At 54.6% G+C, this 109,103-nt stretch carries 102 protein-coding genes, 3 pseudogenes and 1 riboswitch; of the genes and pseudogenes, 56 read left to right on the forward strand and 49 right to left on the reverse strand.

Going from position 1 to position 109,103, the window contains the following annotated elements:
• On the forward strand, window positions 1-153 hold a 153-nt coding region (locus AB9F27_RS18495), incomplete at its 5' end, for a transposase (RefSeq protein ID WP_335585243.1).
• 45 nt (window positions 154-198) lie between these two features.
• Here the strand turns inward: AB9F27_RS18495 and AB9F27_RS18500 are convergent.
• Together AB9F27_RS18500 and AB9F27_RS18505 are read right to left on the reverse strand one after the other, a co-directional pair.
• Window positions 199-666, reverse strand: coding sequence for a 6,7-dimethyl-8-ribityllumazine synthase (locus AB9F27_RS18500; RefSeq protein WP_335585148.1), 468 nt, complete (start codon window positions 664-666; stop codon window positions 199-201).
• A gap of 75 nt (window positions 667-741) precedes the next feature.
• A riboswitch (FMN riboswitch) is annotated at window positions 742-891 on the reverse strand.
• 246 nt (window positions 892-1,137) lie between these two features.
• A complete protein-coding gene (locus tag AB9F27_RS18505; RefSeq protein ID WP_335585149.1) occupies window positions 1,138-1,875 on the reverse strand; it encodes a YafY family protein in 738 nt (245 codons plus the stop codon).
• A 62-nt stretch (window positions 1,876-1,937) separates the two neighbouring features.
• On the opposite strand from AB9F27_RS18505, the gene AB9F27_RS18510 reads away from it, so the two are divergent.
• Window positions 1,938-2,573 carry a glutathione S-transferase family protein gene (locus AB9F27_RS18510; protein WP_335585150.1) on the forward strand — a complete coding sequence of 212 codons (636 nt, stop codon included), beginning with the start codon at window positions 1,938-1,940 and terminating at the stop codon, window positions 2,571-2,573.
• A gap of 557 nt (window positions 2,574-3,130) precedes the next feature.
• On the opposite strand, the gene AB9F27_RS18515 is transcribed toward AB9F27_RS18510, so the two are convergent.
• Window positions 3,131-4,036, reverse strand: coding sequence for a bestrophin family ion channel (locus tag AB9F27_RS18515; protein ID WP_335585151.1), 906 nt, complete (start codon window positions 4,034-4,036; stop codon window positions 3,131-3,133).
• Window positions 4,037-4,070: 34 nt separating this feature from the next.
• Window positions 4,071-4,949: a LysR substrate-binding domain-containing protein gene (locus tag AB9F27_RS18520; RefSeq protein ID WP_335585152.1), complete on the reverse strand. Its 879-nt coding sequence runs from the start codon at window positions 4,947-4,949 to the stop codon at window positions 4,071-4,073.
• A gap of 150 nt (window positions 4,950-5,099) precedes the next feature.
• On the opposite strand from AB9F27_RS18520, the gene AB9F27_RS18525 reads away from it, so the two are divergent.
• From AB9F27_RS18525 to AB9F27_RS18540, 4 genes are all read left to right on the forward strand, one after another.
• Window positions 5,100-6,218 carry an S-(hydroxymethyl)glutathione dehydrogenase/class III alcohol dehydrogenase gene (locus AB9F27_RS18525; RefSeq protein WP_369758015.1) on the forward strand — a complete coding sequence of 373 codons (1,119 nt, stop codon included), beginning with the start codon at window positions 5,100-5,102 and terminating at the stop codon, window positions 6,216-6,218.
• A gap of 58 nt (window positions 6,219-6,276) precedes the next feature.
• Window positions 6,277-7,116 (forward strand): S-formylglutathione hydrolase, encoded by an 840-nt coding sequence (gene fghA / locus AB9F27_RS18530; protein ID WP_335585153.1) that lies wholly within the window; start codon window positions 6,277-6,279, stop codon window positions 7,114-7,116.
• A 31-nt stretch (window positions 7,117-7,147) separates the two neighbouring features.
• Window positions 7,148-7,645, forward strand: a complete 498-nt coding sequence (locus AB9F27_RS18535; RefSeq protein WP_335585154.1) for a GreA/GreB family elongation factor — start codon at window positions 7,148-7,150, stop codon at window positions 7,643-7,645.
• 72 nt (window positions 7,646-7,717) lie between these two features.
• Window positions 7,718-8,419 (forward strand): hypothetical protein, encoded by a 702-nt coding sequence (locus AB9F27_RS18540; RefSeq protein WP_335585155.1) that lies wholly within the window; start codon window positions 7,718-7,720, stop codon window positions 8,417-8,419.
• A gap of 191 nt (window positions 8,420-8,610) precedes the next feature.
• Here the strand turns inward: AB9F27_RS18540 and AB9F27_RS18545 are convergent, their stop codons facing one another.
• The 4 genes from AB9F27_RS18545 to AB9F27_RS18560 form a co-directional block, all read right to left on the reverse strand.
• On the reverse strand, window positions 8,611-8,841 hold the full coding sequence (locus AB9F27_RS18545) for a hypothetical protein (protein ID WP_335585156.1): 231 nt from the start codon (window positions 8,839-8,841) through the stop codon (window positions 8,611-8,613).
• A gap of 181 nt (window positions 8,842-9,022) precedes the next feature.
• A complete protein-coding gene (locus AB9F27_RS18550; RefSeq protein WP_335585157.1) occupies window positions 9,023-11,560 on the reverse strand; it encodes an excinuclease ABC subunit UvrA in 2,538 nt (845 codons plus the stop codon).
• Between the two features lie 415 nt (window positions 11,561-11,975).
• Entirely contained in the window at window positions 11,976-12,398 is a 423-nt protein-coding gene (locus AB9F27_RS18555) for a DUF3010 family protein (RefSeq protein WP_335585158.1), read from the reverse strand.
• Window positions 12,399-12,579: 181 nt separating this feature from the next.
• Entirely contained in the window at window positions 12,580-14,055 is a 1,476-nt protein-coding gene (locus AB9F27_RS18560; RefSeq protein WP_335585159.1) for a DUF6880 family protein, read from the reverse strand.
• Window positions 14,056-14,186: 131 nt separating this feature from the next.
• Here AB9F27_RS18560 and AB9F27_RS18565 point away from each other — a divergent pair, with 131 nt between their 5' ends.
• The 5 genes from AB9F27_RS18565 to nadC all read left to right on the forward strand — a co-directional run bounded on the left by AB9F27_RS18565 (window position 14,187) and on the right by nadC (window position 19,116).
• The gene (locus AB9F27_RS18565; protein ID WP_335585160.1) at window positions 14,187-14,648 is read left to right on the forward strand and encodes a hypothetical protein; all 462 of its coding nucleotides are present in this window, start codon (window positions 14,187-14,189) and stop codon (window positions 14,646-14,648) included.
• On the forward strand, window positions 14,645-15,250 hold the full coding sequence (locus AB9F27_RS18570) for a mobile mystery protein B (RefSeq protein ID WP_335585161.1): 606 nt from the start codon (window positions 14,645-14,647) through the stop codon (window positions 15,248-15,250). Before AB9F27_RS18565 ends, AB9F27_RS18570 begins: the two co-directional genes overlap by 4 nt.
• Before the next feature lie 411 nt (window positions 15,251-15,661).
• Entirely contained in the window at window positions 15,662-16,711 is a 1,050-nt protein-coding gene (gene nadA / locus AB9F27_RS18575) for a quinolinate synthase NadA (RefSeq protein WP_335585162.1), read from the forward strand.
• A gap of 6 nt (window positions 16,712-16,717) precedes the next feature.
• On the forward strand, window positions 16,718-18,268 hold the full coding sequence (locus tag AB9F27_RS18580; protein WP_335585163.1) for an L-aspartate oxidase: 1,551 nt from the start codon (window positions 16,718-16,720) through the stop codon (window positions 18,266-18,268).
• Entirely contained in the window at window positions 18,265-19,116 is an 852-nt protein-coding gene (gene nadC, locus AB9F27_RS18585; RefSeq protein WP_335585164.1) for a carboxylating nicotinate-nucleotide diphosphorylase, read from the forward strand. Before AB9F27_RS18580 ends, nadC begins: the two co-directional genes overlap by 4 nt.
• Window positions 19,117-19,154: 38 nt before the next feature.
• Here the strand turns inward: nadC and AB9F27_RS18590 are convergent, their stop codons facing one another.
• Both AB9F27_RS18590 and AB9F27_RS18595 read right to left on the reverse strand, forming a co-directional pair.
• The gene (locus AB9F27_RS18590) at window positions 19,155-20,420 is read right to left on the reverse strand and encodes a SulP family inorganic anion transporter (RefSeq protein ID WP_369757999.1); all 1,266 of its coding nucleotides are present in this window, start codon (window positions 20,418-20,420) and stop codon (window positions 19,155-19,157) included.
• A gap of 105 nt (window positions 20,421-20,525) precedes the next feature.
• Window positions 20,526-21,260, reverse strand: a complete 735-nt coding sequence (locus AB9F27_RS18595) for a hypothetical protein (RefSeq protein ID WP_335585166.1) — start codon at window positions 21,258-21,260, stop codon at window positions 20,526-20,528.
• Window positions 21,261-21,455: 195 nt separating this feature from the next.
• On the opposite strand from AB9F27_RS18595, the gene AB9F27_RS18600 reads away from it, so the two are divergent.
• From AB9F27_RS18600 to AB9F27_RS18610, 3 genes are all read left to right on the forward strand, one after another.
• Window positions 21,456-21,614, forward strand: a complete 159-nt coding sequence (locus AB9F27_RS18600) for a hypothetical protein (RefSeq protein WP_335585167.1) — start codon at window positions 21,456-21,458, stop codon at window positions 21,612-21,614.
• A 66-nt stretch (window positions 21,615-21,680) separates the two neighbouring features.
• Entirely contained in the window at window positions 21,681-22,526 is an 846-nt protein-coding gene (locus tag AB9F27_RS18605) for a DMT family transporter (protein ID WP_335585168.1), read from the forward strand.
• 33 nt (window positions 22,527-22,559) lie between these two features.
• Window positions 22,560-22,976, forward strand: coding sequence for a MarR family transcriptional regulator (locus AB9F27_RS18610; RefSeq protein WP_335585169.1), 417 nt, complete (start codon window positions 22,560-22,562; stop codon window positions 22,974-22,976).
• Window positions 22,977-22,991: 15 nt separating this feature from the next.
• Here AB9F27_RS18610 and AB9F27_RS18615 read toward each other — a convergent pair whose 3' ends face one another.
• Window positions 22,992-24,623 (reverse strand): alpha-amylase family glycosyl hydrolase, encoded by a 1,632-nt coding sequence (locus tag AB9F27_RS18615; RefSeq protein WP_335585170.1) that lies wholly within the window; start codon window positions 24,621-24,623, stop codon window positions 22,992-22,994.
• Window positions 24,624-24,793: 170 nt separating this feature from the next.
• Here AB9F27_RS18615 and AB9F27_RS18620 point away from each other — a divergent pair, with 170 nt between their 5' ends.
• Both AB9F27_RS18620 and AB9F27_RS18625 read left to right on the forward strand, forming a co-directional pair.
• Entirely contained in the window at window positions 24,794-25,837 is a 1,044-nt protein-coding gene (locus tag AB9F27_RS18620; RefSeq protein WP_335585171.1) for a substrate-binding domain-containing protein, read from the forward strand.
• Between the two features lie 95 nt (window positions 25,838-25,932).
• Window positions 25,933-26,586 carry a DsbA family oxidoreductase gene (locus AB9F27_RS18625; protein WP_335585172.1) on the forward strand — a complete coding sequence of 218 codons (654 nt, stop codon included), beginning with the start codon at window positions 25,933-25,935 and terminating at the stop codon, window positions 26,584-26,586.
• A 3-nt stretch (window positions 26,587-26,589) separates the two neighbouring features.
• Here the strand turns inward: AB9F27_RS18625 and AB9F27_RS18630 are convergent, their stop codons facing one another.
• Window positions 26,590-27,270, reverse strand: a complete 681-nt coding sequence (locus AB9F27_RS18630) for a hypothetical protein (RefSeq protein WP_335585173.1) — start codon at window positions 27,268-27,270, stop codon at window positions 26,590-26,592.
• 498 nt (window positions 27,271-27,768) lie between these two features.
• Here AB9F27_RS18630 and AB9F27_RS18635 point away from each other — a divergent pair, with 498 nt between their 5' ends.
• The 16 genes from AB9F27_RS18635 to AB9F27_RS18710 all read left to right on the forward strand — a co-directional run bounded on the left by AB9F27_RS18635 (window position 27,769) and on the right by AB9F27_RS18710 (window position 49,872).
• Window positions 27,769-29,073: an AAA family ATPase gene (locus tag AB9F27_RS18635; protein WP_335585174.1), complete on the forward strand. Its 1,305-nt coding sequence runs from the start codon at window positions 27,769-27,771 to the stop codon at window positions 29,071-29,073.
• Window positions 29,070-30,146: a ParB N-terminal domain-containing protein gene (locus tag AB9F27_RS18640; RefSeq protein ID WP_335585175.1), complete on the forward strand. Its 1,077-nt coding sequence runs from the start codon at window positions 29,070-29,072 to the stop codon at window positions 30,144-30,146. Before AB9F27_RS18635 ends, AB9F27_RS18640 begins: the two co-directional genes overlap by 4 nt.
• Before the next feature lie 135 nt (window positions 30,147-30,281).
• The gene (locus AB9F27_RS18645; RefSeq protein ID WP_335585176.1) at window positions 30,282-30,977 is read left to right on the forward strand and encodes an HAD family hydrolase; all 696 of its coding nucleotides are present in this window, start codon (window positions 30,282-30,284) and stop codon (window positions 30,975-30,977) included.
• Window positions 30,974-31,936 (forward strand): sugar-binding transcriptional regulator, encoded by a 963-nt coding sequence (locus tag AB9F27_RS18650; RefSeq protein ID WP_369758002.1) that lies wholly within the window; start codon window positions 30,974-30,976, stop codon window positions 31,934-31,936. Before AB9F27_RS18645 ends, AB9F27_RS18650 begins: the two co-directional genes overlap by 4 nt.
• A gap of 116 nt (window positions 31,937-32,052) precedes the next feature.
• Window positions 32,053-33,363, forward strand: coding sequence for a sugar ABC transporter substrate-binding protein (locus AB9F27_RS18655; protein ID WP_335585178.1), 1,311 nt, complete (start codon window positions 32,053-32,055; stop codon window positions 33,361-33,363).
• A gap of 137 nt (window positions 33,364-33,500) precedes the next feature.
• Window positions 33,501-34,373 (forward strand): sugar ABC transporter permease, encoded by an 873-nt coding sequence (locus AB9F27_RS18660; RefSeq protein ID WP_335585179.1) that lies wholly within the window; start codon window positions 33,501-33,503, stop codon window positions 34,371-34,373.
• A 1-nt stretch (window position 34,374) separates the two neighbouring features.
• Complete coding sequence (locus AB9F27_RS18665; RefSeq protein ID WP_335585180.1) at window positions 34,375-35,205, forward strand: carbohydrate ABC transporter permease; 831 nt, start codon at window positions 34,375-34,377, stop codon at window positions 35,203-35,205.
• Window positions 35,205-36,209 (forward strand): ABC transporter ATP-binding protein, encoded by a 1,005-nt coding sequence (locus AB9F27_RS18670; protein ID WP_335585181.1) that lies wholly within the window; start codon window positions 35,205-35,207, stop codon window positions 36,207-36,209. The genes AB9F27_RS18665 and AB9F27_RS18670 overlap by 1 nt, the downstream gene beginning before the upstream one ends.
• Before the next feature lie 93 nt (window positions 36,210-36,302).
• Entirely contained in the window at window positions 36,303-37,745 is a 1,443-nt protein-coding gene (locus tag AB9F27_RS18675; protein ID WP_369758003.1) for a mannitol dehydrogenase family protein, read from the forward strand.
• Window positions 37,742-38,695: a carbohydrate kinase gene (locus AB9F27_RS18680; RefSeq protein WP_335585183.1), complete on the forward strand. Its 954-nt coding sequence runs from the start codon at window positions 37,742-37,744 to the stop codon at window positions 38,693-38,695. Before AB9F27_RS18675 ends, AB9F27_RS18680 begins: the two co-directional genes overlap by 4 nt.
• Window positions 38,696-38,749: 54 nt before the next feature.
• Window positions 38,750-41,143, forward strand: coding sequence for a glycogen/starch/alpha-glucan phosphorylase (locus AB9F27_RS18685; protein WP_335585184.1), 2,394 nt, complete (start codon window positions 38,750-38,752; stop codon window positions 41,141-41,143).
• Between the two features lie 30 nt (window positions 41,144-41,173).
• The gene (gene glgB / locus AB9F27_RS18690; protein WP_335585185.1) at window positions 41,174-43,372 is read left to right on the forward strand and encodes a 1,4-alpha-glucan branching protein GlgB; all 2,199 of its coding nucleotides are present in this window, start codon (window positions 41,174-41,176) and stop codon (window positions 43,370-43,372) included.
• 36 nt (window positions 43,373-43,408) lie between these two features.
• Window positions 43,409-44,668, forward strand: coding sequence for a glucose-1-phosphate adenylyltransferase (gene glgC / locus AB9F27_RS18695; RefSeq protein WP_335585186.1), 1,260 nt, complete (start codon window positions 43,409-43,411; stop codon window positions 44,666-44,668).
• Window position 44,669: 1 nt separating this feature from the next.
• Complete coding sequence (glgA, locus tag AB9F27_RS18700) at window positions 44,670-46,106, forward strand: glycogen synthase GlgA (RefSeq protein WP_335585187.1); 1,437 nt, start codon at window positions 44,670-44,672, stop codon at window positions 46,104-46,106.
• Window positions 46,107-46,115: 9 nt separating this feature from the next.
• Window positions 46,116-48,218 carry a glycogen debranching protein GlgX gene (gene glgX, locus AB9F27_RS18705; protein ID WP_335585188.1) on the forward strand — a complete coding sequence of 701 codons (2,103 nt, stop codon included), beginning with the start codon at window positions 46,116-46,118 and terminating at the stop codon, window positions 48,216-48,218.
• A gap of 22 nt (window positions 48,219-48,240) precedes the next feature.
• Window positions 48,241-49,872, forward strand: a complete 1,632-nt coding sequence (locus AB9F27_RS18710; protein WP_335585189.1) for an alpha-D-glucose phosphate-specific phosphoglucomutase — start codon at window positions 48,241-48,243, stop codon at window positions 49,870-49,872.
• Between the two features lie 3 nt (window positions 49,873-49,875).
• Here AB9F27_RS18710 and AB9F27_RS18715 read toward each other — a convergent pair whose 3' ends face one another.
• From AB9F27_RS18715 to chvE, 6 genes are all read right to left on the reverse strand, one after another.
• Window positions 49,876-50,793 (reverse strand): dihydrodipicolinate synthase family protein, encoded by a 918-nt coding sequence (locus tag AB9F27_RS18715; RefSeq protein ID WP_335585190.1) that lies wholly within the window; start codon window positions 50,791-50,793, stop codon window positions 49,876-49,878.
• Window positions 50,794-50,823: 30 nt separating this feature from the next.
• Window positions 50,824-51,756 (reverse strand): Gfo/Idh/MocA family oxidoreductase, encoded by a 933-nt coding sequence (locus tag AB9F27_RS18720; protein WP_335585191.1) that lies wholly within the window; start codon window positions 51,754-51,756, stop codon window positions 50,824-50,826.
• Window positions 51,757-53,499: an L-arabinonate dehydratase gene (gene araD, locus AB9F27_RS18725; RefSeq protein ID WP_335585192.1), complete on the reverse strand. Its 1,743-nt coding sequence runs from the start codon at window positions 53,497-53,499 to the stop codon at window positions 51,757-51,759.
• Window positions 53,500-53,510: 11 nt separating this feature from the next.
• Complete coding sequence (gene mmsB / locus AB9F27_RS18730; protein WP_335585193.1) at window positions 53,511-54,707, reverse strand: multiple monosaccharide ABC transporter permease; 1,197 nt, start codon at window positions 54,705-54,707, stop codon at window positions 53,511-53,513.
• 11 nt (window positions 54,708-54,718) lie between these two features.
• Complete coding sequence (gene mmsA / locus AB9F27_RS18735) at window positions 54,719-56,239, reverse strand: multiple monosaccharide ABC transporter ATP-binding protein (protein ID WP_335585194.1); 1,521 nt, start codon at window positions 56,237-56,239, stop codon at window positions 54,719-54,721.
• 79 nt (window positions 56,240-56,318) lie between these two features.
• Window positions 56,319-57,383, reverse strand: a complete 1,065-nt coding sequence (chvE, locus tag AB9F27_RS18740; protein WP_335585195.1) for a multiple monosaccharide ABC transporter substrate-binding protein — start codon at window positions 57,381-57,383, stop codon at window positions 56,319-56,321.
• A gap of 169 nt (window positions 57,384-57,552) precedes the next feature.
• Between chvE and AB9F27_RS18745 the strand changes: the two genes are divergently transcribed.
• Window positions 57,553-58,485, forward strand: a complete 933-nt coding sequence (locus AB9F27_RS18745; RefSeq protein WP_369758006.1) for a LysR family transcriptional regulator — start codon at window positions 57,553-57,555, stop codon at window positions 58,483-58,485.
• A gap of 172 nt (window positions 58,486-58,657) precedes the next feature.
• Here AB9F27_RS18745 and AB9F27_RS18750 read toward each other — a convergent pair whose 3' ends face one another.
• From AB9F27_RS18750 to AB9F27_RS18765, 4 genes are all read right to left on the reverse strand, one after another.
• On the reverse strand, window positions 58,658-58,972 hold the full coding sequence (locus AB9F27_RS18750) for a hypothetical protein (RefSeq protein ID WP_335585197.1): 315 nt from the start codon (window positions 58,970-58,972) through the stop codon (window positions 58,658-58,660).
• A gap of 162 nt (window positions 58,973-59,134) precedes the next feature.
• Window positions 59,135-59,308, reverse strand: a complete 174-nt coding sequence (locus tag AB9F27_RS18755; RefSeq protein ID WP_335585198.1) for a hypothetical protein — start codon at window positions 59,306-59,308, stop codon at window positions 59,135-59,137.
• Window positions 59,309-59,348: 40 nt separating this feature from the next.
• On the reverse strand, window positions 59,349-60,074 hold the full coding sequence (locus AB9F27_RS18760) for an STAS/SEC14 domain-containing protein (RefSeq protein ID WP_335585199.1): 726 nt from the start codon (window positions 60,072-60,074) through the stop codon (window positions 59,349-59,351).
• Between the two features lie 138 nt (window positions 60,075-60,212).
• Window positions 60,213-62,507 (reverse strand): Tex family protein, encoded by a 2,295-nt coding sequence (locus AB9F27_RS18765; RefSeq protein ID WP_335585200.1) that lies wholly within the window; start codon window positions 62,505-62,507, stop codon window positions 60,213-60,215.
• Window positions 62,508-62,719: 212 nt separating this feature from the next.
• On the opposite strand from AB9F27_RS18765, the gene AB9F27_RS18770 reads away from it, so the two are divergent.
• Both AB9F27_RS18770 and AB9F27_RS18775 read left to right on the forward strand, forming a co-directional pair.
• Window positions 62,720-63,289, forward strand: coding sequence for a carboxymuconolactone decarboxylase family protein (locus AB9F27_RS18770; RefSeq protein ID WP_335585201.1), 570 nt, complete (start codon window positions 62,720-62,722; stop codon window positions 63,287-63,289).
• Window positions 63,290-63,452: 163 nt separating this feature from the next.
• The gene (locus AB9F27_RS18775; RefSeq protein WP_335585202.1) at window positions 63,453-64,052 is read left to right on the forward strand and encodes a TetR/AcrR family transcriptional regulator; all 600 of its coding nucleotides are present in this window, start codon (window positions 63,453-63,455) and stop codon (window positions 64,050-64,052) included.
• 277 nt (window positions 64,053-64,329) lie between these two features.
• Here AB9F27_RS18775 and AB9F27_RS18780 read toward each other — a convergent pair whose 3' ends face one another.
• Window positions 64,330-65,022, reverse strand: coding sequence for a TetR/AcrR family transcriptional regulator (locus AB9F27_RS18780; protein WP_335585203.1), 693 nt, complete (start codon window positions 65,020-65,022; stop codon window positions 64,330-64,332).
• Between the two features lie 151 nt (window positions 65,023-65,173).
• On the opposite strand from AB9F27_RS18780, the gene AB9F27_RS18785 reads away from it, so the two are divergent.
• From AB9F27_RS18785 to AB9F27_RS18815, 7 genes are read left to right on the forward strand one after another with little or no spacing between them, the layout of a single operon-like run.
• Window positions 65,174-66,034: an FAD binding domain-containing protein gene (locus tag AB9F27_RS18785; RefSeq protein WP_335585204.1), complete on the forward strand. Its 861-nt coding sequence runs from the start codon at window positions 65,174-65,176 to the stop codon at window positions 66,032-66,034.
• On the forward strand, window positions 66,031-66,519 hold the full coding sequence (locus AB9F27_RS18790) for a (2Fe-2S)-binding protein (RefSeq protein WP_335585205.1): 489 nt from the start codon (window positions 66,031-66,033) through the stop codon (window positions 66,517-66,519). Before AB9F27_RS18785 ends, AB9F27_RS18790 begins: the two co-directional genes overlap by 4 nt.
• The gene (locus tag AB9F27_RS18795) at window positions 66,516-68,870 is read left to right on the forward strand and encodes a xanthine dehydrogenase family protein molybdopterin-binding subunit (RefSeq protein WP_369758008.1); all 2,355 of its coding nucleotides are present in this window, start codon (window positions 66,516-66,518) and stop codon (window positions 68,868-68,870) included. The genes AB9F27_RS18790 and AB9F27_RS18795 overlap by 4 nt, the downstream gene beginning before the upstream one ends.
• Window positions 68,871-68,896: 26 nt before the next feature.
• Window positions 68,897-69,358 carry a carbon monoxide dehydrogenase subunit G gene (locus tag AB9F27_RS18800; protein ID WP_335585207.1) on the forward strand — a complete coding sequence of 154 codons (462 nt, stop codon included), beginning with the start codon at window positions 68,897-68,899 and terminating at the stop codon, window positions 69,356-69,358.
• Window positions 69,359-69,416: 58 nt separating this feature from the next.
• On the forward strand, window positions 69,417-70,490 hold the full coding sequence (locus tag AB9F27_RS18805) for a C4-dicarboxylate TRAP transporter substrate-binding protein (protein WP_039001135.1): 1,074 nt from the start codon (window positions 69,417-69,419) through the stop codon (window positions 70,488-70,490).
• A 55-nt stretch (window positions 70,491-70,545) separates the two neighbouring features.
• Window positions 70,546-71,091 carry a TRAP transporter small permease subunit gene (locus AB9F27_RS18810; RefSeq protein ID WP_369758009.1) on the forward strand — a complete coding sequence of 182 codons (546 nt, stop codon included), beginning with the start codon at window positions 70,546-70,548 and terminating at the stop codon, window positions 71,089-71,091.
• 1 nt (window position 71,092) lies between these two features.
• Complete coding sequence (locus AB9F27_RS18815) at window positions 71,093-72,415, forward strand: TRAP transporter large permease (RefSeq protein ID WP_039001133.1); 1,323 nt, start codon at window positions 71,093-71,095, stop codon at window positions 72,413-72,415.
• 167 nt (window positions 72,416-72,582) lie between these two features.
• Here the strand turns inward: AB9F27_RS18815 and AB9F27_RS18820 are convergent, their stop codons facing one another.
• Genes AB9F27_RS18820 through AB9F27_RS18830 form a run of 3 tightly spaced genes read right to left on the reverse strand, consistent with a single transcriptional unit; the run spans window position 72,583 to window position 75,122 of the window.
• A complete protein-coding gene (locus tag AB9F27_RS18820) occupies window positions 72,583-73,074 on the reverse strand; it encodes a flavin reductase family protein (protein WP_335585209.1) in 492 nt (163 codons plus the stop codon).
• A gap of 1 nt (window position 73,075) precedes the next feature.
• On the reverse strand, window positions 73,076-74,305 hold the full coding sequence (locus AB9F27_RS18825) for a styrene monooxygenase/indole monooxygenase family protein (protein WP_335585210.1): 1,230 nt from the start codon (window positions 74,303-74,305) through the stop codon (window positions 73,076-73,078).
• Window positions 74,306-74,345: 40 nt separating this feature from the next.
• The gene (locus tag AB9F27_RS18830; protein ID WP_335585211.1) at window positions 74,346-75,122 is read right to left on the reverse strand and encodes an SDR family oxidoreductase; all 777 of its coding nucleotides are present in this window, start codon (window positions 75,120-75,122) and stop codon (window positions 74,346-74,348) included.
• Between the two features lie 140 nt (window positions 75,123-75,262).
• Here AB9F27_RS18830 and AB9F27_RS18835 point away from each other — a divergent pair, with 140 nt between their 5' ends.
• The 4 genes from AB9F27_RS18835 to AB9F27_RS18850 all read left to right on the forward strand — a co-directional run bounded on the left by AB9F27_RS18835 (window position 75,263) and on the right by AB9F27_RS18850 (window position 78,071).
• Window positions 75,263-76,288 (forward strand): AraC family transcriptional regulator, encoded by a 1,026-nt coding sequence (locus AB9F27_RS18835; RefSeq protein WP_335585212.1) that lies wholly within the window; start codon window positions 75,263-75,265, stop codon window positions 76,286-76,288.
• A gap of 314 nt (window positions 76,289-76,602) precedes the next feature.
• Window positions 76,603-76,917: a hypothetical protein gene (locus AB9F27_RS18840; RefSeq protein WP_335585213.1), complete on the forward strand. Its 315-nt coding sequence runs from the start codon at window positions 76,603-76,605 to the stop codon at window positions 76,915-76,917.
• Window positions 76,918-77,698: 781 nt separating this feature from the next.
• Complete coding sequence (locus tag AB9F27_RS18845; protein ID WP_369758010.1) at window positions 77,699-77,839, forward strand: hypothetical protein; 141 nt, start codon at window positions 77,699-77,701, stop codon at window positions 77,837-77,839.
• 10 nt (window positions 77,840-77,849) lie between these two features.
• Window positions 77,850-78,071, forward strand: a complete 222-nt coding sequence (locus AB9F27_RS18850) for a hypothetical protein (protein ID WP_335585214.1) — start codon at window positions 77,850-77,852, stop codon at window positions 78,069-78,071.
• A gap of 302 nt (window positions 78,072-78,373) precedes the next feature.
• On the opposite strand, the gene AB9F27_RS18855 is transcribed toward AB9F27_RS18850, so the two are convergent.
• On the reverse strand, window positions 78,374-78,805 hold the full coding sequence (locus AB9F27_RS18855) for a hypothetical protein (RefSeq protein ID WP_369758011.1): 432 nt from the start codon (window positions 78,803-78,805) through the stop codon (window positions 78,374-78,376).
• Window positions 78,806-79,290: 485 nt separating this feature from the next.
• Between AB9F27_RS18855 and AB9F27_RS18860 the strand changes: the two genes are divergently transcribed.
• From AB9F27_RS18860 to dctP, 3 genes are read left to right on the forward strand one after another with little or no spacing between them, the layout of a single operon-like run.
• Window positions 79,291-79,767, forward strand: coding sequence for a TRAP transporter small permease subunit (locus AB9F27_RS18860; RefSeq protein ID WP_335585216.1), 477 nt, complete (start codon window positions 79,291-79,293; stop codon window positions 79,765-79,767).
• On the forward strand, window positions 79,764-81,077 hold the full coding sequence (locus AB9F27_RS18865) for a TRAP transporter large permease subunit (RefSeq protein ID WP_369758012.1): 1,314 nt from the start codon (window positions 79,764-79,766) through the stop codon (window positions 81,075-81,077). The genes AB9F27_RS18860 and AB9F27_RS18865 overlap by 4 nt, the downstream gene beginning before the upstream one ends.
• 55 nt (window positions 81,078-81,132) lie before the next feature.
• A complete protein-coding gene (dctP, locus tag AB9F27_RS18870) occupies window positions 81,133-82,104 on the forward strand; it encodes a TRAP transporter substrate-binding protein DctP (protein ID WP_335585218.1) in 972 nt (323 codons plus the stop codon).
• A gap of 52 nt (window positions 82,105-82,156) precedes the next feature.
• On the opposite strand, the gene AB9F27_RS18875 is transcribed toward dctP, so the two are convergent.
• Window positions 82,157-82,924, reverse strand: a complete 768-nt coding sequence (locus AB9F27_RS18875; RefSeq protein ID WP_335585219.1) for an amino acid ABC transporter ATP-binding protein — start codon at window positions 82,922-82,924, stop codon at window positions 82,157-82,159.
• A 34-nt stretch (window positions 82,925-82,958) separates the two neighbouring features.
• Window positions 82,959-83,612, reverse strand: a complete 654-nt coding sequence (locus tag AB9F27_RS18880; RefSeq protein ID WP_335585220.1) for a GntR family transcriptional regulator — start codon at window positions 83,610-83,612, stop codon at window positions 82,959-82,961.
• 178 nt (window positions 83,613-83,790) lie between these two features.
• On the opposite strand from AB9F27_RS18880, the gene AB9F27_RS18885 reads away from it, so the two are divergent.
• From AB9F27_RS18885 to AB9F27_RS18895, 3 genes are all read left to right on the forward strand, one after another.
• A complete protein-coding gene (locus AB9F27_RS18885; protein ID WP_335585221.1) occupies window positions 83,791-84,600 on the forward strand; it encodes an ABC transporter substrate-binding protein in 810 nt (269 codons plus the stop codon).
• Window positions 84,601-84,688: 88 nt separating this feature from the next.
• Complete coding sequence (locus AB9F27_RS18890; RefSeq protein ID WP_335585222.1) at window positions 84,689-85,360, forward strand: amino acid ABC transporter permease; 672 nt, start codon at window positions 84,689-84,691, stop codon at window positions 85,358-85,360.
• A gap of 42 nt (window positions 85,361-85,402) precedes the next feature.
• Window positions 85,403-86,539: an aminotransferase class V-fold PLP-dependent enzyme gene (locus AB9F27_RS18895; RefSeq protein ID WP_335585223.1), complete on the forward strand. Its 1,137-nt coding sequence runs from the start codon at window positions 85,403-85,405 to the stop codon at window positions 86,537-86,539.
• Between the two features lie 58 nt (window positions 86,540-86,597).
• On the opposite strand, the gene AB9F27_RS18900 is transcribed toward AB9F27_RS18895, so the two are convergent.
• From AB9F27_RS18900 to AB9F27_RS18950, 11 genes are all read right to left on the reverse strand, one after another.
• Complete coding sequence (locus AB9F27_RS18900; protein ID WP_335585224.1) at window positions 86,598-87,431, reverse strand: dipeptide/oligopeptide/nickel ABC transporter ATP-binding protein; 834 nt, start codon at window positions 87,429-87,431, stop codon at window positions 86,598-86,600.
• On the reverse strand, window positions 87,428-88,327 hold the full coding sequence (locus AB9F27_RS18905; RefSeq protein WP_369758013.1) for an ABC transporter ATP-binding protein: 900 nt from the start codon (window positions 88,325-88,327) through the stop codon (window positions 87,428-87,430). Before AB9F27_RS18905 ends, AB9F27_RS18900 begins: the two co-directional genes overlap by 4 nt.
• The gene (locus tag AB9F27_RS18910) at window positions 88,324-89,187 is read right to left on the reverse strand and encodes an ABC transporter permease (RefSeq protein ID WP_335585226.1); all 864 of its coding nucleotides are present in this window, start codon (window positions 89,185-89,187) and stop codon (window positions 88,324-88,326) included. Before AB9F27_RS18910 ends, AB9F27_RS18905 begins: the two co-directional genes overlap by 4 nt.
• A complete protein-coding gene (locus AB9F27_RS18915) occupies window positions 89,180-90,187 on the reverse strand; it encodes an ABC transporter permease (protein ID WP_335585227.1) in 1,008 nt (335 codons plus the stop codon). Before AB9F27_RS18915 ends, AB9F27_RS18910 begins: the two co-directional genes overlap by 8 nt.
• Before the next feature lie 74 nt (window positions 90,188-90,261).
• Window positions 90,262-91,800 carry an ABC transporter substrate-binding protein gene (locus AB9F27_RS18920; RefSeq protein ID WP_335585228.1) on the reverse strand — a complete coding sequence of 513 codons (1,539 nt, stop codon included), beginning with the start codon at window positions 91,798-91,800 and terminating at the stop codon, window positions 90,262-90,264.
• A gap of 149 nt (window positions 91,801-91,949) precedes the next feature.
• On the reverse strand, window positions 91,950-93,497 hold the full coding sequence (locus AB9F27_RS18925) for an NAD(P)/FAD-dependent oxidoreductase (RefSeq protein ID WP_335585229.1): 1,548 nt from the start codon (window positions 93,495-93,497) through the stop codon (window positions 91,950-91,952).
• 5 nt (window positions 93,498-93,502) lie between these two features.
• Entirely contained in the window at window positions 93,503-95,050 is a 1,548-nt protein-coding gene (locus AB9F27_RS18930) for an indolepyruvate oxidoreductase subunit beta family protein (protein WP_335585230.1), read from the reverse strand.
• Between the two features lie 11 nt (window positions 95,051-95,061).
• Complete coding sequence (locus AB9F27_RS18935; RefSeq protein WP_335585231.1) at window positions 95,062-97,206, reverse strand: indolepyruvate ferredoxin oxidoreductase subunit alpha; 2,145 nt, start codon at window positions 97,204-97,206, stop codon at window positions 95,062-95,064.
• An 11-nt stretch (window positions 97,207-97,217) separates the two neighbouring features.
• The gene (locus AB9F27_RS18940) at window positions 97,218-97,664 is read right to left on the reverse strand and encodes a MarR family winged helix-turn-helix transcriptional regulator (protein ID WP_335585232.1); all 447 of its coding nucleotides are present in this window, start codon (window positions 97,662-97,664) and stop codon (window positions 97,218-97,220) included.
• Window positions 97,661-99,226 carry a phytoene desaturase family protein gene (locus tag AB9F27_RS18945; protein WP_369758014.1) on the reverse strand — a complete coding sequence of 522 codons (1,566 nt, stop codon included), beginning with the start codon at window positions 99,224-99,226 and terminating at the stop codon, window positions 97,661-97,663. The genes AB9F27_RS18940 and AB9F27_RS18945 overlap by 4 nt, the downstream gene beginning before the upstream one ends.
• A gap of 9 nt (window positions 99,227-99,235) precedes the next feature.
• Window positions 99,236-100,030 (reverse strand): cyclase family protein, encoded by a 795-nt coding sequence (locus AB9F27_RS18950; RefSeq protein WP_335585234.1) that lies wholly within the window; start codon window positions 100,028-100,030, stop codon window positions 99,236-99,238.
• 336 nt (window positions 100,031-100,366) lie between these two features.
• Between AB9F27_RS18950 and AB9F27_RS18955 the strand changes: the two genes are divergently transcribed.
• The 3 genes from AB9F27_RS18955 (at window position 100,367) to AB9F27_RS18965 (ending at window position 102,504) form a co-directional block, all read left to right on the forward strand.
• The gene (locus AB9F27_RS18955) at window positions 100,367-100,792 is read left to right on the forward strand and encodes a cupin domain-containing protein (RefSeq protein ID WP_039003113.1); all 426 of its coding nucleotides are present in this window, start codon (window positions 100,367-100,369) and stop codon (window positions 100,790-100,792) included.
• Between the two features lie 63 nt (window positions 100,793-100,855).
• Window positions 100,856-101,698 carry a fumarylacetoacetate hydrolase family protein gene (locus AB9F27_RS18960; protein WP_335585235.1) on the forward strand — a complete coding sequence of 281 codons (843 nt, stop codon included), beginning with the start codon at window positions 100,856-100,858 and terminating at the stop codon, window positions 101,696-101,698.
• Complete coding sequence (locus AB9F27_RS18965; RefSeq protein WP_335585236.1) at window positions 101,695-102,504, forward strand: SDR family NAD(P)-dependent oxidoreductase; 810 nt, start codon at window positions 101,695-101,697, stop codon at window positions 102,502-102,504. The genes AB9F27_RS18960 and AB9F27_RS18965 overlap by 4 nt, the downstream gene beginning before the upstream one ends.
• 24 nt (window positions 102,505-102,528) lie before the next feature.
• On the opposite strand, the gene AB9F27_RS18970 is transcribed toward AB9F27_RS18965, so the two are convergent.
• The 6 genes from AB9F27_RS18970 to AB9F27_RS18995 all read right to left on the reverse strand — a co-directional run bounded on the left by AB9F27_RS18970 (window position 102,529) and on the right by AB9F27_RS18995 (window position 107,341).
• Window positions 102,529-103,002 (reverse strand): MarR family transcriptional regulator, encoded by a 474-nt coding sequence (locus tag AB9F27_RS18970; protein WP_335585237.1) that lies wholly within the window; start codon window positions 103,000-103,002, stop codon window positions 102,529-102,531.
• A gap of 83 nt (window positions 103,003-103,085) precedes the next feature.
• Window positions 103,086-103,469: a hotdog domain-containing protein gene (locus AB9F27_RS18975; protein ID WP_335585238.1), complete on the reverse strand. Its 384-nt coding sequence runs from the start codon at window positions 103,467-103,469 to the stop codon at window positions 103,086-103,088.
• On the reverse strand, window positions 103,462-103,875 hold the full coding sequence (locus AB9F27_RS18980; RefSeq protein WP_335585239.1) for a RidA family protein: 414 nt from the start codon (window positions 103,873-103,875) through the stop codon (window positions 103,462-103,464). The genes AB9F27_RS18975 and AB9F27_RS18980 overlap by 8 nt, the downstream gene beginning before the upstream one ends.
• Before the next feature lie 15 nt (window positions 103,876-103,890).
• On the reverse strand, window positions 103,891-104,319 hold the full coding sequence (locus AB9F27_RS18985) for a thioesterase family protein (protein WP_335585240.1): 429 nt from the start codon (window positions 104,317-104,319) through the stop codon (window positions 103,891-103,893).
• The gene (locus AB9F27_RS18990) at window positions 104,316-105,059 is read right to left on the reverse strand and encodes an SDR family NAD(P)-dependent oxidoreductase (RefSeq protein WP_335585241.1); all 744 of its coding nucleotides are present in this window, start codon (window positions 105,057-105,059) and stop codon (window positions 104,316-104,318) included. Before AB9F27_RS18990 ends, AB9F27_RS18985 begins: the two co-directional genes overlap by 4 nt.
• Entirely contained in the window at window positions 105,056-107,341 is a 2,286-nt protein-coding gene (locus AB9F27_RS18995; protein WP_335585242.1) for a bifunctional salicylyl-CoA 5-hydroxylase/oxidoreductase, read from the reverse strand. The genes AB9F27_RS18990 and AB9F27_RS18995 overlap by 4 nt, the downstream gene beginning before the upstream one ends.
• A gap of 318 nt (window positions 107,342-107,659) precedes the next feature.
• On the opposite strand from AB9F27_RS18995, the gene AB9F27_RS19000 reads away from it, so the two are divergent.
• Window positions 107,660-108,079, forward strand: a complete 420-nt coding sequence (locus tag AB9F27_RS19000; RefSeq protein ID WP_039003123.1) for a thioesterase family protein — start codon at window positions 107,660-107,662, stop codon at window positions 108,077-108,079.
• A gap of 9 nt (window positions 108,080-108,088) precedes the next feature.
• Here the strand turns inward: AB9F27_RS19000 and AB9F27_RS19005 are convergent.
• From AB9F27_RS19005 to AB9F27_RS19015, 3 pseudogenes are all read right to left on the reverse strand, one after another.
• Window positions 108,089-108,199, reverse strand: a pseudogene (locus tag AB9F27_RS19005) (IS5/IS1182 family transposase); the annotation flags it as partial.
• Between the two features lie 69 nt (window positions 108,200-108,268).
• Window positions 108,269-108,769, reverse strand: a pseudogene (locus tag AB9F27_RS19010) (helix-turn-helix domain-containing protein); the annotation flags it as partial.
• 181 nt (window positions 108,770-108,950) lie between these two features.
• Window positions 108,951-109,103 (reverse strand): annotated as a pseudogene (locus tag AB9F27_RS19015) (IS5/IS1182 family transposase); the annotation flags it as partial.

Below are 109,103 nucleotides of genomic sequence, written 5' to 3' on the forward strand. Positions count from 1 at the left end.
CATGACAAGCGCCGGTATAAAAGGCGCAACAGGATCGAACATATGTTTGGAAAGCTGAAAGACTGGCGGCGCGTTTCAACACGATATGATCGATGCCCTAACGTATTCATCTCCGCAATCGCACTCGCTCCTACAGTCCTATTTTGGTTATGAGACCTGAGCCTAATGACCCGCCAGACCCTGAATGGGCATGGTATGTTATCCTACGCGATCAAGGCTGTTCGTGCTTTCCGTGTCTAAAACAACGGCACGAGTACGTCCAATCATCAGCGCGGCATTTGCGGCCTCACGACCCTTTTGCACGAAGTGGTCGGCGAAAATGCTCATGTGGTGGGTGGTTTCTTGAAAGTGGTGCGGCGTCAAGGATACTGACAAAATTGGCACACCAGTCTCAAGTCCAGCCTGCATTAGGCCCGTAACAACAGCCTGCGCCACAAACTCGTGGCGATATATCCCGCCATCGACGACCAGCGCTGCGCACACGATTGCGCTATACCGACCTGTGCGTGCCAACTCCCGCGCCATCAACGGCATTTCAAACGCGCCAGGCACATCAAAAACGTCTATGTCATGGCTGTCAATGACTTCGCAAAACCCGACCAGCGCCTGATCAACAATATCGGAATGCCAATTGGCTTTTATGAAGGCGTATTGAGCTTGTTGCATATGTCTTTCCTTTAGCAAACTATTGGCCAAGGCGATCACATGCAATGCGCGCTGCGCAAAGGGCACAGGCGGAAAACACACTCTCTTTCATCCGGACTATGACCGTCGGCTCGGGAATCACACCCAATCTGCTGGACCCTTACACAAGAATATAAGGCGCTCGCGGGCTTACGAACGTGTTCGCTTACCGCCGGTGGGGAATTTCACCCCGCCCTGAGAATTAAATTACTGGTTATCGAAATAGCCAAAAAGTGCAACCCCAAATTCACCCTAACTCAATAGCCGCAAGTCATGTAACGCACACCTTTTGTCTATCGAGAGGAATCGGTTTGGGAACAACCTATCCTCAATTAGTTTTACAGAACGACGCTGGTCATCACCTCTGACCAAACGCCAATCATCAAAGCCGCCGACTCTGCGCCGGGATTTATGTGTTCAATGGAGCGGTCGCCAACGCCGTGACAAATCTCCTTACCAAACGTCGTTTATTGGGCCGCCCTGTTTCGGGACCGACATCTGGTTTAAGCTTTCTTCAGACATCTGTGAAATATAGTCGCGCAGCAGCCTGACACGGTTTGGCCGAAAGCTCTCGTCGGCTGGTTCTGCCGATTCCATTCGCGACATGAGGAACTTCCTAAAGTCCTTCCGGAGGCAACACCAAGCGAGAAGTCCTGGGCCTCTGTCGAGGTACACAATCGCGAGCGGATAGACGCGCCGATCGGTGAGCGCTCCATCCACATCTCGATATCGAAGGTCGATTGCGGTTTCTTCCCAGCTGGCAGTCCGGATCTGGGAAATATCCGGCGCTACGTTTGGGGGGACTTGATAACGATAGACCATATGCGTTGCATGAAGAATTTGGCGCTGCAGGCGTTCCGGCAGGGTCGCTGCGATCTTTGCGAGCGCGGACTCGGCCGCCTTGGCCAATTGTGCATCACCACGCTGGCGCACATCGCTCAGGCCGACAACCAGGGCTTCCATCTCAATCCGGTCAAAGGTCTGGGGCGGCAGAGCGGGATCTTCGGTTAGGGTGTAGCCAACCCCTGCCGCCCCGTCGATCAAGGCGCCACTCGCCCGCAGGCTTGCAATATCGCGATAAAGCGTGCGTTCCGACACTTCGGTCTCGATGGCGAGCCGAGCAGCGGTCACGGGCTTGGGCAACACCCGCAAGGCGTTCATCAAGCGAAAAAGGCGTTCGGGGCGGCTCATAACATCCTGACGGAAACTGACAGTAGACCCCCTCTATAACCGACACCAGATCGAAACCAAACATGGAAAACAACACTGTGCTCACCCTATATCATGCGCCCCACTCGCGGTCTTCACGCATCATCCGCCTGATCGACGAACTAGACATCTGGACACAGGTCGAAATCCGTGTCGTCGGTGTCGCGCGTCAGGATGGATCGGGCGGACACGATCCGAAAAACCCGCATCCCGAAGGCAAGGTGCCGTTACTGGTTCATGACGGTATTGAAATATGGGAATCGAATGCGATCATCCTCTACCTGACCGACCTTTTTCCAGATGCAGGAATGGGGCCTGTCGCCGGTGATCCGCAACGTGGGCGGTATCTGAGTTGGCTTGCTTGGTATGGCAACGTTGTCGAGCCGGTCATCGTGATCGCGGCTGCGGAGGTGTCGCACCCCATCCTTGATGTCACCTTCCGAGGGGTGCCGGAGATGACAAGTCGATTGGCCAATGCCCTTGAGCAAGCGCCTTTCCTTATGGGAGATAAATTTACGGCGGCTGACTTGCTGATGGTCTCGCCGTTCACATGGTTTCCCGCCTCAGCCCCCGACCACCCGGCCATCAAGGCATGGATCGAACGGTGCGAAGCGCAACCATCAGCGCAGCGAACTGCAGAGTTTGAGACACGGCAACTAGAGCAGGACGTTTTGGCCTGATTGAAACTGATATGCGGCGGCAGACAATCCGCCGCGTATCAAGTTCTTAGAGGTCGGGAAGTTTTCCAACATCGTCGACCTTTTTAATACCCGCTCAACTATTGAAGAATTTGACCTCCCTCGTTATTCGCTGCGTTGCAGAATTCCGGTGTGACGGGATCAAACCTGCCGTTAGCAGTGAAGCTAATCGATGGCCGCTTTTCTCCAGATGCTCATTCGGCGGTCAAAGGCCCCTAGGCCAACAATCACCATGATCACGGAAGTCAGATTCGACATAAGCGCGTTAATCTGGGCTTTTATTGGAGACGAAAGTTTCCCTTAATCAATCAGACCCCTGTCCTTGGCCATGACACCATCCGGCTGAATGCTTGCAATCATATCCTTAGATCGCCGCGTAAGAGTGACCCATTCAAACCTAAAGCAGTTGTTCAAGGTTTCGGCCTCTTCTGTGAAAGCAGACCTTGGCTGCATTGCAGAAAAATGGATTATTGGGCTCAGACGGGAATTGAACACGCCAACAAGTGTCGTTCTTTTGAAAGACACGCTCTTACAGTAATTTAACTCAGCACATGGTTCGTCGCAGACAGGGCGACCGGCGGCGACCTTTCCAACGCTTCAGATACCGATATTTCAATCGTGCGACACATCGCATCCAATGGCAGGCCGTTCTGAACGTTGCGGAATGGCAGTTCCAACTCGTTCGTTACAGCCTGAAGTCCAAAGAACGCATAGGCCACAATTGCGGCGAAGACAGGTGCGAACCAGCCGGTTGCCTCAATCAGCGCGAAGGGCAGCAGCCAGCAGTATAGATAGGTCGTTCGCCGCACCAACAGGGAATAGACGAAGGGTAGTGGCGTCGTGAATATCCGTTCACATCCGGCCTGCGCCAATGCCATCGACGACAGCGTTTGCGAGATCGTCATTTGCCCAAATCCACTGATTGCGTCTTTACGCATCAGCAGGCCGATTTTGTCAGCAATAGACCGCAAAGCTGCATCTGCAGGGTTCTTGTGAGCCGTCATCGCGGTGGTTTTTTCTTCGCCTATCCAGCCGACGATGTCGGACTTCACATCCACACTGCGCAAAAAGCCGCGGTGCAAATGCGCGAAAGCAACTGCGCAAGATAGGATATGCTCTCGATCTTCCCCCTTGCCGACAAAAACGCACATGTGCCGCCCCAGATTGCGCACATCAGCAATCATTCCACCCCACAGCTTGCGGGCTTCCCACCAACGATCATAGGCGGCGTTGTTGCGAAATCCCAGGAACAGCGACAGTGCGACGCCAAATATACCCATCGCGGCTATCGAGATGTGCGGCAACGGGATGACGTATTGATCTAATGCCAGAACGATCACAGACAGCAGGGCTATGCCCAATATCTTGTCGATAATCTTCGGCACCACCGATCCTTGCATGACGAAGAACAGCTTAAACGAAGATGGAGACTCTCTGACGATCATCTGGCTGTCCTTCTCAAGTGTAAATTCGAAACGTTCAAGTTTGAGCCAACCTTTCACCCAGATGATCTAACAGCAATCGCACTTTCGGCGACAGATGCCGGTTTTGCGGATAGATTGCCCATATTCCATCATCCGGCGCACGATAAGTGTCGAGCATGGGCACCAACCGGCCGGCCTGCAACTCCGCTTCGACGTAATAATCAGGCAGTTGGATGATCCCGACGCTTTTTCGAGCGGCATCGACCAAAGACCATCCGCTGTTGCAACGCAAATTTCCTTTGACGCGGATATGGCGTGACTTGCCCTTTTCCTGAAACCGCCAATAGCCCAGCGTTCCTTGCAGACAATTGTGCTGGTCAAGTTCGGACAGCGTATGCGGCACACCATTCACAGCCAGATAATCCGGCGAGGCACAGACGAAATGGGCGCGCGACGCGAGCCGTTTGGCCATCATAGTGCTGTCTTTAAGCTCGCCCAATCGGATCGCCAGATCGAAGCTTTCCGACACCAGATCAAGCCTCTGGTTGGTCAGCTCCAGATTAACCTCGAGTTCCGGAAAGCGGGCGACAAAGTCGTTGATCAGCGGCGCAATTCTGGATTCGCCGTAGGTCACGGGCGCGGTCAGGTTAAGCCTGCCCTTGGGGGTCTGGTGCAGATCGGTGATGGCACGGTCAGCATCTGCCAGCCCATCCAGAACCTGTCGGCAATGATTGTAATAGATTTGCCCTGTATCGGTGATCGAAACCTTGCGCGTGGTGCGATAAAACAGTTTGACGGCCAGCCGTGCTTCGAGTGCCCCAATTTGACGGCTGACCTGCGCCGTGGAAATCCCCAAGCGGTTGGCGGCGGCGGTAAAGCTCTCGGCTTCAGCGACTGCGACGAATTCTGAAATGCCTTCCCAAATTGCCAACATTGTTTCCTCTACCGCCGATCCAAGTGATTTTCACTATTACAGTACAGTAACAGTCATTTGCATAAACGCCCAATTATCCTTTGACGGAAATAGTGTAAAACATCAATCACAAACCGCCGCACCAGAAAAAAGTGAGTTGAGATGACCAATATAATTAAATCCAAGGCCGCCGTTGCCTGGGCCGTTAACCAGCCGCTCTCTATTGAAGAGATCGACGTGATGCCGCCGCAGGCCGGTGAGGTCCGCGTCCGTATTGTCGCTTCCGGCGTCTGTCACACCGATGCTTTCACCCTGTCAGGCGATGATCCCGAAGGCCTGTTCCCAGTCATTTTGGGCCACGAAGGCGGCGGGATCGTTGAATCCATTGGCGAAGGCGTGACCAGCGTGGCCGTTGGTGATCACGTGATCCCGCTTTACACACCCGAATGTGGCGAGTGCAAATTCTGCAAATCCGGCAAAACCAACCTGTGCCAGAAAATCCGCGAAACCCAAGGGCGCGGTTTGATGCCCGATGGCACCAGCCGTTTTTACAAAGACGGCAAACCGATCCTGCACTACATGGGCTGCTCGACTTTCTCGGAATACACCGTGTTGCCGGAAATCTCGCTGGCTAAAGTGAACCCCGAGGCGCCATTGGAAGAAGTTTGCTTACTGGGTTGCGGTGTCACCACGGGCATGGGAGCTGTGATGAACACCGCCAAGGTCGAAGAAGGCGCGACCGTCGCGATCTTTGGCATGGGCGGCATTGGTCTGTCGGCTGTGATTGGTGCGGCAATGGCCAAGGCCAGCCGGATCATCGTGATCGACATCAACGAGAGCAAATTTGATTTGGCTCGCAAACTGGGCGCGACGGATTTTATCAATCCGAAAGACCACGACAAGCCGATCCAAGACGTGATCGTCGAGATGACCGATGGCGGCGTTGACTATTCGTTCGAGTGTATTGGCAACGTTAACGTCATGCGTTCGGCACTGGAATGCTGCCACAAGGGCTGGGGTGAATCCGTCGTCATCGGTGTCGCCGGTGCTGGTCAGGAAATCTCCACCCGCCCCTTCCAACTGGTCACTGGCCGTGTCTGGCGCGGGTCTGCGTTTGGTGGCGTCAAGGGTCGTTCCGAGTTACCTGATTACGTCGAGCGCTACATGCAGGGTGAATTCAAACTAAATGATTTCATCACCCACACCATGGGTCTTGAGGACATCAACACTGCGTTCGAGTTGATGCACGAAGGCAAAAGCATCCGAACCGTCATCCACTTCGACAAATAAACCAATAAGTCGGTCGCGCCCAATATGGCGCGGCCCATATCCAAGCAAAGGGTGCAGCATGTCACTAGAAATCACGAGTGTTTACAAAAGCTTCTGCGGCTGGACCAAACATTACACGCACCGTTCAACCACGCTGAACTGCGACATGCGGTTTGCAATCTATCTACCGCCTCAGACGGCCAACGGGCAGAAGGTGCCGGTGCTTTATTGGCTGTCCGGGCTGACCTGTACGGACGAGAATTTTATGCAAAAGGCCAATGCGCAGCGTATCGCAGCAAAGCTTGGCGTTGCTATTGTCGCCCCCGATACCAGCCCGCGCGGCGTGGGTGTCGCTGATGACGAAGGCTATGATCTGGGACAGGGTGCCGGATTTTATGTCAACGCGACGCAGGCCCCTTGGAACCGTCACTACCATATGTACGACTATGTGTTGAATGAACTGCCGCAGTTGATCGAGGCCACTTTCCCAGTCAGCGATAAGCGCTCTGTTTTTGGCCATTCAATGGGAGGTCATGGTGCGCTGGTTTTGGCGCTTCGCAACCCTGACGCCTTTCAATCTGTTTCGGCGTTCAGTCCGATTGGCAACCCGGTCGACTGTCCTTGGGGCCAAAAAGCCTTTGCCGCATATCTGGGCAAGGATACTGGCGCATGGGCCGATTATGACGCCAGCCTGCTGATGCGAAAAGCCAAAGGGGCTGTTCCCGCACTTGTGGATCAGGGTGAAGCTGACGGTTTCCTTGAAGAGCAGCTTAAGCCAGAAACATTGGAAGCATCAGCGAAAGTGAGCGGATATCCATTGGAGCTGAACCGGCGCGAAGGCTATGATCACAGCTACTATTTCATCGCCAGCTTCATCGAAGATCATCTGCGGTTCCACGCGAAACACTTGGCCGCATAGCGACCAGCCGCCAACCATTGGAGAGATAGTCATGAGTAAAGCGTTTACAAAAGAAGACGATGGCACCGAGAATGTTCGCTTGGATGATCTGCCACAAAGCCCGCATCCAAACTTGGTGACCCTATCAGGTCTCGATGCGCTCAACAGCCGACTTAGTGCGCGTCAGTCGGATCTGGCAAAGCTACGGGGCGAAACTGATGACTTTGACAGCAAGTTGGCCATTGCAGTTGCTCAACGTGACATCCGCTTTCTTGAAGGGCGTGTCAGCCGTGCGATCCTCGTTGATCCCGAACGCCACGCCCCGGACATCGTCGCATTTGGCGCAGAGATCGAAGTTATCACCGAAGACGACAATCGCCAGACCTTTCGGATTGTCGGCGAGGATGAGGCAGACCCGACGCATGGCTTGATTGCCCCATATTCGCCGCTTGGCGTTGCGCTGATGGGGGCGCGGCTTGGCGATACAGTCGAATGGCAAAAGCCCGCCGGCATCGTTGATCTTGAGATCGTTGGGATCCGGTTTGATTAGAAAACATCGGATGATCTGGCCCGCCGAGAGGCGCAAAACTGCGCAACCGTCGCGCCAAAAAGGAAATTTGGAATGAACTCCATTGTCCTGATCGGGCTTTCGCTTGCGTCGGTTGTATTTCTCAGCCTTGTCCATTTGCTTGCTGATATGTTGCGGTGGAAACACCAAATGCCTCAGAAGTATTGGCTGTCGTTCGCTGATGGCATTTCCATCAGTTATGTCTTTCTCGGCCTTCTGCCCAAGATCGTTGACGGGACAATTGCCTTTCCAGAATCCCTTGGACCTATGGCGGAAACCCCGAAGCACAGCCCGTTTCTGCCGCTCCTGATCGGTCTCGTCGCGTTCTATGGAATGGAACGCCTTGTGGAAAAACCAACTGGATTGCGGGTATGGATACATCTTGCGTCTTACGCGTTTTACAAAGCAATCATCGGATATCTCATCGTCCAGATGAATGATCCCGTGGCAATTGTCATTTTTGCACTTTCGATGGCTGTTCATTTTTTGGTCGTGGATTACCGGATGATGAAAATCCACAAAGAAGTCTATCAACGTATCGGGCGGTGGGCGCTGACTGTTGCTATACTTGCCGGGTGGATTGTCGGCATCACCACCTTCATCTCGCCGGTTCTGGTCACTCTTCTGTTGTCGTTTCTCGCCGGTGGTATTGTGCTGGTTGTGCTTGAAGAAGAGTTTTCGCGCGAACACCCTTCTTCGTTTCCGGCGTTTTCGACAGCGGTCATTGTTTACGCGGCAGGACAGATTGCAATCTGACCCGCCCAAAAACTCACGCCGAGAACAGTTCAATTTCTTGACAGTCTATAACCGTGATTCAGGGTTTCAGACTGTCAATATGGCCATCTAAACCTGCCATTGATGGACGCCATCACGAGGCATCTATTATCATTTTAACAGCGATCCAACAGGATATGCGCAAAAGGAGAAGTACTATCTCCAGTTCCTATTCAGGTGGGTGCGACCACGTCCACATCAAATCCACAGCCGAACTCATCGACAATCACGTCTGTCATTGCGATGTTTGCAAAGGCGTGACCGGCCAACAAACCACCCATATGGCATTTTTCAATCACGGTGATCCACAGATCGACCACCCAGAGAAAATGAACCGCCAACCGTTCAATAGGGACAATCCCGACGGCTCTCTTGAACTGTGCGGTTTTGATGCTGGATGACAAACAAAAGCGAATCCGCGTCGCGGTGCCGAACGTCATGGGCTACGATGAGGCAAATTTCCCTGCCCCAACGTATCACGCCTTTTATGATACCTCGCGCCAAACCCTCGGACGGACGCCCTGTCTACGAAGGTCTGCGGCCGGAATTCGTTTGCCCCCCATTCTGAAACTTATCAATCTAACGCTACCGCTCCGGAAACAAAAAGGCCGCGGTTCGGCTGGCTTTTGACTTCGCTACGCTGGCCGGAATGCCCTGCGCGACGATCGCCCCGCCCTCATCTCCGGCACCCGGACCGATGTCGATGATCCAATCGCTATTTCTGGCGACCTGCATGTTGTGTTCCACCAGAATGATAGAGTTGCCCGCATCAACCAGCTCGTTTAATTGGACCATCAGCATTTTGACATCCTTCGGGTGCAAGCCGGTAGTAGGCTCGTCCAATATGTAAAGCGTGTCATTGCGTCCGGCGCGTTGCAACTCCGTCGCAAGCTTGATCCGTTGCGCTTCACCGCCCGACAGCTCGGTCGCAGGCTGTCCAAGTCGTAGATATCCAAGGCCGACCTGCAACAATGCATCAAGCGCGCGCAACACCGTTCGGTCATCGGCGAAAAAATCATGCGCCTTCTCGACAGTCAGGTCGAGCACTTGCGCGATGGTCTTGTCGCGATATGTAATTTCCAAGGTCTGGGCATTATAGCGCTGCCCCTGACACACGGGACAGGGCGCATAGACGCTGGGAAGGAACAGTAATTCAACGCTGACAAATCCCGCGCCCTCGCAATTGGTGCACCGCCCCTTCGCGACGTTGAACGAAAAACGCCCAACATCATAGCGGCGCGCCTTCGCTTTCGGGGTCGCCGCAAAGAGCCTGCGAACATGATCAAACAGCCCCGTATAGGTCGCAAGATTGGACCTCGGCGTGCGTCCGATGGGTTTTTGATCGACCGTCACCAAGCGCCGGATACCCTGCATCCCGTGAACGATCCGCCCACCAGTTGAGGTTTCAAGTTCCCTCTCTAGCAACTCGGCCTCATCGCTTGGGGCATCAAGAACTGCCTTCTTTCCCAAGGCGTCGCCGGCGAGCTCGACCAGTGCCTGACTGACAAGGCTGGATTTACCCGAGCCTGATACACCCGTGACCGTCGCTAAAACTCCAAGCGGAAACTCAACATCAAGGCCACGCAGATTGTTGCGCTCGACCCCTTCAAGCCTCAGCCAACCCTTGGGCTCTCGTGGATTGCGACCCGTCGCAACCTCCGGGCTGAATAGATACCGCCCCGTATGCGATGCCTCAACGTCGCGCAGCCCTTCAATCGGCCCGTTATATACCACCTCGCCGCCATGGGTTCCCGCGTCTGGTCCGATATCCACAATCCAGTCGGCATGGCGGATGACATTGTCATCATGCTCAACCACGAAAAGCGAGTTTCCAGACCCCTTGAGCTCATCCAGCGCCCCCAGCAGCGCCAGCGTGTCGGACGGATGCAACCCAGCAGAGGGTTCGTCCAGAACATAAATCACACCAAACAACTGTGATCGTATCTGCGTCGCCAACCGCAGACGTTGTAATTCCCCGGGCGACAGGGTCGGTGTGCCGCGTTCAAGTGAAAGGTAGCCAAGGCCCAGCGTCGTAAGCGCATCGACGCGGGCCAATATATCGCTGGCGATGCGCTGCGCCACGATGATCTTTTCGGGGTGCTGATCGCCCTCGCACGGTTTCGCATGGGCCGTTTCGCGCAGAGTTTCGGCAAGCTCGCTCAGCGTAAGTTGCGACACCTCGCCAATATCTAAGTCCGCAAATTTCACCGCAAGCGACTCGCGCTTTAACTTCTTGCCGTTGCACTCTGGGCACTCAGAAATCTGCATGAACTGCGAAACGCGTTTCTTAGTGCGGTGGCTTTGGGTGGTTGCAAATGAGTGTAAAACATAGCGCTCGGCACTGGAAAACGTCCCCATATAGCTCGGCGCCATGTCACGCTGCTGCGCCACACGGGTTTGCGCTGGGGTAAGCCCCGCATAAACCGGCACTGTAGGTGTCTCTTCCGTGAACAACATCCAGTTGCGGTCTTTTTGCGGCAAATCCTTCCACGGGATATCGATGTCATGGCCAAGCGACGCAAGGATATCGCGCAGGTTTTGTCCGCCCCACGCAGGCGGCCAGGCAGCGATGGCACGCTCACGGATGGTCTTGGTATCGTCCGGAACGAGCAGTCTTTCCGTGACTTCAAACACCCGCCCTATCCCGTGGCAACGCGGGCATGCCCCCTCCGGCGTATTTGGCGAAAACGCATCGGCATAAAGAATTTGCTGGCCGCGTGGATATTGCCCTGCCCGCGAAAACAACATGCGCAACCCGTTTGAGATGGTCGTCACGCTACCAACCGAGGATCGCGCTGACGGCGCACCGCGTTGCTGCTGGAGCGCGACCGCGGGCGGCAGGCCATCGATGGAATCGACATCCGGTTCACCGACCTGATCAATTAGGCGTCGCGCGTAAGGCGACACCGAATCCAGATAGCGCCGCTGGGATTCCGCAAACAGCGTCCCGAACGCGAGCGATGATTTTCCGGACCCCGAGAGGCCAGTAAATACCACCAACGCGTTGCGTGGCAGATCAACGTCTATATTTTTAAGGTTATGAACGCGAGCGCCCCGCACTTGGATGCAGTGATCAGGGTCACAAAGGACATGTTCGATTGGTTCTGAGGTGATGGTGTTCACTCTTTCTGATGTAGAAATATTACTGCTGTAGCGCCCAACTTACAGCCCTCTAAATCCGGAGGCTGATTACTTGATGTTATGCGACCATATCTAATGTGGTGAGTTTATGCATAGTACCTCTCTTTTGGCTCTGCTGGCGGGATGTATCCGATGTGCTCAAGCAGGCGACGGTTATTGAACCAATCGACCCATTTTAACGTTTCCCATTGGACAGCGGAGTGAATAAATACTTTGCCTCGCGCAGACACCTTTAGGGTGTAGTTCAGCTAAAAATTTTCAATTCTCAGCAACTCTAAACCTCTGGGAATTAAGTATGCGAGTTAACGTCACACCGCCTGATGTTCATTGAGCCAGCTATTGGAGGCACATTTGAAGTGCAAGCCCCCTGCCCCGGCTATCATAGGCAATGATCTAATTAGGGCAACTTGCTGAGACCATACACGCCAGTAACGTATGCATTCTTGAGATAGACAGGTAGCTTATCGGGATAGCCTTGGATCTCTTTTTTGGAAAAAGCTGCAAGTGTGGCAGCATGCACAAACCGCGTCTTTGTGCCGTCAACGAGCTGGATAAGTGTCTCGAGCTTAAAGGTAGCCGGTCCACCAGCCATTTTGCCTTTGCGCGCCCGAGATTTAATGATGAAGGTCTCAATTTTGTGCTCATCGGCAAAGGCTTGCAATTGCGCCAAACAAAACTTTAATTCTGCATCCGAGGTATCGTCTGAAATTTCAATCCGGGTTGTTCCAATTGGAAGTTTGGCAGGTTGCCCGTCGTCATCATAATAGACCACTGCCAGCCTCACTTCTTGTGCCGATATTTCACATCCACAAATTCGCATACATATCTCCAAATAGTCTCGGTTGGAGGCTAGTGCGTCTTTTGAAAATTGTCATCAATTCTAAAATTTACTCCCTCCTGTTGTTTTCCCCCCATTTGCGGAAACCTTTGCAAATAGACCTGCGCAGCCATTTGGGGGTGGTTTAATGTATAACACCGCCGATGCCGATTTCTCCAAATGGTTAGAGCACCTTCGCCCAAAAAGAAGATTTTCGATCATGCTGTGTCTGAAGGGTTTGGAGATATCTATCGTGAGGGAGAAACCCTCGGTAGTCTGCGATCTCTGCATCGACTGACGTGCAATCCGCCAAGTGATCGGCAGCATGGCCGTATCGTGTTGAGCACCCCTGCCCCAGTGTAAAGTCAATCATTGCGCGCCAAAGAAGTACCGCGGCGAGCGGATACCTTACTCGGAGGACTTCGGCGGCTGGTGTTAAGAGTAAGTAGTGATCGCCGTTGATTTCATCTGCGCGGGTTTCGATCAATTGGGCCGCTGTCAGCAAGTCGGGCCAAGTGATGCAAAATTCCAGAGCCGTTGAAAAGCTTGGAAACGATAGGGCATGTGTCTTGGCAGCATCCTCAACCTCAACATCTTCGAAATCCGGCAGAAGTTTCAGATACTGGCGCAAATGCTCTTGGTTTAGCGTCGCCGCAAAACAGGCCCAACGGTGCGCTTGGGCTTCTTCAATCCGCTCAAGGACAGTTAGGCAGGCGATATAGGCCGCGTCCCATTCATCCCGACCTAGAGTGCGCCCGTCTTGGTCAGCATCAAGGAGAAGATCCAACGCCCCTTCAGGTCGGTCTTCCGCGAGCAAAAGCATGGCCACTTCCGCCGAAATATCCTTCCTCTTCAGATCCTCATCCGAATATTGCGCTATATAGGCATTCGTGTCGCCAGCGGCCAAGGCGATCTCTTGTAAGCAGCCTTTGACGAAACTGGCTTTGCGTTCATCTGCGTGGGTGCTCCCACCGCGGAGTTGGCGCAAAAACTGGATTGCTTCGTGATCTTCCTCTTCAACCTCAAGAGGGGCCACAGCATAGGTCTGAACATTGGCCTTCAACCGTGCAAGTCCGGCGGCCCCAAGAGTAGGAGACATGAGAGGAATAATGCCGTCCCATTCTCCGTATCCGTTGTCCTGTAGGGCAATCCACACTCGGTCGGCCAGCGCTGCTGGATCAACCATTGCACGGGAAGCTATGTCTTCAAACTGCTCGATTGCCGAGCGAAACACATCGCCAACGTCGCCCCTGCTGTCATCCACACGCTCATAGGTGGAAGGGGCGATTTCAATGAACTGCCATAAAAGGTCAAACGCGGTTGTCGGATCCTCTGGTGCGATTTTTTCGGCAATCATTGTCACTTGTGTATTGAGATCCTTGATCAGGGCCTTTCGCTTTCGCCAACTGACAAAGCCCGTCGATTTTCGCAGCGACACGAGTCGTTTGCGCACTTCGCGTGCCAACTCGGAAGCCCCGAGGTTGTGGCTAAGCTCCAAGCGTAGCCTGCGTTTTATTTCAGCACTGCCGGTACTCACCTCGATAAGCAACGCGGCCAATTGCTCGGCTCCCAGTGCTTCCAGATTGGTTTTGTTCAGGGTCTTTTTTGACATACCCAATTGTGGCATCTGGAACGCTTGAAGGAAAGCGGGCGTTAACATGCTGCAGTCGTTGCCATACCACAATATGTCTTTTTTATAGTTTTCGAATTATCCTAGCATTGCAAAAATGTTAAAAATGCAATACATCAGCATGGCAACGAGTAACTTTATGCTAAGCTAAGGGGTGACAAATGACCGTCGCACGCACAAAGCAAAGACAGGCTAGAAATAGGGTCCGCCTCGCAGCAGAGACGTCCCAAGCCTTTGAAAAACCACTTGGTGGCTGGCTGGCTACTTTCCAAGAAGCAATCAGCATGAGCGCGGCCACCTTGGCTGAACGTCTGGGTATTTCTCGCAACAGTATCTACAGCTCGATTGAAAAGGAACGGATTGGGTCAATTTCAGTGAACCAACTCGCAAAGATGGCTGACGCAATGGGTGGTAAGCTGGTCTATGCAATTGTACCGCGCGAGGGGGACATCGAAGAGATCCTTATGACTCAAGCCCGCAAGAAGGCAGAACGCATCATCCAGCGCACCCGCGCGCACATGGCATTAGAGGAACAAACCGAGGGCCTAGGCAGCCAAATAGAGATGATTGAAGAGCTGGCGGCTGAACTGGTGCGTGAAATGCCAAGGGATTTCTGGAAGTGACCTTAACATTACATGAGCCATCGGGTGCCACCCCACTGACGCCCGACGAACTGCTTGGTCTGAAGGTCAAACACATCACCAATCGTGGCGAACTCAACGAGTTGGAGGGGGCCAACATCGTTGAAGGTCTGACTTGGCTCGATCGGCGGCCAAAATCATTCGACGTCCTGACAGACGGTGCTGCGCGCGAAGTCCATAAACGTCTGTTCGGGAAAATTTGGGACTGGGCAGGCGCATACCGCATGACCGAGAAGAACATAGGTGTACCAATTTGGCACATATCGACGGAGATGCGTGCTTGCCTAGACGATGCCCGTTATTGGCGCGAGAACGGCATCTACGAACCCTTGGAAGCCACAGCGCGATTCCACCATAAGCTGGTCTGGATCCACCCATTCGCAAACGGCAATGGACGCTGGGCAAGGATCATGGCGGATGTCTATCTTACTGGGATCGACAAAAATATTTTTCTAGATTGGTCTGGTAGCGGAACGTTGGTAGCCGAGAGCGATCACCGCGCAAGGTACATTGCGGCATTGCGCGCGGCAGATGGCCATATTTTCGAACCAGTGACCGAGTTTGTTAGAGACATTGCACAGTAGTTGGAGTGTAAAGTGAAGGACTTCCATCGCTGGAAATCAATGGCGCATATTTCACCATTCATCTGTTCAAGGTTGCATGGTCAACTTCAACGCCACACTCCTGCATGATCTCTTCGTGGTCTCAATAAGACACGGCATATCGCACATAGAAGAAGACAGCGTACAGTACGACGGCCCCGGAATATTTGGTAGATGCATTCGCCGAATGCGGACCTGAACGCCAAACTGCCAAACCTGTTTTATTTTTGCGACAGAGCCGGACTTTTGACCATCATGCGCCCCGATGATAAAAAGCCCGCGCCAAGGGCAATCACCCTCTCTACCTTTCGCAAGAAAAGCTAACGACTTTTAAAACCTTATTTGACCTGTTAACTCTGCACGCAGTCACGTCTTGGAAAAGAGATCCTTAGAATGCTCGATATACCTCAGCTTCGTACAACCCTGTCTCAACACTTTGATCTTGCACCGAATGTTGAATTGGCATCCTCCATGCAGGATATTTACAGTCAAATGGACAGGGTGGTTTCTCCAGCCGATTGGGCCATCTATGCGCCCTACGTCAAAGCGATCAACGATCTTAAGCGCGAGCAAAATGCCGTGATCCTCGGGCACAACTACATGACGCCCGAAATTTACCATGGCGTCTCGGATTTCGTTGGCGACAGTTTGCAACTTGCGATGAAGGCGACCGAAGTTGACGCGGACATCATCGTCCAAGGCGGCGTTCATTTCATGGCCGAAACCAGCAAAATTCTGAGCCCCGAGAAAATGGTGCTGATGCCCGACATGGCAGCGGGGTGTAGCCTCGCGGAATCTATCACTGCTGAAGGCGTCGCAGCAATGCGCGCAAAATACCCCGGCGCACCGGTTGTGTCCTATGTCAACACTACGGCGGAAGTGAAGGCGGCCTCGGATATCTGCTGCACGTCCTCCAACGCCGTTCAGATCGTCGACGCCATGGACAGCGACATTGTGATCATGACGCCGGATCAGTTTTTGGCGCAAAATGTCGCCAATCAATCCAAGAAAAAGATCGTCTTCTGGGAAGGGTCCTGCATCGTCCACGAGCTTTACACCACCGAAGAATTGCGCGCGTACCGCGAGTTTGACCCAGAGGTTAAGATCATCGCGCATCCGGAATGTACGCCCGCCGTTGTCGCAGAAGCCGATTTTTCTGGCTCCACCAGCGGCATCATCAACTGGTTGCATAAGAACAAACCCGAGAAGGCAATGCTGGTGACAGAATGCTCCATGGCGTCAAATATCTCGAATGAATTACCAAGCATTGAGTTCGCCAAGCCATGTAACATGTGCCCCTATATGAAGAAAATCAGCCTAGAGAAAATTCTCTACGTTCTGCACACGCATGAAAATCAGGTCGTGGTTGACCCTGATGTTGCCGCCCGCGCCCGCGTCTCGGTGCAGCGGATGATTGATCTTTCACGCAAGCTTGGGCTCTGAACTGACATGAAAGAAATCACGACCGACCGTATTGTCATCGTCGGTGCAGGGCTCGGCGCGCTCTATGCGGCGCTTGAGCTTGCACCGCGGCCGGTACTAGTGATTGCGCCCGAAATCCTCGGGCAAGGCGCGAGTTCTGCGTGGGCACAGGGTGGCGTGGCCGCAGCAATGGCAAAAGCGGATAGTGCGGCGTCGCACTCGGCGGATACCGTGCGCGCAGGGGCTGGGATCGTGGATGAGGCCGTCGCCGATCGTGTAACCCAAGATGCCCGTGACCACATCCTTGAGTTGACCGACCTTGGCACCCCGTTTGATCGCTCCCCCGAAGGCGGTTATGTCATGTCGCGCGAGGCGGCGCATAGTTTTGCGCGGGTCGTGCGCGTCAAGGGAGATCAGGCGGGGGCGGCGATCATGGCCGCCTTAATCAAGCAAATACGCAGGGCCCCCTCAGTGCAAATCTTGGAAGGCACAATGGCCTTGGCGCTTGAAACCCAAGGCGAGGCGGTTACGGGGATTGTGATCCAAGCTTCAGGCCCAGAACGATCCGCCCCCGTGATGTTGCGCGGCGCGGCCTATCTATTGGCGGGCGGCGGTTCGGGCGGGCTTTACGCGCTCACCACCAATCCCGACCGTATTCGCGGGCAGGTCATTGGCATGGCCGCACGAGCAGGCGCGATGATTGCGGATGCGGAATTCGTGCAGTTTCACCCAACGGCCTTGGATGTCGGCGAAGATCCAGCCCCCTTAGCCACAGAGGCCCTGCGCGGCGAAGGTGCGACCCTGATCAACAAACACGGCACGCGGTTTATGCTCGGCGTGCACTCCGACGCCGAACTCGCCCCGCGCGATGTTGTGGCGCGCGAGATTTTTGCCCAGACGCAGGCGGGCAATCGCCCCATGCTCGATACCCGCGCCGCCCTCGGCGATACAATAAAAGGCCTCTATCCTGCCGTAACTGCGGCCTGCGCGCGCAATGGAATCGACCCTAGCGTTGAAGCAATTCCCGTTGCCGCCGCCGCGCATTACCATATGGGTGGCATCGCGACGAACGCGGAAGGGCGCTCAAGCCTCGGCAATCTTTGGGTCTGTGGCGAAGCGTCCTCAACGGGGTTGCACGGTGCCAATCGTCTTGCCTCAAACGGGCTGCTTGAGGCGCTGGTTTATGCGCGCATTTGTGCCGTGAACATCGCCGCCAACACACCTATGTACCAAGCGCCCGAAGTCGCTCTGAGCTTTGGGGCGGAAAACAATACGCCCCCCGCCACGGCCATCGAAACATTACGCCAGACGATGACCGAACATGTCGGAGTGCTTAGAAACGGCGATGGATTACGCGCAGCTTTGCGCCAGATCGCCGCCTTGGAAGACGCAAACCAGAACAACGTGGAATTTCTCACCATGTGCGCGACAGCGACCTTGATTGCCGCCAGCGCCCTTCTACGCGAAGAAAGCCGAGGGGCGCATGAACGCACCGATTTTCCCCAGATGAGCACGGGTCCCGCCCAACGCTCGATGATGACTTTGGCCCAAGCGCAAACTCTAAAGGACGCACTATGACCTCCCACGCAAGCCTGCCTGATCTGCTGCTCGAACCACTCGTGCGCAACGCATTATTTGAGGATTTGGGCGCTTATGGCGATGTCACCACCCGCGCGGTCATCCCGCACGGCACGACCTATAAAGCCCGCATAAACGCCCGCGAAGATGCGGTGATTTCGGGGATGCAAATCGCCGCCCTCGCCTTTCGCCTCGTTGATCCCACCCTGAGCGTGACCACGTTGTTTTTCGACGGCCAGCCTTGCAAAATGGGCGACACCTTGATGCAGATCGAAGGCTCTGCGGCGTCGATCCTTTCGGCGGAGCGCGTGGCCTTGAATTTTGCGGGGCGCTTGACTGGAATCGCGACCCAAACCGCGCAGTTTGTCGCGCAAACCGAAGGTACCAAAGCGCGCATCACCTGTACCCGCAAAACAACCCCCGGATTGCGCAGCGTTGAAAAACTGGCGGTGCTGCATGGGGGCGGCTCAAACCATCGATATTCGCTGTCGGACGCGATCCTGATCAAGGACAACCACATCGCCGCCGCAGGCGGCATCGGCGCGGTTCTTGCGGCGGCCAAGGCGAACGGCTCGCATATGACGATTGTTGAAATTGAAGTGGATCGTCTGGATCAACTGGCCGAGGTTTTGGCCGTCGGTGGCGCGAATGTTGTCCTGCTGGATAATATGGACAATGATATGCTCCGCCAAGCGGTGGCCCTTGTGGACGGCAAACTCACAACCGAAGCCAGCGGCAATGTGACCTGCGCGCGCGTCGCCTCCATTGCCGCCACGGGGGTCGATTTCATCTCTTCTGGCGCACTCACCCATTCGGTCAGGACGGTGGATTTAGGCTTGGATTTTTAGGTGCTTCGATTGCGCCCGCATTTATTGAACCCCATTCCTTAACGGTCGGGAGGCGTCCAATCGCTTTCTGTTCCCGTTGTCTTTTCTCTCAGCCGCAGGGCAAGGCCAAGCGAAACACCGACACCAATGGCAACGGTCAGATCCGCGAACACGGTCAGCACCAACGTGAGCAAAAGCAGAATGCGATCCGAAATGCGGGTCTGCATATACCCGCGCCATTTATGTGGCTCGCTCATGTTCCACGCAGTTAGAATGAGAAGCCCCGCCAGCGCAGGCATGGCAAGATAACCCGCCAGTGGCGCAGCGAGCAGCATCACCAGCAAAATAGTCAACGCGTGAACAACACCCGCAACAGGCGTTTTCCCACCGGCACGCACATTGGTCGCGGTGCGGGCGATCGCGCCGGTCGCGGGAAGGCCGCCAAACAAGGCTGAGCCAATATTGGCAAAACCTTGCGCCAGAACCTCGGCGTTTGGCCGATGCCGCCCCCCGATCATGCGATCCGCAACCATCGCGGAAAGCAGCGATTCAATGCTCGCGAGGAAGGCAATAACAATGGCCGACGGGAGCAGCGTTATCATGCGCTCAATACTAATCTCGGGGAAGCTGGGAAACGGCAACGTGCTGGGCAAGGCCCCGAACCGCGAAAAGATCGTTTCAACGGGCAGAACCGCCAAGGCAACAATGGCCGAGGTCAAACCAACAGCGACAATAAGGCCTGGAAACTTGGGGGCGAGACGCCGCAGAGCAACGATCAACACCATCGTCCCAACGCCAATCCCAAGGGCGGAAAGGCTTAAGGTATCTTTTACCCCCCAAAGCGCCTCGACCTTCCCGATAAATTCTGCGGGAACCTGCTCGATTGAAAAACCGAACAGGTCTTTGATCTGGCTTGTCGCAATAATGACGCCAATGCCGATGGTGAAGCCATTGATCACGGGCTCAGGCACATAAGCGACAAGGTTTCCAGCTTTCAGGAAACCCGCCACCAACATAATGACCCCCGCCATCAACGTCGCAAGGATGAGGCCGTCATAGCTGTGTTGCGTGATAACGCCAAAGACAACGACGATAAACGCGCCAGTTGGCCCGCCGATCTGAACCCTACTGCCGCCAAGCAACGAAATGATCAGCCCGCCGACAATTGCGGTCACCAGCCCTTTTTCCGGACCAGCCCCCGAGGCAATGGCAATCGCAAGGCTTAACGGCAAGGCAACCATTGCCACCGTCATTCCTGCGACCAGATCACTGACAAACTGGTGCCGATCATAAGTCGTAAGCGTGGTTAGGATTTTTGGCTTCATGATAGGGTCTACGCCCCTCAACGCGGGGAATTCAACCACCTAGTATCAAAAACGACGCGCGACGTTTCCCCGCACTCATCGGGGCAACGCCGCCTAAAGCCCGCCTTAGAAACGTACGGTTACACCAACCATCGGCCCGCCAAGACCGATTTTAATGTCGCGACCGTCGATTGATTTTTCGACGTCCATATACCGATAGCCGAATCGACCAGACCAGTTTTCGTTGAAGTTATAATTGGCCGTTGCCAAGGCTTGCCACGTTTGGCTCGATCCACCGATACCGCCGAAATCTGCAAAAGCGGAGGCTGACCATTTTTCAGAAAACTTCCATGTGGCGCGCGCGGCCACCAAGGGATCAACCCAGCCGTCGCCGATACTGGCAGATTCGGAAGGGAGCGTGCCTGCATTCAATGTGGTGCCGATGTCGAGGCCAAACGCGCGAAAACCAGCGGCCAAATCAACCGTGACGTTTGGATCGTCCACCACGCGATACGCAAGATAGCCGCTAAGGGCGGAAACTTGCACGTCGACATCCGCGCTGGAGAACAGGACCCCAAAAGGTGTCTCTTTTTGCGTCGCCAAATCGGTATAGAGGAGATCGCCAAGTATGCTCCATTTACCGTTCCGAGCCTCAAACGTCCCCATGAACGCCATTTCAAGATTATCGAGGTCAATGCTGCCACCAGACGAGCCGAGATCGAGGTCGCCACGGGGCGTCGCAAGGGAGCCACTAACACCGGGGAGCCATCCGTAAATCGTAGCGTCATACGTCCAATCATCGGCCAAAACCGCAAGGGGTGCCGCGGAAAGCAAAACGGCCAAAGCAATTGAATAACGCATCGTGAATTTCCTTTTGGGTCAAATTTCAGTGCCTAGATTAGCATAGTCAAAACCGCTCGTCGCTATAATTTATGGAGTCTTAGCGCATAATTTTGGATCCGTCACCAAGGCACCTCTATAAATTAGCATTTGCAATACCTATTTAAAAATGCCATCACTAGCCCATCATGAATGCGGATTTAGAGGAGTGAAACAATGACCCTTGCCCAAGCGATACTCTGGCCCGGCACCAAAATCTGTGAACGCTTGGGGTTAGACCCTGATGCGGACGCGGGACTCATCCGATCCATGTTCAACATGATCATCTATTTGGCGATCTGCTTAGGGATCGTTTGGATCGTCGTCGGCTGGTAAACGCGGCATTGCGGTGCCAGCCTTGAGTGCCTAGTGTTCCCAGCAACAAATATTGGGGTCATCAACATGAGTACGCTTGTTTTTATTGCCGTCATTTGTGCGGCTTTATTGCATGCCTCATGGAACGCTTTGGTCAAAGGTGGCGCCGACAAAATGATGAGCATGGGCGCCGTTGTAATTGGCCACCTGCCCCTTGCCCTGCTCGCGCTTCCCTTTGTTCCCGCCCCTGCCCCCGAAAGCTATCCTTACCTTGTGGGGGGAATGTTACTGCACGTCGGGTATCAAATCTTTCTGCTGAAATCCTATCAATCGGGCGACCTCACACAGGTCTACCCAATTGCGCGCGGGTCGGCCCCCCTAATGGTCGCGTTATTTTCCATTGTGGTTCTGGGCGTGCGTCTGGACCCGATCGAGTTGCTTGCGATTGTGATTATCGGCGTCGGAATTCTGAGCCTCGCAATGGTGCGCAGCGCCAATGGCCAGCGCAACGGCCACGCCGCGTCCATGGCGCTCACGACCGGATTGTTTATCGCGTCCTATTCCTTGGTTGATGGTTTGGGCGCGCGCGTTTCAGGAACCGCGCTTGGCTATTTTAGTTGGCTTGCGATTGGCAATTGCATCCTCATGGTCGGTTTTCTTTTGCTCCGCTCCCCTACAACCCTCACCGCGATAGCAACGCGGGGCAGAGCCGTGTTTTTGTTTGGCGGGTCGGCGTCTTTTATCGCCTATGCATTGGTGACTTGGGCCTTCACACAGTCCCCCATCGCGCTGGTGACGGCGCTGCGTGAAACCAGTATTATCTTTGCCCTGATGATCGGAGTGTTCTTTCTCAAGGAGCGTCTTGATTTGGTGCGCGTGTTTTCAACTTTCACAACGTTGCTCGGCGCAATCCTGCTGCGTTTTGCCAAATAGTCTAGCGTTAGACACGAAATCCACGGAGGGGTGATGTCCTTTTCAATCAACGAATTTCTACCCTACCTCCTCAACCAAACCTCCGAGGCCGTGAGTAAAGATTTTCAACCGCAATATCGCGAGCGCTATGGGATGCTGCGCACCGAATGGCGGGTTTTGTTCCATTTGGGCATACACGGCAAGTTAACCGCCAAAGAGATTTGCACCCTTGCCTCGCTGCACAAAACCAAGGTCAGCCGCGCGGTAACGGCGCTTGAAGCCAAGCGGTTCCTCTCGCGGACAACCGACGAAAACGACCGCAGGCTTGAGCATCTTTCCCTCACCAAACAAGGGCAGAAGGCCTACGCCGACCTTCACAAAGCGGCCCAAACCTACGAGGAAAAGATCACCAGCGCCCTCTCAGAACACGAGATAGATACCCTGAAATCGGTTCTGAAAAAGCTGGGGTAACCCCTTTGATGCGCCCTATTTAGCAGTTTTAAGAGACACACCCTCCGCGCGACCCGCATCTAGATAGGCAAATCCGTTCGGACCCAAATTCAGAATATCAGTCTCTAATAAAGCATTATGTGGCCCAACAAGGCGCGCCGCAGGGTCTACGGCAAGGGTCTGTGGCTCCGCTGACAAATTAAAAACACAGGTCAGTGTTTGGCTCGTCCCCACCCGATGAAAGGCAAGCAAAGGTTCGGGCAGATCAATGAACTGTGTCGTGCCGCGCAACATGGCCTCGCTCGCTTTGCGAAATGCAATTGTCTCGCGATAGGCATGCAAAACGCTGTCGTTGCTACGCTCTTGCGCATCCACCGCGCGGCTCTGTTGCGGCGTTTTCACCGGCAACCAAGGCTTGGCACTCGAAAACCCGCCATGCTCCGACTCGGCGTTCCAAACCATTGGCGTGCGGCATCCATCGCGCCCCTTGTTCTCGGGCCAAAACCGCAAACCGGGGGGATCGGTCAACTCGCTGTATTCTAGCTCGGTTTCCGGCAAGCCCAATTCCTCCCCTTGATAGATCCCAATCGTGCCCTCAAAACTCATCAGCATGGCAACGGATTGTTTCGCCAAAGCATCGGCATCTTCGCAATGTTCCAGCCAACGACTGACGTGGCGGCGCACATCGTGGTTGGAAAAACTCCACGAGGGCCAGCCATCCGGCGCGCCCTTCTGGAACCCCTCAATCGTTTTGCGAAAATGCTTGGCGGTGAAGTCCGGGCTGAGCATTTCAAAGCTATAGCACATGTGCAAACGGTCGGTGCCACGGGTATATTCGCCCATGATATCAATCGCCGTTTGCCCGCCGTCGCCAACTTCACCGACCATCATCCGCGCGTCAAATTCATCCGTCAAAACCCGCATCCGCATCAGAAACGCGATGTTTTCGGGGCGGTTCTTGGAGTAAATATGGGCCTGCATCCCGTAAGTATCGACCTGCTCGGCCACCACATCGGCGGGAGCCGCGGGGTTGTCGCGCAATTCGGTGTCGTGGAAATAGTAATTGACCGTATCCAAGCGGAATCCATCGACGCCCCGTTCCAGCCAAAACCGCATCCCGCGCAGAATCTCGTCCTGCACATCGGCGCAATGCATGTTCAAATCGGGCTGCTCAATCAGGAAGTTGTGCAGATAATATTGCCGACGGCGCGGCTCCCATTCCCAAGCGGCGCCACCAAAAACCGACGGCCAATTGTTGGGCGGCGTTCCGTCGGGATTCGGCTCGGCCCAAACGTACCAATCGGATTTCGGATTGTCCCGCGACGCGCGGCTCTCTGCAAACCATTCATGTTTATCGGAGGTATGCGACAACACCTGATCGACGACCACCTTAAGGCCCAATTCATGCGCCCGTGCGATCAGCGTGTCAAATTCCGCTAAGGTGCCAAAAAGCGGGTCTATTTCGGTGTAATTGCTCACATCATAGCCCATGTCCTTCATCGGCGAGGTGAAAATCGGGCTCAACCAAATCGCATCCACCCCAAGCCCCGCAACATGGTCAAGTCGCGAAGTGATCCCCGCAAGATCGCCAATCCCGTCGCCATTGCTGTCCTGAAAAGACCGTGGATAAATCTGATAAATCGTCGCGCCGCGCCACCATTCCGTCATGAAAACTTCTCCTGAGCATCGGGATTCCCCCGTGATTCTTTGCCAAGCATAACGCGGGCAAAAAATTATTCAAATCGTTTTGAAAAATGTGAACCTTACATGACAGTAGAGAAACATTTTGCTTTATTTAGACACCCATACTATTTCTAAATCGTTTTGAGGAGGAATGTATGTCCACATTAAAAGATATCGCCGCGGCCCTCAACCTCTCCCCCGCAACCGTTAGTCGCGCGTTGAACGGATTCCCAGAGGTCAACGAGAAAACCCGCGCCGCTGTTGTGGAAACCGCTCGCCTGATGAAATACCGCCCGAACCAACTCGCCAAAAAACTGGTCACTGGGCGCTCGGGCATGGTGGGGATGATTCTCAAATCCGACAGCACCCAAGCCACCGACGCCTCCTTTTACGAGACCATGTTTGGCCTCTCAGATCAGCTTGCCCGCCGCGACCTCGATCTTGTATTTCACGCCACCACCGCAAGCGATATTCTGCTGCCCTATCAACGCATGGTCGAGAAAAACACGCTGGACGGCTTTATCCTGAACGCCCCCGAAAACGACGATCCGCGCATCGCCTATTTGCGCTCCGAAGGCATTCCTTTTGTGGTGCATGGTCGCGCCGACGACCCGAATTACGCGTTCTACGACATCGACAATGCCCAACTCGCCGAAGATTCCTTCAACCTGCTTTTCAATCTTGGGCACCGTCGGATCGCGATGTTAAATGGCCCTACCCCCCTCGCCTTCTCAACCGCACGACTGGCGGGATTCACACGGGCCGCGCAGCGCAAATCCCTCGAAATCCCCGCCTTCGCCCTCCATCACGGCGCCCTCACCGACTCCAACGGATACGCCGCCGCGCTCGCGCTCCTGTCGGGCCAAGACGGGCCACCCCCAACCGCCATCATATGCGCCTCGACCCTGATCGCCGCAGGGGTCTATCGCGCCGCCAGCGATCTCGGGTTTGCCATTCCCCGTGACCTCTCAATCATCGCCCATGACGACGCAGTGCCGCAAATGCGCGCAGTTAATTTCAACCCCGCCCTGACCGTCACCCGCGCCCCATTCCGCGACGCCTGCGAACCCCTCGCCAAAGCGATCTTCGACCTCCTCGCAGGAGCTGATCCAACCACGCTGCAAACAATCGAACGCGCGGAATTAATCCTGCGCGACTCAACCGGCCCCGTCGCCACCTCTTGCGATACACCTTGGTAACCACACGCGATTTTTACTCCGCAGGCCTTGCAATTACGCCGCCGCACTTACATTTCTTGGGGCTAATACTGCCTTAACTCCCTGGAAGGAAAACCATGACTGTTTCCCCGCAACCCCTTCGCATTGATATCGTGTCAGATGTGGTGTGCCCGTGGTGCGTCATCGGCTATCGCCAACTTGCACAAGCCCTCAAAGCCTCTGGAACGCCGCATGAAATCCACTGGCACCCGTTTGAACTCAATCCGCAAATGCCGCTTGAGGGCCAGAATCTGGCCGAGCATTTAACGGAGAAATATGGCGCAACCCCCGCGCAATCCGCCGAAAATCGCACCCATATCACCAAGCAAGGCGCGGATGTGGGCTTTGACTTTAGCTTTGCCGATGACATGCGGATGCACAACACGTTCAACACCCATCAGCTTCTGCATTGGGCGAATGAACAGGGGCGGATGCAGGACCTAAAACAGGCGTTGTTTGCCGCGCATTTCACCGATCGCCGCGATCTAAGTGATCCAGAAGTTTTGGCCGATGTTGCGGGCGAAATCGGGCTGGACCGTACAGAGGCCGTCGCCGTGCTGGATGATCAGCGCTTCGCCGAAGAGGTGCGCCGCGCCGAAACCCACTGGACGCAGCAAGGTATTAGCGGCGTTCCCGCCATGGTTTTCGATGAGAAACATCTGGTAACGGGTGCGCAGGGCGTTGAAAACTATACGCAAATATTGGGTCAATTGGCCGAGATGCGCAAATAGCTCCTAGGAAATCGCGACAACATCCGTAAGGCTCTCGTCGGCCGCAATACACGCCTCCAACACCACCTGTTTGAGGCGTGTATTGATATATGTCGCGTGAAATGCCGTGGGGGCCTTAAGGATCAACACGCCCCCTTCCCGCTTGTGACGCGTCAGTTTTTGCAGCCAAGCGCCGTATTGCGCAACATTTTCGCGGTGCAAAATCGACTGTGCAAGGCTCCACTCCTCACTGGTGATTTCGGGCGGCGCGACGGTGACATTCGGCGTAAACGGCACCACGGTTTTGTCCTGCTCTGGAGTGCCCTTCATCCGTGCTTCAAAATCTGGCCCGACGGCGCTCCACTGTGGTTTTGTCGCGTCCAACAAAGCCTGCGTATCGAGGCGATAATCCGTCACCCTGCCCCGCGCGCCTTGCCGCCGCACAACCAACCATCCAAGTGCGCGCAGCTTCGCCATCTCGCGTTTCACGGTGCGTTCATCCACCGCCCAAAGCCGCGCAATCTCGCGTTGCCCCACCGTCAGGCTATCGCGTCCCCAATTATATCGTGCCGTGATCAGCGTCATAAACCGAAGGCACATCCGTTGATTCGCTTTGCCCTCCGCCAAGGCAAAAGCCCCGAGAGCCGTCAACAGGTCGTACTTGACGACCGAGGCCTGAGGCCCAGTTTTACGTTTGGCAATCATTTCTGCCTCCGACGTGTTCTTTGCAAACACGCGCTCTCAATGCGACGAATCTTAATGTTCATTCTACGAAGGTTAAGGTTTCAAACTCCTAAACTCAACGCTCTTTGTATCCACGCTCTGATTTGCGTCCATTTGTTCGATTCTGTCAAGCCGGAACTTCTGGAGGGGGTTTTGAATTCAAACCCTAAAATATAAATATTGGTATTAATTGGTATAGGGGGACATACAGTGCGTCCCCCATTGGCGGTGTTTTGTCCCCTATATGTGGTTGGGGCTGCCAAATATGTCCCCTAAACTTTGTGATCACCGGTAGATTCGGCGGGCAAAGCGATTCGGGGTCCGCGACTGCTCCTCCCCGTTATTCTACGTATCAGGACGCTCTTTTCCGATATTTGCACTTTTTTGGCTTTTTGCAAACTTGGTTTTTGCATTTTCTTTTAAATGGCGCTAAATCGGGTGAAACGCTGAATTAGCGTCCCCGCGGGGACAGGAGGTTATATGTACAGCCACGAAGAGCTTGCGCGCCTACAGGCCCAGTCCCTCAAGATGCAGGGTTTCATCCGTCAACAGACCTACTCGCCCGAGATGGAAAAGACCCTGCGGCGGTTTTCGAGTTGGGAAGTTGGCGAGCTGATCTTTAAGGTCAATCAATCCACATTGCGTGGCCGTCTCGCGGCGGACCCTACCCTACCCCAGGGCGTTGTCGAGGGTGACGGGCGGCAACATTGGTACTCGCTCGACGAAATTAACGAGTTGCGCCGCCGTCTCAAGGTGAACCGAAAATCCTTGATGCCGCATCGCCCCGCGGGGCAACGCGCGGTCCGCGCAGCGATTGCCAACTTTAAAGGCGGCGCAGGGAAATCGACGGTCGCCCTCCATTTAGCTCATGCTGCCGCCCTAGATGGCTATCGGGTTTTGTGCGTGGATTTCGACCCACAAGCGACCCTTTCCCACTCGATGGGCCTGTCGGATGTCACCGAAGAATACACCGTTTGGGGTATCATGGCGCGGGATTTGGTGCGCGAAACCGAACGGATGAATGCCGCCGCGACGGGGGCCGAATCGGGCACCTCCCTGCCCCAGCGCCAACTGCCCGCGTCGATCACTGGCATGGGGTTGGCTGAATTGCGGGTCAATGACTTCATTAAGCCCACCTCTTGGCCGACCATCGATATCGTGCCGAGTTGCGCCAACGCCGCCTTCGTGGAGTTTGCCTCGGCGCAGTATCGTCACCTCAATCCCGAATGGTCGTTTTTCGCCGCCGTGTCGCGCTACCTTGATCAGATCCCCGACGACGCCTACGACCTGATTATTTTCGATTGCCCCCCCGCAATTGGCTATCAATCGATGAACGCGGTTTTCGCGGCGGACATGCTCTATATCCCGTCGGGTCCTGGTTACTGGGAGTATGATTCGACCACCTCCTTTATCGGTCAGCTTGCCGAAGCCTTGGAGGATTTGGCGCAGTTTTCCAGCTTTGTCCCCGCGGGGACAGTGCGCCTTCCCAAGGCGTTTCACGACGTGCGGTTCCTTCTGACGCGCTATGAGCCGAACAATGAATTGCACCGCGCGATGCGGTCGGCATTTGGCAAGGTTTTTGGCGATAGAGTAACTGAACATCCCATCGAGATGACCCGCGCGGTGGAGCAATCTGGCCGCTTCCTGTCGTCGGTTTACGAGATGGATTATCGTGACATGACCCGCGACACGTGGCGCCGCGCAAGGGCGTCGTTTGATCGGGCTTATGAAGAATTTCAGGGCCATGTCGTTGAGGTTTGGAAATCAATGGAGGATGAAAAATGAGCAAGCGACGTATTTTTGACATCGATTTTCCGGCGGAAGAAGAGGCCGAAGTCACGCCACAAGAGGCGCCAACCGAATCGCTGCGACGTGGTCCGATGGCCTCCGCGATTGCCGAAAATGCCGAGGCGTTGCGGGGACGACATGCCGCCGAACAGGCCATTCGCGAGGAAAACTTCGCCCTTGCTAAAGAGCATGTGCGGATGAAAGAGCAGGGGCTGATCGTCGATTTAATTCCGCTGGATCAAGTGCGTGTGGAAAAACTTTCGCGGGACCGTGGCGCGGGGCGCGACCCTGAGCTTGACGAACTCAAGGCGTCGATTCGTGCTATCGGCCTGTCCAATCCCATTCAGATTGAGCAAACCGACGAGGGGTATCAACTGATTCAAGGCTTTCGGCGCTTGTCAGCCTATCGCGAATTACTGGCGGAAACCGGCGATGCGGAGGCCTATGGTAAAATCCCTGCGGGTTTGATCGCACGCGGGGAAGCGTTGGAAAACCTGTACCGTCGCATGGTCGATGAAAACCTTGTGCGCCGCGATATTTCTTTTGCGGAGATGGCCGCGCTGGCCCGTAACTATGCTGCCGATCCGGCGACGTCTGTGCAGGATGTTGAGGCCGCCGTCGTGGCGCTTTACGGCTCTGCAGGTCGTCAAAAGCGGGCTTATATCCGCAGTTTCGCGGTTTTGCTTGATCGTATTGGCGCGGATTTGAAGTACCCAGAATCTATTCCACGGGCACTGGGTTTGGCGCTTTTAAAGCAGATTGAGCGTACGCCTGGTGTGGTGGCGAATCTGCGGATTGCCTTGTCATCGGAGCCTGATCGCAGCGTCGAGAAAGAGTTGATCTTGTTGAAAGAGGCCTCGGAATCGGTGACGCCAAACCCCAAAAAACGGCCGGTGAGGGCAGGGGGCGCGCGCACTACATTCCGTGTTCCGCATGCCTCTGGTGTGGTGAAATGCACCGCGGCGGACGGGCGTCTTGAGGTGCTGGCGGCGCGTGATTTCTCGGCACTGGAGCGGCACAAATTAGAGGCTGCAATCGCTGCGTTTCTAAAGGTTTTGGACGGGCATTAAGGGGGTGTCCCTGCGGGGACAACTCGCCAACGCCAAGAGTAAAGTTGCTCTGCCGAAAAAGCAGGACGCCTTGACAGTTGGTGTGCAATGCGGCTCATCTAGGGGTGAAAAACAGCGCATGTTTGGGAAAAAATGATGAGTTTTCAATCCACTGATACCACTCGCCCCATTGACCTTGTCATTTTTGATTGTGACGGAGTTTTGATTGATAGCGAAGCGCTGAGTGCAAATGTTCTGACTGCTGTCCTTAAGGAAGAGGGGATCGTGATCGATTTGCCCTACTTTCGAAGGCATTTTCTGGGGCGCAGTTTTTCTACCGTTGTGAAGGCAATTGACGCGGGTTTTGGGGTTGTTGTGCCGCAGGATTTTGAAGCCCGATATACGTCGCGCCTCTTGGCGGGGTTCGAGTTGAATTTGAAAACCACCGAGGGGGTTTTGGAAATCCTTGCCGCGCTTAAGGTGCCCTTTTGTGTGGCGACGAGCAGCAGCCCGAAACGGGTTGCCCGATCGCTGGAGGTTGTGGGCCTGTCGGGCCATTTCGACGGGGTGGTTTTTACCGCTTCAGAGGTGAAAAATGGAAAACCTGCGCCGGATTTGTTTTTACATGCTGCCAACAAAATGGGGGTCGATCCCGCGCGGTGTCTTGTGATTGAAGACAGCTTGCCCGGGGTTGCGGCGGGGCTTGCGGCGCAAATGGATGTGGTTCGATTCCTTGGGGGGGCGCATTTTGCGGGCAGACTTCCTGCGGTTGTTGAAAACGTAGATGTTTTTGACAAATGGTCCAAATTGGTGGAGTTGAGACCCAGTTTGTTAAAAGGAAGCGCAAGATGAGATCCCTAAAGAAAACCTCGAAGGCAGAGATTAAACTCGATGAGGCGGCGCGCGCGGGGTGGCTTTATTACGTGGCCAGCAAGACGCAGGACGAAATTGCGCGCGAACTCGGGGTCTCACGGCAAACGGTTCAGCGCCTGATTTCGCTGTCTGTTTCGGAGCATCTTGTGAAAATCCGCATCGATCATCCAATTGCCGTGTGCATGGAATTGGCGCTGGCGGTGAAGGAAAAATACGGTCTTGTGGCGTGTAACGTTGTGCCGTCGGATAAATCCGCGCCAGAATTGTTGAGCGGTTTGGCCATTTCGGTGGCCGCTGATATGGAGAAATACCTTCGGTCGGAAGCGCCCCAGATTATTGCGCTTGGAACGGGGCGGGCGTTGCGGGCCTGTATTGAGCAGCTTCCGACACTCACAACCCCGCAACATACGATCGTTTCGCGGCTTGGGAATATGATGACGGACGGATCGGCCACGCAATATAACGCGGTGACACGGATGGCCGAGAAAACCGGATCGGCGCACTATCCAATGGCGCTGCCGCTTTTGGCGCATGACGCCGAAGAACTCAAATTGATGCAAAGCATGGAGGCGGTGCGCAACACGCTGCATTTGTGTGATATTGCGGACGCCACCTTTGTCGGGGTCGGGCAAATCAACTTGACGGCGCCCTTGGTTTTGGACGGATTTATGACCAAGGACGAGGCCACCGAACTTCAAGACGCGGGGGCCGCGGGCGAGATCACGAGTATCATTTATGACAACCAAGGGGTTGTTTTGGATTGTGCCTATAATGCCCGCGTGTCATCAGCTCCCCTTAAAAAAGCGGGCCCCGCTCCTGTTACTGCTTTGGCCGCAGGTCCCGCAAAAGTGCGCGCGATTCAGGCCGCCTTGGTGGGGTCTTTGGTAAACCGTCTGACAACTGACGAAGCCACGGCAAAAATACTCCTCTCTTATTAAGCGCTTAGAACGGAATCGCTCTCCGCTCTACAAAACAGTTGACTCAAAATTTACCCAAGAGTAACATTTGCCCACAGCATGGGCATATGCCCAAAACTGATCTGTGGGAGGATCCAATGAAAAATACTGTAACCAAATTACTTGGGGCAACAGCCTTGAGTGCAGCAGCGACGATGTCGTTTGCTCAAGAAACAACACTGACAATTGCGACCGTGAACAACGGTGACATGGTGCGCATGCAGGAACTTGCTGGCGATTTTACAACGGCAAATCCGGACATCAAATTGGAATGGGTCACACTGGAGGAGAACATTCTTCGTCAACGTGTGACGACAGATATTGCCACTAAAGGTGGCCAATATGACGTCATGACCATCGGTACATATGAAGTTCCAATCTGGGGCAAACAAGGCTGGCTAACATCCTTGAATGACCTGCCAGAGTCTTGGGACAAAGACGACATTCTGCCAGCGATTGCCGGTGGTTTGACCGTAGACGGCGAGCTTTTTGCTGCACCATTCTATGGTGAATCGTCGATGGTTATGTACCGCAAAGACCTGATGGCAGCTGCCGGCCTTGAAATGCCAGACGCGCCAACATGGGACTTCATTCGTGAAGCAGCGGCCGCAATGACCGACAAAGATGGCGAAATTTACGGCATTTGTTTGCGCGGTAAAGCTGGCTGGGGTGAGAACATGGCGTTCTTGTCGGCGATGAACAACTCCTTCGGCGGCAAATGGTTCGACGAAGAGTGGAAGGCGCAATTTGACGGCGACGCTTGGAAAAACACGCTCACATTCTATGTGGACATGCTCAATGAATCGGGCCCTCCCGGTGTGTCAAACAACGGCTTTAACGAGAACCTGACCTTGTTCCAAACGGGCAAATGCGGCATGTGGATTGATGCCACTGTTGCGGCTTCGTTCGTGACAAATCCAGACGACAGCCAAGTGGCAGATCAAGTTGGTTTCGCACTTGCACCGGACGCAGGTCTTGGCAAACGCGGCAACTGGTTGTGGGCATGGTCTTTGGCCATTCCAACAAGCACAGACTCACCTGAAGCTGCCAAAAAATTCGTAGAATGGGCCACTTCCAAAGAGTACACAGCGCTTGTTGCTGAGAACGAAGGTTGGGCGAATGTGCCTCCAGGTACACGGACTTCGCTCTATGAAAACGCCAACTATATGGACGTTCCGTTTGCAAAAATGACGCTCGAAAGCATCAACTCTGCAGACCCAACCAACCCATCGGTTGATCCGGTTCCATACACGGGCGTTCAGTTCGTTGCTATTCCCGAATTCCAAGGGATTGCTACGGCCGTTGGTCAACAGTTCTCGGCGGCCCTCGCAGGGACAACTTCAATTGAAGATGCGCTTGCGAATGCTCAAGAGCTGACTGTGAATGAAATGGATGACGCGGGGTACTAAACCCCTCTCCCTGAGGGGCTGCCTGTAAGGGTGGCCCTTCTTTTCCAGTGATTTTCTTACCTGAAATTGGCCGAATTGTGATTTGGTCAAGGTATCAGTGACACTGCATTCGGTTTCCAACAGAGGGGCTCTTCGCCATGTCCACGCAACACTCGCGCACCGCAGCCAAGGCAATGATTTCGCCGTCTATTTTATTGTTGCTTGCATGGATGATCATTCCCCTGTGCATGACGCTATATTATTCCTTCCAACGCTATCGACTGCTGACGCCTGATCGGCGCGGCTGGGTTGGATTTAAAAACTACGAAAATTTCCTGACGAACCCCGCGTTTTTTGATGCGTTTTTCAACACACTTTTCCTCGTGCTCGGAGTGTTGATCATCACCGTTGTGTTGGGGGTGTTGCTGGCGATTTTGCTCGACCAACAAATTTGGGGGCAGGGGATCGTACGTATCCTTGTGATCGCGCCGTTCTTTGTTATGCCGACTGTTTCGGCGCTGGTTTGGAAGAATATGTTCATGAACCCCGTGAACGGATTGTTCGCATATGGGGCCAAAGCCGTAGGGTTAGAGCCTTATGACTTCCTCAGTCAGGCACCATTGTTGTCGATTATCGGGATTGTGAGTTGGCAATGGTTGCCCTTCGCGACGCTAATTCTTCTGACGGCGATTCAGTCGCTCGACAGCGAACAGATGGAAGCCGCCGAGATGGATGGTGCAAGCCACTTGTCGCGGTTCCGCTTCATCACGCTACCGCATCTTAGTCGCGCTATTACCGTTGTGATCCTGATCCAGACGATCTTCCTTCTGTCGATTTTCGCAGAGATCCTCGTTACGACAAATGGTGGTCCCGGTACGGCCAGCATGAACTTGACCTATATGATTTACGCCGAAAGCCTGCTCAACTTTGACGTTGGCGAAGGTTCCGCCGGTGGTGTTATCGCCATCATTCTTGCAAACATTGTAGCGATCTTCCTTATGCGAATGATCGGGAAAAACTTGGACGCTTGATATGGCACGTGCAGTTTCAAACCAACACAGAGTCATCGTTACGGCGGCGGCTTGGACCATCGGCCTCGCGATATTCTTTCCGATCCTTTGGACCATCATCACCAGCTTTAAAACGGAGGCCGAAGCAATCGCCGATCCTCCGTCGCTGTTCATGTTCAACTGGACGATGGAGAATTACGCTATTGTAAATCAGCGCTCCAACTATCCGCTTCACTTCTTTAACTCGGTCGTGATTTCGGTGGGCTCCACCTTGCTCGGGCTTGCAATTGCGATCCCTGCGGCGTGGTCCATGGCCTTTGTGCCAGCGAAACACACCAAGAATATTCTGATGTGGATGCTGTCGACCAAAATGTTGCCACCGGTTGGGGTTTTGATCCCGATCTACCTGATTTTCCGCGACACGGGACTTTTGGATACGCGCACCGGATTGGTCATCGTTCTGACCCTGATCAACCTGCCGATTATCGTCTGGATGCTCTATACTTACTTCAAAGAAATTCCGGGCGAAATCCTTGAGGCCGCGCGGATGGACGGGGCAACATTGAAGGACGAGATCATCTATGTGCTGACTCCGATGGCCATTCCTGGCATCGCGTCGACTGTCCTTTTGAACATCATCTTGGCGTGGAACGAAGCGTTCTGGACCCTCAACCTGACGGCGGCAAAAGCGGCACCGCTCACGGCCTTCATCGCGAGTTATTCTAGTCCTGAAGGGCTGTTCTATGCGAAATTGAGCGCCGCAAGCACAATGGCCATCGCGCCAATTCTCATCATGGGCTGGTTCAGCCAAAAGCAACTGGTCCGCGGACTGACATTCGGAGCTGTGAAATAATGGGCAACATTACTCTCAATCAAGTCACCAAAAATTTTGGCGACGTTCAAGTCATCCCGCCGCTCGATCTGCAAATCAATGACGGGGAATTCGTGGTCTTTGTTGGCCCGTCTGGGTGCGGAAAATCGACCCTATTGCGGCTTATTGCAGGTCTTGAGGATGTGACCAGCGGGGCCATTCAAATTGATGGTCGCGAAGCCACCGAAGTGCCACCCGCGAAACGCGGTTTGGCGATGGTGTTTCAATCCTACGCGCTTTATCCGCATATGTCGGTGCGCAAAAACATCGCGTTTCCGCTCAAGATGGCGAAGATGGATCAGGCCGCGCAGGACGCGAAAATCGATGCTGCCGCCAAGGCACTAAACCTGACGGATTACCTTGATCGTCGTCCCGGGCAACTCTCGGGCGGGCAACGCCAACGTGTGGCCATTGGCCGTGCGATTGTGCGCGAACCTTCGGCGTTTTTGTTCGACGAACCCCTGTCAAACCTCGACGCCGCGCTGCGGGTTGGGATGCGTCTGGAAATTTCGGAACTGCACAAAAAGCTCGACACCACGATGATTTACGTGACCCACGACCAAGTCGAAGCCATGACCATGGCCGACAAAATTGTGGTGCTACAAGCGGGTGTGATTGAGCAAGTCGGCTCGCCGCTTGAACTGTATCATAAGCCGCGCAATGTGTTTGTTGCGGGCTTTATCGGCTCGCCGCAGATGAACATTATTGCCGGTGCAGAGGCCCAAAAACATGGGGCGACCCATATTGGAATCCGTCCCGAACACGTGGGCGTCAGCATGACCGAGGGTCTGTGGAAAGGTCGCGTTGGCGTGGCCGAGCACCTTGGGTCGGACACGTTTATCCACGTGCACGACACGGGTTTGGTGGACATGATGACGGTACGGATTACTGGTGATATTGCCGTGAATCATGGCGATACCATCTATCTTAATCCGCAATTGGACCAGATGCATAAATTTGGAGCAGACGGCCTTCGGATGGACTAATCCCGACCGAAAACCGTGGTTAAACCTTGAACTAAAGACAAGAAAGACATGCACATTTCGGTGTGGGTGCGCTGGAAAGGACTGCTTGCTGTGATGCAAAAACTTGATCTCTCGGCCCTCAATTCATTGTCCGCGAATGTGATCGTGCCGCAATATTCCCGCGATGATCTTACGGCGGGGATCGTGCATATCGGGGTGGGTAATTTCCATCGCGCACATATGGCCGTTTATCTGGATGCGTTGTTTAGCACGGGCCGCGATCATGATTGGGCAATCGTCGGGGCAGGGATCAAATCCTTTGACGCCGACCGCCGCGCCGCGCTCAAGGAGCAAGACTGGCTGACCACGGTTGTTGAACTCGCGCCCGAAAGCCTGACTGCGCGGGTCACAGGCTCGATGATCGACTTTTGCGAGGTGGAAACCGAGGCACTTTTGGCGCAACTCTGCGCGCCTGAAATTCGGATTGTCTCGTTAACGGTCACCGAGGGCGGCTATTTCGTTGACGCCAAAACAGGTCTGTTTGACGCGAAACATCCCGATATTCTGGCCGATGCTGCCGCGCCACAAACCCCGAAAACCGTGTTCGGGATACTGCTGCTTGCGCTGCAACGCCGCCGCGCTGCGGGGATTGATCCCTTCACGATCCTGTCCTGTGACAACTTGCCGGAAAACGGCCATGTCACCAGCAACACAGTGCTTGGTTTGGCCGAAATGATTGGGGCTGACCTCAAGGAATGGGTCCAAGCCAACGTCGCGTTCCCCAACTCAATGGTCGATTGCATCACCCCCGCAACCACCGACCGCGAGCGCGCTTTGGTCAAGGAGCAATTTGGCATTATCGACAGCGCCCCCGTGGCCTGCGAGCCGTTTCGCCAATGGGTGATGGAAGATAATTTCCCCTTCGGACGGCCGCGTCTTGAACATGTGGGCGTGACCTTTGTGGGGAATGTGACGCCCTACGAGACGATGAAATTGCGGATTTTGAACGCGGGCCATGCCGCGATTGCTTATCCTGGCGCGTTGTTGGGCTATGAATTTGTGCATGAGGCGATGGCGGATGAGGATATTCGCGCGTGGCTTATTCATGTGATGCGCACCGATGTCATGCCAATTTTGCCACCAATTGATGGCGAAAGTTTTGAAGACTATCTGCAAATGTGTGTCGAGCGTTTTTCCAACCCGCGCGTTGGCGACACCATTGATCGGCTGTGCCTTGACGGTTCAAACCGCCAGCCGAAATTTGTGGTGCCTACGATTCAAGAGGCCCTTGCCGCCGGAACAAGCCTAAAAGCGCTCGCGCTTGAGGTGGCGTTTTGGTGCAAATACTGCGCCGATTGCCCTGACTTACAGGATGAACGTGCTGAAGTTTTACGCACAGCGGCGCTAGCGAGTCGCACCGATCCATCGGCCTTCCTGAAAATCACCAGTGTATTCGGCGATTTGGCGCATGAGGAGCGGTTTGCCATTGAGTTCGCAGCACAAATAGATCAGCTTTGGACTCTGGATGTAAGGGACGTAATTAGAGGGACAATATGATTTTATGCTGTGGTGAAGCCTTAATCGACATGTTGCCAACCGTGGACGGGCAGGGCCGCGCGGCCTTTATGCCCTACGAGGGCGGCGCGGTGTTTAACACTGCCGTTGCACTGGGGCGGTTGGGTTTGAAACCAGGATTTCTGTCGGGCTTGTCGACGGATATTTTTGGCACCATGATCCAGAGCGCCCTGACCAAAAGCGGCGTCAATCACAGCCTGTCGATCTATAGCGATCTACCGACGACCTTGGCCTTTGTTGAATTGGCCGACGGGCAGGCGCGTTATCTTTTTTATGATGAAAACACCGCGGGCCGGATGCTAACGAACGATCTTATGCCGAAAATCCCCACCTCGGTTGAGGCGATGTATTTTGGCGGTATCAGCCTGATTGTCGAACCCTGCGGCGATTTTTATCTCGCACTGGCGCAACGTGTGGCACTGGATAAAGTGGTGATGGTCGACCCGAATATTCGCCCAAGTTTCATCAAGGACGCGGTCGCCTATCGCACCCGTTTGAATGCCTTGCTTGCCGTCAGCGACATTTTAAAAGTGTCCGACGATGATCTGAATTGGATCGTCCCTGGGCCTCTGACTTTGCTGGAAAAAGCGCATGCCTTGCGCCTGAATGGTCCCGAAATCGTCATTCTGACACGCGGAGTTGACGGTGCGACGGCGATTTTCGGCAACGATGAAATCATCGATGTCCCCGCCGTAAAAGCGCAAGTTGTCGACACCGTTGGCGCGGGCGACACCTTTAATGCGGGCGTGCTTGCGGGCTTGTCGCGGGCCGGTGTCCTTAACAAAAAAGCCATCGCGAATGTCACGGGATCCGTTCTAAAGGATGCGTTGGATTTGGGCGCTCTGGTGGCGTCGATCACCGTTGCGCGTTCTGGCGCTAATCCCCCGTGGGCCGATGAATTGCCCGACCTGTCGGGTGCGCGGCCAGCTTAGTTAGGCCCATAATAAGTTCGGGCCCGTCGGCCCGATATAGTCAAAGAAATCGAAATGCTGAAAACACACCAGAGTGACGTAACAGTCAAAGACCTGCGCGAAGATATCCAAAAGCATCTGAAACTTTCTATAGGTAAGGATGCGGGGCACGCGAGTCTGTATGATTGGCGCATGTCGCTTTCGCTGGCGTTGCGTGATCGGGTGGTGGAACCGTGGTTTGCGTCGACCCGCGCGACCTATGAGGGCAAGCATAAGCGGGTCTATTACCTGTCGATGGAGTTCCTAATTGGGCGTCTGATCGAGGATGTGACCATCAATCTCAACGTCGAGGATGTGGCGCGCCAAGCGCTCGCGGATTTGGGGCAGGACTATAACGCGGTGGTCGCGGATGAGCCGGATGCCGCGCTTGGCAACGGCGGGCTTGGTCGTTTGGCCGCGTGTTTTATGGACAGTCTTTCGACCCTCGCGATCCCTGCCTATGGCTATGGCATTCGCTACGAACATGGCTTGTTTGAGCAACATTTTCAGGACGGACAACAGATCGAAACCGCCGAAGGCTGGCTGGCACAGCGCCATGCGTGGGAATTTGAACGTCCCGAAGTGGCCTATGACATCCACTTTGGCGGCCACGTGAGCGAGTCCGATGGCAAGGCCGTTTGGCATCCCGCCGAAACGGTTGTGGCTTCGGCTTATGACACGCCGGTTGTTGGGTGGCAGGGCAAATGGGCCAATACACTGCGCCTATGGGCCGCCAAGCCCGTCAAATTGTTTGATCTCGAGAGCTTTAACCGTGGCGATTATGTTGCTGCGAATGCCCCCGAACGCCTCGCACGCACGATCTCACGGGTGCTTTATCCCGACGACACCACCGATGTTGGCAAGGAATTGCGCCTCAAACAGGAGTATTTCTTTACCTCCGCGTCGATCAAAGATTTGCTACGCCGGTTCCTCTCTGAGGGGCACAAAATCGAAGACCTGCCGAACCACGTCGCCATTCAACTCAACGATACCCACCCCGCCATCGCAGGGCCGGAACTGGTGCGGATTTTGGTGGATGAACACGGGCTTGATCTGGACCACGCGATCGAATTGGCACGCGGCTGTTTGGCCTATACCAACCACACGCTGTTGCCCGAAGCTCTTGAGCGGTGGCCTGAGGGGTTGTTCGCCCGCATCTTGCCACGGCATTTCCGCCTGATCGAGTTGATCCAAGAACGTCATCTCGCGGCCACCCAAAGCGGCATCCGCATCATTGATCATGGCAATGTGAACATGGGCGAGTTGGCGTTCATCATGGCCCATAACGTCAACGGCGTTTCGGCGCTGCATACGGAACTGGTCAAGGAAACCGTTTTCGCCGATTTGCACAAAGCCTATCCAGCGCGGATTTTGAACCAGACCAACGGCATCACGCCGCGCCGCTGGCTCTATTCCTGTAACCCGCCACTGCGCAACCTGATCAACGACACCATTGGCACCGACTGGCAACAGGACCTTGAGAAAATTCAGGACCTCAAAGCGCATCTTGATGACTCGGCGTTTTTGGGCGCCTTTATGGACGCCAAAAAGGTGAACAAAAATCGCTTGGCGGGGTGGCTGAAAACCCATCACAATGTCACGATCGATCCCACCGCGATGTTCGATATTCAGATCAAACGCATCCACGAATACAAACGCCAGCACATGAATATCCTCGAAACCATCGCGCTTTGGAATGAGATCCGCGACAACCCAACTGCCGATTGGACGCCACGGGTTAAAATTTTTGGCGGCAAAGCAGCCCCCGGATACGCGCTGGCAAAATCGATCATTCGCTTGATCAATGACGTGGCCGCGACGATCAACACCGATCCCGTCACGCGCGATTTGCTACAAGTTGTGTATCCCGAGAACTATAACGTCTCAATGGCGGAAATCCTGATCCCAGCCAGCGACCTTTCGGAGCAAATTTCGACCGCAGGCAAAGAGGCCTCGGGCACGGGCAACATGAAACTATCCCTCAACGGCAGTCCGACCATCGGCACGCTGGATGGCGCGAATGTGGAAATCTTGGAACACGTCGGCGCGGATAATTTCTTCCTCTTTGGCCTCACGGCGGCAGAGGCGCAAGAGGCGCGCAATCACCACGGCTATGCCCGCCGCGCGATTGAAGCCAGCCCACGGTTGAGCCGCGTTTTGGGGCAAATCGGGGCAGGTGTTTTCTCGGCGGGGGATAAATATCGCTACTCCGATATCCTGCATAACCTTTGGGAACATGACTATTTCCTCGTGAGTTGCGATTTCGACAGCTATTTTGACACACAACGCGACGTTGACGTGGCTTACCGCGATGTCGCGCGTTGGTCGCGGATGGCCGCCGCGAATACAGCAGGGATGGGGTGGTTTTCCTCGGACCGCACGATCCGTGGATACGCCAAGGATATTTGGCATGCAAAACCGGTGACTTAGACGCTGCAAGAAACATAAAGGAAACACACAGTGATCAATCCTCAGGACGTTCAGCAGATTGCAACAGGCAGCCACGCCGATCCGTTTTCCGTGCTGGGATTGCACGCCGTGGAGGGGAAGCTGACCCTGCGGGTGTTTCATCCTGATGCCGATTCCATTGATGTTTTGGATGCCAAAACGGGGGCCAAAATCCTGTCGTTGGAGGCCTTACCAGAGGAGCCGTCCCTTTTTGTGGGCACCGCTGCACGGCGTAAAAAACCTTTTGCTTACCGCTTGCGCATCACCAAAGGCCCCCATGTTTGGGAGGCCGAGGATGCCTATCGTTTCGGCCCTATTCTAGGGGAACTCGACGAATATTTGATTGCCGAGGGCGCGCATCTTGACCTGTGGAAGGTTCTGGGCGCGCATGTCACCGAACACGAAGGCGTTGCGGGAACCCACTTTGCGGTCTGGGCGCCAAATGCGCGGCGCGTTTCGGTTGTGGGCGATTTCAACGGCTGGGATGGACGGCGCAATCCGATGCGGATGCGCGGGCAAACCGGTGTTTGGGAAATCTTCCTGCCCAGCCTTGGCGACGGCGAAGCGTATAAATACGAGTTGCTGGACGGGAATGGAAACCTGCTGCCGCAAAAGGCCGATCCCTTCGGGTTTGGCTCTGAACACCCGCCCAAAACGGCGTCGGTGATCCGCCAGTTGAACGGGCATACATGGACGGATGCGGCATGGATGAGCAAACGTGAGGCGGCCCATCGCATTGACCAACCAATCTCGATTTACGAAGTGCATCTTGGCTCGTGGAAACGGGTTCCCGAGGAGGGCAATCGTCCGCTGTCGTATCTCGAACTCGCTCAGGAGTTGGTGGCCTATGTAAAGGACATGGGTTTTACCCATATCGAGCTGATGCCGATCTCGGAATTTCCGTTTGATGGCTCTTGGGGCTATCAACCTGTGGGCCTCTATGCCCCGACCATTCGCCACGGCACGCTTGAAGAATTCCGCGCCTTTGTCGAGGCTTGCCACGCCGCCGATATTGGCCTGATACTGGATTGGGTGCCCGGGCACTTCCCCGAAGACAAACACGGTCTGGGCCGGTTTGACGGCACGCCGCTCTATGAACATGCCGACCGCAAGGAAGGGTTTCATCCCGACTGGAACACGCTGGTTTATAATTACGGACGCCGCGAAGTTTCGAATTATCTGGTGGCGAACGCCCTGTACTGGCTGCGCGAACATCACATCGACGGGCTGCGCGTGGATGCGGTGGCGTCGATGTTGTACCGCGATTATTCGCGCAAAGCGGGCGAATGGATTCCCAACAAGGACGGCGGCCGCGAGAACCTTGAAGCGATTGATTTCCTGCAACGCACCAATGAAGTGGCCTATGGCGAAATGCCTGGAATAGTGACTATTGCGGAGGAGTCCACCGCCTTTCCGGGGGTCAGTGCGCCCACCGATCACGGCGGGCTTGGGTTTGGGTTCAAGTGGAATATGGGCTGGATGAACGACACGCTGTCCTATATCGCCGAGGATCCGATCAACCGGAAATATCATCACAGTAAGATGACCTTCGGCCTGCATTATGCGTTTTCCGAAAATTTTGTCTTGCCGATTAGTCACGATGAAGTGGTGCACGGCAAAGGCTCGATGATCGACAAAATGCCGGGGCAGGGGGGCGATAAATTCGCCAATCTTAGAGCCTATTACGGATTTATGTGGGGCCATCCAGGGAAAAAGCTTCTGTTCATGGGCTGTGAATTTGCGCAGGGCGTGGAGTGGAATCACGACACGAGTCTTGATTGGCATTTGCTCGATCATCCGCTGCATGGCGGCACGCAGAACTTGATCCGCGACCTCAATGCACTGTTGGGCGATAGCCCCGCGCTGTACGAATTGGATTGCAAGCCCGCAGGGTTTGAATGGGTTGAGGAGGGCGCGGCCGAGGAATCTATTTTCGCGTGGATTCGCAAGGGCGCCGACGGTACGCCGCCAGTTCTTGTCGTCAGTAATTTCACCCCCGTTGAGCGCCACGCGCGGCGCATTGGGGTGCCAAAGGCAGGACGTTGGCTTGAAAAACTGAACACGGATTCAAGCCGCTATGGCGGGGGCGATCGCGGCAATATGGGCTACGCGGATAGCGAACAGGTGGCGGCCTCGGGGCGGGCACATTCGATCTCGCTGACGCTGCCGCCGCTTTCGACGATATTTTTTGAGCTGCAAGAGGACGTGTAGCTTTTAAGGGAAGACAGAATTTAGGGAGGACTATGGATGGACAATGAATCTCAAAGACTGGCCCAACAATCTATGGCGTTTGTCTTGGCGGGGGGCCGTGGGAGTCGGCTCTATGAACTGACGGATACGCGCGCCAAACCCGCGATGTATTTTGGCGGCAAGAGCCGAATTATCGACTTTGCCCTGTCTAATGCGGTGAATTCCGGCATTCGGCGCATCGGGGTCGCGACCCAATATAAGGCGCACTCGTTGATCCGGCACCTGCAACGCGGCTGGAGTTTTTTCCGCGCGGAGCGCAATGAATCCCTCGATATTCTGCCCGCGTCGCAGCAAATGAATAATGAGAATTGGTACAAGGGTACCGCCGATGCTGTGGCCCAGAACATTGATATTATTCGCGGTTATGGCCCGAAATACATCATCATTCTGGCGGGCGATCACATCTATAAACAAGATTATTCCTTGATGATTAAACACCACGTCGACAGCGGCGCGGATGTTACGGTGGGTTGTATCGAAGTGCCGCGTATGGAAGCGCGTGGCTTTGGCGTGATGAAAGTGGGCGACAATGATCGCATCCTTGATTTCGTCGAAAAACCCGCCGATCCGCCCCCAATGCCTGGCCATCCCGATATGGCGTTGGCCAGTATGGGGATTTATGTTTTCGAGACAGAATACCTAATTGGATTGTTGCAAAAGGACGCCGAAGACCCGAATTCGAGCCATGATTTCGGCGGCGATTTGATCCCCGATATCGTTAAAAACGGCAAGGCGATTGCGCATCCGTTTAGCCGCTCTTGTGTGCGGACGGGCTTGGAGGAAAAACCATACTGGCGCGATGTGGGAACGGTGGATGCGTTCTGGCAGGCCAATGTGGACCTAACCGATTTCAAACCCGAGTTGGACCTGTATGACAACGAGTGGCCGATCTGGACCTACTCCGAATTGACGCCCCCCGCGAAATTTATCCATAACGAGGAAGGGCGGCGCGGCCAAGCGGTGTCGTCGATGGTCTCGGGCGGATGTATTATTTCGGGATCGAGCCTTGATCGCTGTATGTTGTTTACTGGCGTGCGGACGCATTCTTTCTCGCAGTTGAGCGGGGTTGTCGTCATGCCCTACGCGGAAATCAATCGCAACGCGCGGCTGACAAATGTGGTGATCGACCGTGGGGTGGTCATTCCTGAAGGCTTGGTTGTTGGCGAAGACCCCGTGTTGGATGCCAAGCGATTCCGGCGAACGGAGAATGGCATTTGCCTGATTACCCAACCCATGATCGACAAATTGGATCTCTGATATGAACCTGCTTTTCGTTGCCTCCGAATGTGCGCCCTTCGTGAAAACGGGGGGCTTGGCGGACGTGATCGGCGCGGTGCCCAAAGCGCTCGGCACGTTGAATATCAACGTAAAGATTTTGATCCCAGCCTATCCCGCCTTGGCGGAATGGGTGGCAAAGGGCGACACGGTTCTGTCGTTTGGCAACCTCTTTGGCGGACCTGCACGGGTGGTTTCCGTACAGGCGGAGGGACTCGATATGTTGCTGCTTGAGGCGCCGCATTTGTTTGATCGGGCGGGGAGTATTTATCTGGGGCCGGACGGAAACGACTGGCCTGACAATGATCTGCGGTTTGGCGCCTTGTCCTATGTGGGGGCGCAAATTGCCCTGCATGGCGTTGAGGATTGGAAGCCCGATGTCGTCAATGCGCATGACTGGCAAGCGGGTCTATTGCCCGTATATTTGCGTCAATCTGGGCAGAAAACACCCCCCGTGGTGATGACGATTCACAACATCGCGTTCCAAGGTCTGTTTGACGCGACCCGCATGGGAGTTTTGGGTCTGAACGCTGATATGTTCACGCCCGAGGGGATTGAATATTTCGGGCGGATTGGCTTTTTGAAGGCGGGTTTGGCTCTATCCGAGAAAATCACAACTGTTAGCCCGACCTATGCCGCCGAGCTTCTGACGCCCGAATTTGGCATGGGGCTGGATGGTCTTCTGCGCGGACGGCAAGCCGATCTTTCGGGTATCCTGAACGGGATCGATTTGGATGTTTGGAACCCCGAAAACGACGCCGATTTGGTCGCGCCTTATTCCGTGCGCAGCCTCAAAGGCAAAGCACAAAATCGGGCCGAGGTTGAGGCGCGGTTTGGTCTTACGCCCAGTGACGGTCCGCTGTTCTGTGTTGTCAGTCGGCTGACCTCGCAAAAGGGTCTCGATATGTTGTTGGAGTGCTTGCCCACTCTGGTAACTCAAGGCGGCAGGCTTGCGCTTGTGGGCTCGGGCGACGCGGATTTGGAACGCGCGTTTATCGACGCGTCCAATCGGTATGCGGGGTCGGTCGGCGCGATTATTGGCTATGACGAGGGGCTTTCGCATCTGTTGCAAGGTGGCAGCGACGCTATCTTGATCCCCTCGCGGTTTGAGCCTTGTGGCCTGACGCAGCTGTACGGTTTGCGCTATGGCACGCTCCCCGTTGTGGCCCATACTGGCGGTCTGGCGGATACGGTGATTGATGCAAACGAGGCCGCGCTACTGGCCAATTGTGCCACGGGATTTCAGTTTGCCCCTGTGAATAGCGCGATGTTTGCCCATGCCATTACCCGCGCCTGTGCGCTTTATCGCCAGCCTAAAATTTGGGCAGGAATGATGCGCCGTGCCATGCGGCATCCGGTGGGGTGGGATCTTTCGGCCGCGGCCTATCTTGATGTTTACCGCGCGGCGCAGGAGCGGTAGTCCCATCCTATGAAACATCAAAAATTATCTGGCGGCAGTTCGAATAGGCTTGGGGCGCATCACGATGGCCGAGGCGTCAATTTCGCCGTGTTTTCCGAGAACGCGAGCAAGATCGAATTGTGCCTCTTTTCGCCTGACGGAAAGCGCGAAACGGCGCGTATTGCTTTGCCCTGTCGCACGGGCCCAATCTGGCATGGATATGTGGCGGATGTGCCCATCGGTACGCTGTATGGGTATCGCGCCCATGGGCAATATGCGCCCGAACAGGGGCATCGGTTTAACGCCAATAAGCTCTTGTTAGACCCTTATACCCGCGAGATTTTCGGTGATTGGACAACTAATCCCGCGACTTTGGGATATGATAAAGAGTCCTCGGCAGGGGATCTTTCGTTTGATCCCCGCGACAGTGCGCCCTACGTGCCAAAATCGGTTGTGTCCGATCCCGCTTTGTTTGAGGGCATGAAGAATGGCCATCACATTTCGTCGGATAAAGACCTGATTTATGAGGCCCACCCAAAGGGTCTAACCCAGACCAATTCGCAAATTCCCGAAGCTTTGCGCGGTACTTATGAGGGGCTGGCGTCAGAGCCGATGATCGCGCATCTGAAGGCGCTGAATGTACAGGCCGTTGAGCTTTTACCGGTACATAGTTTTGTCGACGACAGCTTTTTGGTCGAGCGCGGATTGCGCAATTATTGGGGCTATAACTCCATCGGGTTTTTCGCGCCAGAGCCGCGTTATTTTGGCCCCGACGGGCTGAAAGGCTTTCGCCAAATGGTGGAACGGTTTCATGACGCGGGGATCGAGGTCATTCTGGACGTGGTGTATAATCATACCGCCGAGGGCGATCAGCGCGGCCCGACATTGAGCTATCGTGGCCTTGATAACGCCTCTTATTACCGTCTGATCGCGGGTCAACCGCGCTATTATGTGAACGATACCGGCTGTGGAAATACGCTGAATGTGGCGCATCCCTATGTGTTACGGATGGTGCTGGATAGCCTGCGGTTCTGGGTCGAATGCATGGGGGTTGATGGCTTTCGGTTTGATCTGGCAACGACGCTTGGCCGCGAGGCACACGGGTTTGATCGGCACGGTGGTTTCTTTGATGCCCTGCGTCAGGATCCGGTTTTATCCTGTGTGCGGATGATCGCCGAGCCGTGGGATATTGGGCCGGGTGGCTATCGGTTGGGCGAATTTCCGCATGAGTTTTCTGAGTGGAACGACAGCTATCGCGACACGGTGCGGCAATATTGGCGCGGCGATGCGCATAGCACCCAAGAGTTAGCAGCGCGCCTTCTTGGCTCGGCGGATAAGTTCGACCGGACGGGGCGGCGCAGTTGGTCGTCGATCAATTTTCTGGCGTCCCATGACGGCTTCACGCTGGCGGATACCACGCGCTATTCCAAGCGCCACAACGAGGCCAACACCGAGAATAACTGCGATGGGCACCACTCGAACTACAGCGATAATTGTGGCGTTGAGGGCGAGACCGACGACACGCAAATCCGCGGACAACGGGCGCGGCGGCAACGCAATATGCTCGCCACTTTGTTCCTGTCGCAGGGCACGCCGATGCTACTGGCGGGCGATGAATTCTCCAATTCGCAACAGGGGAACAACAACGCCTATTGCCAAGACAACGAGACGGGCTGGCTGAATTGGGACAAAACCGATGCTGAAATGCTCGCCTTTGTCGCGGGTCTGTCAGCGTTTCGGCGCGACCATCTTTCGGTGCGACAAACACAATTCCTCCACGGCGAAGCACGTCCAAGCGACGGCTTCGACGATGTCAGCTGGACGGATTTTGCGGGTGAACCGTTGCAATGGCGTGATCCAAAACTGGCCAACTTTTGCCTCATCCTGCGCTGTTCCGCCGAAGCGCCGGACTTTGAGCCAGACAGCGACGTTGTGTTGATTGCGTTCAATCGCACGCTCGAAGAACGGACGGTTGTTTTGCCCGACCCGCCCGAGGGAAGCCATTGGACGCGCGGCATCGACACGGACACCGCCGCGCAGGGCGCGTTTTGCGAATTGGAAAGTGAGCCGCTTGTTTCGGCTGAGTCGGTAATCGCCTTTATTCTCAAAGCGCATGAGGAACCTGTTAATTGAACATAGAAATGGGGATAGCCAGATGAAAATCGAGATCGTCGAAACCACGCCTATTGAAGGCCAAATGCCGGGCACATCTGGGTTGCGCAAAAAAACCAAAGTGTTCATGACGCCGCATTATCTTGAGAATTTCATTCAGGCGACGTTTGACGCGCTCGGCGGTGCCGCGGGAAAAACTTTTGTCGTGGGCGGCGATGGGCGGTATTTTAATAAGCCGACGATCCAAGTCATTTTACGAATGGCGGCGGCGAATGGCGCGGTCAAAGTGATTGTTGGCCAAGACGGCATTCTCTCGACACCCGCTGCTTCGCATTTGATCCGCCTAAACAAAACCGATGGCGGGTTTATCCTGTCGGCGAGCCATAATCCAGGCGGGATTGACGAAGATTTCGGGGTGAAATTCAATGCCGACAACGGAGGGCCAGCGCCAGAAAAACTCACGGCGCAAATCTTTGCCGCGACCAAGGCGATCGCTGAGTATAAAATCGTCGCGACGAATGACGTGGATTTGCAGAGCGTCGGTCAAACGCATCTTGGCGATATGGTGGTCGAGGTGGTCGATCCCGTTGCAAGTTATCAAGTGTTGATGGAAAAATTGTTCGATTTCGCGGCGATCAAATCCCTGTTCGCGGGTGGCTTCACCATGCGTTTCGACGCGATGCATGCGGTCACGGGCCCTTATGCCACGGCGATTTTGGAGCGCAGTTTGGGCGCGCCCAAGGGCACCGTCGTCAATGGTATTCCGCTGGAGGATTTCGGCAAAGGCCACCCCGATCCGAACCCGATCTGGGCCAAACCCTTAATGGATTTGATGATGTCCGACGACGCCCCCGACTTGGGCGCGGCCTCGGATGGCGACGGGGATCGGAACATGATTGTCGGGCGCGGTGCTTATGTCACCCCCTCCGACAGCCTCGCGATTCTGGCGGCAAACGCGCATCTTGCCCCCGCTTATAAGGGCGGTCTTGCGGGCATTGCGCGTTCAATGCCAACCAGTGCGGCGAGCGATCGTGTCGCAAAAAAGCTTGGAATAGGGTCTTATGAGACGCCCACGGGGTGGAAATTTTTCGGCAATTTGTTGGACGCGGGCAAGGTGACGATTTGTGGCGAAGAGAGCGCGGGGACGGGCTCAAATCACGTGCGCGAAAAGGACGGGCTTTGGGCTGTGCTGCTCTGGCTCAACATTCTGGCGGTGCGTAAACAATCGGTTGCGGAGATCGTTTCCGAGCATTGGCAGGCCTTCGGGCGGGATTATTATTCGCGGTATGATTATGAGGATGTGGCCATTGAGCAGGCCAACAAATTGATGGAGGAACTGCGGGCAAAACTGCCCGATCTGGTCGGGCAGAAATATGTTGGGCTGACCGTTTCTTCGGCGGATGAGTTCTCGTATTTGGACCCTGTGGATGGATCGGTTAGCAAAAACCAAGGTCTGCGCCTCGGGTTTGAGGGTGGGGCGCGCGCGGTTTTTCGGCTCTCGGGTACGGGCACGCAAGGGGCCACAATTAGGCTCTATCTCGAGCAATATGCGGCTCAAGGCGAGGATTTTACGATGGATACACAGGTCGCATTGCAAAAGGTCCGACTTGCGGCCCAGACCATCTGCGAGATGCAATCGTATATCGGCCGCCTAAAGCCAGACGTGATTACTTAGGGTCTAACCCGCCCACTTAAGTGCAATTAGGTCAAGGTCGCGGGCCAAATCCAGAAGGCGGATTTTGGTGCGTTCGGTCATGGGTTTTAACGGGTGGCGCACATAGTCGCTTTTGATCACGCCGCCCGCCGCATAGACGGTTTTACACGCCCGCAATCCGCATTGACGGTTTTCGTGATTGATCAGGGGGAGGCATTTTTGCCATTGGGCAAGGGCTGCCGCGTGGTCGCCCGCGAGGTAATGCGTGACGATGGGGCGGATGTGTTCGGGGAACATTCCTGAGGTCATCGTCCCCGTGCATCCCGCGTCGAGATCGGCCAAAAGGGTCACCGCTTCTTCGCCGTCAAACGGGCCGACGATGTGCTTGCCCGCAGCTTCGATCAAGGCGGCGAGTTTGTCCGCCGCAAAGGGGCATTCGATTTTGAGGTAGGAGACATTTTCGATCTCAACGGCCATGCGGGTGAGCAAGGGGACGCTGAGAGTCACGCCACTGAGGGGCGCGTCTTGGACCATGATCGGGATGGTGATCGCGCGGCTTGCGGCTTCGAAATGTTCGAAAATGCCTGCCTCGGCGGGGAACAATCCGGACCCGTGATAAGGTGGCATCATCATCACCATCGCCGCGCCGAGGGCTTGGGCCTCGCGAGCGCGTTTGACCACAATGTCGGTGGAAAAATGGCTGATGGTAACGATGACGGGCACGCGACCCGCAACATGTTCGAGACTAACGCGGGTTAAAATGGCGCGTTCTTCGTCGGAGAGGACGAATTGCTCGGAGTAGTTTGCCAAGATGCAAATCGCATCGACGCCTTGATCAATCAGGCAATCGAGCACGCGGCGCATGCCGTCGACATCGATTTCGCCCGTGGCATGAAAGGGCGTTGGGGCGACGGGCAAAATGCCGGTTAGGGGAGTTTTCATATCAGGTCTTTCGAAAATAATTGCAGTTTGTCACCAGTTGAAAGGCTCGACAACCAAGCGTTTCCCGAGCGTGAAGGCGTCGGACACATGGGTCATTGGCGATAGATCAACGTCGATTTCATTCTGCGCAACGAGGTCGGCAAAACGGGCGTAAAGGTGGCGGTATTCGAGATTGTCTCCGCGCCCAATTTCGACGCCATCAACGCTAAAGGCGGCACCGCCCTCGCTCAAAACAGCCTTGCCTTCGGCGGTTTGAATGTGGATGTCCCACGATTGCTCGCCTTCCTGACGCCAGTCAAACGCGGCGGTGATTTCGACGCCTTGCGGGTCAATAAATGTCAAATCAGCCGCAATCGGTGTGTCCCGATTGGAAGGAAACGAAAGGTCGGCTTTGGACAGGTGCATTGCGCGAGGATAGATTTCGGTGAGGACAGACAGGCCATTGATACCCGGATCAAACACGCCCAAACCGCCTGCTTCCCAGATCCATTCCTGACCGGGATGCCAACGGCGCACGTCCTCTTTCCAGATCACATCGACCTTCTCAATCGTCTTGTCACTGAGCCATTCCTTGGCCATTTGTACGCAAGCCGCATGGCGCGAATGCCATGTGGCAAACAGCGAAACACCCTGTGTTAGAGCCAAAGACACCAGCTCATTGATTTCACTCAAAGTCGCACCAGGGGGTTTTTCCAGCATCACATGACGGCCCGCGAGAAGGGCGCGGCGCGCATCGGCGTAGCGCACTTGCGGCGGGGTACAGAGCGAAATGCAGGTCACATCGGGGCGCGCGGCAAGCATGCTTTCCAAACTTTCATAGCCGTCCACGCCGCCAACAGTCGCATTGCGACTGGCGGTGGCCGCCAACTCAAACCGGTCACTTTCCGAGATTGAAGGAATATGTTGATCGCGGGCAATTTTACCGACGCCTGCGATGCCTACTTTGAAAATTTGTGTCGTCATTTAATGTGAATCCCTCGGAACAGCGTTACCGCGACACCCTTGCAGAAAGTCGAAATCAGCGCCAGTGTCCGCGCCCATAACATGGTCGTAGAACAGTTTGGCATAGCCACTTTCGGGGGCTTTGATCGGGTTTTTCCATGCGGCCAGACGGCGGGCGATTTCCTCATCGGAGACCTCAAGATGGATGCGACGGTTTTTCATATCCAACTCGATCATGTCGCCATTTTGGACAATCGCGAGGGGACCACCCGCAGCCGCTTCGGGGCTGGTGTGCAGTAAAACCGTGCCATAGGCCGTGCCCGACATGCGCGCGTCGGAAATGCGCACCATATCGGTAATGCCCTTTTTGAGGACCTTCGGCGGTAGGCCCATATTGCCCACTTCCGACATGCCCGGATAGCCGCGCGGCCCGCACATTTTAAGGACCATCACACAGGTTTCGTCGATATCGAGATCGTCGTCATTGATCTTGGCTTTATAGTCGTCGATGTCTTCAAACACCACGGCGCGACCGCGATGTTGCAGCAAATGCGGGCTGGCGGCGGAGGGTTTGAGCACCGCGCCGTTGGGGGCAAGGTTGCCGCGCAACACGGCAATACCGCCTTGTTTTGCCAGCGGCGCATCGGCGGGCATGATGACGTCTTCGTTGTAGTTCTGCGCGTCTTTCACTTGATCCCAAGCGGTTTCGCCAGAAACAGTGATGGCGTCTTTGTGGAGCAAATTCGCCTCGCCAAGACGCTTGATCACCGCAGGAAGGCCGCCCGCATAAAAGAACTCTTCCATCAGGAATTTGCCCGACGGCATCAGGTTTACGATGGTCGGCACGTCGCGGCCCAAAGTGTCCCAATCGTCGAGATTGAGCGCAACGCCGACACGGCCCGCAATCGCGGTGAGGTGGATCACGGCGTTGGTCGAGCCGCCGATCGCGCCGTTGGTGCGGATCGCGTTCTCGAACGCTTGGCGGGTCAAAACGTCGGACGGCTTAAGGTCTTCTTTGACCATTTCCACAATTCGGCGGCCCGTAACGTGGCTCATGACGCGGCGGCGGCTGTCGACAGCGGGGATCGCGGCGTTGCCCGAAAGCGTCATGCCCAGGGCCTCGACCATGCTCGCCATCGAGGAGGCCGTGCCCATCGTGTTGCACGATCCGGGGCTGCGGCTCATGGATTGTTCTGCTTCGAGGAAGTCCTCTTTCGACATTTTGCCGGCTTTGATGTCTTCGGACATTTGCCAAAGCGCGGTGCCAGACCCGACCCGTTCGCCACGGAACCAGCCGTTGAGCATCGGGCCGCCAGAGACCATAATCGCGGGCAAATCGACCGAAGCCGCACCCATCAACAGGGCAGGGGTTGTCTTGTCACAGCCGCACAAAAGCACGACGCCGTCCAAGGGATTGGCGCGAATGGCCTCCTCGACATCCATCGCCGCGAGGTTGCGGTACATCATCGCGGTTGGGCGCAATGTGCTCTCGCCGGGGGAGAAAACGGGGAATTCGAGGGGCAATCCGCCAGCTTCGTAAATCCCGTGTTTGACCCGTTCGGCAAGGTCGCGCAGATGCGCATTACAGGGGGTCAATTGCGACCACGTGTTGCAAATACCGATCACGGGGCGACCATCAAAAAGGTCGGCAGGAAGCCCCTGATTTTTCATCCAACTGCGGTGATAAATGCTATCGCGGCTGGTGCCGCCAAACCATTCCTGCGAGCGCAGTTTGCGGGGCCATTTTGCGGGAGTGAAAGCCATAATCTTAGCCCTTAACCTTGTTTCTGTTTGTTATAAACATCAAAGATAACCGCCGCGAGAAGCACGAGGCCTTTGATAACTTGTTGATAATCAATGCCAATCCCCATGATTGACATGCCGTTGTTCATCACGCCCATAATAAACGCGCCCACGACCGCGCCGACGATTTTACCAACGCCGCCCGACATGGATGCGCCGCCAATAAACACCGCCGCGATGACATCAAGCTCAACCGCGAAGCCCGCTTTTGGCGTCGCTGTGTTGAGGCGCGCGGCAAATATCAGCCCCGCCAAGGCGGCCAATACACCCATATTGACGAAGGTCAGGAACGTGAGCCGTTCGGTGCGAATACCCGAAAGTTTCGCGGCTTTGTTGTTGCCGCCAAGAGCATAAACGCGCCGTCCAATGGTGGTTTGCTCGGTGATGAAGGCGTAGATCACAGTCAAAACGCCCATTGTGACCAACACGTTCGGCAAGCCACGGAATGTCGAAAGTTTGTAAGCAACGAACAACAGCGCACCGGCAACAATGATATTACGGGCGATGAAAAAGCTCAGCGGTTCGTCCTCAATGCCATAAGACGTGTTGCGCGCGCGTTTGCGCAGACCAAGCCACAGGATGGACATAGCGGCGATAATCCCAACCGCGAGGGCGGTGACATTTGGCCGTCCGACGTTAAACAAATCGGGAATAAATCCTGTGGAAAGCAGCTGGAACGATTTGGGGAAGGGGCCGACGGATTGCCCTTCCAACAGCCAAAGCGACAGGCCGCGAAACACCAGCATCCCCGCAAGCGTCACGATAAAACTTGGGATATTCCAGTAGGCAACCCAATAGCCTTGGGCGGCGCCAATCAGCGCGCCAAAAACCAGACACAACGGGATTGCCAGAAATACAGGCAGATCATAATTGACGATCATCACGGCGGCCAAAGCGCCGATAAACCCCATAACAGAGCCTACCGAGAGGTCGATATTGCCGCCCACAATCACGATCAACATGCCAAGCGCCATGATGATAATATAACTGTTTTGCAGGAACAGATTGGTGATGTTCACGGGTTTGAGCAGAACGCCCCCCGTGACGATTTGAAAGAAACCCATGATCGCGATGAGGGCGAAAAGCAGCCCGTATTCGCGCATGTGACCAAGGAGATAGCGGCCCATGCTTGCGCTGTCTTTGGCGGATTTTGTGGCTGTTTGCGACATGCGACTGGGTCCTAATCTGTTACAATAAGCGACATAATGCGCTCTTGGTTAGCTTGGGCGGCGGAGAGTTCCCCGACAAATCGCCCTTCGTTCATGACGTAAATCCGGTCACTCATGCCCAGCAGTTCGGGCATTTCGGAACTGATCATCACCACGCCTTTTCCTTGCGCCGAGAGGTCGTTGATGATCCCGTAAATCTCAAATTTCGCGCCGACATCAATGCCGCGCGTTGGCTCATCGAGGATCAAAACTTCGGGACCGGCAAAGAGCCATTTTGACAACACAACTTTTTGTTGGTTGCCGCCCGACAGGTTCATCACTTTCTGAAAAACGCTCGGAGTGCGAATGTTCATGGCTTTGCGATAGCGCTCGGCGACTTTGCTTTCTTCGGCGTGATTCAGAATGCCGTTTTTTGAAACATCATCCAAGTTCACCAAGGTCGTATTGTGCAGGATCGAATCCTCAAGCACCAAGCCCAATTCCTTGCGATCTTCGGTGACATAGGCCAAGCCGTTTTTGATCGCGTCGGGCACGGTGGCTGTTGAAATCGGCTTGCCGCGCAGCTTCACGTTGCCCGAGATATTCTGGCCGTAACTTTTGCCAAAAATGCTCATGGCGAGTTCGGTGCGGCCAGCACCCATGAGGCCCGCAATGCCGACAACTTCGCCGGCGCGAACGTGGAAATTAATGTCCTTGATGACCTGCCGCGTAGCATGTTCGGGGTGGAAAACGTTCCAGTCGGACACCTCCATCAGCATCTCGTCGGCGCGCCGTGGCCGCGCGGGATAGCGTTGCGACATGTCGCGCCCCACCATATCGCGCACTATCTGGTCCTCGGAAATATCTTGGGTGCGGGCATCGAGCGTCGAGACGGTCGCCCCGTCGCGAATGACGGTGATCGTATCGGCGACGCGGCGCACTTCGTTGAGTTTGTGACTGATGATAATCGAGGTCACGCCCTCGGCCTTCAGCTCCAACAACAGATCCAAAAGCGCCTGACTGTCAGATTCCGAAAGCGCGGCTGTTGGCTCGTCGAGGATAAGCAAGCGCACGTCCTTGGATAGCGCCTTGGCGATTTCAACAAGCTGTTGTTTGCCCACGCCCAGCCGATCAATCGGGGTGGCGGGGGCTTCGTTCAGGCCAACTTTCTTGAGCAGTTTTTCGGTGCGGCGATAGGTTTCTGGCCAATTGATCACGCCTTTGGTGGCGCATTCATTGCCAATAAAAAGGTTCTCGGCAATCGAGAGAAGCGGCACAAGGGCCAGCTCTTGGTGGATGATGATAATGCCGAGCGCTTCGCTGTCACTGATCCCAGAGAACTCGGTGACTTGACCCTCGAAATGGATGTCGCCTTCATAGGTCCCTTTGGGATAAACCCCAGAAAGGACCTTCATTAGGGTCGATTTTCCCGCTCCGTTTTCGCCAACAAGCGCGTGAATTTCGCCTTCTTTGATTGCCAGATTAACGCTATCGAGCGCCTTGACCCCTGGAAAGGTCTTGGTGATATTTCGCATTTCCAGAAGTGTTTGCACAGTTCTTTCCCCCCACAGTTAAGCCTGCTCCACCCGCAGGACACGCGGGTGGAACAAGCCTTCTTAAACGGTGCTAGATCTAGAGGTCGTCTTTTTTGTGATAGCCAGAATCAATCACAATCGCTTCGTAGTTGGAGCCGTCCACCGAGACAGGTTCCAGCAGATATGACGGCACGATTTTCTTGCCGTTGTCATAGGTGGTTGTGTCGTTGATTTCCGGTTCGCCGCCTTGAAGAAGGGCCTCAACCATGCCCACGGTTACGCGTGCAAGCTCGCGGGTGTCCTTGAAAACGGTCGAATATTGCTCGCCTGCGATGATCGATTTGATCGATTGCAATTCGGCGTCTTGGCCGGAAACGATGGGCATAAGCAAATCGCCAGAGCCATAACCGACACCTTTGAGTGAGCTGAGAATACCGATGGAAAGGCCGTCGTAGGGGCTCAAAACACCGTTGATTGTGGCGTCGGTGTAATGTGCGGACAACAGGTTATCCATGCGTGATTGGGCGACCGCGCCATCCCAACGCAGGGTGCCGACTGTGTCCATGCCCATTTGGCCGGAAACGATGTTGATTGTGCCCGCGTCGATCAATGGCTGAAGAACCGACATCGCGCCGTTGTAGAAGAAATAGGCGTTGTTATCGTCGGGCGAGCCACCAAACAATTCAACATTCCATGTATCTTGGTCGGGGAAACGCTCTTTGAGGCCGTCCACAACCGAGGTTGCTTGCTGCACGCCAACTTTGAAATTGTCGAAGGTTGCGTAGTAATCGACAAACTCGCTGTCGCGGATTAGGCGGTCATAGGCGATGGTTTTGATGCCCGCAGCATTTGCGTTTTCGAGTGCGTTAGAGAGTGTTGTGCCGTCGATAGCCGCAATCACAAGCACGTCGACGCCTTTGGTGATCATGTTTTCGATCTGGGCCAACTGGTTTGGAATGTCGTCTTCTGCATATTGCAGGTCAACATCATAGCCCGCTGCTTCGAACTGTTCGACCATGGAGTCGCCGTCCGAAATCCAACGGGCCGAGGACTTGGTTGGCATCGCAATGCCGATGGTGCCTTTTTCTGCGGCGAAGGTTGGCATGGCCACGAGGGCTGTGCTGAGTGCGAGGGCTGTGAGCCCAAATGTCCGTCTTTTCATAACTTCCTCCCAAAAGCTGATAGATCGTAGGTTCGACCCATCAGGCCCCTAAACAGGGCTTTTTCTCCGACAGTCATGTGCTGCCTGACGGGGAAGGTAGGCTGGTTTTGATATAACAATCAAATTACAATAATTGACATATTCATACCATTATTGGTATCAACAAGGAATGAAAGATCTCCTCAATCGCATTCAGCTCCGCCACCTGCGGCTTATCCATTCTGTTAACGAGGTGGGGCAACTTTCAATTGCGGCGGATCGACTCGCCATTACCCAACCCGCGGCGTCGCGTATGCTAGCGGAAATCGAGACCATGGTTGGTAAGCCGCTTTTTGTGCGCAACCCCAAGGGCATGATCGCGACCCCGATTGGCGAGGTGCTTGCACGACACGCAACGAGCCTATTGCAGGGGTTAGCGGCCACCGTTAACGAGGTTGGGGCGTTTGCGACCGGCAAGAAGGGATCGGTGCGGGTGGGTTCGGTGACAGGGGCGGCGGTGGCCTATGTTGTGCCCGCGATTCAGTCTCTAATGCTGGGCTCTGGGGGGGCGGACGTGCATATTGAGGTGGGTCCAAGCGATGTGCTTATGGCGGGCTTGGTCAATGGCGACTATGATTTCATCCTGTCACGCGTGTCGCCGGAAAACGATCCGCGCATGTTTGATATTCAGCATGGACGGGTCGAAACCGTAGAGTTTTTGATCCGCGCCGAGCATCCCCTTGCGAAGATTAATGCGCCGAGCATTACGGATTTGGCGGGGTACAATTGGGTCGCACAAGCCCCTGGCACACCGATGCGACAGGCCGTTGAGGAGACGTTTTTTGCCAACGGTGTTGCCTTGCCTGACGAGATTATCAACACGCCATCGCTGTTGGTGATGATTGCCTATGTGCAAAACAGCGATTCAATCTCGCCGATTTCAAGCGAAGTGGCCGACCTTTTGGTCAGCTCGAAAGTAGGGGGGATTCGGTCGATAAAAATTCGACAATCCATCATCATTTCCCCGTACCACCTCATTCAGCTCAAAAACGTTCAGAGCAGCCCAATTGCGGCGCAATTGCGGGCCAGAGTCATAGCCGCGCTGTCGGCAAACGCGCTGTGAGCGATCGGGTCGGCCCCTGGAAATACCAGACGAACCCATTGAAGAGATAGACTACGATAATGCCAAAAAGCACATAGACATTGCTCGGCAATGCCCAGCTCGGAACCGATGAGGCGGCAATGACGAACATGATCACGGCGATTTTATGGAGTTCCTTGAAGGTCAGATCGCGTTAGACAAACAGCGAACCGAGTATGGCATAGTTCACGGCGTCGACGGCGGATTCAGACGGGGTAAAGACGCCCGAAAATATTCCGCCCAGAATGATCAGCGGGTCCATCAAGCCCCAGCTTGCGATCGTTTCCAGCGTGATCACTGCGTTGATAATCATCAGAACAGAGAGGGAATGACCACGCCAACGGCCGTCGTAGTCGCGGCCCCAGAACCCGAGATCGCAATAAAGAAAATGCCTGCCAAAACCGACACGATGGTGAGGCCGCCCTGGCCGAAAAGCCAGCGGAGCACCGAGATACGTCGCCCAGATCAAAAGGAAACGCGCGCCTCCTCTGACCATCTCACGGATGTGAAAGACCCCCGTGAGATTATTTGCAGGGCGATCACGGCCGTGAGTCCGGCCATACCAGCAAGGACCACGGACTGAAGCACCGCGCCAACCATTCGGTCGATTCACGCCAGCCCTTTCAAAATTCTACTTCAACGCGTCTTCGATTACTTTCATGCCACTGTCCTTGAGCGCTTGAAGGTGTTCACCCTCAAGTTCTGCATTGAGCGCGCGCTCATATTTCGCGGCCTCTTGTTCAGAATCGGCAACGATCACTTGTCTCTCTTTGGAAAGCTGGGCCCATTTTGACGTGCCCATCACGACAATCGCCCTTCGAAAAGTAGATTTGCGCCCAAATGGCCTACTGCTTTGTTAGCCAATCTTTGGCGGCCTCAAAATCAGCCCCTTCGAAAAATCGGGTTTCTGCCTCAAGAAACGTCCCGCCAATGCGTTCCGCAAGACGTTGCCAAGCGCTATTGCCAACGAGTGCCAGTTTTTGAACCATTGGCGCATGGGCGCGAGCAAAGCCTAGGTGGGCGGAGAGGGCGGAAATCCCTTCCCAGCCGTCAAATTCCCGCAGATCCAAAAGAAGGCAAAACCTGTCGAGCCCGCGCGTGCGCGCGTCCAAATCCGCTGCCGTATTCGCGTAACTTGCGGGGTCGAGTTTTCCCAAGAGTTGCAACTGAAACGCATTTCCCCCGAGGTCGCGGATGTGCATCGCTCCCAGAGATTCCCTGAGCCAACGTCGTGCCGTGTCACTTTCGGATGGATCGAACATTTGCACTGGGCAGGGCGCCAACGGTGCAAATGCGCCCATCGCCGAACGCATCCATCCACGGCCTGCGACCACCGCGATGCGATCAAATCCCCGCCAATGACTGAGGCCGAGTTTTAGGTCGGACCAAGCGCCGCCAACGTCATAGGACACATCCTCGTCGAGAACGGCCAACATGCGAACATGGTCGTTTTCCCGCAAAGCCTCCTCGATCGCCGGGACGAGAACCGACTCATAGTCGGAGGCCGTGACCAGCCCGCTAAAGCGAACTTCAAGTTGGTCTGAAGAGCCGGAATCAATCAATTGGATCATTGGTGTTTACCCCCTGAATAATTGGTGCGCGGATTGGAACGCTTGAATTCACGTCCAAGCTTAACCCTCACATTGCATTACACAAGGACAATACTGGCCCCTCGCGTGCTGGCACTGCCGACAAAGGACACTTCCTTTTTAGCGTTTTAGGGCCGCGGCCAAGGCCGATGCTAGGGCGCCCGGGCTTTCATCTTGCGATTTTGGGGCAGGTACGGATTTGGCTTTATGCTTGGGTTCTGATCGGCTGTTTGGGGCGGGTTCGTTATTGTTATCCTTGCGCATGGTTAGGCCAATGCGCTTGCGCGGCACGTCTACTTCTGTCACGCGCACGCGGACGACATCGCCTGTTTTCACGATCTCATGCGGGTCTTTGACGAAGCGATCGGCGAGTTGGCTGACATGTACCAACCCGTCCTGATGCACGCCGATATCGACGAAAGCGCCGAAGGCCGCGACATTGGTCACCGTGCCCTCAAGGGACATGCCGGATTTGAGGTCGGTGATGCTTTCGATGCCCTCCGCAAAGGTGGCGGTTTTGAAGGCGGGGCGCGGATCACGGCCCGGTTTTTCCAACTCGGAGAGAATGTCGCGCACGGTCGGCAGGCCGAAGTTCTCGTCGACGAATTGGTCAGCGGTCAGGCCTGCGAAGGCTTGGCTATCGCCCATGATCGCGCGCACGTCACGCCCGCAGGCCTTTACGATTTTGCGCGCAATGCCATAGGTTTCGGGGTGAACGGAGGAGGCGTCTAGCGGCTCTGTTCCGCCGGAAATACGCAAGAACCCTGCACATTGTTCAAAAGCTTTTGGCCCCAGTCCGGCGACCTTCAGCAGAGCTTTGCGGGAGGCAAAGGCACCGTTTGCGTCACGGTGCGCCACGATGTTTTGGGCGAGCGATGGCCCAAGTCCCGCGATGTGCGACAAGAGGGGCGCGGAGGCCATGTTGAGATCAACACCGACCGCGTTCACGGCGTCCTCGACGACCGCCGCGAGGGAGAGCGCAAGGTGGCGTTGATCGACGTCGTGTTGATACTGTCCAACGCCAATTGCCTGAGGTTCGATCTTGACCAATTCTGCGAGGGGATCTTGCAATCGCCGTGCAATAGAGACTGCTCCGCGAATGGAAACGTCCACATCGGGGAACTCCTGCGAGGCCAATTCGGAGGCGGAATACACGGACGCGCCCGCCTCGGAAACGATGACGGGGCTTGGGCGGGGGAACCCTGCGGGTAGGTTTTTGAGGGTGTCCGCGACCAGCCGTTCGGACTCGCGACTCGCGGTGCCATTGCCGATGGCGATCAGGGCGACATTGTGTTTGCGGATCATGTGGAGCAGGGTTTCCTCCGCGCCGCGCAGGTCGTTGCGGGGCTGGAATGGGTAGATCGTGGCAGTATCGACAAGCTTGCCCGTTTCATCCACCACTGCGATTTTACAGCCCGTGCGGATACCCGGATCAAGGCCGAGGGTCGCGCGCGCACCCGCGGGGGCTGCCAGCAAGAGGTCGCGCAGATTGCGGGCGAAAACTTCGATTGCGGTGACGTGGGAGCGGCGGCGCAGGTCAGTCAGCAAGTCCATAAACATGGTCATGCTCAGTTTGAGGCGCCATGTCCAACTTGCCGCGTCTTGGAGCCACTTATCGCCCAGCCCTTGGCCCGGAATGCCGATCTCGGCGGCGACCATGCCGACCACGCGGTCAAGGCCCGCTTCTGGGTCGGGCGCGATTTCGAGGATCACGATCTCTTCTTTTACGGCCCGTAGAATGGCGAGGGCGCGGTGCGAGGGGATGGTCGCCCATTTTTCGCTGTAGTCGAAATAATCGGAGAATTTGGCGCCGAGGTCTTCTTTGCCTTTACAGACGCGGGAGGTTACGAGGGCCTCTTTCTGCATGAATTGCCGCAGACGCCCCAACAGGACAGCGTTTTCGCCAAGCTCCTCGGCGAGAATGTCGCGCGCGCCGAATAGGGCGTCTTTTTCGCTTGGAACGGCTTCGGATAGGTATCCCTTTGCCAAGACCGACGGATCGGCGGCACGATCATTTAGAATGCCGCGCAGCAGAAGCTCCAAGCCATTTTCGCGGGCGATCATCGCTTTTGTGCGGCGTTTGCGTTTGAAGGGGAGATAGAGGTCTTCCAGTACCGCTTTGGTGTCGGCCGCCGTGATCGCGCGCGCGAGGGCGTCGGTGAGTTTGTCCTGACTGGTGATCTCGCTCAGGATGCTGGCGCGGCGCTTTTCCAGATCGCGCAGATAGCTCAGACGCTCGGCGAGGCGGCGCAACTGCGTGTCGTCTAGTCCGCCTGTGACCTCTTTGCGATAGCGTGCAACAAAGGGAACCGTATCGCCGCCATCCAGCAAGGCAACCGTCGCGGTAACCTGTTCAGGGCGCGCGCCAATGTCGGTCGCGATGTTACGGGCAATACGGTCAACGGTGGCGTTCATGGCAGTTCCTTCAGGTGATCTGAGGGACGTGATATCCCTGTAGGTGCGGACGGCCAAGCCCTTTAATCAGCAGGCGGCAGGATTTGGCGATCCCTGTCGAATATTGGCGTCTCACGTTTGAGTGATCACTCAAAGTATCTATTGAGCAACCACTCAAACGCTGTCATGTCCATCCCAGCGAACATGAAAACCTACGCCCGAAAGGATACACCATGACAAACTTCCCGATCCACACCATCGAATCCGCCCCCGAAGCCGGTAAACCACTTCTGGAAACCTCCCTTAAAAACAACGGTCGCATTCCAGGCCTGCACGGCACAATGGCCGAAGCGCCCCAACTGCTCGCCGCATACAACTTTGCCCACCAGCAATTCATGGCGACAACGATGACCGATGAAGAGAAAACTGTTGTTTGGCAGACGATCAACGTTGAAAATAATTGCCACTATTGTGTGCCTGCCCACACGGGAATCGCCAAGATGATGAAGGTGGACGACGCCATCACGGAAGCTCTGCGCGACGAAACGCCTCTGCCGACAGCCAAGCTTGAAGCCTTGCGCACCTTCACTTTGGTGATGGTTCGTGACCGTGGCTTTGTAGCTGATGCCGACACACAAGCATTTCTTGACGCGGGCTTCACAGAAACCAACATCCTTGAAATCATTCTAGGGGCTGCGCAAAAGTTGATGTCAAACTACACCAACCATTTTGCAAAAACGCCTGTCGACCAAGTGTTCCAAAAATTCGCTTGGGAAAAGAAATCAGCCATCGCTGCTGAATAATAAATTGCCGGGGAGGGAGACCGCTCCGGCAATCCACCTGCTGCCCAAAGGCACCTCTCTCGCTGTCCTGCTGTTCGACAGCAAACACCTTGTCACAGGGGCACAAGACGTGGATAATTACACAAGTATTCTTGCCCAGCTTGCCAAAATGAGAGGCTAACCCATGGCGCGCGCCACAAATTATAATCGGGATGCAGCGCTTGATGCGGCCATGGCTGTGTTTTGGCGCAAGGGTTACCATGCAACGTCTTTGAAAGATCTGGAAGCCGCGCTAAGCATGAAGCCCGGAAGTATTTACGCGGCTTTCGAGAGCAAGGAAAATCTCTACCTTCTGGCGATTGATCGCTACTATGAAGCATCTCGTAAAGGGTTTTACGAGCAAATGGCCACGGCTACAACGCCCCTTACGGGGTTGGCCGCGCAGTTTCAAAATTATGCGGGCCTTGCGCAAGGAGATTCATCGCGACAGGCCTGTATGCTGATGAAAACGGTTCTTGATACCGCTTCAACCGACCCCAAAATCGCGGCGGCATCGCAACACTACCTTGATCAAATGTGCATGGGGTTCGCCGAATGTTTCAAAGCGGCCCTTGCCGTGGGAGAGCTGCCGCACGACGCAGACCCCATGCGCCTCGCGCGGCGCTATCAAGCTAATGTCTCCGCCCTTCGCGTGGAATTGCAGCGCGGAACACCCCGAGACGACATCTTAAAACTCGCCGCTGACATGGCACAAGAGACGCTGGACCTCGGCGTCTCTCGTTAGGAAGAGCAACGGATAGCCCTTGCCTCGAACCTTCACGCATAAACTAAGGAAAAAATAATTCCGTTGACCCTTCAGTGGAGTGAAAACTTTGATGTGGGTGCAGATTGCCAACCACCGTTCAAGTTTAGCGGTTCTATGGGCGTTGCTGCACAGATCGGCAGCAGCTCGGAACGCGCCCTACCCGAGGGAGAAATCTGGCACTGCTATTTCAACCCCAGTAATCCAGCGCTTCAAGCCTTGGGTCTGACGCGGCGGGTGCGTTTGCTTCGGGATCTTGTCACGACGATATGCGTTGAACTTGTGCCGCATCTTCAAAGGGTTGTGAGGGGAGCGTCATAGCCCCGTTGAAAAAAGTCTTCACTGTGTTTGCAACCGCGAGTTCAACCTCAATTTCAACGGGTTCGCCGTAAATGTATTTCCGAATTGCGATATAAAACACGGCGCCGTGCAGCCCCCAAAAAAGCTCGAGTTCTGCTTCGCTCAGAGGGGCGGTGTTCGCACCTTGATCAAGCTCGCAACGGAGTTCCATCGCGGCAGGACGAATGATTTTGGTGCGGATGATGTCGAGGTAACGTTCTGTCAGACCATAAGATTTCAGCCCAGAGGATACAAAAATCCGGACCCAGTCATAGTCAAACACACGCGCAGCGTATTCAATATAGAACTGGGTCAGTCGGTCTTGCAGACTGAGGCTGCGGTCCAGCACCAATGGCTCCCAATCGGGGTTCCACCGCTTCACATAAATATGGTCATAGACCCGTTCAATCAGCGCGTCTTTGCTCTCGAAATGTCGGTAGATCACAGCGTGCGAAATCCCCATTCGTTTTGCAAGTTCGCGGGTCTGCCCTTCAAACCCACATTCAGCAAAGAACCGTACCGCTTCCGAGATTATCAATTTCTCGCGGTCCTCGCGGCGCATGTTTTTACGGCGCGGTTGCGCGGCGATTGTTGGGTTGTCTGAACCTGCCATAAATTTCTCGCTTTAGTTTCTTTCAGTATAGCCCGACTTAATGAAATAACCAAGTGGTCACTTTTTTCTTGACGGACCATCTTCCTCTCGCTTATCAAAAGTGACCAGATGGTTACAACTTCGGCTGGAGGGCTGAAATTGAGGGGGGAACATGAAATCACCAGCATTTGAATATATGCGGGCCGAAAGCGTTTTTGACGCAATGGCGGCCTATGCAGGTATGGACGGTGATGCGGTTTACCTTGCGGGAGGGCACAGTGTGATGCCGTCGATGGCATTGCGCTTACAAGCTCCGTCGTTGATGATTGACCTTGCCAATATCGAAGCGCTGACTGGCATTTCGCTTCAGGATGGGTGGCTTCGTATTGGCGCTATGACGCGCCACGTTCAGGCGATGAACGACCCGTTGATCGCAACACATGCACCCCTTTTCGCCGCCGCCGCACCGTTTGTCGCACATCCCGCCATCCGCAATCGCGGTACTCTCGGCGGGAGCCTGGCGCATGCAGATCCGGCTTCCGAGTTTCCCGCAGCGGCTGTCGCTATGCGGGCCGAGCTTGAAATTGCGTCGCAAACAGGCACGCGTCGCGTGCCAGCGGATGCGTTTTTCCGCAACATCTATGAAACAGCAATCGAGCCCGGAGAAATCCTGCAGGCAATATACGTGCCCAACCCTGTGGCGGGGCAAATGATTGGGTTTGATGAGATCGCCCGAAGACGTGGAGATTACGCAATGGTGGGAGTTGCGGTCCAGGTCGTGTCCGTAGAAAACACAATAACAGACGTCAGTATCGCTTTGTTCTCCGTCGGAAATAAACCAACGCGCGCTGTTGGAGCGCAGGCGGCTTTGATGGGGCGGGCGTTGGATGGCGCATCGATTTCCGCGGCACAGGCCGCGCTTGGTGATGATCTTGATCCATCTGATGATCCACAGTTTCCCGCCAGCATGCGCGTCCACTTGGCACGCGTGTTACTGGGCCGAGTTCTGGCAAATCTAAAGGCGGTAGCATGAAAACCGATATCAATTTTACCGTGAACGGAGAGGCCGTCCGCGAAGCGATTGAGCCGCGCACCAGTCTCGCGGATGTGTTGCGCGATAACCTGTCTTTGACGGGCACGCATTTGGGGTGTGAAATGGGCGCTTGTGGGGCCTGTCTGGTGTTGCTGGACGGCGCTCCGGTGCACGCCTGCTTGGTTCTTGCGGTGCAGGTTGCAGGGCAAAATATCGAGACGATCGAAGGTTTAAACAACAGCGGGCTGGTCGCAGACCTGCAAGAACAATTTCATGATCGCAATGCGCTGCAATGTGGATTTTGCACGAGCGGCATGTTGATGTCAGCGCATGCTTTGTTGTCGCAAAACTCCATGCCGTCACGCTCGGAAATACGGGATGCCTTGTCGGGGAATTACTGTCGCTGCACTGGCTATGAGGCGATAGTCGATGCGATCTCGGCCACGGCTGAGCGACGGTCAAAAATGGTGGAGGGCGTGCAATGACAACCTCCAAGGGTCATATTGGCCAATCACATCGGCGGGAAAATGCCCTGCGCCATTTGGCCGGACGTGGGCGTTTTGTGACCGATCTGGTGCTGCCGCGCATGCTTCATGTCGCCTTTGTGCGCAGCCCGATGGCCAAAGGCAAGATCGTTGAACTCGACGTTTCGGATGCCGCTGCGGCCTCCGGTGTCGTGCGCGTGTTCACGGCCGAAACGTTAAACGATATGTGCGCGCCATGGACCGGTGTTCTTGATCACTTCGCAGGCATGCAAAGCGGGGCGCAAAACCTGCTTGCCGAGAAAGAAGTGCTTTGGGCAGGGCATCCGGTTGTGATGATTTTGGCGCACAGCCGTGCCGAGGCCGAAGACGCCTGCGAGCTGGTCATGTTGGACATCGAAGATGAAGACGCGGTTGTCGATGGCGAGGCAGCGCTGGTCGGCGGGTCGCCTCTGGCGGCCGAAGGGCTCGACAGCAATCTGTGTTTTCAAACGGTGCTGAAGACGCCCGGTTTGGAGGAGGCGTTCTCAAGTGCTGCGCATGTCGTCGAAGGCAACTTCACGTTTGGACGCCACACGGCTGTCTCACTTGAACCCCGAGCGATTGTCGCAGATTTTGATCCTTCAACAGGACAGTTGAATGTGCATCAAGGCACCCAAACGCCTTATCAGTTTCAGGACGTCTATTCCCGCCATTTTGGTCTGCCCGAAGGTAAAGTTCGCGTGATCGCGCCCGATGTTGGCGGCTCGTTCGGAATGAAATTGCATGTCTATCACGAGGAAATGGCAACGGTTGCTGCCAGTCTGAAACTGGGGCGACCGGTACGTTTTGTGGCGGATCGGCTGGAAAGCTTTTTGTCAGACATCCATGCCCGCGACCACCGTGTTAAGGCCCGTATGGCGCTCGATTCAAACGGCGGCATTCTGGCGATGGATGTCGATGACATGACGCAAATAGGCGCGTTCTCAAGCTATCCGCGCACCAGTGTGGCCGAGGGCAATCAGGTGATCCGCCTAATGGGCGCTCCCTACCAGATGCCGGACTATCGCGGACGGTTGTCTGTCGTTTTTCAAAACAAGGTGCAGACCAGCCAATACCGAGCTGTTGGCCACCCGATTGCCTGTGCCGTCACCGAAGCGTTGGTTGATCTGGCAGCGGAAGAGTTGGGGCTGGACCCGTTTGAGATGCGCCAGCGCAACTTGGTGGCCGATGACGCGTATCCCTATGTGTCTGCGACCGGATATCAGTTTGAAAAGCTGTCACATCAGGCGAGCTTGGCAAAACTACGTGATTTGATGGGCTATGACGCGCTGCGCGAAGAACAAGCTACTTTGCGCACACAGGGTATTTATCGCGGCATTGGCATCGCGCCCTTCGTGGAAATTACCAACCCGGGCGCGACGTTCTATGGCGTCGGCGGCGCGCGTATTTCGGCGCAAGACGGTGCGGTGGTGCGTTTGACACCCGCAGGAGACGTGTATTGCGCGATCTCGGTGACAGAACAAGGGCAGGGCACCGAAACCATCATCGCCCAAGTGATCGCAGACCAGTTGGGCGTAACGCCCGATCAGGTGAAAGTCTCCACCGGAGACACAGACACAACGCCAAGCGGCGGGGCAACATGGGCCTGTCGCGGCGCGGGCATTGGCGGGGAAACTGCCTTGCGGGCTGGGCGCAAATTACAGGGACAGATCCTGACCTTGGCTGCGGCCATCCTGCAAACGGATCCAACCCTGCTGTCCCTTGCTAATGGGGCGGTGGTCGACACGGCAACGCAACAAGAGCGGATTACGCTGGCCGAAATTGGCCGCATTGCAACCTATCGTCCGGATACTCTGCCAAAGGGCTGCGACCATTCGCTGACGGTCGCACAGCATTACGCGCCGACGGGCTATCCGTTTGATTTCACGAATGGTATTCAGGCCAGCTATGTCGAAGTTGACATAGAAACCGGTGTCACGCGTTTGCTGAAACACTGGGTCGTTGAGGATTGTGGCCGTATTATTAATCCGCTTTTGGTCGATGAACAAATTCGGGGCGGCGTGGTCCAAGGGCTCGGACCCGCGTTTTTCGAAGAGTGCCTGTATGACGACATGGGCCAGATGGTAAACGCGTCTTTGGCTGATTATCTGGTGCCGATGGCAGGCGAAATGCCCGACATCGAAATTGCCCATATCGAAACACCGACGCTGGATACAATCCTTGGCGCGAAGGGCGTGGGGGAGGCGGGAACCGCGGCTGCTGGCGCTGCTGCGATGAACGCCGTGAATGATGCGCTGCGCCCGACGGGGGCACGTGTTTCCCAAACCCCAATGACGCCGATGCGTATTCTGACCGCCCTAGGGCATTTGTAAAACGGGTCAACTAAAGGACAATAACGATGGAACTTCAAGGCACACAACCCCTTAGCGCAACCCCCGATCAAGTGTGGACGGCGCTGTTTGATCGCGATGTTTTGGAACGGGCGATCCCTGGCTGTGAAAGCTTGGAGCAGACCAGTGACACGAGCTTCTCCGCCGTGGTTAAGTTAAAAATCGGCCCCGTCTCCGCGCGCTTCAAAGGCGATGTTGAGTTGAGTGACATTGACCCCGGCAAGTCCTGCACATTGTCTGGCAAGGGCTCTGGCGGGATCGCGGGCTTTGCCAAGGGTGCGGCGCGTATGACGCTGACACCAGAGGGCGATGGTACCGTGCTGGATTATACCGCAGACGTTGCAATTGGGGGGAAACTCGCCGCCTTGGGGAACCGATTGATCAAGGCCACGGCCCAGAAACTTACCAGCGAATTCTTCGCCAACTTTACCACCGCTCTGACTGGCGAGGCCAAAGAACCCGCCGCCTGAGTGTTTAACACGACCAATACTGACCGCGCAGGACGCGGGATTTCTAAGGGAGGAAACCATGAAATCAACTCGCCGAGCCTTTTTGGCTGCATCTTCGGCTACGCTTGCGTTGCCATTCTTGAACACCCGTCTGATCGCGGCGGAAACCATCAACATCCAGATCGGCTCTAGCCATCCGACGAACAACATCTGGGTCTATGCGATGCAAAACGCATTGCAGCCTGAACTGGAACGTTTGCTGGCCGATGCTGGGGGCAATTACACAGTCAACTGGAATGAAAATTACGGTGGCACACTTTACAAATTCAAAGATACCCGCTCCGCTGTGCGCGATGGGATCGTTGATATCGGCATGGTCGGTACGGTTTGGGAAGGATCGGCAATGCCTTTGCAGAACGTCACCTATTTCACACCCTTCGCAAACGCCGACCACAATGTTGTCATCGATATTTTTGACAAGCTGACGGATGAGCTACCGGAGCTTCGAGCTGGCTGGACCGACCAAAACATGGTGCATCTATCTTCGCTGGTAACCGATAGCTATGACATCTATTCGAACTTCCCGATCGCGTCTGTTGATGATGTGAAAAATCGCCGCCTAAACGCGCCTGGAACGTCTGCCAATTGGCTGGCAAACACGGGCTGCACACCAGTTAACGGCGCACTAACAACTTATTACACCGATATCCAAACAGGCGTGTCCGAAGGGACGTTGTCCTTTGCCAGCGGCATTCAGCCAACCCGCGTGTATGAGGTTGCTCCGCATTTGACACGCGTCGGATTTGGGTCGATGTACTTTGGCGGGATCGCGGTAAATAAGCAGTTCCATGATGGTTTGCCTGCCGAAGTGCAAACCGCGCTCCGCGAAGCTGGCCGCATTACGTCCCGCAGTCACGGCGACTATGTGACCGAGCGTTCGACCAGTGCGATGACAGAAATGGTCGCCGCGGGCCTTCAGGTTTCGGAAATGGAACAGGTCGAGCGTGAGAAATGGGCGGCAACGTTGCCCAATGTCGCCAAACCTTGGTTGGATGCAAACGGTCCGGCGGCTGCCGTCGTGATGAAAGCATATTTCGACGAACTCAAGGCGCGCGGGATTACCCCAGCGCGTGATTGGTCCGCCGAAATCTAGGCCAAGACAAGCAACGCAAAACCATACGATTTTAAGCCGCTGAATGGGGAACGACATGCAACAAGATGGGGTTATGGACCTAAAATCAAACCCGTATAAACGGGGGCTGCAGGTTGCTCTAAACGCTGTTGCGGCGATTGGAACCGTATGGATATTTGCCATTATGCTCATGATTGTGGCCGACGTGTTCGGCCGCAATTTTCTGGGATTGCCGATTACCGGTGTCCCAGAAATCGCTGCACGTAGCGTGGTTGCGATTGTTTTTCTGATGTTACCAGCCGCCGCCTTGAACGGGACATTGATCCGCGCCGACTTCCTGCTGCGCGGGTTGCGAAGCTACTCCCGCCGTTCGGTGTATTTTTTAGATACGGTTTTCGCGTTGGTCGGGGCCGTGCTCTTTGCGCTGGTGGCGATCGCGGCTTGGCCGGACACCCATGAAGCTTGGGCAACCTCCGAGTTCTTTGGCGTGCGCGGTGTCTGGACCCTGCCAACTCTGCCGTTCCACCTGCTTGTGGTGCTGGGGTCAGGCGCGACAAGCTTTGCCTTTGTTACCGTCGCCATCGAAAGCGCGATGCAAATAAAATCCGAAAAGGGTCACTGAGATGAGTAGTATTTCCATAGGCCTGATCCTAATCGGCGTTTTGTTTACACTGGTCCTGATGGGAATGCGGATTGCCGTCGCCCTGATGGCTGTTGCGTTTGCGGGGGTCTGGATTATCCGCGGTAATTTCGATCTGTCGATGCGCTTGATGTCGATGGCCGCGTATAATGGTGTGGCGAATTACCTGTTTGCCACGATCCCCCTCTTTGTCCTGATGGGGCACCTTGTCAGCATCTCGAACGTGGGAAAAGACACGTTTGACGTGGCCGAGACCTTGTTGCGGCGCCTTCTTGGCGGTTTGGGCATTGCCACGGTTGCCGCCAATACGATCTTTGCGGCCGTCACAGGGGTTTCCATCGCGTCGGCCGCTGTGTTCACCAAGGTTGCCGTGCCCGAAATGACGCGCCACGGCTATCGCCCTTCGTTTTCGGCGGGCACAGTCGCAGGAAGCTCGGTTTTGGGCATGTTGATCCCGCCCAGCCTGCTGTTGATTATCTATGGTGTGCTGGCAGAACAATCCATTGGCCGTATGTTCATCGCAGGGTTGCTTCCCGGTGCGCTTCTGGCTGGGGGCTTTGTTTTGTGGATTTTGCTGGTGTCCAAATTCGCGCCCAGCTTAGTATTTACGCAAGAGTATCTTACGCACAAAAAGAAAGCTCTCCCATTCCCTCCTGCGATGCCCGTGCCCGAAATTTTGCGAAAGCTGGCGCCGATTTGTGTGTTGGTTTTGTTCGTATTGGGCGGGCTGTATAGCGGATTTTTCACCCCGACCGAAGCTGGGGGCGTGGGCGCTTTCGCGGCGCTGATTGTCGCTTTGATGCGCCGCAGCCTTAACCTGCGTAAATGGTGGGACGTGTTGACCCAGACCGGATCGATTTCGGTCGGCATTCTAGCGCTGCTTGTCGCGGCAAGCTTCTATAGTCAAATGCTTGCGGTTGCGGGAATTCCATCTGCCATCGGAAATTTCGTGCAAACCAGTGGGTTTGGTTCCGTCGGTTTTTTGATCGTCTATGTGGTCATTGTTTTGCTACTGGGGATGATCTTGGACAGCAGTTCGATCCTGTTGATCGTTGTGCCAATCGCTGCTCCTATCGCGCAAAATCTCGGCTTTGATCTGATCCAATTTGGTATCATCACTGTCATCGCTGTTGAGGTGGGCCTGTTAACACCTCCGTTTGGGATTTCCATTTTCACGGTGCATTCGACCCTCGCCGACGACAGTACAACGCTGGAATCAATCTTTGCTGGCGCGCTTCCCTACGTAGGGGTGATGCTGATTGTCCTTACGCTTGTCGCGGTATTTCCCGGGCTTGTGATCGGATGAGGGATGATAACGTGCGGGGACAGTGTCAGTGGAAACAAACTTAAGCCGGTTCTGTCGCATACTTTATAGCAGCAAACCGAGCAAAGGTAGTCGTGTAAGGCTTTTGTTGAGGCCTCGATGGGAAGGGCCCCGAAATCAGGGGCCCTTCTTTGGATACAGCAAGATGATTAGCTCGCCATAGCAAGACGTTGGAACTTCGATTGGGCATAGATTAGCGCCTCACCTTCAGCGACGACTACGTCTTCAATCAGGCCGATGAAAACTGAGTGGCTACCGGCCTCTGTGGTAGCGATGACTTGGCAAGATATGCTTGCCAAAGCGCCAGTTAAACGCGGTAGTCCCGTGGGGCAACTGGCCCAATCTCCAGTCTCAAACTTGTCCACGCCACTGAGGCCTTTTGCGCCCGCAAACGCCATAGCGACATCGGCGTGATCTTGCCCCAGAAGCTGCACTGAAAATTGCCCTGATCGGGCGATTTCAAGACAGGTTCCAGTTTTCCGATTGACGCAAACCAGAAGGCTCGGCGGGCTGTCCGAGACAGAACAGACAGCCGTGGCAGTGATGCCGCGTCGCAAGGTTGTCTGGCCCGTTGTGATCAACGTTACTGCGCCGGGAAACAGGCCCATGGTTTCGCGAAATGTTTGAATATCGATGGACATCCTATGCAGCCTGAAGGCTGATGAGATAGTCCTCAGCGGCGGTTGGATCCGCGAACCACGGGAAGAAATCGCGCGGATCGTCAAACCCATTGGCGATGCGACCTGCCAAACCAGGCAGTACCTGTGCAGACCCCATAATATCCAATACGAAGGCGGGCGGCGGTAGAAGCATCATGTTGGTCCAGCGGACAACCCATTGAGCATAGTCCCAAAAACGCTCGAAAGTTGCGGTCATCCAGATTTCGTCAAAGGGCTGATCGCCGTGCTGCAAAATGGCATCAAGATAAACCATCGCCGCCTTTGAAGCGTTGTTCGCGCCTTGACCTGTGATCGGATCATTCAAGCACACCGCATCGCCGAGCCCTAAGACTTTTGCACCAGAAGGTAAGGTGCCGATTGGCTTGCGCACCGTTGGTGGAAAACGCCCTGCAAGGATTCCGCCATCGTCTGTCAACTCAACATTGCGGCAGCGATCCGCTTCCCAAGGCAGGAATGTTTGCAGGATTTCTTGGGATTTCGCGAGATGCTCGCTGGGGGTTTTTACATCACGCCAGCAATCCATCGGGCCGTTTGGAACCCCTTCGAACACCATGATTTCACAGGGACCAGATTTCGTCAAAGCTGGGAATACAAAATATTCGCCCACACCCGGAATCAAGTTGAAGTTTACTGCGGAAAATTCCTCGCGGGGCGTCATGCCGTGTACATATGTTAGGGCCAAGGCACGTTGTGGCGCATCAAAAGGCGAGCGCTCCGCATCCCGTTCAAACAGTTTGCTGATATCGCCTTTTCCTGACGCGACGATCACCAGATCACTCGACTTTGCCTCTGCTTCAAGCGTCGGGATATCGGCCAGGGTGATGTCCAGTTTGCCGCCAAGGCGTTCAAATTCCGCCAGCCAGCGTGGAATCTTGACGCGTTGATCGATGGATTGTGCAGGGTCATCTAAGCACGCGCCCCAATCGATCACTTTGCCCGGCCCGTCGGGGTTTGCGACAGCAAAGGCAATGCCCTCGACCGGAGGGCAGCTGTCTTGCCAAAAATGCAGGCCCAGATCGCGCTCGTGTTGAAGTGAGGTGTTGAACTGGCATTGTGACGACATAACGCGGCCGTCCGCGATTTGATCTGGGGTGCGGTCTTGGATAACTTTGACGGCATAGCCTTTTTGTAGCAGGCCGATGCCCAATTGAAGGCCTGATTGGCCGCCTCCGACGATGGTAATGCGTTTCATTCTGTGTCTCCCGTTGGTTTATTTTTGTTTTTTATTTGGTTTAATCGATGAGCCTTGGGATCGCGGCGACGGCGCCTTCCGGGCCCATAGCGGTGTACCCCCCGTCGACGCGCAGGTCGGTTCCGGTGATAAAGCTGGCCTCGTCTGAGCATAGAAACATGATGGCATCCGCCACTTCTTCAGGCTCGCCGACGCGGGGGAATAAGTGAAAATCGGCGCCGACCTTATCGGTTTTTGGGCGGTCGCCACCGGACAGGTTGTCCATGATGTTCGACCATATCCAGCCTGGAGAGACCGCGTTGACGCGAATGCCGTCAGAGGCCAAGTCCATGGCTTGACTGCGGGTCAGCTGCAATATTGCAGCTTTGGATACAGGGTAGAGCCAGCGACCGGTCTGGGCCACGCGGGCGGATATGGACCCAAAATTAACGATAGCCCCTTTATTTTTCTTCAGCTCTTCGCGGGCGGCCTGCATCAACATAACCGACCCGATAAGGTTCACATCCAAAGCTTCTAGCCATTCGGCCCGTGTACTTTCAGCGCCATTATCAAGATATGTCGCCGCTACATTTACCAGAAAGTCGACTCGACCAAATGTTTCCTTCGTTTCTGCGACTAGCCGTGTGAGATCAGCGTCCGAGCGCAAATCCGCTTTGACAAACTTTACGCCATCGCCCTGCAGCTTTTCCCCGTTTGTGGCATCGATATCTGCGACGACAACCTTTACCCCGTGCGATCGAAATGCTTCGACCACGGCAACGCCAATTTTCGTCGCACCGCCGGGTACAATTGCTACTTTGTCTGTTAAGCCACGCATGCTTTGATCCCTTTTGTTTCATTTTTATGATAAAAGTTGACCAAAATGGAGAAAGCTGCGCTATCCTTTCAGCGCAACCACTATCCGGATTGCGCATTTAATCGCTTTAAGCCTCAATTAACCATTTGGAAGGGGTGAGCTTGGATCTGTTTCAATTAGCGACAAAAGCCGATGCGCTTCCGCTTGGCGATCATGTGCTTTTCAAAGGCGACGACATCGACGAAGCCCGCGCTGCGGTGGCCGAAGTCTATTGTGATCACCGACTTGAGACGATAGGGCGGCAGCCCTTTGCGGCGCAGCACAACCGTATCAGCGGCAAAGCGTTGTCGATTAATGTGATGACTTATGGTGCAAAAACCCTGATCGCGCCAGGCGCTCTGGAGGGGTTCTACTTGTTCCAATTTCCCGTTCGCGGCCATGCCTCTATTAACAATGGAACAAACCGGCATGAGATCGGCGGAGGTACTAGCGGTGTAATCAACCCCGAAGCTTCGACCTCTATGATTTGGAGTGAAGACTGCGTTCAGGTGATGCTCCAAATTGAAAAAAAGGCATTAATAGAGACCGCTCGCGCCGAGGTTGGTTTGCCTGCGGGGACGTCGCTGCAATTTGCGGGAGCCAACAAACTGCGCAACGGCGAAGGGCGCGCATTTCTGGGTCTTTTGAATTTTATTATGAAGGGGTCAGAAGGAGGCGACGCATTATTGGGAAGCGATACGTTGCTTGGCAAGCAATTGGAACGGACCTTGATGGTCGGATTGCTGCAAACTCAATCGCATAATTTTTCCTCCATTGTTGCGAGTAATACAGGGCCGATGCCGCGGATCATTCGGAGCGCTGAAAGCTATATGCACGAAAACCTGCGTGCGCCGATCATGATCGAAGATATTGCCTGCGCTGCGGGGACAAGCGTGCGCAATTTACAGGGGGCTTTTCGCAGCAGATACGGTCGTTCGCCTATGACGGTTCTGCGTGATTTACGACTTGAATTGGCGTGGGAGGAACTTTCCAATCCTACACAGACGACGCGGGTGACAGATGTCGCAACCGAACTTGGTTTTTTCCATCTTGGGCGGTTTGCTGAAATTTATCGCAAGAAATTTGGCTGTACCCCAGTCGAAACCCTTCGCGCGGCGCTCCCAACAGAAGGGTTCAGGCCTTTCTGATTTGGCAAAACCCTTAGCGTAGGATTTCGCTCCCAGCCGAAACAGATGGGGTGGATGCCCCTTCTACGAACGGCATCGCAATGTGCCAAGGTGGTTTTATAGCCACCACCAAAGAGAGGAAGCATCCATGAATAACGATATCATCATCGGCATTGATCTTGCAAAGAATGTACTTCAGCTGCACTAGAACCCTGCTTAGTCGCTATGGAGGCCTGTAGAGCGTCTCACTATTGGGCTCGCGAGTTGTCGAAAATCGGTCATGATGTGAAGCTATCACCGAGGCCGTGCTTCGCAGCCATCTGGCCGAGTTTGGCATGATGACTGCGGTGGGTCTTAAAAACGTCGACCAACTTCGCAAGCGGATTGAAGAAACTGAATATACTCCAGCCCTTGTTACCGAAATGGTGGACATGTTTTTTGCGCAGATTTGCAATCTTTCGGAGAAATCCAAAGCATTGACGGCAAAGATCAAAGCCCATTGTGTGTTGAGCCCGTCGGCATGCATTTTCCAAACCATGCCGAGAAATGGCCCAAAAGGGGCCATGGTGATTGAGGTTTTTGTTCCGGACATGCAGAGCTTTACGGAGGGGCGCGACATTGCAGTCTGGTTGAATTTGATACCAAAGTAAAACTCCAGCGGCGGCAAGGCCCGTATCGGACGTACGACGAAGATGGGTCATTAGTTGTATGGCCTCGGCCAGTCGACATGGAAAACGCTGTAATCCCTGGCTTCAAGATAAACTAGATCGCATACCCAAAATGATTGCGGCTATCGCATTAGCAAATAAAACGGCTCGGGCAATTTAGGCCATGCTGACAAAGAGCGAAGCTTACAAGACGTCTGTCGCTGTGTTGGCTCAATGAATAAGGGGTGTCACATGATCGCCCTTTATAGGTGAGGAGGGCACCGAAGGATATGGAAGTCAGATAGGGATTGGGTATTTAGAACCCGCGGAGCAGAATTGGACCCAATCCGCCAACAAACCATACCGGCCCGCGGCACGTAAAAAGCCGCAAATGAGAGGCCTGACACAAGACCGCAATCAATCGTCATCCAAAACGTCGGAAACTTCTTGCTAAACTGGGGGCATCCACACAAGACCCCGATGACGACGAACGGCTGGTGCGGATGCTCCGACGACACAAAGGTTTTTTGTGAAACGGAAACCTACATGATGGGCAGATTGTCATTGACGACCTTGCTGAGAATTTGGACGAAATAGAAACCGACTATGCCAGCGTTAAGGCTCTGCGAACGGCGGCCAACGAATTCCAGATATATATCGGAAACAACGCATCCACGATCCCAAATTACGCCGAGCGCCGACGCTATGGCTAGCGCGTCTCCACTGGCTTTGCTGAAAGCACCGTCAACACGGCCTTGATCAACGCTTTTGCAAGCACCAGAAAATGCGTTGGTCAAGGCCCGGTGCCAATTTGATGTTGCAAGCCCGCACCCGCGTCCTTGATCGCACCCTTCGTCAAAAGTTCGAACAATGGTATCCGGGGCTGAAGGCCGCAGATTTCGGGTCAACCATGCGGTTCGGGTAAGCAAGGGGGAGTGCAGTATACTTTCTGGGCGATGATGAAAGATGCACCCCGTGAGCATATGCAAAAAGCATTCATTCACCGACGCGAGCAAATTGTAGGCGATTACGTTCAGTTAAATACGGATGTTGAAGCCTATAATGGATTTAATGACGATCGACAGCCCATTCAGACGTTGTTCGATTCTAGAAATGATTTTGAGGAACGTAAGTTTTCAATATCGGATGCCGTTTAACCCTTTTTCCATCGCGTCGCCACGGCAAGGCGAGCCATGCCATGCCTTCTCTTTGTTGGGGTCTCTTGGGCTTGTCGCTCATCTTCGATGTCTCGTTTCCATATAATGCTCTGTCTTCGCTGCGTATACCGTTGATTGGACGTTGCGCTGCGCACCAGTAGCTTCGTCCGAAGCAATCTCAGTTATTCCGTCGCAATCAAAGAGAAACCACTCCCACTTGGCGGACTTTCCGGTTGCACCAAGAAAGGGATCTCGTGTCGACGGTGGAGTAACTCGTCAGACCTGAAGTCTAGAACCGACATCTATTTTGAGAGGTCTTTTAGCTCTTGATCATACCCAGATGAATCTAAGCTCTTCACGGTACATGCGATTTTCTTGTCCATCATTCCTGCTTTTTGAAATTCTTTGGCGGCGGCGTCAGTACCAAGCGTGATCCCGTCGCCATTATCAGTGAGTGATTTATTGTAAGCTACAATTGTATCTTCAGAGAGGGATTTGAAAGCAGCCGTAACCGTGCACCCACATTCTTGCTTAATAAGCTCAAAGCTGTAGGGCTCTAGTTGCGCGATTTGGGGCGCTGTGAGGTAATTCAAAGTACCGCTCAAGCCAGCTTTCCACTTCGTGTTTTGATACACGACGCAAGAGGCGAATAAATCGCTTCTGTTGACGCTCTCTGCGGCAGCGGCGGACGCCGTGAGTAGACCAAGTAATAAGGCGGTTAATGTGTGTTTCATTCTGAAAAATGTCCTGTGTTTTAATCTACGTGTCTTATTCGAGTGGGGCAGGGTTGATTTATTTTTGGCTCTGGCAATGAACTGTGCCATTTCCATGTTGCCTGCAAGGCCGCACTGCTTCGCAAGGTTGTAAAACGATCACGAATACATTGGAAAGGGTCAGATTTGCGTTTTTTCTGATCTGCTCCAGTCTTCGTTTCTGTCCGCCGGTGACTTCAAGCTCACTATAATTATTTCCGATCTCCTTTTGGTTATATTTGATGTATAAATATATTCCGAAGCGGCTAAGGGCCACGATATACTTGTTGGGCGACGCGAGCCGCCATTTATATTACCTATGTAAATATGATCTAATGGACGGGTATTTAAGAATATTCTCGGAGAGCTGGTTCTTCAACCCTCGATTTAATTCCAAAAAATAACTTTAAGCTTGAATTATTGTCCGATGCACATATTGTGCTTTTAGCAAGTCTTAGGGAGGCTCCGTGATTAAAAAATCGATGAAGAGGGCGATGGGCGGTTTGGGTGCTCTGTCAGCGTTCGGGTTCGCCGCCATAGCAATTGTTGTTTGCGCGGATGTTTTGATCCGCAATCTTGAACTGGCGCGCATCGCTTGGATCACAGAGTTCACAGAGTATCTTCTTATGCTGTCGACATTCTTCGGCGCCCCGTGGCTGCTACATGCGCACGGCCATGTTAAGGTCGATATTTTGCCGCGCTACCTCTCTCCTGCCAAGGCGCGCCGCTTGGAGGTGATCGCCAATCTCGCAGGGCTTCTGATTATGGGGCTTTTGTTCTGGCGCGCCTGTTTGGTGACGTTTGATACATGGCAGCGCGGCTCGTTGGTGTTCAAAAACCTCGTTTTCCCTGAATGGTATTTGCTGTTGCCGATACTGGTGTGCCTCGGCATGTGCTTGTTGGAATTCGCCCTCCGCCTGACGTCTAAGGAGTACACGCAATGATTTGGTGGCTGGTATTATCAATTTTGGGTGCAATTTTGGCGGCACTATTTGCCACTGGGATGCCCGTTGCAATCGCGTTTTTGGGTACAAACATCGTTGGTGCGTGGATGTTTTTGGGTGGTACGGCGGGGCTGGATCAGCTGGTGCGCAATGCCTCTGGCTCGGTGAGTTCGTTCTCGTTGGTGCCGATCCCACTATTTATTCTGATGGGGGAGCTGCTGTTTCATTGCGGGCTTGCCTATAAGGCGATTGAGGCGGTTGAACGTCTTTTGAACCGCCTGCCTGCGCGGCTCGCTTGTGTAACGGTCGTTGGCGGCACGGCGTTTTCCGCGCTTTCGGGATCGTCGATCGCCAATACCGCGCTGCTCGGAAGCACGCTGTCGCAAGAGATGATGAAACGCGGCTACTCAACCACGCTTGCCCTTGGACCAGCGATGGCCACGGGGGGGATTGCCGTGTTGATCCCGCCGTCGACTTTGGCCGTGATGTTAGGCTCCTTGTCCGGCATCTCCATCACCCAACTGCTGATTGGTGGCATCGTGCCTGGCTTCATGATGGCCGCAGGGTTCCTGATTTATGTGATCCTTGTGGGTATATTTGATCCCACGTCCTCGCCCCGCCAAAATCGCGAGCAACTCTATACTTTCCGCGAGCGTTATGTGCCGTTTCTGCGCGACGTGGTGCCATTGGTCGGTATTTTTGTGGCTGTTATCGGCAGTATGCTTTCGGGCATCGCGACACCGACTGAGGCCGCTGCCCTTGGTGCCGTGGCCGCGTTTTTTGCGACGATTTTCTATGGGAAACTGTCGTGGGCCGCGTTGCAACTTGCCTTGGTTGAGACCGCGAAGGTCTCGATCTCAATTTTGTTTATCATCGTCGCCTCCACGACATTCTCGCAGATTTTATCGTTTTCGGGGGCCACGTCGGGCATGCTTTCGCTGGTGCAAGCGGTTGACCCAACGCCAATGTCACTGGTCATGTCGATGTTGCTGATCTTGCTCTTGATGGGCTGCTTTATCGATCAGGTTTCGATGATGATGATCACCATGCCGTTGTTCATTCCTCTCGCACAAAGTGCGGGCATTGACCTTGTTTGGTTGGGTTTGATGATGCTGGTAGTGATCGAACTTGGCCTGCTAACGCCGCCTTTCGGAATGCTGCTTATGGTGATGCAGGGGGCGGTCAAAACTGTGCCGCTTTTGCAGATTTATAAGGCGGCAATTCCCTTCATTCTCATCGAGGTCTTCGTGCTTGGCCTGATGATCTTGTGGCCCGACCTCACGACGTTCCTACCTTCGCTCGTGCGTTAATTCGACCTTCACTCGCGCAGCAAGCGTGGGGAAGTTATTCAACAGGAGACAGACTTTGACCCAATCCCTACGCGTCCTTCCGCTGGTTTCAGCGCTGGCCTTAACGGCCTTCACCACCGCCTCGTTTGCCGAAGAGGTCACGCTGCGCGCGATTTCGGCTTTCCAATCCGGTACGGTATTTTACGATCCCTTCCAGAAATTTGCCGATAGAGTGAATGAAAATGGCGCAGGAATCGTACAGATCGAGGTTATCGGCGGCCCTGATGCGATGCCGCCGTTCGAGATTGGCAACGCGCTGCGCAACGGAATCGTGGACCTCGCAAATACGACCGCTGTTTACCACGCCAACCTCGTTCCCGAAGGGCTTGCGATGACGCTAACGGACCTGCCGATGTCCGAATTGCGCGCAAATGGCGGCTATGATCTGCTGGATCAAATCCACATGGAGAAGGCCAGTATTCATTGGCTTGGCCGTCTTACAGAAAACGTGCCCTATCACATTTACCTATCTGAAGAGCCCGAGAGCACGGATTTTGAGGGTCTAAAGATTCGCTCAGTCCCGATCTATCAGGCGTTTTTCCAAGGTCTGGGTATCAACCCAATGCAAACCGCACCGGGTGAAGTTTATACCGCTTTGGAGCGCGGCACGATTGATGGCTATGCTTGGCCTGCGACGGGTGTGTTTGATCTCGGCTGGCAGGGTAAAACCAAGGTTCGCGTTGATCCGGGGTTCTACCAAGTTGAAACAGGCGTCTATTTTAGCGCAAAAACGTGGGCGAGTTTGAGCGAAGAGCAAACGGCCTTCCTGCAAGAACAAATGCTCGCCGCTGAAGCTGAGGCAGGGCGCTTTGTTGAGTTGGCCGCAACCGATATTGCGCGCCAAACTGAAGAAGGTATTGCAACGTTTGAACTTCCTGCAGATCAAGCAGTTGCTTTTGTTGAAATGTCGGTGGAAGAAGGTTGGAAGCCCGTTTTGGCGGCAAACCCCGAAGTAGGGCCAAAACTGCGCGAGTTGTTCTCGAAATAGTCGTTAGTTGAGCAAGGGCGGCGGGCACATCCTGCCGCCCTTGCTATTTACCTCAATGACCGAAAATCTGGCTGAGGAAGAGTTTTGTTCGCTCGTGTTGCGGGTTGTCAAAGAACTCTTCTGGCGTGTTTTCTTCGACGATTTTCCCTTTATCCATAAAGATCACACGGTCGGCGACTTGGCGGGCAAAACCCATTTCATGGGTCACACAAACCATCGTCATACCGTCTTCTGCGAGCGTGATCATCGTGTCGAGTACCTCCTTGATCGTTTCCGGATCAAGCGCTGACGTTGGTTCGTCGAAAAGCATCACACGCGGCTTCATGCACAACGAGCGCGCAATCGCCACGCGTTGTTGTTGCCCACCCGAAAGCTGTCCGGGGTGCTTCGCCGCTTGGTCACTAATCTGAACTTTCTCAAGGAAGTGCCTTGCAACGTCCTCGGCTTCTTTGCGCGAAAGACCGCGGACGGACATTGGCGCGAGAATGCAGTTTTCGAGGATGGTCATATGCGGGAAAAGGTTGAAATTCTGAAAACACATACCAACTTCGGACCGAATTTTGCTGATATTCTTGACGTCGGCGGTTAACTCGACTCCGTCCACGACAATCTGGCCTTTTTGATGGACCTCTAGCCGATTGATGCAACGAATAAGTGTAGATTTTCCCGAACCTGATGGGCCCGCAATGACGATCTTCTCCCCCTGATTCACGGTAAGGTTAATGTCGGTGAGAGCGTGAAAATCACCGTACCATTTGTTTAGGTCGGTGATGCGGATTGCAACGTCATCGCGATGGATGGCTGTGGTCTGATTGGTCATGCGCGGGGTCCTTTGCGGGGTGTTAAGGGGTGGCTTATGCTTGCGTTTGGCTGGCGCGGAGGTAACTTTCTTCGCCGGCAAGCACGAAGCGTAGAATGAGCAGTTCGACATCGACACCATTGCGGCTACTGAAGGCCGTCAGCATCTGGCGGTGAAAGGTAACGAGGGTGCGTTGGGAGACAGCGTCGCGCAGAGTTGCCATACGAACGGCCTGAATCTGGGCCATATAGCGTAGGATGGTGTCCCGTAATTCTATGTTAGGAACCGCTGCGAGCCACGTGCGCCGGATCATCTCTGAGGCATTGAAAAGCTGGGCAATATCTCCCGATTCGATTGTGCTTTCCGACAGGGCAACGGCGCGTTCCATGGTTTCCAGGTCTTGCTGCGTCAACTCATAGGCTGCGAGCGCGGCGGCGCGGGGTTCAAGCAATCTGCGCAGCTCGAAAATCTCCAGAATCTGGCGATGCTTAAGTTCGGGCAGGGTAAATCCGCGTGTCGAGCCTGCGAGATATCCCTCATGTGCAAGCCTCATAAATGCATCGCGCACGGGCATCCGCGACACATTGAATTCGGCGGCGACAGTTGTGTCGACGAGTCGGTCTTTATGTGTCAGTTCCCCGCGCTGGATACGTCCGAGATACTCTTCATAGATCACGTCTTTTATACGGCGTTTTGAAAAATCGGGCATAAATCTCTTTTAATCCGTATACTAATTTTTAGGCATTCTAGTCAGAATATCATAAATAACCAGTAAAAAAACTTTAACCTTAAATAAAATGTTTGAATTCGTATACGAGACGTGCATATCATAAAGATGAGCGCTGAACCAAAAAATGCGCCGCTAACCCAACAACAGGGATCATCACATGACCTCCAGTACACGACACATTATCGGCTTCGCCGCAGCAATGATGACCGCTTTCTCCGGCCTCAGCGCGAGCGCGGCAGAGACATTGAAAATCGGCTCCTACCCCGCAAACCCCCCTTGGGAATTCAAAAACGAAGCGGGTGAGTTTGAAGGCTTCGAAGTCGACATCGTTACCGAAATTGCTTCCCGCCTTGACGCTGACCTTGAGATAAGTGGCCTCGATTTTCGGGCGCTTTTTGTAGCAACCGCATCGCGCCGCGTAGATGCTGTGATTTCATCGCTGACCATCACCGAGGAGCGGCTTGAAGCTCAGTCATTTACTCAACCTTATTTCTCGGGTGCGCTTGGATTTGGCACCAAAAAAGACGCGGGCATTGCAAGCCTTGACGATCTAGCTGGAAAGAAGATCGGCTCTATCGCCACATCTTTCCCCGAAGGTTGGCTTAAGGAACGCGAAGCAGAACTCGGCTATGCGTCCTATGGCAGCTATGACAGCACTGCGAATATGCTGACCGATTTGCGCAACGGACGGATTGACGCCGCTGTGAACGACATCGTGAGCCTGCGTTACGCATTTACACAACCACAGTTAAGCAATCTTGAGATCGCGATTGAAGTCGCGACGGGCGATAAATTTGCGATCATGATGCCCAAGGATTCCGAGAAGCTTGAAGCATTTAACGATGCGCTTTCCGCGATGAAAACGGATGGAACAATGGCGACGATCTATGAAAAATGGTTCGGCGTTGCGCCCGCAGCCGACAGCCTAACTTTGACGCCTCTTCCAATTCCCACGTCGGCAGACTGACCCAAAATGGTGTGGGAGCGGTATGATTTACCGCTCCCACACCACTTCAAAACCACTGAAGACAGCACGAAAGGCAGCAGTGCAGTAAATGGAAATCTTTGATATTTTCTTCAACCTCGACGTCATGAGGCGCTCTTTTCCCATTCTGATGCGGGGGCTTGTGAACACCCTCTTACTTGGCGGCGCGGCCTCCGTATGTGGCGGTATTTTAGGGGTGCTGGTTTGCCTTGTGCGTCTTTATGCGCCTAAACCTTTTCGGCTTCTGGCAGTCCTTTTTGTCGACATCATGCGCGCCATTCCCGTCTTGGTGGTTCTGATTCTTGTCTATTATGCGTTGCCGTTTGCAGGGATTGTCTTTCCCCCGTTCATCGCCGCAACCATTGCGCTTTCGTTGGTCCTTGCGGCCTATACGGCGGAAGTTGTGCGCGCAGGAATCGAAGCCGTTCCAAAGGGCCAGTTCGAAGCCTCAGAGGCGCTTGGCCTTTCCTTCTTTTCGATGATGCGCAAGGTGATTTTGCCACAAGCTTTGCGGATGATGATTCCGCCGCTCGCGTCCTATTGCGTCGCCATTATGAAAGATACGTCTCTGGCTTCGGTCGTCACGATGGGCGACCTGTTGAAGCAAGCAACCGACGCACAAGCGCTCTTCGCGAATCCAACGCCGTTGTTGTTGGCCGCGTTGATTTATATCGCGATCCTGTGGCCGATGGTGCGGTTCACCAGTTGGCTCGAGCAGTATTACAAGCGCGGATACCACTAAAGGTAAGCGATCCCCCCTCACTCAGTTCTACGGAGAAATAACATGTCCGCACTTAACGGTGGCGACGCCTATTTACTATACCATTCCATCGGCCACTACCCCGACAAAGAGGCAGATTTGGCGCAAGAACTCGCTGCATTTTCAGCCAGTTGGTCAGCGTTTAATGACGGGCAGTGGAACGAAATTCTGGGCAAACGCCAGAGATTCATTGATCTCTGGGCCGAGCTTATCTGCGCGCCAAAGGGCACATTGACCACCGCTGAAAACGTAACTTCTGCGATGATGACCTTCATCGGATCCTTGCCGCCTAAAATGCTCATCGGCAAGAAAGTCCTCGTCGCCGAAGATGGCTTTCCGTCGATCCATTTCCTGTTGACCGGCTTGGCTGAGCGTTATGGTTTCACCCTGCAAACTGTACCGCTTCGGCAAGGCGCTCATTGGGTTGAGGAAGACGATCTTATCGCGGAGTGGGATGAGAATGTTGCGCTGGCGCTTTTGACGTGGATCAGCTCGACCACCTCCCACCGCAACGACCTGCCGCGTCTTGTCGAACATGGCCGTAAAATGGGCAGCTTAATCGGCGTTGATATCACGCAAGGCGCGGGGCTATTGCCATATGATGTAAGTGCGCCGCAGGTGGATTTCGTGATTTCGACCAGCCTCAAATGGCTTTGTGGCACCCCTGGCGCGGGTATCCTTTATGTGGATGATAAATTGTTGCCGCTCTGTGAGCCGGATTTGCGCGGCTGGTTTTCCCAAGACAACCCGTTCTCTTGGGCGCTGGATGCCTTTGCCTTTGCGCCCGACGCGCGGCGGTTTGACAACGGGACGCCGTCAACCGTTTCTGCAATCGCCAGTCTTCCCGCGCTTGAATGGCGCATGAAGCAAGATACCGAGGCGTTCGTGGCCCACAATCAGACCCTTTGTGCGATGCTCCTTGAAGGGCTTGAAGCGCTTGGCCTGACATTGGCAACTCCGCGTGAGGCGGATCGGCGCGGTGGTAGCCTTATGCTGTCGTTGCCAGAACATATTGTTGCGGCCGAGGTGGTTCAAAAACTGCGCGAGCAGCAGATTTATATGGATTGCCGTGGCCAAACTTTGCGCATGTCGCCAGGTCCGATAACCACCGTTGCTGGCGTAAAACGTACGTTGATCGCGCTGGAAGAAATACTGCGTTAAATCGCGGGAAGCCTTGCAATGAAGCGAGCCTTGTTTTCCGCAAGGCTCGCTTTTGTTGTTAAAGCTCTGCGGTATTTTCCCACCAATCCTCGTCAATTTCAGGGAGTGGGATTGCAGCCAACAACGTTTTTGTAATGGCAGATTTTGGAGACTCGAACACCGTTTCAACGGGACCGTTGTCCACGATAACCCCATGATTCAGCACGATCACGTCGTCGCATAAATAGCGAATAACCGAGAGGTCGTGACTAATAAAGGCAACCGTGAGGTCCATATCACGGGCCAAATCGCGCAAAAGCGTAAGAATCTGGGCTTGGCTAGAGACATCCAGACCCGAAACGATTTCGTCGGCCAAGATGAAGCGCGGCTCAAGCGCGATTGCGCGCGCGATACCAACCCGCTGGCGCTGTCCGCCGGATAATTCATGCGGGTAACGATTGCCGAAGTCTGGTGTGAGCCCAACCTTTTTAAGCGCCGCCAAAGCATCGGCGCGTGTGCCGCCACGGCCATACCGCTTCATCGGTTGGGCAATAATGCGCCAAACTTTGTGGCGTGGATTGAGGGAGGACATCGGATCCTGAAAAATCATTTGAAGGTCGCGACGCAAAGGGCGCAATGCCACCTCATCCAACGTACTGATGTCCATGCCGTCAAAAATAACTTGCCCAGAGTCAGGCTCCAGAAGACGGACAAATATCCGACCCAAGGTGGATTTCCCAGATCCCGATTCCCCGACGATTCCGGTTATCTTTCCCTTGGCAATATCGAGGTTTAGGTTTTTAAGAACCTCAATGCGCGGGGCAGGGCCGAGAAGGGGTTTATGCGCGCGGTCTGGAAAGGACAAACGAAGGTTGCGAATAGAAAGCAATGCGGTGTTTTGCGTTTGGGTCATGCTCGATCTCCCTTGGCGTAAGCGGCGTCGATCTGGGCAATGTCGCTGTGAAGTTCGGCGATCAATTCGGCGGGCACAGGGGAAAAAGACTTCGCGGTTGACTTGGTCGTGGGCGTCGCCTCGATCAAGGCTTTTGTATAGGGGTGGCTTGGGTTTTCAAAAATGTCGCGCGTTACTGCATCCTCCATCACGCGGCCGGCAAACAAGACCGTCACTTTCTGGCTGATTTTGGCGACGACGCCCATGTCATGGGTGACAAACAGGACGGCGGTTCCCGTTTCATGCTGAAGTTCGCGGATCAGTTTGAGGATTTGTTTTTGCACGGTGACGTCGAGCGCGGTGGTCGGTTCATCCGCCACAATTAAACGCGGCGAAGGGGCAAAAGCCGCAGCAATCAAAACGCGTTGCCGCATGCCACCGGACAGTTCATGCGGATAACTTGCCATGACGCGTTCGGGTGCTTGAATATGTACACGATCCAAATGCTCGCGGGCCCGCGCCAAGGCACGATCAGCACTCCAGCCGTGAATGCGCGTTAAAGTATCGGTGATTTGCGGGCCGATTTTGCGCACAGGGTTGAGGGCGGTGAGGGGGTCTTGGGGTATCAACGCCGACATTTTCGCCACGGTTTGCCGCCGTGTTTTGGCGGACATTGCGTTTAAATGTGCGCCCTCCAGCAGGATTTCGCCCTCGGTCACTTCGACCTTATTGGGTAATATGCCAAGCACCGCTTTGCCGATCATCGACTTACCCGCACCGCTTTCGCCGACCAATGCGCGTACCTCGCCAGGTTCTAGGTCGAGCGAGACGTCCCGCAACAGGCGCCGCCCATTTGGCAGGGCAATATTGAGCTTGATGATGTCCAAAGTTTTGGCGTGTGGGAAAATTGTGGTCATTGGAGCACCGGATCAAATTGTTGCTTGAGGCCTTCTCCGAGGGTCGAGAAACTCAGGACGGACAAGAAAAGGGTGATGAGCGGAAACAGCAGAACCCACCACGCGAAGTGAATTGAGCCACGGCCTTCGGCGATCATGCTGCCCCAAGTTGGGTCATCTGATGAAATCGAGAGATTAACGAAGCTCAGGATGGCCTCGACGATCACGGCAATTCCCATCTCCAGCATCAAAAGCGCGATAATGGAGGGGAGGACATTGGGCAGAATTTCACTAAACAAAGTCGCTACCCGACGAGCGCCGCCGATCCGTGCGCTGTCGACGAAATCCATCTGTGCTTGCACCATGGTTTCGGCCCGAATAACACGGGCAAAACGTGTCCAGTCGATCAGCGCGATGGCCGCAATGACGGAGCCAAGACCGGTGCCGATGACGGCCACCAGAAGCACCGCAAAAAGTACGGGGGGAAAGGCCATCCAAATGTCCACGAGGCGCGAAATTATGCGATCCGGCCAGCCGCCATAATATCCTGCGATCAGGCCCAAAGTAGAACCAAAAATACAGGTCGTGGTCGCCGCGATGACGCTGACGAAAAGAGCGATGCGCGCGCCGTAAATGATCCGCGAGAGAACATCACGCCCAAGGCTATCCGTGCCCAGCCAATGACCAGCCTCGGATCCCTCCATGAAAAAGGGGGGGAGGCGCTCAAGCATAAGGTCTTGAGAGAGAGGATCGAAGGGCGCAATTAGCGGCGCAAAAAGCGCGGCGATCACAACAACCATGATCCATGTAAGCGGCAACCACAGCCGTAAATTTACATCCGCTCGATACGCGCGGACGGTTGGTGTCGTGACATCAGCCATGCCGGAACCTCGGATTTAAAAGGGTGTAGGAGAGATCAACCAACAAGTTGATCACGGTGAAAAGGGCGGCAAATAAAAGCACGATGCCCTGTACCAAAGGGAGGTCGCGATTGATCACGGCATCGATGGCCATATTGCCAAGACCTTCGTAGGCAAAGAGGCGCTCGACGATCACTGTGCCGCCAATGAGGAAGGTAAATTGCACTCCGATAAGCGCAATCGTTGGCAAGGCCGCATTGCGCAATGCTTCGCGCAGAATCACCGAGGTTTCGCTAAAGCCACGGACGCGGGCAAGGGTTGTGTAATCCTGAAGCAGGATTTCCTTGAGGTTCTGTTTCAGGAGAAGTGCGATCATCGCGGCCAAGGGAAGCGCCAACGACATCGCTGGCATCAACATATGCGAGAGCGTAGAGCTAACCACATCAAAACGCCCGCGCAATAGACCCTCAATCAGGTAGAAATTTGTGGTGAAATCTATGTCGATGCGTGGATCAACCCGCCCCGAAATGGACAGCACAGGCCAGAGGACGCCAAACAGGAGAACGAAAATTAATCCCCACAGAAAATCAGGAATCGACAGGACTGCACCGCTGGTCAAATCAAGACTGGTTTCAACGCCAGTTCCCCGTTTGCGCGCGCCGACAATTGCGATCAAGCCGCCAAGAAACACCGCAATCAAAAGCGCCATCACCGAGAGTTCCAACGTGGCGGGAAGGCGTCCAAGGACGAGGCCGGCGACCGGTTGGCGCAGGGTAATTGAGGTACCAAAATCACCGTGAAGCACCCCACCCATCCAGATAATAAACTGTTCGGGCAGGCTTTTGTCAAAGCCATAGAGCGCCGTCAGATTTGCGATGTCTTGATCCGTCGCCCCCGGAGGCAGCATCATTGAAATCGGATTTCCGGGCGCAACGCGCACCAGTACGAACACAACAACGGCCACGCCGAATAGTGTGACCATGGTGCTGAGCAGCCGGATGAGAATGGTTTTCACAAGCATAGAAGCCTCATTAGAATAAGGTTTCGGACCGCAAGTGTATTGCGGTCCGAGGTATCATAAACGGGCAAGTATGATTAGTTTTTGCTCACGGCTTGTGGCAGAAGATCGCCAGACGCGAAGGGTTCAACATCAATGTTCGAGTTGAAAACAATCGGTGTCACATATTGCAAAAGCGGAATGACATAGCCCTCTTCGGCGATGTAGCGCGACACGGCTTTGTAGCCTGCGATCCGTTTTTCTTCGTCGGCTTCGACAAACAGCGGGCCAATTTTTTCAACGAGATCCGGTGTGTCCCAAACCGCGTGGGGGGAGGGGCCAAACATCGAGAAGCCTGTGGATGTTGACGGGTCGCCAATCGAGTTGCCCCAATTGTAGAAGGCCGCAGGTGCAAGCGTGTCTGTGGCGCGCAACTCATAGTGTTTTGCGATTTCATAGACTTCGATTTCGGCTTCAATGCCAACTTTGCGCCACATGCCAACGATGGCTTGGATCATTTCGTAGTCTTTTGGCTTAAATCCGCGCGTGGTTTGGATTGTGAACTTCACGGGATTGTCGGTGGAATATCCCGATGCCGCCAAAAGATCTATGGATTTCTCTGGGTCATAAGCGACTTGGATGCTGTCGTCATAGGCCGCATAACCGGGTGCTTCGAGTGTCGAAAGGGGGACACCATAGCCGTGCAGAAGACGGTCAATGAGCAGTTGTTTATTAATCGCATGGTGGGCCGCAAGGCGCACGTTTTTATCCGTCATGACCTCAATGTCGTTGAGGAAAATCATGCCGATATCGGTGATTGGTATCGCCTTGCCAGAAAGGCCGTCCTTGGCGATCAAACGGTCATATTCTTCATAGGGAATGTTGGTTGTGATATCGGCATTTCCCGACTCCACTTCGGCCACGCGCGAGGCCGCATCGGTCACGAATTTGATCGTCACGGTTTTAAATTCTGGCGCGCCGCCCCAGTAGTCTTCAAAGGCTTTTAGGCGCACATAAGCACCCGGCTCGAATGCGTCGACCATATAGGGACCCGAGCCAATGGGGGCCTTTTCGAAGCCTTCGGAGCCGACTTCTTCGTAGTACGCCTTCGGTAGAATAAAGGCCGTCAAGAAGGCCATCCATTTGAAAAGCGCCGGTTCAAATTCAATCACATCTGCAGTGATTGTGTTGCCCTCAACCGTGAAATTGCCGATCTTGGACCAGACAAATTGCATGGGGTTGCCAGTTTCTGGGTTTGCTGCGCGCGTGAGGGACCAGACCACGTCTTCTGGCGTCAGGTCGTCGCCATTGTGCCATTTAACACCCTCGCGGACGGTCATCGTCACTTTGGTTTTGTCGTCGTTGAAGCCCCAATCGGTCAACAGGCCGGGCTCGAACGAAAGGTCCGCCGCTTGATTGATGTAACGGTCAAAAACCGCCAGATAAACGGATTGCAGCGCGGGGTTTACGGCGGCGGGGCCCGTGGTTGGGTCCCAGCTTTGGACGGAAGTATTATAGGCAATTGTCAGGCTGTCGGCGTCTTGGGCAAAGGCCGGTGCGCCGGTCGCGAATAGTGCGGCGAGCGCGGTAGACGCGCCCACAAAACCACGTCTTGTGAGGTGTGTTTCTTTCATCATTTTGTAGCTCCCGTTGGTTGAAAGGGGCCCTTGAAGGGCTCTTGTTCTGATATTATTTGTATTCACATTATCGGATATTAGTTTGAGCTTAAAAATTTTATAATTAAAGTATTAATTCGCAAAACGTCCGTTTTTTTGGTGTTTGCACGTTATTTAATCATTTGGGACACAAAAGTTCCCGATCCTGCGCCGGTTCCTGCACCAGGCCAACAGGAGGCTCCGATCATGAACAACCCGTTCAGGGGTGTGCGCCCATCCGCGAAGCCACGAACGGGGCGGAAAAGGAAGTTCTGATTGAGGTGATGGGAACCGCATATTTGATCGCCGCCAACAAGGTTCGGGTTCTCTTTTTCTAGGTCAAGAGGGGACACAACGGTTTGCGCCAAGATGGTTTCGCGAAAGCCCGGAGCCTGTTCTTCGATCAGGTCGAGCGCGCGTTCCGCCATCGGACTTTTTGCATTTTTCCAGTCTTTGGTCGTTATTTTGCCCGCGGCATCGCCTTTTATGTCGGCGGGAACCATGCGAACTTGAACCCAAAGAACGTGCTTCCCTTCGGGTGCGCGACTGGTGTCAAAGGCCGTGGGTTGACCAACCACAAGCAAGGGAGTCTCAGGAAGAAGACCCGCAGAGGCCTGCGCATATGCAAACGACGCCGTCTCCATTGTGCGCCCGATATGCACATAAGCAAACGCCTTGAGGGCGTCGGCTTTCCACGGGACGGGGCCGTTAAGCGCGAGGTGAATCATCATCGTCCCTGGCGCGTGTTTGAATTTCTTGAGGCCCTTGTTGAAACGGGTATTTCCCGAGTCTTCGCCTATCATACGAAGCAAGTGTTTCGGGGCAAGCCCCGCCAATATAGTTGAAGCTTCTATTTCTTTGCCATTGACGCGCACACCGGTAGCAACGCCATTCTTGTGCAAAATCTCGTCAACTTCGGCGTTGCAGGTGATCGTACCGCCATGGCTTTCGATCATCGAAACCAAAGCACGAGTGACGGTATCTGCGCCGCCTTTGCCGATCACCATTCCCATGGCCTGTCCGCCCATGGCTTCGAGGTAGGGAAAGATTGCGCCGCCAGCGATATCGGGTGCAAAATCGAGGTGCATACCCCATGTGGACAAAGCCGTGTGTAGGCGTGGGTCGGTGAAGTTTTCCTCAAGCCAAGCGCGGGGCGACGTGAGCAAGAATTGCGCGATCTCAAGACTTTTCGCGGTGCCCAGTACGTGCCACGATTTCCAGAAAAACTTCAGCAACGGGCCCGGCCGCATCGGGGTGCCGAGCAGGCCACCCACAACACTGGCGCGCTGTGGGAAGGCCTTCATCAGACTGCGCCATGTCGCCTTATCCGCCTCAGAGTGAAAGGTGGAAAGCGTTTCTTCGACATCCGTTGTCACGCCTAGATGGTCGCCCGGCTCTAGCGCTTGCGCAAAAGGGCGCGTGATGGGTACGAATTCGACACCGTGTTTGGCAAGTTCTGCGCCATGTTTGGCCATAAATGCTGAACCCGCAAACATCGACAGGTTCATCGCCGCGACGTCGTGGCGAAAACCCGGCAAGGTGAGCTCTTCTGTGCGGACCGCGCCGCCCGGAGTGGGGCCGCGCTCAAAGATGTGCACGGATTTCCCGCGCGATGCGAGGTCCGCAGCGGCGACAAGTGCGTTAATGCCCGCGCCGATAATGACAATGGGTGCAGGCATCTCATCTACCTCGCAAAGCTTTTGACGGTTTCGAGCGCACCATCGAGTTTGTCGCCCTCGACATCATCGAGCGCCGCCGTGCGCAAGCGGCGCATCCAATCTGCGGCGTCCGCGCGTCCGTTGAGCAAATCAATCGCGCCCATAATGCGGGCAAATTTTGACATGCCGCGCACATGCGTATCCGAGTAGCCCTTGATGAGGCGGTAATTGGCAAGGATTTCGCTCGCAAGCGCGGTGTCCGTTTTGGCAATTTTCAGAACGGTGGCGAACCACGTGTTCATATGCGCCATTTCGCTGTCGTGGCGCAAAAGGCTGCGGCGGATTGGGCGCAGAGAGGACACAAACCATAGGGACAGATAGCCAAACAAGCTGTCGGTGCGAATACGGCGGCCTTTGTCGAAGTGCTTGAAGTAAAAGGCGTCGATGCCTTTACGGCGTTGCATAAAACGGCCAAGAGCGCGGGGGAGGGTTGTGGTAAACTCTTCATAACGCGGGTGAAAATATTCGGTGAGGTGTAGAACTTGGTCGTCTTTGACGATGACTTCGTCCTTTACGCGCTCAAATCTGGAGGCGCGCGTTTTAATATCGGCGACCCGCAATAGATCATCATAGACCAGCGCGCGCGCGCAATATTTCGCGGCATTATTGCTCATGTCAAAAGGAGCGGCATCCAGAGCCACGACCTTCTCGACCATATCAAGATATTGATGGCCGTAGCGGATGTCTTGGAAGTCCACGACTTTTTTAATGCCAAGTCCGGTCATTTCTTGGGTGTCGTCAGGTAAGGCCAGCAGGCGTTTTTCGAGCGTTGCCCATGATTTTTTGAGGCGCTTTGGAACGTTGAGTACGGATACTGGTAAGGCGACGACCTCTGGTTCTGGCGCAGGTTTGTCGCCCTTGGCGATGTCATAGGCGTCACCGAATGCGCGCAAGGATGCCTCGACGCCACGGCCAGAAGCGCGGATTACCTCTTCATAACTGGCGCGCTCAAACGGCAATGCACCCGATCCCGCCAAGGCGCCCAAAAGCGATGACGAGATCACCGACCCCGCCCGTTTGGCCACGGTTTCCATGTCGAAGGCCACAACGTGGTCCGCCGCAATGCCCATGGCTTCAATGACGTCCGCGCCATCTACGCGTCCGTCGCCGGGTGCGATTTTTTCCGAAACCGCCGCGATCCGGTGGGTGGATGTGATCAGCGTTGTACGACCGGGGGTTACAAAACCACGCATGATCGCACGGCCCCCCTCCATCAATTCCGACGCCATCAAAATGTCGACGTCGCCAATGGAGGGCGAGAGGGAAAATACGGGCATGCGCCCTGTGTCACGACACATTTCGACATAGTAGATCGTTGCGCCTGTACGCTGTGCGACGCCCGCAACAGACGTGGATTGCGCGCGGTAACCGCTGGCCTCGGCGACGGCCACGATCCAATTTGTCAGGACGCCTCCGCCCTGACCCCCAACAGCCAGAGCCGCCAGTGTGATGATTTTTTCGCCGCTGGAACCGGGGGAACGACGGGCGACAATCGGTTTATTTGGAATGTTCATTGATCGGTTCCTTAGGCAAATGTGACGCGTTTGGCGTCTCGGCGTGTTTGAAGCCAAGCGATGACTTTGCCCGTGCCTTTGGCGCGACGTTTTTCACGGGCGCTTGGATTTGTGATGATGTCGGCTTGGAAGAACGATGGACAAAGGACCGCCGCATCCGCCACTTCGCCACAGTTGCCACAGCCAACACAGGTCTGGTCAATCGCGGCTACGGGATCGTCGCGCAACGGGTCACCTGTGTCTTTGACGGACAAGGATGGACAACCAGACAGACGCATACAGGCGTGATCGCCGGTACAAATATCTTCGTCGACACCAAAGCGCGGACGCACAACGCGTTTGCCCTCTTTGGCGGCTTTGGTCATCTGGGGTTTGACGCGGCGCTGTTTGTTGAGCATGCATTCAGACGAGGCAACAATGACCTTTGGCCCATCGGCGTCCGTGGTCAGGGCCTCTTTCAAGGTGTCGCGCATTTTTGTCACGTCATAGGTGTTGTCCAACTGACGGATCCATTTGACGCCCATCCCCTTACAGGCGGAAACGATGGAATTTTGGGTCTGTTTGGTTTTGTTATCCGCACGTGAAGACAAGTTATCTTGGCCGCCGGTCGCCGCCGAATAGAAGTTGTCGACGATGACAATCACATTGTCGTTCTTGTTAAAAACGGCGTTGCCAACAGAGGAAGTCAGGCCGTTGTGCCAAAACCCGCCATCACCAACGAAGGAAATTGAGCGACGCCCAGATTTATTGACGTTCTGAAGGGCAGACGCCGAAGCGGGGCCAAGTCCATAGCCCATGGTTGTCGCGCCGAGGTCAAACGGCGGCATGATCGAGAACAGGTGACAGCCAATGTCGGACGCGATGTGATGCTCGCCGAGTTCTTCCTCAACCAGTTTCGTTGCGGCAAAGATCGGGCGCTCTGGACAGCCTGTGCAAAATCCGGGGGGACGCGAGGGCAAGCTTTTGGAGAGATCGGGGATCGCTACAGGCTCTTCGTTGCTCATGACTTTGGCGGTGGGCACCATATTTGGCGCATGTTCAGAGAAGAAGGTTCCAAGCCCTTCGACCATCACTTGGCCGGTGTATTCGCCACCCATTGGCAAAACGCCTTTGCCCTCAAGTTTGACGGTTTTCCCCTTCTGATAGAGCATATGTGCGATTTGCTGCTCGACATAGTTTGGCTGGCCTTCTTCGACAATCAGAATGGCGTCTTTGCCCTCACAGAAGTCCAGAATTTGATCAGGAACCAGTGGGTATACACAATTGAGCACCAACATATCCACGTCGGTTTCGCCATAAATATCGGCCATTCCTAGACGGTTGAGGGCGCGGATAACCGTGTTATAGGTCCCACCTTGCAGGATGATCCCGACCTTGCTGTTGTCTTTGCCAAACCGCTCATTGATCTCTTTGTCGATAATGAATTTTTGCGCGGCGGGGAGGCGTTTGGTGAGTTTTTCTTCTTCGTGGATATAGGTCGCAGGCGGTAAAACGATGCGGTCAAGATTGCGCTGTGGGTTTTCCAACGCGTCCGACACCGTCACTTTTGGCGGCTTGTTGTCTTCGGCGATAAAGTGACCGTGGACGTGGCAGGAGCGAATGCCAACTTGGAGCATCACCGGCGTGTTTGAAATTTCCGACAGCTCGAACCCGTCGCCAACAGATTTAACGATCGACGGAAGATTAGGGCGCGGATCGAGCATCCAAACCTGTGATTTCATCGCGAACGCATAGGTGCGCTCTTGCATGATGGAGGAGCCTTCGCCGTAGTCTTCGCCGACGATAATCAACGCGCCGCCCGTCACGCCGCCAGAGGCGAGGTTGGACAAAGCATCAGAGGCCACATTGGTGCCAACAACTGATTTATAGGTCACCGCCCCGCGAATGGGATAGTGCACGGAGGCGGCGAGCATTGCTGTTGCCGTCGCCTCAGAAGCGGAGGCTTCAAAGTGTACGCCAAGCTCGGTTAGAATCTCTTGGGAATCCGAGAGGACGTCCATTAGATGCGAAATCGGGGAGCCTTGATAGCCGCCCACATAGCCGACGCCGTTTTGCAAAAGGGCCTTGGTGATGGCAAGAATGCCTTCGCCTGTAAAGGTTTCACCCTCTCCCTTTTTTAATTTCTGAACTTCCTTGGCGAATGAGCGTTCGGCCATGGTTTACTCCTTTAAAAGTCGTGATGGCGGATGTCGTAGAAGATCCGCACAAGAAATGTGTTGAAAGTTTCGCGCTCGTCTGGGCTTAGGGCGGCCAGCATCGTGTCGCGCATTGTTTGCATCGAGGGCCACGCAGCGTCATGCACGGCGCGGCCTTCTATGGTAAGGCTAATCAGGCGGTAACGGCTGTCGGTTTCAGGCGCCTCACGGGAAATAAGCCCCGCGCTTTCCATCGTGTCGAGCGTCCGAGAGAGCGTGGATTGTTTGATGACGGTCAGCACAGAAAGCGCGTTGATGGTGCAGGCACCGTTTTCCGCCAGCGACGCCAATGTCCGCATTTGAGCAACAGAAACGCCGGCCTCTTTGAGAGCGGATTCGACACCCTTATTATATCGCGCGGCGATGCGGTTCATCAGATAGGGGGTGAATTCTTCGAGGGACTCAGAAGGATTGCTCATGCGCCAAGCTCCTTGGCTGTTAAAAAGCCTGATCCGCCCGAGAGGCCCGGACCAGGATGCGTTGACGCCCCGATATGATAGAGGCCCTTGATGCCCGTTTCGTGGCGCACGCTGTCTTTGAAGGGGCGCCACAGGAAGAATTGCTCAACCGAGCACGCGCCGCCATACGGGTCGCCGCCGACAAGGTTCATGTTGTATGCTTGCAAATCCGCTGGAGAGATGGCACGGCGGGTAACAATGCGCGCGTCAAAATTTTCGATGTGTTGGGATAGGATTGCCTGAATGCGGTCGGCATAGGCTTCGCGTAAATCCTCGCTCCATTGTCCGTCGACTGGAGCTTCGATTTCGCCTTTTGCATCGCCTTTGATGAAACGTGGCGCTTCCGGCATTTGCAACCAAAGCACAGTTTGGCCCTCGGGCGCACGGCTAGGATCGGCGGCGCAAGGTTGGCCAACACAGATGGTCGGAACTTCTGGTAGCATCCCGCGCTCGGCCTCATTGCCAGCCTTTGAAACGGCGTCAAGACCGGCGGTCAAATGCAACAATTGGACGTTTTCCAACCCTTCGGTTTTCCAATTTACCGGACCATCAATAAGGAAGTGCAGTTGGAAATTACCCTTGCCGTATCGATACTTGCGCAAGTCTTCTTGTTTCTCTGGCGTGGGGGCCAATGTCTCGAACAATTGATTTGGCGTGGTTGAGGCTAACACCGTTTTGGCGGAAACCTTCTCGCCAGAAGCCAGTTTAACGCCCGTCGCCTTGCCGTTTGACGTCGTGATTTTTGCGACTTTGGCGGAGGTTTGAACGGTTCCGCCATGCTCTTCGATGATAGCGATCAGCCCGCGCACCATTTCCGCCGCGCCACCTTTGACAATCGGCGCACCTGCCGCTTCAAGGGCGAAACCAATGACTTGGCCCATTTGCCCTGAGAATGTGGCCTCGGGGCTAAGTCCTGCATGCAGGCACCATGGCGCCCAAAGCGCGCGCGTTAGGTCGCCCTCAAAGGAGGTTTCAAGCCAGCCGCGCATGGAGGTTAATGCATCGCCCATCGTTGCGGCGATTCCACGGGGTTTGCGTTTCCATGTTTCTTTTGCCATGAGTTTGGCAGTCGATTTTGACCATGGATCGCCGCCCATGAGGCCAAACAGCAGCTCTGCGTTTGCGCCAAAGGCATCAAGATCCGCCGCGAGTTGTGTCCCGTCGCCCGCTTGCGCCGCGTTAAAAGCCGCCACGTTGCGCGCGCGGTCAGTCGTATAAGTCAACGCCCGCCCGTCAGGCATCAAAACACCCGTGGGCGTATCGGTGGCGCAAAATTCAACGCCGTGCCGTGCGAGGTCTGCGCCCAATGCACCACGCGCCGCGCCAGTAACCCAGAGCACAAAGGTTGTGGCGAGGGGATCGTACGTCACCCCCTCGGCCAGATTTTCGGACCGCATGCAACCGCCAGCAATCGCTTCGCGCTCAAAAAGCATGACGCTTTTGCCGGATTTCGCGAGCATAGCCCCCGCAACCAAGGCATTGATTCCGGAGCCGATGATGGCGATGTCAGTTGATGTGGCCATTACGCGTTCCTATGCGTTTGGAACGAGGGCCAGAGCGCGAATTGGCGAGCCTGTCCCTTTGACGATTTTGAGCGGTGCCGCGATGAGGATCGCACCTTTTGGAGGCAGTTCACTGAGGTTTGTCAGGGACGCGAGGCCGTAGCGGTTGTTCTTGTGGAGCAAGTTATGCGCAGGGAAGGGGATTTCAAATCCGCCCGCTGCGCCGGCATCTGTCCCGATGCACTGTGTGCCCCAGCCAAGCGCCTTTTTCTCTTCCATAAGATACACAATAACTTCGGCGTTCGGGCCGGGTGTATGCGGGCCATTTTCGTCGGCGTTCAGGAACTTGGCTTCGTCGGTATTGTATTGATCCCAGTCCGTGCGCATTAAAACCCACTCGCCTTCTTTGATCTCGCCGTGTTCGGCTTCCCATGCCTTAATATGCTCGACGGTGAGCAGGAAATCGGGGTCCGCTGCGGCCTCTTTTGAGCAATCAATGACATTGGCGGGGGCAACGAAATTCTGTGGCGCGATGGTGTCGACGGAACCGTCGGGGTAGTCTTTGCCGGTGACCCAGTGGTGCGGCGCGTCATAGTGGGTGCCGGAGTGTTCGCCAAGTTTCAGCCAGTTCCATGCCCACCAAGGACCACGATCGCCATATTCGGAAATTTTGTGGATTTCGACTTTTGGCGTGTTGTCAGCAAAGTTTTCAGGCAGCTTCAGGAGCGGTGTGTCTGGGCCAAGCGGCGCGGTGCAATCGACCACTTTGACAGAACCATCAAGTAGGCCGGTGGCGACCTCAGCAAGCAGACTTTGAGCGTTCATTTAGGGGAATCCTCCGTTGATTTTATTTTGTATTGTTTAGGTGTATGCAAATGCATGTAGATATATTCTTCAAGAGCAAAGTTTATTTTTGGCGATCTTTTTTCGATTTTTGAGGATTAAGATGAGGTTATGCCGCACCCCTGATGGAACATTAGGCTCGTAAACTTTATAAAATGCCCAATTTGTGCGCGGTATTGGCCCGTTCCATCCCGAGGAGAACCCTGTCGCGCACCGGCGCTCCACCTGAAAGGGTGTAATAAAATACTTGAAGTTTAAAATTAATGATGGCACGTTCACATTTGAATAAACGAGTTACATAGCCTTAGAGGAGTTCATATGACTGAGAAAGTTGTTCCCGTTGTCACACGCGCAGCCGAGCTTGATGATGGAACGTCGCAATCTGGTGATTGCGTTCGTAAATCTGGCGTTAGCCCGCAGCACACACCCGCAACAAAAATCTGGTTTGGACGCGTTTCCAATGACCCAGGACATCGCTCCCCCCCGCATCACCACGACGAATGCGAAACAGGTGGTTACGTTCTAAAGGGACATGGCCGCATCTATTTTGGTGACGGCTATAAAGAATACACGGACCTACATGAGGGCGATTTTGTATTTGTTCCACCTTACATGCCGCATGTCGAAGTCAACATGAGCACCACTGAGGAGCTTGTTTGGCTCACATGTCGGACGCCTGACAATCTTGTCGTCAACCTTCCCGATGTGCCTGACGAAGACCTCGAAGGCTACCGTCGCCCATAATTTAAGATGCGCCCTTACTTCGCCAAGTGGCAAGGTGAGGGCGTTTTTACAAAAGGAACTTTCATGAAGCTTCTCCGCTATGGGCCCATTGGCGCCGAACGCCCCGCAATTCTTGATACTGACGGAAAAATGCGCGATCTGGCGAATGTAATTCCTGATATTAACGGCGCTGCATTGTCCCCTGAAGGGTTGGCTAAGGTCGCAGGTCTTGATCTTGCAAGCCTGCCCATGGTGCAGGGCTCGCCGCGGATCGGTTCCGCCATCGCGCGCCCCGGGAAATTTATTTGCGTTGGCCTGAATTATGCAGATCACGCGCGCGAAACAGGTAAAGAACCCCCCGCCGAACCAGTCCTGTTCGCAAAGGCGACGACTTCGCTTTGCGGTCCGAATGATGACGTGGAAATTCCGCGCGGGTCTGATCGTACGGACTGGGAAGTCGAGCTTGGTATTGTGATCGGCAGTCGTGCGAAATATGTCGATGAGGCCGATGCGCTGGATTATGTTGCCGGCTATGCCTTGGTCAATGATGTGTCTGAGCGTCGTTTTCAATCAGAGCGGGGCGGTCAATGGATCAAAGGCAAAAGCCACGATACCTTTGGGCCTGTCGGACCTTGGATGGTAACGAAAGACGAGTTCGCAGATATTCAAAACGTTGATCTTTGGTTGGACGTGGATGGCCAGCGCCGCCAAACTGGCAATACCAAAACGATGATCTTTGGTGTGGCACATCTTGTGCATTACATTTCGCAATTCATGACCTTGGAAGCGGGCGACATTATTGCCACCGGTACACCTCCGGGCGTGGGTTTGGGGATGAAACCGCCGACCTTCTTGAAGGCCGGAGAAGTAATCACTCTGGGCGCTGCGGGCCTTGGAGAACAACGTCAACGGATGGTGCAAGCATGAGTATAGATTTTGAAAAAGTGAAATCGGCGCTTACCGATCTGAACGGTAAGACCGCCATTGTTACGGGCGGAGCACGGGGGCAGGGCGCGATCGAGGCGGAACTGCTTGCGCATGCAGGGGCCAGTGTTTTGATCTGCGATGTCCTCGAAGAAGAAGGCATTGCACTTGCCGCGCGGCTTTCCGAGGACGGTAAAGATGTGCGCTTTCAAACGCTTGATGTGACGTCTGAGACAGCATGGGTGAAAGCTCTAAGTGTTATTATTTCGTGGACGGGTCGCCTTGATATTCTCGTCAACAACGCTGGGATCATCAGTCGCAAAATCATCCGCGATATGTCGGTTGAGGAATGGCGCAAAGTGATGGACGTAAACGCAACGGGCGCTTTCATCGGTACCAAGCTTTGCGCGCCGATGATGGCGAAAACGGGCGGCGGAAGTATCGTCAATATTTCCTCCAACAGCGCGTTTTCTGGCCATTATGATGCGGCCTATACTTCCTCCAAATGGGCGTTGCGCGGGCTTACCCGCACGGCGGCAATGGAATATGCGCAAGAAGGCGTTCGGGTGAATGCGATCTGTCCTGGGTTGATTGTGACCGACCTTAATCGTGGCTCACCCCACCTTGCTCCGATGATTGGCATGACACCGATGCAGCGTTCGGGCGAAGCGGATGAAGTTGCACAACTCGTACTTTTCTTGGCCTCCGAGGGGTCCGCCTTCATCACAGGCGAAGATTTTGTGATTGATGGCGGCTTTACCGCAGGCGCTGGCTATCGTCGCGTCGCAAAGGAAACTGGAATCCTTTAGGATCCCAAAAACATCTCCGGCCTTCTAGGGCCGGGGCTGCTTGTTGCGCACGTCGAGCATGATCGAAATGCCTCGTGCCGCGTCGGTTTCCGGCACGTTGGCGAACATTTCGTCGATCCAGCTGAGGTGCTCTGCGGTCATCACATCCAAAAGTTTGCTGCCCTTTTCGGTAATTTTGACCAAAAAGGCGCGCCGGTCGCTTGCCATATTTTCGCGCACGGCCAGACCTTCGTTGACTAGGCGCTCAACAACACCCGTAACATTGCCGTTCGAGACCACCAAATGTTGCGACAGCTCACTCATTTTCATGCCTTCGGGATTGGCATAAAGCGCGGCCATAACATCAAAGCGTGGCAGGGTTGTATCGTATCCCGAGCGCAATTTATCGCGCAGGGTGCCCTCAACATGGCGCACCGCCTTGAGCATCTGAAGCCAAAGCCGCAAACGCTGACGTGCGAGGGCGTCGTCCTCGACTTCGTGTTGGTTTTTCGTGGTCATAATTGGCCCCTAATCGCCTGTAGTTAACAGACACTTTCCTATACCAGCGGAAGCGCCCTTGGGTAAAGCGAAAGGTTCAAGGCTCAAGCATCAGGAAGTTTGCGGGATTTGCCCTCGGCGTCAACGGCCACCAATAACACATCCGCCGTCATGATACGCCGACATGCCGTTTCTGGCTCGGCCCATCCAGATATCGCAAGATTAAAGGAGCTGTTGCCCCGACGAGATAGTTCGGCGTAAACCGCGAATTCTTCTCCAGCGGCCAGTGCCGCGTGAAAGTTCAACTCTTTGATGCTGGCAATCACCACATTGCCATTGCTAATTTTACGCCCCGCCAGGCCCGCAGTGTGATCCAGTTGCGACATGATCCAGCCGCCAAAAATCGCGCCACTTGGGGTCGCCTCATTATAGGGGGCGACCGTGATCAATGTGGCGGGAGTTGTGGGGCGCTGCACGACGTCATTCATGTGGAACAACCGCCGTCGCTTCGATCTCGATGCGTGCTTCATCCTCCATGAGGGCAACTACTTGCACAACCGCCATCGCAGGGAAGTGGCGCCCAATAACATCACGGTATGCAGCACCAAAGGCGCGCAGATTCTCATTATATTCCTGTTTATCAGTGATGTACCACGTCAAACGCACCAAGTGTTCTGGGCCAGCTTTAGCCTCTGCAAGAACAGCAACGATGTTTTTCAGGGTCTGGCGGAATTGCCCCACCATATCGGTGTGCTCCCATTCCTGCTGCCCATTCCAACCAACAAGCCCGCCAGTGAAAACCATCCGGCCCTCGGCCAATACGCCATTTGAATAGCCTTTTGCGGGCGCCCAGCCGTCGGGTTGAAGAAATACGTGCGGTGTAAGGGTGGTCATATAAATTCTTTCTAATTATGTCGTAGGCGAAATGAGATAGGCAGACATTTCTGTCCGCAAAGGGGCAGGCCACGGTGTAGATTTTGAGGTTGAAGTGTCGACGTAAACAACGGTCGTAGATCCTTCAAAGCGGGTTTCGCCCTCACTGGAACACTTCAAATCAAAACTCGCAGATGAGGTGCCAATACGGGTGACCACTAGGGAAAACTCAAGCCAGTCACCAAGCTTGGAAGGGGCGCGAAACCGCATATCGATGCTGCCTGTTGGGGTGCCCATGCCGTCACCCGTTTGAAGCATTTGCGCCCAGCTGGTCCCAACCGCATCGCCGAAGAACCGTTCGACCAACGCAGATATCATCTCGAAATAGCGCGGATAGAACACGATCCCTGCGGGGTCGCAGTGATTGAATTCGACTTGTCGTTTGAGGGTGAAAACCTTGCTCATGTCTCGCCCCCAGAGACGGAAATGCTTTGCCCCGTGACCATGTCGGAGCCTTCACCGCAGAGCCACAAAACAGTATTCGCAACATCTTCGGGTGGCACGAGCTTGTTCATCGGGTTGGTTGCTTCCAGCGAGGCGCGGGCCTCTTCGGGGGAGCGACCCGTTTTCTCAACAATGTTCGCGATGGAGCGTTCAGTCATTTCCGTATCTAAAAAACCCGGGCAAATCGCATTCACGGTGATGCCCTTGCGTGCCAATTCAAGGGCGACGGATTTTACCATACCAATCACGCCATGTTTTGCGGCCGCATAGGGTGCGACATAGGGATAGCCCTTGATCCCAGCGGTCGAGGCAATCGCGATCATGCGTCCCCACGGTTTGTCTTTCATCGCCTTCGTGGCTTCGCGCAGGGTTAAAAACGTTCCTGTCAAATTCACAGACATCATGCGTTCAAACGCGGCAAGTTCGGTGCGTGCGAACGGCGCACTTTCGGAGGCACCCGCGTTGGCAATCACGATATCTGGCGCGGTAGTTGCCATGACTTTGGTTATCGCGGACTCGTCGGTGATGTCGCAAACAACCGCCGTTATATTGCTGTGTTTCGCGGCGACCGCTTGCAAGGGCTCAAGCCGACGCCCACAGATCGTGACCATTGCGCCAGCCTCGGCCAGCGTTAGCGCAATGACTGCGCCAACGCCTGAACCCCCACCGGTAACGAAGGCCGTTTTTCCTGCGACGCTCATGTTGCCATTGCTTTCGCGCGTTCTGCCAAGGAGTTTGCTTGGCGGCGTCCACCCTCATAGGGCGCGGGCCATTCTTGCTCGGTATCGCCGAGCTCAACTGCTGCATGCAGCGTCCAATAGGGATCCGTCAAATGTGGCCGTGCCAGTAGGACCAAGTCCGCACGGCCCGCCATCAATGTGGAATTGACGTGATCGGGTTCGTAAATATTGCCCGCAACCAAGGTTGGAATCCCCACTTCGTTGCGTACACGATCCGAGAACGGCACTTGGAACATGCGGCCATAAATCGGCTTTTCCGCTTTGTCCGTCTGCCCAGAAGAAACGTTTATCGCCGAGGCGCCAGCGTCTTTGAGCATCTGCGCGATGCCTACGGAATCCTCGGGCGTAACGCCGTCTTCACCCATCCAATCGTTTGCCGAAATGCGGACAGTCATCGGTTTTTCTGCAGGCCAAACGTCGCGCATCGCGTGGAAGATTTCGAGGGGATAGCGCATGCGGTTTTCAAGGCTTCCGCCGTATTCATCGCTGCGTTTGTTGGTGATGGGCGAGATGAAGGCCGCGAGCAAATAGCCGTGCGCGCCGTGCATTTCGATCATGTCAAACCCAGCAGCTTCGGCGGCTTTTACCGCGTCAACAAACTGTGTTTTGACCATGTCCATGTCGGCACGATCCATTTCTTTGGGGACAACATTGCCCTCCATCAAAGGAATAGGTGAGGCTGAGAGAAGCTCCCAATTTTCGCCGTCGGGCAAGGGCAGATCGATCCCATCCCACGCCAACCGTGTAGAGCCTTTGCGCCCAGCATGACCAATCTGTGCACAGATTTTCGCCTTGGTTTCTGTATGGGCAAAGTCGACCAAACGCTTCCACGCAGGGACTTGCGCGTCAGATATACAAGGGCAACCGGGCGTGATGCGGCCTTGCTTGCTCACACAAAGCATCTCGGTAAACACAAGCCCTGCACCACCTTTGGCGCGTTCGGCATAGTGGACAAAATGCCAGTCGGTGGGCATGCCGTCTTTGGCTTTATACTGCGCCATCGGGGAAACAACGACGCGGTTTTCGAGCGTCATATTCCCCAGCTTAAACGGCGCGAACATCGGACTGCGTTTGGAGGCGCTACCCGCTTGTTCTTGGAACCATGCCTCCGCTGAGGCGAGCCATTTCGGGTCGCGCATCCGTAGGTTTTCGTGGCTGATCCGTTGGGACCGCGTGAGCATGCCATAGTTAAGCTGCATCATGTCCAGCCCAAGATAGCGCTCTACATCTTCGAACCATTCGGTCGAATTACGGGCAGCCGAGGTGACGCGCAAAACCTGTAACTTGCGCTCATCTTGATAGGTTTGTAGCGCCTCGGAGAGGGGTTTTTCGGAACTAAGTTCATCCGCAAGCATGATCGCGCTTTCCATGCCAAGCTTAGAGCCGGATCCAATCGAGAAATGCGCCGTCGCCGAAGCATCGCCCAAGAGCACAACATTATCGAAATACCAATTTTCACAGGTGACGCGCGGGAATTGAATCCACGCAGAGCCACGAATGTGATTGGCATTGGTCATTAAGGCATGGCCACCCAAATGTTTGGCAAAAATCTTCTCGCACAGGGCAATGCTGTCGTGCTGGTTTAGGGTGTCAAAACCGAAGGATTTATAGGTTTCAGGCCCGCACTCCACGATGAACGTCGCAGTGTCATCATCGAACTGATAGGCGTGCGCCCAAATCCAGCCATGCTCGGTTTCTTCAAAAATAAACGTAAAAGCATCGTCGAATTTTTGATGCGTGCCAAGCCAGACAAAGTGATTGCGGCGCATATCAATTTCCGGCTGAAATTTGTCTTCATAAATTCCGCGCGTCATTGAATTCAGGCCATCCGAAGCCACAACGATATCGAACTCTTCTTTGAGGTCTTCAATGCGTTCGGGCGTAATATTCGTTTCAAACTCGATCTTCACACCGAGTTGGCGCGCGCGGTCTTGTAGCAAGAGAAGCAGTTTTTTGCGCCCAATACCGCAAAAACCATGGCCGCTTGATGTCATGCTTTCGTCGCCGCGCACGACCTTGACGTCATCCCAATACGCAAAGCTGTCACGGATCATTTTCTCAGAGACGGGATCGTTTACTTCGAAGTTTGACATGGTCTCGTCGGAAAGGACGACGCCCCAGCCAAATGTATCATCCGCTTTGTTGCGTTCGAAAACGGTAATGTCATGGCTGCTGTCGCGCAAAATCATTGAAATTGCAAAGTATAGACCCGCTGGGCCGCCTCCGAGAATCGCTGTCTTCATCTTGGTATCCTTTACGGGTGGAGCTTTTGCTGCCTCTATGTGAAAGGCAACGCATGAACTAGGCAATTTACTTTAGATATAAAGTTAAATTCCGATGATGCATCTGTCAACGACCTTTGTGCGGAAATCAAAGATTCCGCGTGGCTAAGATATATTTGTGGAAAATTCATATATTTAACGCATGAACTGGCACAGATGAGCCGTTGAGGACAAAAGCCTCATTTCGGGGCAAGCTTGACGATTGAACGAACTTTAAGCATAAACTATATAGACCCGCGTATCACCTCGATATTGGTCGCAGTAATTGAAGGATAAGTTATGCCATTTGAAATTTCAAAACCCATGCGTTTCGGCGATTGCGATCTGACCGGAATTGCATACCACCCTGCCTATTTATCCTATCTTGTGGATGTAAATGAGGCCATGTTTGCCTCTTTTGGCGTCACGTGGAAAGAGTTGATGTTTGAACGGCACCTGGGGTTGCCCAGCGTGAAAATGAATATCGTGTTCAAAAAACCAGCAGTTTATGGCGATACATTGAAGTTTGCGGTGCACGTAAAACGTATCGGTAAGTCTTCGCTAGAACTCTATACCGTGGTGACCGTGGATGGGGATGTGATTTGGACGATTGAGCAACTCATTGTCATGACCTCGACCAAGGATCACAAATCCCATCCTTGGCCCGATGATTGCCGCGCAGGCCTCGAAAAATATCTACATCCCGAGTTGAATGACTAGGATCAGAATTCAGCGATTGATCCAGAAGATGACAATTGCGGAATAGAACGTGTGTGCGCATCGGTCGAAGCGCATGGCAATACGTCGCCAATCTTTGAGTTTGGCGAATATGTTTTCAACCGCTTCAATCAGGATCGCAGCCTATCGCAAGAGTTCATTTCAAAGCCAATCGCAACGCAGCTCTTACTGAGTGGCGCGGCCTTTGTGCGACATAAAAGGGCAGGGATACGGGCCTAGCTGAGACGAGTTCGAATTAGTCTGACACCACCCCCCAAAACTCTCGCGGCGCAATCGAGGCTGATGAAAAGTTCTGCGCTGTTTGCACGACAACCAGATCCCCGCATCTTGCATCCATTTGCGCAGCGTCTCGCGAGAGATTTTCAGATCATGGTTTTCAGCCAACTTCTCTGCCGCAAGGGTTGGCCCAAACTCCGCATATTTTTCCTGAACCAAAGTAATCGCAAAATCCCGGATCGCTGGATCAATCCAATTATTGGATCTACGGCCGCGCGCTCGATGTCGGATGGCCGCGGCGCCAGAGGATTGAAACCTTTTCAACAGCCGTTGTATTTGCCTTCGACTCAACCCCAGCACATGCGCCGCGGCAGCAGCTGTCATCCGGCCCTGTGTTACTTGGCTCAAAACCTCAATCCGGTTCAACTCACGCTCGCTCATCATCACCCATCCCACGACCACACTCCAATCCTGTTTCAGACAGGGAAGTGTGACATTCTAACTTTGCGCGTACATGAGAAAGTCTTATAATAAATATTATGTAAAATATAGTTGTCTTCTATAACCGCGCGTCATCGATAAGTGCCCATAACAGAAAAAAACGATTACCGACGAAAACGGTCATTAGGCTCAGGACTCATAACCAAAATAGGCCTGTAGCAGCGAGTGCGATTGCGGAGATGAATACGTTAGGGCATCGATCATATCGGGTTGAAACGCGCCGCCAGTCTTTCAGCTTTCCAAACATACGTTCGGTCCTGTTGCGCCTTTTATACCAGCGCTTGTCATA

The sequence above is a fragment of the Falsihalocynthiibacter sp. CO-5D18 genome (assembly GCF_041205445.1).
GTDB classification, from domain to species: domain Bacteria; phylum Pseudomonadota; class Alphaproteobacteria; order Rhodobacterales; family Rhodobacteraceae; genus Falsihalocynthiibacter; species Falsihalocynthiibacter arcticus.

What these genes read in the sequence shown, in the direction of transcription:
- AB9F27_RS18685 (WP_335585184.1), top strand. Translation starts at nt 38,750, where the DNA reads ATGCTGAAAACACACCAGAGTGACGTAACAGTCAAAGACCTGCGCGAA.
- AB9F27_RS18805 (WP_039001135.1), top strand. Translation starts at nt 69,417, where the DNA reads ATGAAATCAACTCGCCGAGCCTTTTTGGCTGCATCTTCGGCTACGCTT.
- AB9F27_RS18630 (WP_335585173.1), bottom strand. Translation starts at nt 27,270, where the DNA reads ATGATTGCCAAACGTAAAACTGGGCCTCAGGCCTCGGTCGTCAAGTAC.
- AB9F27_RS18505 (WP_335585149.1), bottom strand. Translation starts at nt 1,875, where the DNA reads ATGAGCCGCCCCGAACGCCTTTTTCGCTTGATGAACGCCTTGCGGGTG.
- fghA (WP_335585153.1), top strand. Translation starts at nt 6,277, where the DNA reads ATGTCACTAGAAATCACGAGTGTTTACAAAAGCTTCTGCGGCTGGACC.
- AB9F27_RS18880 (WP_335585220.1), bottom strand. Translation starts at nt 83,612, where the DNA reads ATGCCCGATTTTTCAAAACGCCGTATAAAAGACGTGATCTATGAAGAG.
- AB9F27_RS18765 (WP_335585200.1), bottom strand. Translation starts at nt 62,507, where the DNA reads ATGAACGCCACCGTTGACCGTATTGCCCGTAACATCGCGACCGACATT.
- AB9F27_RS18890 (WP_335585222.1), top strand. Translation starts at nt 84,689, where the DNA reads ATGGAAATCTTTGATATTTTCTTCAACCTCGACGTCATGAGGCGCTCT.
- AB9F27_RS18840 (WP_335585213.1), top strand. Translation starts at nt 76,603, where the DNA reads ATGATGACTGCGGTGGGTCTTAAAAACGTCGACCAACTTCGCAAGCGG.
- AB9F27_RS18660 (WP_335585179.1), top strand. Translation starts at nt 33,501, where the DNA reads ATGTCCACGCAACACTCGCGCACCGCAGCCAAGGCAATGATTTCGCCG.
- AB9F27_RS18515 (WP_335585151.1), bottom strand. Translation starts at nt 4,036, where the DNA reads ATGATCGTCAGAGAGTCTCCATCTTCGTTTAAGCTGTTCTTCGTCATG.
- AB9F27_RS18935 (WP_335585231.1), bottom strand. Translation starts at nt 97,206, where the DNA reads ATGGCCGAACGCTCATTCGCCAAGGAAGTTCAGAAATTAAAAAAGGGA.
- AB9F27_RS18795 (WP_369758008.1), top strand. Translation starts at nt 66,516, where the DNA reads ATGACAACCTCCAAGGGTCATATTGGCCAATCACATCGGCGGGAAAAT.
- AB9F27_RS19000 (WP_039003123.1), top strand. Translation starts at nt 107,660, where the DNA reads ATGCCATTTGAAATTTCAAAACCCATGCGTTTCGGCGATTGCGATCTG.
- AB9F27_RS18535 (WP_335585154.1), top strand. Translation starts at nt 7,148, where the DNA reads ATGAGTAAAGCGTTTACAAAAGAAGACGATGGCACCGAGAATGTTCGC.
- AB9F27_RS18905 (WP_369758013.1), bottom strand. Translation starts at nt 88,327, where the DNA reads ATGACCACAATTTTCCCACACGCCAAAACTTTGGACATCATCAAGCTC.
- AB9F27_RS18990 (WP_335585241.1), bottom strand. Translation starts at nt 105,059, where the DNA reads ATGAGCGTCGCAGGAAAAACGGCCTTCGTTACCGGTGGGGGTTCAGGC.
- AB9F27_RS18910 (WP_335585226.1), bottom strand. Translation starts at nt 89,187, where the DNA reads ATGGCTGATGTCACGACACCAACCGTCCGCGCGTATCGAGCGGATGTA.
- AB9F27_RS18680 (WP_335585183.1), top strand. Translation starts at nt 37,742, where the DNA reads ATGATTTTATGCTGTGGTGAAGCCTTAATCGACATGTTGCCAACCGTG.
- AB9F27_RS18975 (WP_335585238.1), bottom strand. Translation starts at nt 103,469, where the DNA reads ATGAATGACGTCGTGCAGCGCCCCACAACTCCCGCCACATTGATCACG.
- glgA (WP_335585187.1), top strand. Translation starts at nt 44,670, where the DNA reads ATGAACCTGCTTTTCGTTGCCTCCGAATGTGCGCCCTTCGTGAAAACG.
- AB9F27_RS18590 (WP_369757999.1), bottom strand. Translation starts at nt 20,420, where the DNA reads ATGAAGCCAAAAATCCTAACCACGCTTACGACTTATGATCGGCACCAG.
- AB9F27_RS18560 (WP_335585159.1), bottom strand. Translation starts at nt 14,055, where the DNA reads ATGTTAACGCCCGCTTTCCTTCAAGCGTTCCAGATGCCACAATTGGGT.
- AB9F27_RS18640 (WP_335585175.1), top strand. Translation starts at nt 29,070, where the DNA reads ATGAGCAAGCGACGTATTTTTGACATCGATTTTCCGGCGGAAGAAGAG.
- nadA (WP_335585162.1), top strand. Translation starts at nt 15,662, where the DNA reads ATGCTCGATATACCTCAGCTTCGTACAACCCTGTCTCAACACTTTGAT.
- AB9F27_RS18770 (WP_335585201.1), top strand. Translation starts at nt 62,720, where the DNA reads ATGACAAACTTCCCGATCCACACCATCGAATCCGCCCCCGAAGCCGGT.
- AB9F27_RS18555 (WP_335585158.1), bottom strand. Translation starts at nt 12,398, where the DNA reads ATGCGAATTTGTGGATGTGAAATATCGGCACAAGAAGTGAGGCTGGCA.
- AB9F27_RS18875 (WP_335585219.1), bottom strand. Translation starts at nt 82,924, where the DNA reads ATGACCAATCAGACCACAGCCATCCATCGCGATGACGTTGCAATCCGC.
- AB9F27_RS18815 (WP_039001133.1), top strand. Translation starts at nt 71,093, where the DNA reads ATGAGTAGTATTTCCATAGGCCTGATCCTAATCGGCGTTTTGTTTACA.
- AB9F27_RS18710 (WP_335585189.1), top strand. Translation starts at nt 48,241, where the DNA reads ATGAAAATCGAGATCGTCGAAACCACGCCTATTGAAGGCCAAATGCCG.
- AB9F27_RS18895 (WP_335585223.1), top strand. Translation starts at nt 85,403, where the DNA reads ATGTCCGCACTTAACGGTGGCGACGCCTATTTACTATACCATTCCATC.
- AB9F27_RS18595 (WP_335585166.1), bottom strand. Translation starts at nt 21,260, where the DNA reads ATGCGTTATTCAATTGCTTTGGCCGTTTTGCTTTCCGCGGCACCCCTT.
- AB9F27_RS18900 (WP_335585224.1), bottom strand. Translation starts at nt 87,431, where the DNA reads ATGACCCAAACGCAAAACACCGCATTGCTTTCTATTCGCAACCTTCGT.
- AB9F27_RS18790 (WP_335585205.1), top strand. Translation starts at nt 66,031, where the DNA reads ATGAAAACCGATATCAATTTTACCGTGAACGGAGAGGCCGTCCGCGAA.
- AB9F27_RS18665 (WP_335585180.1), top strand. Translation starts at nt 34,375, where the DNA reads ATGGCACGTGCAGTTTCAAACCAACACAGAGTCATCGTTACGGCGGCG.
- AB9F27_RS18915 (WP_335585227.1), bottom strand. Translation starts at nt 90,187, where the DNA reads ATGCTTGTGAAAACCATTCTCATCCGGCTGCTCAGCACCATGGTCACA.
- AB9F27_RS18810 (WP_369758009.1), top strand. Translation starts at nt 70,546, where the DNA reads ATGCAACAAGATGGGGTTATGGACCTAAAATCAAACCCGTATAAACGG.
- AB9F27_RS18825 (WP_335585210.1), bottom strand. Translation starts at nt 74,305, where the DNA reads ATGAAACGCATTACCATCGTCGGAGGCGGCCAATCAGGCCTTCAATTG.
- AB9F27_RS18635 (WP_335585174.1), top strand. Translation starts at nt 27,769, where the DNA reads ATGTACAGCCACGAAGAGCTTGCGCGCCTACAGGCCCAGTCCCTCAAG.
- AB9F27_RS18715 (WP_335585190.1), bottom strand. Translation starts at nt 50,793, where the DNA reads ATGAAAACTCCCCTAACCGGCATTTTGCCCGTCGCCCCAACGCCCTTT.
- AB9F27_RS18950 (WP_335585234.1), bottom strand. Translation starts at nt 100,030, where the DNA reads ATGAACGCTCAAAGTCTGCTTGCTGAGGTCGCCACCGGCCTACTTGAT.
- AB9F27_RS18995 (WP_335585242.1), bottom strand. Translation starts at nt 107,341, where the DNA reads ATGAAGACAGCGATTCTCGGAGGCGGCCCAGCGGGTCTATACTTTGCA.
- AB9F27_RS18720 (WP_335585191.1), bottom strand. Translation starts at nt 51,756, where the DNA reads ATGACGACACAAATTTTCAAAGTAGGCATCGCAGGCGTCGGTAAAATT.
- AB9F27_RS18645 (WP_335585176.1), top strand. Translation starts at nt 30,282, where the DNA reads ATGAGTTTTCAATCCACTGATACCACTCGCCCCATTGACCTTGTCATT.
- chvE (WP_335585195.1), bottom strand. Translation starts at nt 57,383, where the DNA reads ATGAAAAGACGGACATTTGGGCTCACAGCCCTCGCACTCAGCACAGCC.
- mmsB (WP_335585193.1), bottom strand. Translation starts at nt 54,707, where the DNA reads ATGTCGCAAACAGCCACAAAATCCGCCAAAGACAGCGCAAGCATGGGC.
- AB9F27_RS18625 (WP_335585172.1), top strand. Translation starts at nt 25,933, where the DNA reads ATGACTGTTTCCCCGCAACCCCTTCGCATTGATATCGTGTCAGATGTG.
- AB9F27_RS18540 (WP_335585155.1), top strand. Translation starts at nt 7,718, where the DNA reads ATGAACTCCATTGTCCTGATCGGGCTTTCGCTTGCGTCGGTTGTATTT.
- AB9F27_RS18940 (WP_335585232.1), bottom strand. Translation starts at nt 97,664, where the DNA reads ATGAGCAATCCTTCTGAGTCCCTCGAAGAATTCACCCCCTATCTGATG.
- AB9F27_RS18930 (WP_335585230.1), bottom strand. Translation starts at nt 95,050, where the DNA reads ATGAACATTCCAAATAAACCGATTGTCGCCCGTCGTTCCCCCGGTTCC.
- AB9F27_RS18920 (WP_335585228.1), bottom strand. Translation starts at nt 91,800, where the DNA reads ATGATGAAAGAAACACACCTCACAAGACGTGGTTTTGTGGGCGCGTCT.
- AB9F27_RS18500 (WP_335585148.1), bottom strand. Translation starts at nt 666, where the DNA reads ATGCAACAAGCTCAATACGCCTTCATAAAAGCCAATTGGCATTCCGAT.
- AB9F27_RS18865 (WP_369758012.1), top strand. Translation starts at nt 79,764, where the DNA reads ATGATTTGGTGGCTGGTATTATCAATTTTGGGTGCAATTTTGGCGGCA.
- AB9F27_RS18580 (WP_335585163.1), top strand. Translation starts at nt 16,718, where the DNA reads ATGAAAGAAATCACGACCGACCGTATTGTCATCGTCGGTGCAGGGCTC.
- AB9F27_RS18760 (WP_335585199.1), bottom strand. Translation starts at nt 60,074, where the DNA reads ATGATCCAATTGATTGATTCCGGCTCTTCAGACCAACTTGAAGTTCGC.
- AB9F27_RS18985 (WP_335585240.1), bottom strand. Translation starts at nt 104,319, where the DNA reads ATGAGCAAGGTTTTCACCCTCAAACGACAAGTCGAATTCAATCACTGC.
- AB9F27_RS18960 (WP_335585235.1), top strand. Translation starts at nt 100,856, where the DNA reads ATGAAGCTTCTCCGCTATGGGCCCATTGGCGCCGAACGCCCCGCAATT.
- AB9F27_RS18780 (WP_335585203.1), bottom strand. Translation starts at nt 65,022, where the DNA reads ATGGCAGGTTCAGACAACCCAACAATCGCCGCGCAACCGCGCCGTAAA.
- AB9F27_RS18670 (WP_335585181.1), top strand. Translation starts at nt 35,205, where the DNA reads ATGGGCAACATTACTCTCAATCAAGTCACCAAAAATTTTGGCGACGTT.
- AB9F27_RS18800 (WP_335585207.1), top strand. Translation starts at nt 68,897, where the DNA reads ATGGAACTTCAAGGCACACAACCCCTTAGCGCAACCCCCGATCAAGTG.
- glgC (WP_335585186.1), top strand. Translation starts at nt 43,409, where the DNA reads ATGGACAATGAATCTCAAAGACTGGCCCAACAATCTATGGCGTTTGTC.
- AB9F27_RS18520 (WP_335585152.1), bottom strand. Translation starts at nt 4,949, where the DNA reads ATGTTGGCAATTTGGGAAGGCATTTCAGAATTCGTCGCAGTCGCTGAA.
- AB9F27_RS18745 (WP_369758006.1), top strand. Translation starts at nt 57,553, where the DNA reads ATGAAAGATCTCCTCAATCGCATTCAGCTCCGCCACCTGCGGCTTATC.
- AB9F27_RS18970 (WP_335585237.1), bottom strand. Translation starts at nt 103,002, where the DNA reads ATGACCACGAAAAACCAACACGAAGTCGAGGACGACGCCCTCGCACGT.
- AB9F27_RS18620 (WP_335585171.1), top strand. Translation starts at nt 24,794, where the DNA reads ATGTCCACATTAAAAGATATCGCCGCGGCCCTCAACCTCTCCCCCGCA.
- AB9F27_RS18605 (WP_335585168.1), top strand. Translation starts at nt 21,681, where the DNA reads ATGAGTACGCTTGTTTTTATTGCCGTCATTTGTGCGGCTTTATTGCAT.
- AB9F27_RS18925 (WP_335585229.1), bottom strand. Translation starts at nt 93,497, where the DNA reads ATGCCTGCACCCATTGTCATTATCGGCGCGGGCATTAACGCACTTGTC.
- araD (WP_335585192.1), bottom strand. Translation starts at nt 53,499, where the DNA reads ATGGCTTTCACTCCCGCAAAATGGCCCCGCAAACTGCGCTCGCAGGAA.
- AB9F27_RS18965 (WP_335585236.1), top strand. Translation starts at nt 101,695, where the DNA reads ATGAGTATAGATTTTGAAAAAGTGAAATCGGCGCTTACCGATCTGAAC.
- AB9F27_RS18565 (WP_335585160.1), top strand. Translation starts at nt 14,187, where the DNA reads ATGACCGTCGCACGCACAAAGCAAAGACAGGCTAGAAATAGGGTCCGC.
- AB9F27_RS18830 (WP_335585211.1), bottom strand. Translation starts at nt 75,122, where the DNA reads ATGCGTGGCTTAACAGACAAAGTAGCAATTGTACCCGGCGGTGCGACG.
- nadC (WP_335585164.1), top strand. Translation starts at nt 18,265, where the DNA reads ATGACCTCCCACGCAAGCCTGCCTGATCTGCTGCTCGAACCACTCGTG.
- AB9F27_RS18945 (WP_369758014.1), bottom strand. Translation starts at nt 99,226, where the DNA reads ATGGCCACATCAACTGACATCGCCATCATCGGCTCCGGAATCAATGCC.
- AB9F27_RS18615 (WP_335585170.1), bottom strand. Translation starts at nt 24,623, where the DNA reads ATGACGGAATGGTGGCGCGGCGCGACGATTTATCAGATTTATCCACGG.
- AB9F27_RS18980 (WP_335585239.1), bottom strand. Translation starts at nt 103,875, where the DNA reads ATGACCACCCTTACACCGCACGTATTTCTTCAACCCGACGGCTGGGCG.
- AB9F27_RS18955 (WP_039003113.1), top strand. Translation starts at nt 100,367, where the DNA reads ATGACTGAGAAAGTTGTTCCCGTTGTCACACGCGCAGCCGAGCTTGAT.
- AB9F27_RS18885 (WP_335585221.1), top strand. Translation starts at nt 83,791, where the DNA reads ATGACCTCCAGTACACGACACATTATCGGCTTCGCCGCAGCAATGATG.
- glgX (WP_335585188.1), top strand. Translation starts at nt 46,116, where the DNA reads ATGAAACATCAAAAATTATCTGGCGGCAGTTCGAATAGGCTTGGGGCG.
- AB9F27_RS18610 (WP_335585169.1), top strand. Translation starts at nt 22,560, where the DNA reads ATGTCCTTTTCAATCAACGAATTTCTACCCTACCTCCTCAACCAAACC.
- AB9F27_RS18510 (WP_335585150.1), top strand. Translation starts at nt 1,938, where the DNA reads ATGGAAAACAACACTGTGCTCACCCTATATCATGCGCCCCACTCGCGG.
- AB9F27_RS18855 (WP_369758011.1), bottom strand. Translation starts at nt 78,805, where the DNA reads ATGAAACACACATTAACCGCCTTATTACTTGGTCTACTCACGGCGTCC.
- AB9F27_RS18655 (WP_335585178.1), top strand. Translation starts at nt 32,053, where the DNA reads ATGAAAAATACTGTAACCAAATTACTTGGGGCAACAGCCTTGAGTGCA.
- AB9F27_RS18650 (WP_369758002.1), top strand. Translation starts at nt 30,974, where the DNA reads ATGAGATCCCTAAAGAAAACCTCGAAGGCAGAGATTAAACTCGATGAG.
- AB9F27_RS18775 (WP_335585202.1), top strand. Translation starts at nt 63,453, where the DNA reads ATGGCGCGCGCCACAAATTATAATCGGGATGCAGCGCTTGATGCGGCC.
- AB9F27_RS18845 (WP_369758010.1), top strand. Translation starts at nt 77,699, where the DNA reads ATGCGTTGGTCAAGGCCCGGTGCCAATTTGATGTTGCAAGCCCGCACC.
- AB9F27_RS18675 (WP_369758003.1), top strand. Translation starts at nt 36,303, where the DNA reads ATGCAAAAACTTGATCTCTCGGCCCTCAATTCATTGTCCGCGAATGTG.
- AB9F27_RS18820 (WP_335585209.1), bottom strand. Translation starts at nt 73,074, where the DNA reads ATGTCCATCGATATTCAAACATTTCGCGAAACCATGGGCCTGTTTCCC.
- AB9F27_RS18600 (WP_335585167.1), top strand. Translation starts at nt 21,456, where the DNA reads ATGACCCTTGCCCAAGCGATACTCTGGCCCGGCACCAAAATCTGTGAA.
- AB9F27_RS18785 (WP_335585204.1), top strand. Translation starts at nt 65,174, where the DNA reads ATGAAATCACCAGCATTTGAATATATGCGGGCCGAAAGCGTTTTTGAC.